The following is a 115,343-nucleotide window of genomic DNA, read 5'->3' as shown; positions in this document are numbered from 1 at the left end:
AAGATCGCCCACAGGGCGGTCTGGGTGTCGTCGTCGAGGCCGGTGGCGCTGCGGGGGCCCTGCCCTGCCAGCACGTCCGCCAGCACCTGGTCGAAGTTCTCCCGCAACTCGTCGTGGCTGGGATAGCCGTCGCGCACGTCCGTATCCTCCCTCGTTGCTTGTCAGCATCACATATGCCGGATGACCGTGGGGTGACCGAAGTCGTAAGAATTGGCCAACTCACCTCGATCACCCGAAGATGCCCGACCTGCGGGCCGGGTCGGCGAGCACGTCTCGAATGAGCATGCCCAGATCCGCGTCGGACGACACCGGGCGGTACCGCACCTCGCAGTGCGGGCGGCCCTCCACCCGCACCGCGAATCGATGGAAATCCCTGGTGTGCTCCCAGATCGCGTCCGCGCCCAGACGATCCACCGGGAACACCTGGTCCGCGACGCGCAGCACCAATCCCTGCTGGGCGTCGCGGTAGAGGATCACGGGCACGCCGTCCATATCTCCGTACACGCCGGACATCGAGCCACCGCCCGGCGGGGCCGAGCGCATCGCGCCCGTCGCCGGATCGAAGAGCGCGCACTCGCCGAACCCGGAATGCGAACGCAGATACAGCTCCCCGCCGCTGTTGACCGGACCGGAGGCGCGCGGGAACCGCTGCCGAGGCTTGGCTCCGTCACCGTTGCCATGGCCGGGTGCGCCGCCCATCGGCGGCGCACCCATCGGCGGGGCCGCCGTGGGCTGGTTGCCCGGGCCGCCGGCTGCGGAGGCTGGACCACCATCCGAGGCGAGTCCGCCCGACCTGTCCGGCGCGAATCCGTGCGGCGTCCCTGCCCCGTCCGGCCCGGAGGCATAGGGGCTACCCGGTCCGTGCGGCGCGCCACCGTGCGGGCCGCTGCCGGGGCCATCCGGCGAACCGTGTGGCGGTTGTGGCACACCATCATTCGGCCAGGGTGAGGTCGGCGGATGGCCGCCGTCATTCCACGGCGCACCACCGCCGGGGGCTCCCCCGGACGGGGGCTGGGAACCACCGGGTGGCCAAGTGCCAGGGGGCGAACCCGGTTGGCCGGGTGGCCATGTACCAGGCGGCACCGGTTGGGCAGGCGGCCAAGTTCCTGAGGGCGGCGCAGGTTGACCTGGCGGCCAGGTGCCCGGTGGTGGAACCGGTTGGCCGGGTGGCCAACCCGGAGGAGGGTACGGGGAGCCGGGCGGGCACGGCTCACTCGGCGGGGACGGCGGCACAGGCGGCGGGGGAACCGTCGGCGGTACAGGTGGAACCGTCGGAGGCGCTGGCGGAACCGTCGGGGGTACAGGTGGAACCGTCGGGGGTGCGGGCGGAACCGTCGGAGGCGCAGGCGGTTTCGGCATGGGAGGCGCCGGCGGCGCCGGAATGCTCGGCGGTGCCGGGGTCGGGGTGTGCGGGGGCGCCGGGTTGGGCGGCGCACTCGGGGGCGGCGGGGTTGTCGGGGGTGGGGGCGGGACCGGGGGCTGCGGCTGCTGCGGGCCGGGCACCAAATCCGCAGGCGGCGTCCACGGATACGGCTGTTGTGACGGCTGCGGAGTGTAGTTCGGGAAGTTCGTCCGCAGGTTGTGCGGCACGATCGGCATATGTGAGCGCTCTCGGGCGAAATCCCGCAACCACCGCGGATCATCACCCGCCCCGGCGTCCTCGGCCCGCGCGGCGCCAACCGGGCCGGAATCGTCGGCCCGCGCGGCGCCAACCGGGCCGGAATCGTCGGCCCGGCCGCGACTACGCCCACCCGAATCAGCACCCCCACCCTCATCGCCGCCACTCCCCGACGACTCACCACCACTCGACGGCGACTCGCCATTCGACGGCGACTCACCATGAACGGGAACGGGATTGCGAGGCGCACCCGGATCCTGCTCCTCCGCACCAGACCCATCCCGGTCACCCGACGAAGACTCCGACTCAGATCCATGAGCAACCGGAGCAACCGGCGCATCCGGATCCTGAGACTTCCCATCAGATGCGCCAGGATCGGCAGCCGGGGACTCCGACTGCGAACCATGGGGCTCTGCGGTTGCGGAGGTGCCGGGGGCAGCGGGCAACGGCTCCGCAGCCGAACTGGTGGCGGCAGGCAACGGCTCCGCGCCGGAACTCGGGGTGGGCGAGGGGCCTTGGGGCGGAAGCGGATTCGGGTGTAGCGGGCCGGAACCGTCGGGGCCGGGGGGTGGCGGTTCGGAGGTGGGGCCCGAGGAAGGGGGTTCTGGGGGTAGGAGGTCGACTACGGTGACGGTGCCGTCGGGGGCGAGATGGATTTGCTGGTAGTGGACCGAGATGCCTTGGGCGGCGAGGGTGGTGCGGAGGTTTTCGTCGAGTACGGCGCTTGGGTCGGAGAGTGGGCTGACTACCAGGACCTCGCGGTCGGCGGCGAGGAGTCCGACGCCGGGGGCGAGGTTGGCGGCGCCGGCGCGGGTGAGTACGTCCTCGGCTGCCAGCATTTGCGCGCGGGTCATCGCGTCGACGGAATCGCGGTGCGACTGGTGGTAGTCGCCGAAGTGCTGGGCCAGTCGCGCACGGAGTCTGGTCAGTTCCGCCATGCGCTGCTGGGCCTCGTCGCGCTCCTCGAAGTACCGCACCATCTGTTCCTTGGGAACGTGGGCGCGGTTCATGATCTCGTCGATGCGGGTCGCCTCGGCGGCGAGCCTGGTGTTGATCGCGGCCTCGAGGTCGTGCGCGCTCATGCCGCGCGGGTCGAGGGCCGGGTCCAGGGTGCGGGCCAGGTCACCGGCTGCGGCCAGCGCAGCCTGCGCGCGCTGCTCCTCCACCTGCCCCTGCTCCGTCAGCCGGGCCGCAATATCCGGGGTGGTCGGCTCGTGCGTGTGGGCGGGCCCCGCCGCACGCCAGCCGCCGGACTCCGGAGCCGCCGCGGCCTCGGACTCGGACTCCAGCGGACCACCCGCCGACTCGTTCGGATCATGCTGAGCCGCAACAGGATCTGCGCCAGCCTGTTCTGGAGCGCCGAGGCCTGCATCCTCGGCACCAGCACCCCCAGCCCGATCGATAGGCGGCTGCGGAGATTCACCATTCGGATTGCCGAGGTGAGCGCCCGGTTCGTTAGCGCCCACAGGTGTTTCCGGTGCGCCGCCGGTCGGGCCATCCCCCGCGGGATGAGGACCACTACCGTCCGGGCCAGAGCCATCTCCGTCGGGGCCAGGGCCGTCGGGGGGCGGCGACGTGGGGTCGGTGGGGCGGGGGATGTTTTCGTCGACCCAGGTGGCGAGGTCTTCGGCGCGGTGGAGGTTTTCGGCGGCGGTGCGGAGGTCTTCGAAGGCGGTGCGGCTGCCTGGGGCGTTGGATAGGACGGTTTCACCGCGGAGGGTGTCGAGGGTGGCGTCGAGATGTTCTGGGGTGAGGTCGGATTCGGCGACGCGGTTCAGGCCGGTGGCGGCGCGGAAGTCGGTGATCGCCTGCTTCAGGGCGGCGTGGGCGGCGTCGCGGGCGAGGGCTGCGGCCTCGTGGGGTGAGACGGCGGCGCGATCGGCGGCGGACTGCAGCCGATCTGCCTCGGTTGACCAGCGGTCGGCGGCGGTCTGCGCCTCGTCGACGCGGTGCACGGCTTCTCGGAGGGCGTCGGTGTGCGCCTCGAATTCGGCGGCGCCGGAGGGTTTCGGCTCGTTCAGGACAGCGTCGCGGGCGGCCTTCGCGGCATCGAGTTCCCGCTGGGCCGAAGCGGATTCGCGGCGGGCCGTATCGAGTGGGGACTCCGCGGCGCGGGCCTGCGACTGGGCCTCGGCCTCGTGGCGGGCGATCAATTCCTCGATCTGATGCACCCGCACGGTCACGTCGTGCAGCCGATTGATTCGCGGGGTGGCCGCAGCCTGCTCATCGGGAGTTCGGGCGTGCTGGGCGGCCTCGTCCAGGGCATCGCGGAAGTGTTCGGGGGTCAGGTCGGATTCATTGACGCGGACACCGCTCATCGCCTGTTTGCGGTCGCGCACCGCCTGGTCGTGCTCACGACGCAGCGTGTCTATCGGAGCCTCGCCCGGCCGCGCACCGGCCGCGAGGGAGCGATCCAGCTCCCGCTCGGCTACCCGTACGCGTTCCTCGGCAGCGTGGTAATCCTGTGCGGCAGCGCGCAATTCGGCTATCCGCGCCTCATGGCTGGAGCGCAACGCCTCCGGGACGGGCAGCTGCCCGAGATGTTCGAGCGTGGACGCCAGCCGCTGCGGCGTCAGATCCTCGGGGCGAATCGGACGGCCCGGAGCCGCCTCCAGATGCGGTGCGTGCGCATCGGGTTGGGTGACCCGGTTCAGTGCCGCGTCAAGGCTGTTGCCCGCGTGCTCGAAACCGGTTCGCGCGCTGTCGAGTTGGGCGGCGGCAAGGCTCGGACGGGCGGGCGGAAGCTCCGCCTCGAGTGGCGCGACGGCCTGGTTGTACTGCTCGGAAACCTGCTTCAGCGCCTCGATATCGGCAGCGCGCGCACTGACTTCGGCGCGCAGGTCCTCGATCGTCTGCTTGGTGTCCTCATCCGTCGGGCGTTCGAACTTCTCGATCTTGCCGTCGAGATAAGCCTCGTAGGCCTTGGTCTTCCGTACCGGATCGTCACCGAGCTCCAAACCCTGCAGCCGCGCCCACACCGGCCCGTCCTGGGGCGGTTCGTCCACCCGCGGCGCCTCGCCCATCAGGTCGGGAGCGAAGCCGCGCAGGTGATTGGGCGCGTCCGGATCGTGAATGGGCAGCTCGCCCTCGGCAATCCGCGGATCCGTCTTCGGGTCGAATTGGAAATCGTTGTGGAACGGATCCAGATTGCCCAGGCTGCGCGCGTATTCGGTCAGCGCCGCAAGCAATTCCGGCCGATCCAGGGACCGATGCAGCAGATCGTTGATCGCCCGCACTGTCGCCTTGGGATCGGCGGACTCGGGATCCGCTTCGAACAGATCCGCCTTCTTGTTGTACTTCTCGCCGTACAGATCCTCGGGCGCGACACCGAGACGCTCGGCCAGCTTCGCCCGCGCCGCAAGGGCGGCATCGAGATTGGGTTTGCCCAGCGCCTTCGCGTACGCGAGCAGATCCTCCACCGCCTGCAGGCGGCGCACATTGCGCACACCCGGATCGGCCATGGCCTCGGCCATCCGCTCGGGCGTGAGCTCGGCGGGATCGAGCCCCAGCCGGTGGGCCAGTTCCTGCAGCGCCTCATTGAGGCCGTGGAACCCCTCGATCTTGTCACTGCTCTGGATGAAGTCGGCCATGCCCTCGATCTGGGCGGCACGCAGGGCGTTCTCGTGCTGCATGGCCTTGATGGTCGCGGCCAGCTCATCCGGGGACAGATCGTCGCGGTAGACGAGCAGCTTCTTCGCCAGCGCATTGCGCTCGGCGAGCAATTCGTCGGCTGAGCGCGGGGAGGTGTGCGGCTCCGCAGCCGGCACCGGGTCGGGCGTCGAGGGCTCGGGCATGCGCCAGGGTGCGGCCGGATCGTCGCGCAGCATGGTGGCCGGGACCCGCTCACCATTCAGGTCGAGCTCGTGGAAGCGCACCTCGGGGGTCGGCTCGCCGACAACGTGCAGGTTGCCGAGCTCGTCGAGCTTGACCGCGCGGAAATCCAGTGCGAGGCGGCCGTCGTTGAGCTGGTGACCGATCTCCGGATGCTCGGCGAGGAAGGTGGCCAGTACCTCCGCGTGGTCGGTACCGCCCCGAATCACCGTCAGGCGGGGCGGATCACCGGCGAGAATGCTCACGCTGTCGTCCAGGGTCACGCCGCCGTGCTCGTCGACCCAGGATCTGGCGACATCATCGGCGATGCCGTTGGCCGTCGCGCGCACCTGGTCGTCGGCGGTCACATAGTCGTCGACCGCGTGCCGGAAATCGACCACCTGATCGGCGTGCTCACGCACCGCCATGCGCAATTCGGCGAGGGTGTGCGGCAGTCGTTCGGGAGTCAGTTCGTCCAGGCCGACACCGAGCATCTGCGCCCAATTCGACCGTTCCTCGCGAATCTGGTCGCGCATGAGGGCGCGGTCGAAGAGGATGCCCTCCTTGCGGGTCGACATCTCCTCGGGAGACAGGCTGTCGAAGTGGCGTGCCGGATCGCCACCGTTCGGCTTGCTCTCCCACTCGAGCGCGGTGACCAGCGGATCGTCCTTGCCGATCAATCCGATTTTGCGGGCCAGTTTGCTGATCGCCCATTCTTTTCGAGTCGGATCGCTGTGCACCAGCTCACGCAGGTAACGACCCAGCGGATCCTTGTCGAAGAAGTTCATCTCCCTGCTGTAGGGAACACGACCGTCCTGGAGGTTGTAGCTGCGCGCGGCATCGGCCAGTGCTTCCACCGCGCCCGCGCGGCGCATCATCACGTAGTTCGCTCTGTCGACGAATTTGCGCAGTGTTTCCGGGTCGGCCGTAGTCAGGTCGATGCCCTGTCGCGCAGCCTGTTTCAGCACCTCCCGCAGGGCGTCGTCGCGGAGGTCGAGCTGATCGGCGAGCGCCTTCGGCAATTCCTCGCGGGTGCCGGCCGAATCATCCGGATGCGGCTGGGGCTCTGGATCATGCTGTCCGCCAGGCAGTTCGGCGGGATGCTCACCAGTTGTCAACTCGGGCAAGGGCGGACGCTGTGCGACCGCCGCCGGATCCTCGGCGGGGGCGAGTGCGGGCGGTTTCTCGACCGGTCGAGCGGAGGGCGGATCCTCGTTCGAGATACCCGCTGCGAGCAGGTCCGCCGCCGCCCGCGCACGGGTGGCCGGGTCCACCTCGCTGAACCACGGCTCGTACTCGCCACCGTCTCTGGTGCGCATCGGAACAACCTCCGACGTCACGTTCGCGATCTTGGCGGTGAGCCGATTGACCAGGGGAAGATCCTCGCGCGCCTTCCAGAAGGTCGCGAATTCCTTGGCCAGGCGGGACGGGTTGATATCGAGTTCGTGCAGGAAGTCGTTGTGCAGCCAGCCGCCGATCTCGTGGATGATCTGCTTCTGGCCTGTGCCGTCGAGACCCGAGCCTGAGGCGTATTTCGGGTACTGATCGTGGAATCCACCCCGGATGAATTTCCAGAGTCGCTGCAGGAACGGCGGGCGCACCGGCTCGGTTTTCGCCGGAACCCGATCGCCGGGTAGGGACGGGCGGGTGGCGGGCTCGAGATGCTTGACGCCGTTCTCGTCGGTGCGCACCGTGACGTGGACGCGCTCGCCGTCGGCCTCCAGCACCAGATGCTGCGGGCCGGAAGGGTCGGGGGCGTGGAACGTGGCGGCCATGAGATCCGCGACATCCGCTGTGCGGCGCAGGGTTTCATTGCGCAGATCGGCCAGCGTCTGCTCGCGCACTCCGCGAGCCAGCTGATCCGGATCGACGCGCAGCAGGCGTGCCCACTCGTCGCGGATCTGCGCCAGTTGCGCGCGCTGTCCGGGATCGGTCGCCGCGTCATGGCGGGCGGAGGCCTCGTCCAGGGCCTCGATCGCACCGGCGCGCAACATATTCCGGTACTGCAGCTCGCCCGCTGTCTCCGGTAGGCGTTCGGGCGAGATCTGCTCATCGGACAAGCCCAGACGGCGCGCGATGTCCTCGCGAAGCTCATCCATGGTCAGAGCACGCGGGGCGGTATCCGCATTGTGGGCCGGATCCGACCACGGCTCCAACGGCAGACCGGCATGCTCGTCCGGGGGGCGAGAAGCATTGCGCTCCAGCGCCGGTCGGCCCGCCGCGGCCTCTGCTGCGGCGGCGTCGTTCAAGCGGTCGGCGATACCCAGGTCACGGAGCTCGGCCTCGGTCGCACGCAATTCGCCGGGATCGACCTCGTTCCGCCAGTACTCCTCACCGCCGTACCGCTCATCGAGGGAGAGCGGGTCGAATTCCTCCGGATTCCGCATCGACGCCGGTGGACGACCGGTGTCGGGGTCACCGAAGAAGACACGCGCCCTGGCTATTTCGGCCAGTTCCTGCAGCGACGCCAGGGCATCCGGACGCCGGTTCAGCGCATCGGACAGACCCAAGGCGTCCGCCAGGCGGGCCAGGTACTGCAGCTCCTCCGGCGTGCGCTGATGGGCATTGTGCTCGAGCGGCGCTTTCGCCAGGAAGTCCAGCACCGCCCGCAGCGTGGGCGATACCTTGGCCGGATCCACCGAACGCGGGCCCGACTCGTCCGGCGCGCCCTCCCCCGCAGGAGCAATCTCCGCGGTCGGCGCCTCCGACGTGGGCACCACCTCCCCGCCCGGGGGCGCCTTCTCCTCGGCGTTCGCGGCGTGGTCCGGGTCCGGCGTCTGCTCGGCCGCAGGAGCCTCGTGCTCGCCTGCGGGCTTCGGCTGCCCTGGCGGCGTGGACTTCTCACCTTCGGGCCCGGCGTTCACGCCCTGCTCGGCCGCCGGCTTCTCACCCTCGGGCCCGGCCGTCGCGCCCGGGTCCGCCGCCGGCTTCTCACCCTCGCCCGGGGGCGGAGTGTTCCGGCCGTCCGGTGCGGGTTCCTCGTTCTCGCCTGCGGGCGTTGACTTTTCGTCGCCGGGCTCGGGCTCGGGCGCGCTGCCCCGGGGCGGGGCGGGGGGCTTCTTTCCGCCGTCTCCGGCGCCGTCGGCGGCTGGTGGGAGTTCACCCTTCGGAGCGGATGGGTTCGACTCGCCGCCCTGCACCGGTTCCGCACCGGCGGTGAGGCTTTCGGATGCGTCTTCCGGGCGGCCGCCGGCCATCTCCCAGAGGTAGTCCGCGCGCTCGGCGGAGATGCGGGCAAGTAGGTCCGCCTGCTCGGCTCGGAGGCGGGCCTCGTAGGCCTCCGGTGTGCCCGGCACCTCGCGGTCGGCCAGATCGTGGAGGTAGCGGGCATCGTTCGCGTCCGCCCGAGCCGAGATGTCGGCGTGCTCGGCATTCATGCGATCGATCCAGGTGTCCGGATCATTCGGGTCCGACGCGCGGCGCATGAGTGGCTCGCTCGTCTGGTCCTCCGGCTCGACCCCGAGCTCCGGATTCCCGGCGCCGTCCGTCTCCGATCGCGACTCGTCCGATGGGTCATGGCCGGGAGACGGTTCGGTGTGCTCGCCCGAATGGTCCAGGGAGGTAGCCGGATCCAGGTTCGCGGCGTCATGGGGAGCCTCGGGCCGGGGTGCGGCCTCCGGGGGGCGGGCACCGGGGGGCTCGTGGGCGTCGGCGGGATCACGGGCGACCGCCTGGCCGGGGCCTTCCGCTGTGTCACGAATGTGGAGAGGGGCTCCGGGAGCGGAGGGGTCGGTTCGGGGGCGGCTCGACGCAGCGTGGTCGGCGAGGGTGTCCACGAGCAGTTTGTGCAGCAGCTTGGAGCCGTCACTTGCGTTGGCGCCGTTGAGTTCTACGTCGGTGAAGGCCTCGGCGAGGGCTTCGGGGCGGTCGAGCATGCCGTGCTCGTCGAAGCTGTATCCACTGAGCTCCCGGCGCATCCAGCGGGTGAAGCCGCCTTTCAAGCTCTTGTCGGCCATGTGGTGGTCGAGCAGGACGGAGAGGGCTTCCTCGCGGGCCTTGCCCTCGGTGGTGAAGTCGATGGCGTGCGCGAACTCGTGCACGATCGTCGAGTAGACCGGACGGTCGCCCGAGCCGGGCACCAGCTCACCGTCCTGCTCGTTCTCGGTGATCCGGGTGGCGAGATGTTCCGGATCGAGGGCGAACTTCCTGTTCAGGATGATGTTCCGGGCGCGCTTGTTCCCCGAGGCATCGCGGATGGCGTTCGCCTCCGCGAAGGTCTTGTCCCCCAGATTGTCGATGCGGATCGACATCAGGCGGGTAGCGGGGTACTTCTTCATCATGTCGTCGATGGCTCGGGCGAACTCGCGGAGCACCTCGGGATGGATCGCTGGGTCGAAGCCGTAGGCCTGGATACCCCAGCGATCCTTGAGCGTCTTGACGATCTCGTCCGCATTCCGCGCCGACCATTCGTCGTCGTGGCTGGACGTCCAATCAGGCTTGGGGGACGGGGATTCCGGGGCGCCATCGCCTGCGGTCCGCTCGCCGGGCGGGGGCGCGCCGTCGTGAGCTGCCGACGGCAGGTGCTCGGATCCATCGGAGAAGACCGGCTCGAGCGAGGGGCGATCGCCCTCGGATCGGCGCGACTCGCCGGGCGCGGCGTCATCCCTCCGGGCGCCGGCGGGATGGGTCTGCTCGACCGGAGGTTCGGCCGCCGGGCGAACATCGCGCGCCTGCTGCGGTTCCGGGCGCGCCTCGTCGGGTGTCCGCGCGCTGCCGGGACGGGTATCACTCGCAGGGCGCTCCCCCGGGCGCGATGTCTCGGGCTGCGGCGACCGGTCGGCGGGCTTCGGCTCAGCGTCCGGCAACCTCCGCTCGGCAACGGGGGTGTCGCCTCGCAGCGGGGAATCATCCTGTGGCGCAGCCTCATCGCGCGGCGCAGCCTCGTCACGCGGCAGGGCCTCATCGCGCGGCGCAGCTTCGTCACGCGGCGCAGCTTCGTCACGCGGCGCAACTTCGTCACTCGGTAGGACTTCATCGTGCGTCTGCGTCTCGTCGCGGGGCACAGCCTCGTCACGCGGCAGCGTCTCGTCACGCGGCAGGGCCTCATCGCGGGACGCAACTTCATCACGCGGTAGGACTTCATCGCGCGTCTGCGTCTCGTCACGCGGCACAGCCTCGCCGCGGGACACAGCCCCGTCGCGAGGCACAGCCTCATCCTGCGGCAGGGATTCGTCGCGTGGCGGGGCCTCGGCCGGATCAGAGTCGTTCGGTCGCTGATCATTTGGATGGTCAGCGTCGGGATCGCGCTCAGTCGCCGACGGGTCCTCGGGGTGAGGTTCGTCAGGGTGCGGGTGCTCGCCCGAAATGTCCGATGTGGGGTGGTCGGGCTTCGGTTCGGTGGAGGTGGTGTCCTCCGATGGGAGGTGATCGGGGCGGGTCCCGGCGGCGTCCGGGGCGGGGCGGGTCCCGGCGGCGTCCGGGGCGGGGTGGGGCTCGGCGGCGTCCGGGGCGGGGTGGGGCTCGGCGACTGGGTCCGGGGACGGGAGGCGGGAGATTGTGTCGGCGGGGACGTGGTCGGCGGATTCGGGGTCGGGGCCGAATCTGGTGATCTCGTCCATGAGGTGCCAGTAGAGGACCTTGGCGGGCTCGGTCGCGGCTTCGCCGTTGTACTCGACATCGGTGAAGGCTTCGGCCAGCGCCTCGGCCTCATCGAATCGGCCGTTCGCGTCGAAGCTGTAGCCGCTGAGTTGATTCAGCCACTCCCGGTATTCGTCCCGGAACTCCTGCGCGTCCATGGTGGGGCGAGTGCTCTCGAAGTGCTCGCGCAGGGCCCGCTCGGCGGTCTGCCACACCTCCTGCGCCTCGGCGTCGAGTGCGTGCGCGAACTCGTGCACGATTGTCGAATGCACCGGGCGCGCAGCCGAACCCGGAACCAGGTGACCGTCGGCCTCTGCCTCGGCGATCGTGCGGGCCAGAGCCTCGGGATGGGACGCGTAGTGCAGGCTCAGCGTGATCTTGCCCGCGCCGAAGCGGCGATAGCGTTCCGCGCCGACATATTCACGGCGCGGCCGGTGGTAGGCGAACGTATCCCGGTCGGGTATCGCCTCGATCGAGACGATCTCGAGGTTCCTGCCGTCCGGGTAGCGGCCCATCATCTCGTCGATGGCGCGGGCGAACTCGCGAACCGCCTCCGGGTCGACACCGGGGAGTTCGAAGCCTCGCACGTCCAAGTTCCAGCGACGTTCGAGCTCCTCCTTCACCTCGCGAGGATCCAGGCCCGACCAGTGATCGTCCGGGCGCGGCGACCAATCACGCGGTGCGTCATGGCTACTCGGCGGGCCGTCGTGCCCGGCCGGTGACGGCGCGGTGTCGGACGGGCGCGTGGCCGGATGCTCCACCACGGGATCCAGCGGCATCAGCGGTACCAACCCGGCGGAAGGATCCGTACCCCAGTCGTCCCCGCCGAAGTACTCCGGACCTTCGTCATCGTGCTTGCCGCTCGAGTGCTCCCGGTCGGGCGCGCCGGCGTGCTCCGGCGCTTGCGCCGGATCTGTGGGACGAGAGTCCTTGGGCCGCTGACCCTCCGGACGCGAATCTTCGGGCCGCCCATCCCCCGGACGTGAATCCTCGAGCCGCCCATCCCCCGGACGCGAATCCTCGAGCCGCCCATCCCCCGGACGCGAATCTTCGGGCCGCTGACCCTCCGGACGCGAGTCCTCGGGCCGCTCATCCCCCGGACGCGAGTCCTCGAGCCGCTCATCCCCCGGCTTCAAGTCTTCGGGCCGCTGATCCTGGGGCCTCGAGTCCTCGGGCCGCTGATCCTGCGGCTTCAAGTCCTCGGGAGGCGAGTCCTCCGGTTGCAGGTCCTCGGGCCGGTGATCCTCCGGCCGCAGGGCTTCAGGCTGCGAGTCGTCGGCTCGGGGCTCGGTGGGGGCCGGAAGTTTCTCGGGATGTGAATCTTCCGGGACGCGGTCGGTCGCGGCGGGATCTTCGGGGCGCGGGTCGGTGAGTTCGTGCGGCTCGGCCGGGCCGGAGTCGCGGGGGGCCAACGGATCTGGGTGCCGGCCGCTGGCAGCGGAGTCCTCCGGACGAGGCTCACCGGGGTGCGTATCGGCCGGATCGCTGTTGTCGGCCACTGCTTCTTCGTCGTGCGGCGCGCGCGGTGGTTGCTGTTCGTCGGGGCCGGGCGCGCGCGACTCCACGGGGTTGCGCTGCGGTTCGGGCGTGTCGTCCGCTGGCGGATCATGCGGGAGGGAACGATCCGTCGCGGGCTCGGATGGGTCTGCGATACCGGCGCGCGGGGGCTCGGGCTGCCGTTCAGCGGGCGGGGATTCGAGCTGCCGCTCAGCGAGCGAGGACTCCGGCTGCCGCTCGGCAGGCAGGGACTCGGGCTGCCGTTCGACGGGCAGGGACTCCGGCTGCCGTTCAGCGGGCAGGGACTCGGGCTGCCGTTCGGCGGGCTGAGACTCCGGATGCTGGTCGGCGGGCGGGGTGGGTTCGGTTGGGTCGCTGTGGATTCCGGGGTGGGGGGCGGAGCCGTCGGAGTTGGGTGCGCGGACGGGTGATTCGGGTGCTCGGGGTTCGGATTGCACGCCGGTTGCGGGGGCATGGGCGGATTTTGTTGTGGTCGTGTCGATTCCGGCCTTGGATTCACCGATGCCGGGACGCGGGGAAGCGCTGCCGGCGCGGGGTGCGGTCGGATCGGATACGGCGGGGGGCCTGGGCGAGTCCGGGCGTGGGGGCTCGGGAGCGCGGGGCGGGGGCGAGGTACGGGAGGAATCGGGGTTGGCGGCGGGGGCTCGGGATTCGGAGGCGGGGGTGCGCTGATCCGCTGGAGCCGCGGCGTGATCGGGGCCGCTCGGCGCGACCACCGGCGCTTCGGCCAGGAGGGGGACTCCCGCACGGGATTCCGGCACGGCGGCGACAGGTGCTGGGGAATCGACTGCGGGGGCGGATGAGTGCGGAGCGGCGGCGTGCGAGCCGCTCCCGTCTGCGGATCCGGAGGTCGCGGGCTCCGGGTTGGCCGCGTCGCGGGGGGCGTTGGAATCAGCGACCGGCGCGATCTCGGGGGCGGGCTGGGCGGCGGGCGCGCTGTTCGAGTTCTCAGCGGGCGCATCCGGGGCCGGCTGCGCCTGGGGGGCGGCTTCCGGCGGGGCGGACGCGCTCGCGGGGGACAGCGTCGGGCCGGCGCCTGCCGGATCGGTGGCAGGGCCCGGCGAACCGGCGGGCGCCGAAACACCGGAATTCATACCGGAAGTGCTCGCACCGCCCGAGTTGCCATCGCCGGCATTCTGCGACACCACCGGCTGCGGCGAGTCGGCACCGTTCCGCGAAGGTTCGGGCTGATGACCATTGCCCGCGTTGGCAGGTTGAGAGTCCGCGGGCTGATGGCCAGGACCCGCGTTGGCACCGGGCTGGGAATCCGCAGGCGGATGCGCGGCACCCGCGTTGGCACCGGGTTGGGAATCGGCAGGCTGATGACCAGCACCCGCGTTCGCACCGGGTTGGGAATCGGCGGGTTGGTGTGTCTTGTCCCCGTTGGCATTTCCGGGATCGGGGGCTCCGCTGCGATGTGTGGTGTCATCGCCGGCGGTGACGGTCTGCGGGTCGCCCGGCTTGGATGGGTTGCCGCCATCGGAATTGCCGGCGTCGCCGGACCTGTGGTTCGAGTCGGCGCCGGGGGCGGTCTGGGGATCGCCGGGTTGGTGACCGCCGCTCGAAGCGCCCGGGTCCCCGGAGTGGACGCCGCCGGAACCGTTCAGATCGCCCGCATGCGTCTCGTCCGGAGTGCCGGAATGGGTTCCAGTGGTATCGAGGGCTGCGGGGTCGCTCACCCTGGGGTGCGTGCCGTCGCCCAGTGACAGATCCCCGATGTGGGGCGCCGTGGCCGGACCGTGGCCGCCGAAGCTGTGTGCGCCCGCGTGATTCAGCGAGGAGATGGCGCCGGCGCCGAAACCCGCCGTCAGCATGCGCGGATCGAGGTGGGTGTTCTCCAGGTTCTTGACGGCATCGCTCAGGCCGTGCTGGGCGACGTCGAAGCCGAACTGTGTAGCCGTCCCGCCGACGAATCCCGCACCGGCGCCGACCAGCCCGGAACCGGCGTGCGTCACCAACTGGCTCAGCAGGCCGGTCATACCCCTGGAGGCCAGTTTGCCGCCCAGCCATTTGCCGAACGGACCCGCGACCGCACCGCCCGCGCCCGCGCCGACCGCGGTGACCGCCGTCTGCTCCCAGTTGATCCCGCTGCGGTGCCCCTGCAGCACCTGGATCTCCTGGGCGCCGAGATCCTGAATAGTGCCGATCGCCATATTGAGCGCGACGTGCCTGAGCAGGAACTTCGCCAGCGCCGGACCGACCAGCTTGGTCAGGGCGCGCTCGATCGCCTCCGTGGCATCCCGGGCGATGACGCGTACCGCCACCCGCCCGGACGCCACGGCTATGGCCTCCTCCTCGGGAGCGGTCGGCGGAAACGCCCACACCGCAATCATTTCCGCCGCCAGCCAGGCCAGCGTCGAATAGAACATGATCTTCGTGTATTGGATCTGGGTGCCGCTGTCGTAGGTCGAATCACCGACCTGATCGAAAAACCCCGCCAGATCGACGATCGAGGTGTTCCCGTCGGCGCTGGCCTGACCGCTCAGCAGGTCGAACGCATTCGACATCGCCTGGACGCCATCGCCGTCCGGATAGGCGGCGAGCGTGCTGGACTTGGCCTCGGCGATGGCGTCGAGCAGATTGCGCAATCCGTCACCGCCGGTGTGCCAGTCCTGGGCCAGGGCCCACATCTGGTCCTCATTGCCCTGGGGCCACTCCATGCCGACCAGGTAGCCCAGCCACTCGAGCCCGGAGGGAAATTCCATCATGGCAGGCCGGTCACCATCCGGAGTCGATCGCCCCGCCGCGCGGGCTCACTCCTGATTCGCCGGAATTCTGTTGCCCCGCAACACGTTCAGCCGAACCCGGCGGAGCGGTGGAGATCACCGGGGGCGGCGGCGCCACCAGCTCACTGCTCAGATCCGGCATCCCCGGAATCAGATCGGTCAGCTTGGGCAGGCGTTTGCGGTTCTGCGACACCGGCGCCATGAGTTCCGCGCTCAGGCGTGCCACCTCGGCGGCGGCCTGCTGGGCGGCCTCGGTGACCGCCTTCGCGATTTCCGGATAGTCGAGATCCTCGATGCCGGAACGGAAACGGGTCTCGATCACGGTGCCTTCCGCGTTCACCGTCACCGTGACCCGCTTGCCGCGCACGGTGGCGGAGGCGGTCAGCGCGGCACGCTGCTGCTGCAGGCGGGTGATGGTGCGCATCTGATCCGCGAAATCCTCGAGGATCGAGTTCAGATCCGCCTGGGCGAATTCGTTTGTCACCGCGGCAGACTCACTCGAGCCCGGCGGCGTTGCCGTGGTCCATATTGGTCAGCTCGGTCACCGCGTCCAACTGGCCCTGTGAGAAATTGCCGAAGGTACCGGACATATTGTTCGCACCCTCGAGAATGTTCGTCTTGCTCGTGAGGTAACCGTTGGCGCCGTTGGCGAACTGGTTCCCCAGCGAATCGTCGCCCCACGGCTCCCCGCGCGAATCACTGGAGCTCACCAGGGTGTTCACCACCTGCTGGATACCGTCCTGCACCGCAGCCGTCTTCCCCGCCGCGGTGCGCAGCAGGTCCGTGTAGGCCGTCAGCCGGTCAGCCATGAGAACCTCCAGAACTCGGACAGGTACTGCGGGCATGCCGACCTTTTCAGGCCTCGGCAACCTGACAGTTGCCGGAATATGAACGGAGAGTGCCGATTCGATCCGGAGGCAGAACCTCTTTCGGCACATAGAGCCGGGGCGGCGCCGACCGCCCCTCAGTGCTCTTCTTCTTCGCCCCGGGCTTCCATATGCCACAGAATCCGGTCGATGGTCCGCTCGATGTGATCGGCGAACCGGCGGGTGGTCACCCCGACCGCCGAGCGCGCCGGGCTGTCCAGGTCGATGAGATAGCGGCCGTCGCCCGGCAGATCACGCCACACCACGGTCGATTCCGCGATGCCGCGCGGACCGTACTTGGAGCGGCCCTGCAGGATCTGCAGGGCGCCGGTCAGTTCGGCGGGCGTGGACAGGAAAGTGAGACTGCGGCTTTCGGTGGTGTCGTCGAAACTGTCGAACGCCGCCGAGCGGGAATTCGCGTACGGATCGGGTTCGGGCGGTTCGGTCACGATCGAGATCTCGGGCAAACGCCCGGCCTCGACCTCGGGCAGCTGGGCGACCAGGAGGCCGGGAAGCTCCTCCGGCTCGCATTCGATCATCGTCACCGCCCCACCGTGATCCACCGTTTCACCCGGCTGCTGCGTGAGGACGCAGGCCCGCCTGCCACTCCGCACCCCGTGCACCCGCAGGTGCGTTTTCGGATTGTCGATATCGCTGTCCCGCCAGCCGTGCATGCCGACAAAGACTTCCGGGCGCGCGACCGTCTCGAATACGGCGGCGAAACCCGGCTCCAGCCGCTCGTCGAGACCGTCTCCGATCTCCGCGAGCTCACGCAGATAGTCGTCGAGCAGCGGTGTGCGACTGAGGTACAGGAAAGGCGAGGGCATCGCCCCGGACCGGTACCGATTGCACAGCACCTTGAATTCGACGTCGGTGAACTCCCACCTCATGCCTCGACCGCCGGGATGTCGGCCGGCGCCTCACCGAGAGGAGCCGACGCCTCACCGAGAGGAGCCGGCGCCTCACCGATATGGGTCAGGGCACTGAGGAAATCGACCGGCTGTACTTCCGCATCCGCACCCGATGTCACGGAATCGGACAGGACGCCGTCCGAAAGCCCCGCTGTCACACCGAAAACCGGCTGCACCAGGCTGCCGTCAATGCCCGCGCGCGGGAAGAGATTGGTCAGCGAGGGTGTGCCCGTCACCTGTGCCGCGTCGGGCGTCGCCAGCGCGGCACCGGAGGACGTGACGTCGGCGGGCAGTCCCGCGGCGGGCACCGCGGCATCCGGCGCGGACGTCAGGCCCATCAGCTGCGACAACTCGGCCAGCTTGTCGGGCGACTGTTGAATCTGCGCGAGCGCCGCCGTCACCTTGTCCTGGGACACCCCGAGCAATTGCGAGAGCTCGGAGGTATTGCCCGTCTGCAGCGCGGAGTCGAGCTGTGTGAGCAGCGTCGGAAGCTGCTGCATCACGGTCGATCCCGCGCTCGCCAGTGTGCCCAGCAGACTGGTGAGCGTCGAGAGGCCCTGGCCGCTGTCCGAGGTCGAGGTACCGGCGGACACCGGGGTCGCCGTCGCCGCCGGTGTGGTCGCCGCCGGATTCGTGTAGGCGGGAACGGAGGCCTGCGGCTGCGCGGCGTTCGGGTCGGTCGTCGCGGCCGGATTGGCATTCGGGTCGGACGCGAGGCTGGCCGGGAGCTTCGGCGCGGCTACGTTCGACTTCGGCGAGGAGCCGGGTGAAGTTCCCGGGCCCGCACCAGGATTGGCACCGGGATTTGTGCCCGGATCCTTCCCGGGGTTCGTTCCGGGATCTTTCCCCGGGTCCGTGCCTGGATCTTTCCCCGGATCTTTCCCCGGATCCTTGCCCGGATCTTTCCCTGGATCTTTCCCTGGATCCTTGCCCGGATCGTTCGCTGGAATCATCGCGGGCTTGGCTACCGGAATCGGATTCGACACCACCGGAATCACCGCCGCCGTCGCCTTCAGCGGCTGCAGGTAGTCGCGATCGAAGTAGTGCTGCTCATCGTGCAGTGCCCCACTCTTATCGCAATTCCACGGCTGCTTGCGCTGTGTCGGCATGGAGAACTTCGTGGAGGACATCCAGGCCGAGGTGTAATGCATGCTCTCGCCCAGCAGTTCCATGGTGTTCCGGAGCGGCTCGACCTGTCCGGCATAGGCCGTGATCGCCGCCTGCGCCTTGTCGAAGCCCCCGCCCGACCAGTCCTTGTTGAGCGACTGCATCTGGTTCCCGAACGTGCCGAGTTTGTCATCCACCCAGCCGGACATCGACTTCCACAGCTCGCCCGCATTGGAATACGTATCGGGAGCCAGTGACTGCCCCAGGTCGTAGAGCTGTTCCCAGCTCATCGAATCCTTGTTCTCCAGGTGAATAGGCACGGATTCCTTGGCGCCCGAATAGTTCTGGAGTCCCTTGGGCAGGCTCTGCTCCTCGTAGGCGCCCGGCGCCGACTTCTGCGGCGCCTTGTAGTCCAGCGCCGCCGGAGTCGTGGGCATCTGGATCTTGTCCAGGTCCGCGGCCTGGAACGCCTCCTTCGAGGCATTGTCCGCCGCCAGGTACGACTTGGACGCCGCCCGGAACGTCTCCGCCATATCCGTCAGGATCGTGATGTGGGCGTCGATCGAATCCAGCAACTCGGTGCCGTGATTGCTGTACGCCGCGGCGAGCAGCGAGCCGGAGGTCAGATCGCCGATCGGATCCATACTGTTGAGCTTGCCGTCGGTGGCCATCTTGCGGAACTTGCGCATGGCGCCCACCATGTCGGCGCACGCCTGAATCGCCTGTGTGGCCGCCTTGGGATCGAAGAGCAGGGGGTCCGCGGACGCCCCCGCCGACGTTCGCAGGCCCGCCCATGCCGTGAGGTCTTTAATGTCAGGTGCCATCGGTAATTACTGCCGCTCCGCCCGTTTCAGCTGTGCCTGCCAGCACACCGTACGTTCGTAAACTACCGATGGCGCGCAAGGAAATTCAACGTCTGAGAAACATCATCTGCGAAGATCTGCAGTCGTGCGAGTACTGGTGCAGCGGGTGAGTTCGGCGCAGGTGACGGTCGGCGATGAGGTCGTGGGGCGGATCGATCCGGCCGCACACGGCGCGCCGCACGGGCTGGTCGCGCTGGTCGGAGTGACGCACGGTGACAGCGACGCCACTGCGAAGGCATTGGCCGACAAACTGTTCCGGCTGCGCATACTAGACGGGGAACGGTCGGCCGCTGATCTGGGTGCGCCGATTCTGGTGATCAGCCAGTTCACGCTCTACGCCGACACCGCCAAGGGGCGGCGGCCCTCATGGAATGCGGCGGCGCCCGGTGCGGTCGCCGAACCACTGGTCGAGGTGTTCGCGGCCACCCTGCGCGAACTGGGAGCCACGGTGGCGACCGGGCGCTTCGGGGCGCATATGCATGTGGAGCTGATCAATGATGGGCCCGTGACACTGCTACTCGAAGGCTGAACTGCGCGAACGGCGGCCGCGCCCGGGCGTCGCTAGGGTGGCGGGCATGCTGCTGTGGATCAATGGGCCGTTCGGAGGCGGTAAGACACAGACCGCGCACGAATTGCTGCGGCGACTGCCGGGGAGTGTGATCTGCGATCCGGAGATGGTGGGGTTCGGACTGCATCGGACCATGCCCAAACAATTGCGGGAGGACTTCCAGAATCTGCCGGCCTGGCGGCAGGGCGTATTCGAGGTGCTGGACATCGTGCTCCGCAAACACATCGGGCCGGTGATCGCGCCCATGACCGTGGTGGAACCGGCCTACTTCGCCGAAACCGTGGGGCGGCTACGCGAAAAGGGCCACGACGTACGGCATTTCACCCTGCTCGCCGAACGAGAGACCGTACTGCGGAGACTGCGCGAACGGTCGCTGTTCGGGCTGCGGCACGAGAGCTTCGCGGTGGGGCAGGTGGATCGATGTCTGAACAACCTGCGAGAACCGGAATTCGCCGAGCATATTCACACCGACTCCATCGATATCGCCGATGTGGCCGACCGTATTGCCGCCTCCAGCGGATTGAGTCTGCTGCCCGATGCCGATGGCCCGGTGCGCACGCGGCTGCGGCGGGCGCTGGTCGGGGTCAAGCACATTCGGTTCGGCTGAGTTCCTCGGTGCTCAGTTCATCAGTGCTCAATCTCGGGCCGGGGTGATCAGGGCGAGGACCAGGCCGATGATGCCGAGCACGAGAATGACGATCGGCCATATCCAGCTGGTGGTCAGGACCATGGCCAGAATGCCGAGAATCAGGGTGCCGGCGCCCAGCAGCAGGCTCTGGCAATCACGGTTCATCTGTGCGGCCTACTTCGAGAACGAATTCGCCTGGCAGACAGTGCGAATCGAGGTGGTCGCCCCGTCCAGATCCTGCGCTTTCAGCCAGTGGAATCCGGAGGAGGTGAATTTGCCCAGCTTATCGCTGTCGGCGCGGACGCCATCCTGGTCGGCGCCGCGATAGTTCGCCGCCGCATTGCGCAAATCCTTGAGCTGACCGGTCAATTCGGACCGCGCCGCCTGTAGTCTGGACAGCTTTCCGCACAACTCCGCCTGCTGCACCGGCCAGCCGACCATGCAGGCCAGACCGAAGGCGGCCACCGCGGCGACGGCGATCAGCTGATTCATTTGGCGCACCATGCGCCGACGGCCGAAAACCCTGCCCGCCGACTCCGGCAGGTCCGGGCGAACCTGCCGGAGCAGGTGCCGGAACACCGGGAAATTGGGAATCTCATCGATGCCCTGGGTGACGCGGGTCTGCGCACCGGCTTCGATGACCGCCTGGCCCTGGTGCACGCGGAAGGCGCGAAGCTCCTGCAGGGCAAGGGTTTTCCGGCCGGCCCCGACCTCGTACGCGGAGATCCACCACGGCCCGAACTGCACCCGATGACCAGCCCGCACGGCATCGCTCGCACCGCCGGCCTGCCGCACGGCGACGGCCTCCACCAATTGCGGGCCCCACTCCCCCGGACCCGTGATCGCCTCGGTCACCTTCAGCTCCGCACCACGGGTATCGATGATCCGATACTCGTACGAGGTGTGCGTGTGGACACCGTTGCGGTGCATGCGAACGATCTTCTGCCGCACCTCGGTCGAGTCGTAGCGCGCTACCCGCACATCCCTGCCGACGATGACGGTGCAGCCGTTCTCGTACAGATCAAGCCGCGCATCACCTTTCGCCGCGGGATAACCCCTGCGGTGCCTGCCGAGACCATGGACCTGGGCCGTCTCGGCAATGCGCCGCAACCGTTCCGGATCACGGTTCGCGCCGCTGGCATCGCCGGACATGCCCCTCCTCGGTCGATCACATTCGGGCCCAAACTATCCGGCCCGCGTAGCCTCCGCAAAAGGAACAGCACTGTTTCACCACGCGCGACTGAAACTGGTTCGGGTCCGTGCCGACGAAATCAGCAGGGGCACAGACGAACGCACCCGCCTCGGCTGAGCCGGGGCGGGTGCGGAAGTGGTTGCGCGGGTGACTACTCCGGGCGGAGGGTCAGGATGCGCGGGCCGTCCTCGGTGACGGCAACCGTGTGCTCCCAGTGGGCGGCGCGGGTGCCGTCGGTGGTGACGACGGTCCAATCGTCGTCCAGGGTCTTGGTTTCCGTGGTGCCGAGGGTGAGCATGGGCTCGATGGCCAGGACCGAACCGACCACGAGCTGCGGGCCCTTACCGGGCGCGCCCTCATTGGGCAGGAACGGATCCATATGCATTTCGCGGCCGATGGCGTGACCGCCGTAGCCGTCGACAATGCCGTAGGAGCGACCGTGATCGGCCGCCGCGGCATAGGTGCCTAGCTCGATGGCGTGTGACACATCCGTCAATCGATTGCCGGGAAGCATGACCGCGATGCCCGCTTCCATCGAGAGCTTGGTCGCCTCACTGAGCAGGCGATCGGCCTCGATAATGTTTCCCACACCGAAGGTCCACGCCGAATCGCCGTGCCAGCCTTCGAGAATCGCGCCGCAGTCGATGGAGACCAGATCGCCCTCGGCCAGCACATCGTCCTTGGACGGGATGCCGTGCACGACGCGATCGTTCACCGAGGAGCAGATCGACCCCGGGAACCCGTGATAGCCCTTGAACGAGGGGACGGCTCCGGATTCGCGGATGAGCTGTTCGGCGACCTCGTCCAATTCCAGGGTGGAAACCCCAGGCTTGGCGGCGGCACGCACTGCCACCAGGGCACGGCCGACGATAGCGCCGGCCGCCGCCATGGCGTCCAGTTCACCGGCGGTGCGGAACGGCACCACCTTCTTGTTCTTACGGCCGAAGACCATTCAGCGACCCAGCGCCGCGAGTGCGCGCGTGTTCACGTCTTCGATCTCGCCGACGCCCTCCACCGTGACGACCAGGCCGTCATAGTGATCGAGCAGCGGTTCGGTCTCCTCGCGGTACACACGCATGCGGTTGCGGATGGTCTCCTCGGTGTCGTCGCCACGGCCGCGGGCCAGCATGCGCTCGACCACGACGTCCTCGGGAACCACGAAGCAGATCACGGCGTCGATCGCCAGGTTCGACTCCTTGAGCATGCGCTCCAGGGCATCGGCCTGATCCACGGTGCGCGGATAGCCGTCCAGCACAAAGCCGTTGGTGGCGTCCGGCTCGGCGATGCGGGCCTCGACCATACGGTTGGTCACATCGCTGGGAACCAGATCGCCTGCGTCCATGTACTTCTGGGCTTCGCGGCCCAGCGGAGTCTGCTGGCTGATGTTCGCGCGGAACAGATCCCCGGTGGAGATGTGCGGTACACCCAGCTTTTCCGACAGTAGAACGGCCTGGGTGCCTTTGCCGGCACCGGGCGGCCCGAGCAGAACAACTCTCACTTGAGGAACCCTTCGTAATTTCGATTCATCAACTGGCTCTCGATCTGTTTCACCGTATCGAGGCCGACGCTCACAATGATCAACACCGCGGTGCCACCGAACGGCAGGCTCTGTACGCCGGTGTTGGTGCCGAGACCCAGCAGCAGGTTCGGCAGTACGGCGACAGCACCGAGGTAGATCGAACCGGGCAGGGTGATCCGGCTGAGGACGTAGTTGAGGTAGTCCGCGGTGGGCTTACCCGGGCGATAGCCGGGGATGAAGCCACCGAACTTCTTCATTTCGTCCGCGCGTTCCTCCGGGTTGAAGGTGATCGCGACATAGAAGTAGGTGAAGAACACGATGAGCGCGAAGTAGATCGCGACGTACACCGGGTTGCTCGGATTGACCAGATACTTCTGGATGAGCTGCTGCCACTCGGCGGGATTGCCCGAATTCTTCTGGGTCAACTGCGCCAACAGGTTCGGCAGATAGAGCAGAGAGGACGCGAAGATCACCGGGATGACACCGGCCTGATTGACCTTCAGCGGCAGATAGGTCGACGAACCGCCGTACATCTTCCGGCCCACCACGCGCTTGGCGTATTGCACCGGAATTCGGCGCTGGCCCTGCTCCACGAAGATGACGCCGACGATCACCACGAGTGCGGCGGCGGCCACCATGGCGGTGACTCCCCAGCCGCGGCCGTCGTAGATCGTCTTGCCCTCGGACGGGATACGAGCGGCGATACCGGCGAAGATCAAGAGCGACATGCCGTTACCGACACCGCGCTCGGTGATCTGCTCGCCGAACCACATGACCAGGGACGCACCAGCGGTCATGACCAGCACGATGATGATCATGCCGAAGACGGAGGTGTCGTCGAGAATGTCTTTGGGGCACCCGCGCAGCAGCTGACCGCGGGAAGCCAGCGCGACCAGACCGGTCGACTGCAGGATCGCCAGCGCGACCGCCAGATAGCGGGTGTACTGGGTCATCTTGTTCTGACCCGATTGGCCTTCTTTTCGCAGTTCCTCGAACCGCGGGATCACAACGGTCAGCAGCTGGATAATGATGCTCGCGGTGATGTACGGCATGATGCCGATCGCGAACACGGAAAGCTGCAGTAGCGCGCCGCCGGAGAAGAGATTGATGAGCTGATAGATGCCGGCGGAATCCCCGCCGTTGACCAGCGCCACACAGTCTTGGACATTTTTGTAACTGACGCCCGGGGAGGGCAGAGACGCACCCAGCCGGTAGAGGGCGATCAGCCCCAGCGTGAAGAGAATCTTCCGCCGTAAGTCCGGGGTCCGGAAAGCCGACACGAAGGCGGAAAGCACAGATCCTCCTGGCGAACGACATAGGTCAGGCCATGGCTACAACGACGGAAACGCCGAATCCCCATGACGGTGTTGGCAGACAACAACTGAACTCTAACAGTGACACCGGACGAGCTCGCGACTCGTCCGGTGTCTCTGCTGTTTCAGGTTACCGTCAGGCCAGTGCGGTGGCAGTGCCACCGGCCGCGGCGATCTTCGCCGTGGCGGAACCGGAGAACTTATCGGCGGAGACCTGAACGGCCACACCGATTTCGCCCTCGCCGAGCACCTTCACGAGCTCGTTCTTGCGAACGAGACCCGAGGCGACGAGCTCGGCCTTGCCGATGGTGCCGCCCTCGGGGAACACGCGGGCGATATCGGACACGTTCACGACCTGGTACTCGGTGCGGAACGGGTTCTTGAAGCCCTTGAGCTTGGGCAGACGCATATGCAGCGGCATCTGTCCACCCTCGAAGCGGACCGGAACATTCTTGCGAGCCTTCGTACCCTTGGTACCGCGGCCCGCGGTCTTACCCTTGGAACCTTCACCGCGACCCAGACGGGTCTTCTCGGTCTTGGAACCGGGGGCAGGACGCAGGTGGTGCAACTTGATGGTCATGCGTTAAACCTCCTCAACCTGAACGAGGTGGCGCACGACGTTGATCAGACCACGGTTCTGCGCATTGTCCTCACGGACAACTTCCTGGCGAATGCCACGCAGGCCGAGGGTCCGCAGCGACTCGCGCTGGTTCCGCAGGGCGCCAATGGAGCTCTTAGTTTGGGTCACCTTGAGATCTGCCATGTCAGACTCCCTGTCCCGCACGCGCACGCAGCATGCCCGCAGGTGCCACATCCTCGAGGGGCAGACCACGACGAGCGGCCACCTCCTCCGGGCGCTGCAGCATCTTGAGGGCAGCAACGGTGGCGTGCACAACGTTGATGGCGTTATCGCTACCGAGCGACTTCGCCAGAATGTCGTGGATGCCAGCGCACTCCAGCACGGCACGCGCCGCGCCACCGGCGATCACACCGGTACCGGGCGAAGCCGGACGCAGCATGACCACACCGGCCGCCGCCTCACCCTGAACCGGGTGGACGATGGTGGAGCCGATCATCGGAACGCGGAAGAAGCTCTTACGAGCCTCCTCGACACCCTTCTGGATGGCCGCGGGAACTTCCTTGGCCTTGCCGTAGCCGACGCCGACCAGACCGTTGCCGTCACCGACGATCACGAGGGCGGTGAAGCTGAAGCGACGACCACCCTTCACGACCTTGGAGACGCGGTTGATCGCGACTACGCGCTCGAGCTGGTTGGTCTTCTCGGCAGGGGCCTGATCGCGGCCACCGCGGCCACGGCCACGGTTGTCGCGGTCATTGCCGCCGGCGTTGGGACCAGCATTGTTGTTTCCGGCGGGACCGTTGTTTCCGCCGTCACGCCGTTGACGTCCCGGCATCAGACGTTCCTTCCGTTCGCAGAGTTGATCATCAGAACTTCAGCCCACCTTCACGGGCGGCATCCGCGAGCGCCGCGATACGGCCGTGGTAGTCGTGACCACCACGGTCGAACACGACGGCTTCGATGCCGGCAGCCTTGGCGCGGGCGGCGATGAGCTCGCCGACCTTGGCGCCCTTGGCGGACTTGTCACCCTCGGCGGCACGCACATCGGCTTCGGTGGTCGAGGCGAACGCGATGGTCTTACCCACCGAGTCGTCGATCAGCTGAGCGTGGATGTGGCGCGCAGAGCGGTTGACCACCAGGCGCGGGCGCACGGTGGTTCCTTCGATCTTCTTACGGAGACGGAAGTGGCGGCGCGTCTTGGAGAGACGACGCGCGGTCGAGGCATCCGTACCGACCGGCTTACGCCGAGCCTTCTGGTTTGCTGTTTGTGCCATTGCTTACTTACCCGTCTTTCCGACCTTGCGGCGAACGACCTCGCCGGCGTAGCGGATGCCCTTGCCCTTGTACGGGTCGGGCTTGCGCAGGCCGTGAATAACCGCTGCGATCTGGCCGACCTTCTGCTTGTCGATGCCCGACACCGAGAACTTGGTGGGAGCCTCGACCGCGAAGGTGATGCCCTCAGGAGCCTCGATCGGGACAGCGTGGCTGTAGCCCAGGGCGAACTCGAGGTTCGAGCCCTTGGCCTGCACGCGGTAACCGACGCCGAAGATTTCCATCTTCTTTTCGTAGCCTGTGGTCACACCGACGATCATGTTGGCGATCAGGGTGCGGGTCAGGCCGTGCAGCGAGCGGTTCTGACGCTCGTCGTTCGGACGAACGACCTCGAGCTCACCGGACTCCGCCTTGGTGACGACGATCGGCTCGGCGACCACGTGCGTCAGGGTGCCCTTCGGGCCCTTGACCGCGACGTTCTGGCCGTCGATGGTGATCTCGACGCCGGCGGGAACGGGAATCGGCTTCTTACCGATACGCGACATTGGTTCCTACCTCCCTTACCAGACGTAGGCGAGGACTTCCCCGCCTACACTCTGCTGCTTGGCCTGACGGTCCGTGAGCAGACCAGCGGACGTGGAGATGATCGCCACGCCGAGGCCGCCGAGCACCTTGGGCAGGTTGGTGGACTTCGCGTACACGCGCAGACCCGGCTTGGAAACGCGACGCACACCCTGAAGGCTGCGCTCACGGCTCGGGCCGTACTTGAGGTCGACGACAAGCGCCTTGCCGACGGTCGCATCTTCGATGCGGTAGTCGGCGATGTAGCCCTCACGCTTGAGGATCTCGGCGATGTTCACCTTGATCTTCGAGTGCGGAGCCTTCACCTGGTCGTGGTACGCCGAATTGGCGTTGCGCAGACGGGTCAAGAAGTCTGCGATTGGGTCAGTCATGGTCATGTGTTTGACCGGTACCTTTCTCGCCGCGGTTCCCATTCAGCACCGTCAGAGATCGGCGGTCGTGGGCCTACGACAATTCGGGGCGGTCCGGTCGAGATCGCTCGACCGGATCATTCGCTTGTGCCTGGAAGCAAGCCACACGCAGACGCATGCGGACATAGAAGTGCCCAGGCAACCGCACAAGTGTAGACAAGGGCAGATCAGCGACCAAATCGGGGTAACCGATCCCACTGCACCAGCTTCGAAGTGGCGAGGAGCGGGCCGCGTTCAGAAACGGTGAAAAGCATCGGCTCGGTAGGGTGATCAGCATGTCGACGCCGCAGGATGAGCCGGTGCGCCTCGTTTCCGTGGAGGAGTTCCTGGAAGGCCAGCCAGACTCCTTCACCGAGATCCACGACGGCACGCTGATTACTGCCATGGCACAGTCGCCGGAGCACGACCTCGTCATCAGGCGACTTGCAGCGGCTGTCGAATACGCGATCGACCCACAGGGACCGTGCCGTGAGGTGCACAGCGATACGCCGATGCGCCTCGCCGATGCGGAACCGATTGATCAGTCTCGCCGCCTTCGAGTGCGATATCCGGATCTGATCCTGCGCGACTGCGCCGATGGGCCGTACGACGTCCAAAAGGTCGCCCAGCAAACACTTCTCGTCGTCGAGGTTACCTCAGCGGACACTGTCGATACGGATATCGGCATCAAGCGGGAACTGTATGCGCGAGAGGGAATCCCGGTCTACCTGATCGTGCATTTCGCCAAGGACTGGCAGCAGATCACCGAGATCGAAGAATGCCGGCTCGATTGGTCCGGGTGCCGCTATGTCACACGTCAAACACATTACAACGCACTGGTTCTCACCGAACCCGTAACCTTGGCGATCACCTTCTCCGACCTGCAGAGCCGGCTGCCCCGACGGGGATAGACGGACCGGCAGGCTCGCCGATCCCCAGCCGGTTCGGCGTCGGCGTCGAAATCATACGGAGAGGCGACCACGCCTACGCCGGCATATGAACCGCGGGCGTAGGGATCCGATGACCATGCTGTGCGCGAAATACGCTGGGGTGCTGGGGCATCGGGGCCGAAGATATCGCGCACCACGGTTGTCGAGTAATCGTGCACCTGCTGGTCGGACCAGGATTCCAGGGCGCGGCCCAGGGACGCTCCCAGCAGGAGGACCAGGATCGGCTTGTCGTGCGACTTCCACATGCTGATGACCACGGTGGGGTGTCCATCGGTCTCGCGGCACAGGTAGCCGAAGACGTATTGCTCTGCGGGCCAGAACCTTTCGGGATAGTGCAGGGCGATCTTGTTGAGGGTGCCGAAGCCGAGCCGGTCCATAGCCTGTTGTTTGGCCTGCGGCAGAGGCGGGTCGAATTCCACGTCACCGGATTTGAGCACCCCGAGCGGGACGGTGACCAGTACCTTGTCGGCCTCGAAGGCGGTGTCGGCAGTCATGACGCGGACTCCGTTGTCGTCCAGCTCTATTCGGCGCACGGGAGCGTTCAGTTCGATGGTCAGATCCTCGGCGACATCCTCACGCAGGATCACAGTATTGCTGAAAGCCATTGCGGGCGATCGGGAATTCCATTCTCGAGCTACGTGACGTCGCGGTCGTGCCGGTTTTGTGCCATCACGATGTCGGCCGTGTGCCGGTAGAGCCAATCCAAGAACGGTTGCAGCGATACGGTGAGCCCCTCGCCGAGTTCGGTGAGTTCGTAGCGGACCCGGGGCGGGGTGACCGGTTCGACGGTGCGTGTCACCAGTCCGTCCCGGACGAGCATGCGCAATGTCTGCGACAGCATCTTCTCGCTGATTCCGTCGATCATTTTGTGCAGTTCGGCGAATCGCATCGATCCGCGGGTGAGGGCGGCCAGAATCAGGACGCCCCAGCGGCTCGTGATGTGGTCGAGCACCTCCCGGACGGGGCAGTCGCTGTTGAATGCATCACTCGTGTCCTGCCATACGCGATACGGGACCTGCGGGCTTGCCGTCACCTCAGTAGCTTACCCAGAGGTATGTCCGTACCAATGGTAAGTGCGTGGCGCCTACTCTCCGACCATGACGACAGTAGTTTTCGGAGCCAGTGGAAATGTTGGCAAATATGTTGCGGCAGGGCTTGATTCGCTGGGTGTGCCGGTTCGTTTGACGAGCCGCGACCTCAGCACGGCAGGCTTCCCGCCGAGCGCGGACGCGGTCGCCGCGGATATCGAACGCCCCGAAACCCTTTCGGCCGCACTCGAAGGCGCGCAACGAGTGTTCCTCTACGCCAAACCGGACGGGATCGACGGATTCGTCGCCGCTGCCGAATCCGCCGGGGTGCGGCACGTGGTACTGCTCTCGTCGGCGGCAGTGGTGACGAGCGACCCCACGCTCGACCCGATCGCACAGGTACACGCCATCGTCGAAGCCGCCATCGAGAAGTCCGGTCTCGACTGGACATTCATCCGGCCCGGCATGTTCGCCACCAACTCGCTGTGGCTGTGGCAGCGCACCATTCGCGAGAATGGCATCGTCCGCCTGCCCTACCCGGACGCGCGAACGACACCCGTCCACGAGAAGGACCTGGCGGCACTCGCCGTGACCGCACTGACCGACCCGGGCCACGAGGGTCGCTCCTACCTGGTGTCCGGCCCCGAGGCACTCCCCCTGCGGCAGCAGGTGCGTCACATCGGCGAGGCCATAGGCCGCGACATCGTCATCGAAGAGGTCGGCGCCAACCAGGCCCGCACGGAACTACTGAAAATCTTGCCGCCCATCGCCGCCGACGGCATCCTGGCCGCATGGAAGGCCGGTGCCGGCACCTCACCGGTTCCGACGAGCGTCGAGGCGATCACCCGACGACCCGCGCACACTTTCGCACAATGGGCCCACGACCACGCAGCCGACTTCCGCTGAGCCCCGCGCGGATAGCGAAAACCGCAGGCCCCCTTCCGAATTGCTTCGGGAGGGGGCCTGCGGTTTAGAACGGTCAGTCTCTAGGGGAGCTCAGCTCACCAGGAGGACTTGTGCACGCCCGGGAGTTCGCCGCGGTGGGCCATCTCACGGAGGCAGATGCGGCAGAGGCCGAACTTGCGGTAGACGGCGTGCGGGCGGCCGCAGCGCTGGCAGCGGGTGTAGGCGCGCACCGCGAACTTCGGCTTGGCGTTGGCCTTGTTGACGAGGGCTTTCTTGGCCATTCTCAGTTCTCCTTGAACGGGAAGCCGAGGTGCTTGAGCAGGGCGCGGCCTTCTTCGTTATTGGTCGCGGTCGTCACCACGGTGATGTCCATACCACGCGGACGGTCGATGCGGTCCACGTCGATCTCGTGGAACATCGACTGCTCGCTCAGGCCGAACGTGTAGTTGCCGTTGCCGTCGAACTGCTTCGGCGAAAGGCCGCGGAAGTCGCGGATACGGGGCAGCGCGATGGAGATCAGGCGATCCAGGAACTCCCACATGCGGTCGCCACGAAGGGTGACCTTCGCGCCGATCGGCATGCCCTCACGCAGCTTGAACTGCGCGATGGACTTCGTGGCCTTCCGGATTTCCGGCTTCTGGCCCGTGATCAGGGTCAGGTCCGCGACGGCGCCGTTGATCAGCTTCGCGTCACGGGCGGCGTCGCCGACACCCATGTTCACGACGACCTTGACGACGCCCGGGATCTGCATCACGTTGGCGTAGTTGAACTCGCTGTTCAGCGCGTCCTTGATCTCGGCACGGTAGCGCGCCTTGAGGCGCGGCTGCACCTTGTTCTCAGTAGAAGTCATCTCAGATGTCCTTCCCGTTGCGACGGGAGATACGAACCCGCTTGCCGTTGTCATCGGTGCGGAAGCCGACGCGGGTCGGCTTGCCGTCCGAGTCCACAACCATCACGTTGGAGGCCTGGATCGGCGCTTCCTGGGTCACGATGCCGCCGGAGCTGGCGCCACGCTGGTTCGCGGAGTTCGCGACGTGCTTCTTGATCCGGTTCACGCCTTCGACGAGGACCTTGCCGGTCGCGGGGTAGGCCTGAATGACCTTGCCCTTGGCGCCCTTGTCCTTGCCCGAAACGACGATCACGGTGTCGCCCTTGTGCACCTTCATGGCTAGAGCACCTCCGGGGCCAGCGAAACGATCTTCATGAACTTCTTCTCGCGCAGCTCACGGCCGACCGGGCCGAAGATGCGGGTGCCGCGCGGATCGTGATCCGGCTTGATCAGCACCGCGGCGTTCTCGTCGAAACGGATGTACGAACCATCCGGGCGACGACGCTCCTTGGTGGTGCGAACAACGACGGCCTTGACGACCTCGCCCTTCTTGACGTTGCCACCGGGGATGGCGTCCTTCACGGTAGCGACGATGATGTCGCCGATACCGGCATAGCGACGCGACGAACCACCGAGCACGCGGATGCAAAGGATTTCCTTGGCACCCGTGTTGTCGGCGACGCGCAGTCGCGACTCTTGCTGAATCACTTCAGCTCCTCCTAGACCTGGACGAAATACACGCCGGATTGCCGACCCGGACGCGCATGGTCAGTTAGCCACCGAAACGCGCGCCTGCCTGCGGTTTTGCTCGATCGAGATCGGGCAACCACAGGGGGTTCGCGGCCGGATTGCGGGCATAGCTCCCGCGGGCAACCGGTCAAGTGTAGCCAAACCCCAGGTGGGGCCCAAACCGGGGGGTGCCGGGGGCCGATTCGGCACCGGGGCGCGCCACCGGTCGCGGATTCAGGCCTTACTCAGACAGCTCTATTAGCGTCGGGCCCGAGCAACGTCCGAGCTGCACCCGATACTGCCATGCCCGCACTTCAGGTAGAGGAGATTCGCGTTGACGTCCGAGCGCCCCTTCGCTCTCGATCGCCGTAAGTTCCTGATCGCGCTGGGGGTGTTGCCCGCCACCGCGCTGCTACCCGCCTGCTCCGATTCGGAAGCCGCGAATTCGGGCACGTCCGCGCCGCTGACCGGACCGGATATGGCGGGTTCGGATCCGGCCATCCGGCCACAGGACGATCTGTACCGATTCATGAACGGCACGTGGCTGCGCGAATATCAACTGCCGCCGGACAAGACGCAGTTCGGAACCTTCGACGAGGTCGCGGACCGGATCGAAGGGCAGCTGCGGGAGATCATCGAGGGCATTCACAATCCGCAGTCCGGGACCGATGCGCAGAAGATCCGCGATCTCTACGACGCGCGACTGGATGACACCGATATCGAGCGGCTCGGTATGACCCCACTCGACGATCTGTTCGCGAAGATCGATGCGGCGGCGACCAAGGCCGATCTGGCGCACGTCATGGGTTCGCTACCCGGGGTCGGGCTCATCGGGCTCGGCGTGAGCGTGGATCCCAAGAACTCCAATGCCTATCTGCCCGAGGTGGATCAGGCCGGTACCGGGCTGGATCAGCAGTACTACCTGAAGCCCGAGAATGCCGAAAAGCTCGGCGCCTACCGGAAATTCATGGAGCAGATTGCGGCCGGCGCGGGCTTCGCGGATCCGGCGGCGCTGGCCGATCGGGTAGTGGCGCTGGAGGGCCGGATCGCGGCGGGGCAGTGGGACAATGTGAAGCTGCGCGATACCGACGCCACCTACAATCTGCGCAGCTGGGCCGAAATGACCGCGCTGGCACCGGAATTCGACTGGGAACCGTGGTTGGCGGGCTGTACCGACCGGCCCCGCGACCTGTTCGCGAACCTCAATGTCGGGCAGCCGTCGTTCATCACCGCCGCCGGGCAGCTGTGGCAGCAGGTCGATATTGCCGGCTGGCGCGAATATCTGAAGCTGGGGCTGGTGCGCGCGTTCGCGGCGAATCTGCCCAAGGCCGTTGCCGATCCGAATTTCGATTTCTTCGGCAAGGTGATGAGCGGTATGCAGCAGCGGCCGGACCGGTGGAAGTCCGCGGTGTCGACGGTGAGCGGCAGTCTGGGCGATCCGCTCGGAAAGCTGTACGTGGACAAGCACTTTCCGCCGGAGGCCAAGCAGCGCGCGCTGGCCATGGTGGACGATCTGCGGGCCGCGTACAAGGACAACTTCACGAACTCCAGCTGGATGTCGCCCCCGACCCGGGCCGCGGCCATCGCCAAACTGGAGAAGATCACCGCGAAGATCGGTTATCCGGACAAGTGGGAGGACTACTCCTCGGTCACGATCACCCGGGGCAGGCTGATCCAATCCCTGCGCGCCGTGGACGAATACGGGTCGAAGCGCATGTTCGGGCGGCTGGGGACGCCTGTGGACAAATCCGAATGGGGCATGTCGCCGCAGACGGTGAACGCCTACTACAACGCCAGCGGCAATGAGATCGTCTTCCCGGCCGCCTTCCTGCAGCCGCCGTTCTTCGACAAGGATGCGCAGCCGGCCGTGAATTACGGTGCGGGCGGGGCGGTTATCGGCCACGAGATCGGCCACGGCTTCGACGATCAGGGCGCCAAGTACGACGGCGACGGGAATCTGCACGACTGGTGGACGCCGGAGGACAAGGCGGCCTTCGAGGCCAAGACCAAGGCGCTCATCGCGCAGTACAACGCGCTGGTGCCGGAGGGGCTGCCCGCGGACAAGCATGTGAACGGCGAGCTGACCGTCGGTGAGAATCTGGCGGATCTGCGCGGGCTGGAGATCTCGCTGTCCGCGTACCGTCTGCTCGAAAAGCGGGGCGGCACGGATACTCCCGACTTCAAGCCGATGTTCGAATCGTGGGGACGGACCTGGCGCACCAAGCAGACCGATGAATCGACCGAGACGCAGATCGCCGGTGATCCGCACTCCCCCGCGGAGTTCCGGTGCAATCAGGTGGTGCGCAATCTCGCCGATTTCTACACCACGTACGGGGTGCAGGAGAGCGATAAGGCGTTCCTGCCGCCGGATCAGCGTGTAAGTCTCTAGTCGAGAACAACCCACCGAAAGATAGAGGGAACACGTGACGTCGGGTCCGGTCCGGTTCGATCGACGAGCATTCCTGGTCGCGCTGGGGCTGGCGCCCGCGGCGGTAGCGCTCGTGTCGTGCAGCAGCGATACGGCGAACAAGACTCCGAGCGCGCCGCTCACCGGCCCCGATATGTCCGGCTCGGATGCGGCGGTGCGGCCGCAGGACGATCTCTACCGGTTCGTCAACGGCAAGTGGCTGCAGGACTATCAACTGCCGCCGGACAAGGTTTCGTTCGGCACCTTCAATGAGGTGAACGATCGGGTGGCGCAGCAGTTGCGCGAGATCATCGACGGCATCAAGGATCCGAAGGCCGGTTCCGAGGCCGAGCAGATCCGCGATCTGTACGACGCGCGAGTGGATCTGGATCAGATCGAGAAGCTCGGCATGACGCCGCTGGCCGATCTCTTCGACCAGATCGACAAGGCGGCGGGCAAACCGGAATTGGCCAAGGTGATGGGCGCGCTGCCGATCGGCGGGCTCATCGGGATCGGCGTCACCATCGACCGCAAGAATTCGACCGCGTATGTGGCATCGGTCAGCCAGTCCGGGATCGGGCTGCCGGAGCAGTACTTCCGCAAACCGGAGTTCGCGACGAAGGTCGCCGGATACCGCACGTATCTGGAGAAGGTCGCCGCCGCCGCGGGTTTCACCGATCCGGGCGGGATGGCCGGGCGGGTAATGGATCTGGAGACCAAGATCGCCGCGGGTTTCTGGGACAGCGTGAAGATGCGCAATTCCGATGCCACCTACAACAAGATGGCGTGGAGCGAGATGGTCGCGCTCGCACCGCAATTCGATTGGGATCCGTGGCTGGCGGGCTCCACCGGCCGGTCGAAGTCGCTGTTCGACACCGTGATCGTCGCCCAGCCGTCGTATCTGACGCATGCCGGAGGGCTCTGGCACGATGTGGACCTCGGCATCTGGCGCGAGTATCTGAAGCTGTATCTGGTTCGCACCTTCGCGCTGTATCTGCCGCAGGCCATTGTCGATATCAACTTCGACTTCTTCGGCCGGGTGATGCAGGGGCAGTCGCAGCGGCGGCAGCTGTGGGAGTACGGCGTCGCCATCGTGGACGGCAACCTCGGCGAACAGCTCGGAAAACTGTACGTGGACAAGCATTTTCCGCCCGAGGCCAAGAAGCAGGCGCTGGCCATGGTGGACGATCTGCGGGCCGCGTACAAGGACAATTTCATGAACTCGACGTGGATGTCGCCCCCGACCCGCGATCTCGCCGTGGCCAAGCTCGCGAAGATGGGCGTCAAGATCGGCTACCCCGACAAGTGGGACGACTACTCCGGACTGCAGATCACGCGCGGCAAACTCATCGAATCCTTGCGCGCCGTCAGCGCTTTCGATAACAAGCGGGCCTTCGATCGGCTGGGCACACCGGTCGACAAATCCGAGTGGGGCATGACCCCGCAGACGGTCAATGCCTCGTATACCCCTGTCAACAATGAGATCTCGTTCCCCGCCGCTTTCCTGCAACCGCCGTTCTTCGACCTCGCGGCCGAGGCCGCCGTGAACTACGGTGCGGGCGGCGCGGTCATCGGGCACGAGATCGGGCACGGCTTCGACGATCAGGGTTCCAAGTACGACGCCGACGGCAATCTGAAGGATTGGTGGCCGCCGGCGGACCGGGCGGCCTTCGAGGCGCGCACCCGGAAGCTGGTCGATCAGTACAACGCGCTGGTGCCGGCCGGGCTGACACCCGATCAGCATGTGAACGGCGAACTCACCCTCGGTGAGAATGTGGCCGACAACCGCGGACTGCAGATGGCCCTGGCGGCCTACCGTATTTCCCAGCAGCGCAACAAGATCGACAAGGTGGATTACACGCCCATGTTCGAGGCGTGGGGTCGTAATTGGCGGGAGAAGTCCACCAAAGAGGCCGCCGAGAACCGCCTGGAGGACGTGCACTCCCCCGGTGAGTGCCGGGCCAATCAGGTGGTGCGCAATCAGGCGGAGTACTACGAAACCTTCGGCGTGAAAGAGGGCGACAAGCTCTTCCTGCCGGAGGATCAGCGCGTCAGCTTCTGACGGCGGGGACCGAAAACGATTGCGGTTCAGGCCGGGTCGGCGAAATGCTGGTCCACCAGCTGCGCCGGCGCGGCCAGCCGCCAGGAATCCGTCACGATGGCCTCCAGTTCCGCGAGGTCGTCGAGGGCGTGCAGCCGCACCCGCACCCACGCGCTGTACGCCTCGTGCCCGGCCACCCAGAATTTGTCCGGTTCGGCCAGTACCAGCTCGTCCCGATCGGCCATCGGGCACCGCACCGCCATCGACGTCTCCGCCTCGGGCAGGGTCAGGAACAGTTTCCCGGCCACCCGGAACGTGGGCATCCCCCACTCGAACAGCTCCCGCACCTGTGGCAGTGCGAGCACCGCCGCCCGAACCTCATCCGCACTCACCGTCATGCCCGCGATCTTCCCAGCCGAGTACGACAGACCGGCCACGGGCGGGCGCCGGAAGCTGTTGCCGCTTCGATCCCGGAAGGGTCGGTCTATCGCAATCCTGGTCGATTAGGTTAGGGTTGCATAAGTACGCGTTCGGGAGATTGAGCAATGGAGCGTTTGGTGCCGGAGAGTATGTCCACCGTCGAGCGTCTTCGGCTGGTGGACGAATGGGCCAACGGAGTCGACCTGTACGACGTGCCGTCCGTGGAGAGCCTGATCGAATACGGGCGTCGAGTGCCGGTATTGCGGACGGCCGTGCGCTACGGCGGGCACATCCTCACCTATGCCGAACTCTTCGATCGCCTGGACGGCGGCGTCATCGGCTCTGCCGGACCCTCGCTGGACGGCCTGGCCCGGCTGCTCTGCGAAATCGCCGCCGCCGCGAACAATGACTCCACCCTCATGCTCGGTGATTCGGGCATCGGCCTGACGGCCGAGGCGCTGGCCGCCGCCGCGGACGATCGCCGCGCCGTGGTCGCCGCGCACCGCGAATGCCGCGTCGATCGCGCCTTCGGTTCCGCCGACGTCCGCCTGTTCGCCACCCGCTGGGACTGCGCCGACGCCGCGGTGGAACTGCTCGCCGCGCTCGCCGACGGTGCGACCCTGGTGCTGGCCACCGAGGCGCAGCGCCGGGCCCCGGCGGCGCTGGCCGAACTCATCGCCACCTGCGCGGCGACCCATGTGGTCGCCGATGCGCGCACCCTGACCGGGCTGGCGGATCTGCCCGCGCCCGCGCTGCCGACGGTGCGGCGCTGGGATGTCACCGGAACCGACTGCCCGGTAATACTTTCCGGTCTGCTGCGCGCCGTCGCCGCGGGTTCGGTGGCCGGATTCGCCTATACCGCACCCGAATACGCCGGTGTCGCCGCACGTGGGCCGCTCGACGGCTCGGGCCGGGTCCGGCCGATTCCGGGCGCTCGCGTGCTGGTGCTGGACTCGGCGCTGCGACCGGTCGCGCCGGGGACGCCGGGTGCGATCTATCTCGGCGGCGCGGCGCTGGCGGCCGAATCCGCAACGGGATTCGTCGCTGACCCGTTTGTCCCCGGCGGTCGCCTGACCCGCACCGATGCCCGCGGCCGCTGGACGGCCGACGGCTGGCTGGTCCTCGACGCGGCCGAATCTCTCGATATGACAGTCGCTTCCACCGTGACAGATCGGATAATTCCGGTCACGGACGACGAAGTCGACTACGCGGCCTGAACTTTGCGCGAATAAACAACGGAACATCGCGATCTGGCCTGAACGGGTGATCTCCGGCGATATCGTGGAACTCACCCAGTGGCCACCGGGTGCGAGGAAGCGCCCGGGTGCCATCGAACTTGGTTCTCACCGTTCCCGACGGTGACGTCCCCCTCAACGGTGTTGGAGTCGTCCACGCCGAATCCGCATGCGGTGCTGCCGAGTCGAGCGCACCGGACGGTATTCCCCCGGCCATGGTCGCCAGGTCGACGCCCGAATAACCCCGGGCGCCGATGGTTGTGTTCCGGAAGGAGTGGCTATGAGCGCCACATTCGAATCAGCACCGAACCCGCGTGAACGACTTCGCATCGCGATGGTGGTCCCCCCGTATTTCGATATTCCGCCCAAGGCGTACGGCGGCGTGGAGTCCGTGGTCGCGGATCTGGTGGACGCCCTCGTCGAGCGCGGTCACCATGTCACGCTGCTCGGCGCGGGCGAGAACGGGACCAAGGGTCGGCTGCTGCCGCTGTGGGATCGGATACAAGCCGACCGGTTGGGTGATCCGTTTCCGGAAGTCCTGCACGCCTTGAAGGTTCGGCGCGCGCTGGAACGATTGGCGGTGACCGACGGCCTGGATCTGGTGCACGACCACACCTTCGCCGGACCGCTCAATATGCCGGTGTACCGGGACCTCGGACTGCCGATGGTGGTCACCGTGCACGGTCCGGTGAACGGCGATCCGTACACCTACTACAGCGAACTGGGCGGTGATGCGCATCTGGTGGCCATCAGTGATCGGCAGCGCTCGCTCGCTCCGGACCTGAATTGGGTTGGCCGCGTACACAATGCGGTGCGTGTGGAAGATTGGCCCTATCAGCCGGAGAAAGAGGACTACGCTCTCTTCCTGGGTCGGTTCACCGAGGAAAAGGCGCCGCATCTGGCGTTGGAGGCGGCGCATGCCGCCGATATTCCGCTGGTACTCGCCGGAAAGTGTGCGGAACCGCCCGAACTGCGCTATTTCGACAGTGCGGTGAAGCCATTGCTGACCGAGCGCGATCACATGTTCGGTATGGCCGATGCCGCCGCCAAACGCAGACTGCTCGCGGGGGCGCGCGCTCTGCTGTTCCCGGTGCTCTGGGAGGAACCGTTCGGCATGGTGATGATCGAAGCGATGGTCTGCGGCACCCCCGTGGTGGCGCTGCGCGGCGGCGCTGTCGCCGAGGTGATCGTCGACGGTGTCACCGGCCGCATCTGCGACGATCCGTCCGAATTGGCCACGGCCATCAAGGAAGTCCAGACCTACGATCCGCTGGCCATGCGTGATCACGTGATCGCCAACTTCGGTGCGGACACGCTCGGCCGCGGCTACGAGGACATCTACCGCCGGGTCGTCGGGGCACACAAACCGCAGCGCAGCGGACGCGCCGCGACGCCGCACGGCTGGTCCGCCAATGCCGCACATCAATCGCTGCCGGCTCCCGCACGCGGCGCCGGCACCGGCCCGGGACGCGCGGCGCCGAACAAGGTGAGCCGCACCGCCATTACCTGAAAGCCCATATGAGGAAGGGTCTGCATTGAACGAAGAGGTTCCGGCCGCACTGAACGCCGGTGAGCCATCCGCCCTGGGTGGCTCCGGTGGTGCGGTGACGCTGGTGGCGGGCAGCACCTTCTGCCTGTCGGATCGGCTCGGGGATGTGGAGCCGGGCACCCCGTACGGCTTGTTCCATCGGGATGCGCGCGTCATATCCCGATGGGAACTGCGGCTGGACGGGCAGCGGCCGGAGCCGCTGTCGGTATTGAGCCCGGAGGCCTTCACCGCCCGGTTCATACTGCGCCGGCCCCCACGGGCCGGCGCAGCGGACAGCACCGTGCTCATCGTGCGGGAGCGGCTGGTCGCGGACGGGCTCCGCGAAACCATCACGGTGGAGAACATGGGGCGCGAAACCACCGCTGTCGATCTGCAATTGCATATCGACGCGGATTTTGTGGATCTGTTCGCGGTGAAGGAGGGCCGCACGGCCAGCGCCCGCGCCGAGATCCTGGTCGCGGATACGGAGTTGCTACTAACTGACCGGTCGGATCGATCGCGCGGCTTGTCGGTCTCCTCCTCGGAAGAGCCTGTGGTGCTGCCGGGTTCGCTGTCCTGGCGGGCGGTGGTGCCCGCCGGGGGCAGCTGGAAAACCGAGATCGTGGCGCAGCCGACGCTCGGTAGTCAGCCCGCGCACTCGCCACTGCGGGCCGGTGAGGAGTTCGAATTCAGCGAGCCGAGCCGCAATATGCGCGCCTGGCGCGATACCGCCGCCAATATCACCGCGGCCGATCCGCAGCTCGCCCTGGTGCTGCAGCGCACCGAAAGCGATCTGGGCGCCCTGCAGATTCACGATGCCGCGCGGGGCGGCCGGCCCTTCGTGGCCGCCGGTGCGCCGTGGTTCATGACCCTGTTCGGCCGCGATTCACTGCTCACGGCGTGGATGGCGCTGCCGCTGGATGTCGGCCTGGCGCTCGGCACCATGCAGCAGCTGGCGGAGATGCAGGGGCAGCGCGAGGATCCCCTGACCGAGGAGGAGCCGGGCCGCATCATGCACGAAATGCGGCGCGGTCCGGCCAGCGGGCAGGTGCTCGGCGGTGAGACCTATTACGGAACCATCGATGCGACACCGCTTTTTGTCATGCTGCTGGCGCAGGCGCGGCGCTGGGGCGCCGATGCCGAGGCGGTGCAGGCGCTGCTGCCCGCCGCCGATGCCGCGCTCGAGTGGATCGCCGATTACGGGGATCGTGACGGCGACGGCTTTGTGGAGTACCGGCGCGCCACCGATCGCGGCCTGATCAATCAGGGCTGGAAGGACAGTTTCGACGGCATCAACGATGCCGCCGGACATCTGCCGGAACCGCCGATCGCATTGTGCGAGGTACAGGGTTACGTATATGCCGCGCTGCAGGCGCGCGCCGAGCTGGCCGAGGAGTTCGGCGACGGCACCACCGCCGAGCATCTGCGCGACCGTGCCGCCGAATTGCGGACCAAGTTCGCGGAAGCCTTCTGGTTGCCCGAAAAGGGCTGGTTCGCAGTGGCTGTGGACGGCAATAAGCGGCGGCTGGATTCGCTCACCAGCAATATCGGGCACTGCCTGTGGTCGGGCATCGTCTCCGACGAGCATGCGACCGAGGTGATCCGGCATCTCGCCTCGGACGATATGGATACCGGATTCGGTTTGCGCACTTTGTCTTCCAGCATGGGTGCGTTCAATCCAATGAGTTACCACAATGGTTCGGTGTGGCCGCACGACACCGCCATCGCGGTGGCCGGGCTGCTGCGCTACCGCCATATTCCCGGCGCTGTCGACCTGGCCACCCGCCTTGCCGAGGGGCTGCTCGATGCGGCCGGGGCCTTCGGCGGCCGACTGCCCGAATTGTTCTGTGGTTTCCCGCGTTCCAAGTTCGCCGCACCGGTCCCCTACCCGACCTCCTGCTCACCGCAGGCCTGGGCCAGCGCGGCACCGCTGCTGCTGGTCCGGTCGTTCCTCGGACTGGATCCGGATGTGCCGCGCCGCTCGCTCACGGTGCTGCCGCACCTGCCCGAGCGGTGGGGCCGGGTCGAACTCACCGATCTGCGGCTGGGCGGCGCGATGATCGATCTGGTGGTGGAGGGTGATCGGGTCACGACCTCGAATCTGCCCGACGATTGGCAGCTGATCACGCACTGACACAGCGGTATCGAGGCAGCACCGGCCGACCCCGGCAGAGTCGGCCGGTGCTGTCGTATCAGCTCTCGGCGGCCGCGCGGTAGCCGCGGACGGCGAGCACGCCGAACACGGCGGCCAGACCGGCCGACCAGGCGGCGGTCTGCAGCAGCGGGGTCGCGATCGGGCCGCCCAGGACGAAACCGCGCATGGCCTCGATGGCACAGCTCATGGGCTGGGCGCGGACTATCGGCTGAATGACGTCCGGGTAGTTGTCCAGCGGGACGAAGCCCGAATTGAAGAACATGGCGATGAGCACCACGATGGCGGCCAGCTGCACCACCTTGTCACCGATTCGGCTGACGCCGACCAGGATCACCGCCGGGGTGAAACCCGCGATGACGATGACCGGAACCGCCAGCACGCCGAAGAAACCGGGCCAGCCCTGCTGGAAGCGCAGGCCGAGCAGCATGCCGATGGCCACGACGACGAGGGTGACCACGGCGGCGCGCACACATTCGGCGAGCAGGCGGCCGAGCATGCTCGCGGAACGGTGAATGGGCAGCACCCAGAAACGGCGCAGCAGGCCGCTCTGCCGTTCGCCGTAGAGCGACAGGCCGGTGCCCATCGCGCCGTACATAGCGCCGGCGATGGCGATCATGGGCACGAATCCGTAGATCGGATCGACGCCGGCGGCGGCGCCCAGGGAGCGCTTCAGCACCAGATCGAACATGAGCAGCAACAGAACCGGCAGCATCAGGGTGCTGGTCATCACCTCCTGCTGCCGGGTCCAGCGGCGCAGCAGCCGGCCGGTTTCGATGAGCGATTGGCTCAGCAGAGATCCGGCATCGGCCGGAAGCTGTGCTGTCGCTGTGGTTTCCGCGCTCATGCCCGCCGTCCTTCGGCTCGAATCGCCAGTACCGCACCCACGATCAGCAGTCCGCCGATCCACAGTGCGGCCACCCAGAGTTCCGGCGGGTACCGGCCGTCGGACAGGCCGCGCAGTGCGGCGGTCACCTGGGAGACCGGTTGATTGCGCACCCAGCCCTGAATCCAGCCCGGGAAGCCTTCGGCGGGAACGAATCCCGTGGAGGTCATGACCAGCAGCAATTGCGGGACGAACAGCACCGTGGCGCCGAGTTCCGGATTGCGGGTGGCGGTACCGAGCGCGTCCGCGCCGATCACCACCGCGGTCCCGAACGCCAGCGCCACCAGTACGAACACCGATGCCGCTGTGATGTCGTGGAATCGGAAGCCGAAGGCGATGCCCACGACGAGAGCGCTGATCAACGCGGCACAGCCGCGCACCAGATTCGCGGACATGCGGGCGGCCACCGGCACCCACGGGTGCACCGGCAGCGAGCGCAGCCGAGTGGCCATACCGCCCGTCTGCTCCCGTCCGGCACGGTCACCGGCGAACATGGCGGTGAAGAACATGGCGTACACGGCGGTCAGCGGCAGCAGATACTGGGCGAAGTCGATTCCGGCCGCCAGCATGGACTTTCGCAGCGGAATATAGAAGCAGATGTAGATGACCACCGGCGCGGCCAGCGCCAGCACCACATCGCCCTCGCGGAAAGCGGCGCGAATACCGCGCTCGCTCAGGGCGCTCCACTGCAGTCCGGCTGGAATACGCATGATCGGAGCCTGATTCATGCCGGAGACTCCACCGCGGCGGGCTTGGTCAGTTCGATGAAGACCTCGTCGAGCGAGGGGCGGCGCAGCGCGATATCGATCAATTCGATACCGCTGCCGGTGATTCGGTGCAGCGCCTCGGTCAGGGTGGCGGCGCCGCCAGGAGCGGGCAGTGCCACCCGGTCCGCGGAATCGGGGACGGTGACCTCACCCAGTCCGGCCAGTGCGGTGACCAGTCGCGGCACATCGGCGGCGTCGACCGGGACCACCTCGCAGTAGCTGGAACCGGAGCGGGCCTTGAGCTGATCGGCGGTGCCCTCGGCGATGACGGTGCCCTGGTCGACCACAATGATGTTGTCGCTCAGCGCATCCGCCTCCTCCAGGTACTGCGTGGTGAGCAGCACCGTGACGCCCTGCTGCTTGAGTTCACGCACCAGCGCCCACAGGCTCTGCCTGCTGACCGGGTCCAGCCCGGTGGTCGGCTCGTCGAGGAAGACCACGCGCGGCGGGCGCACCAGACCGCAGGCGATATCGATGCGCCGCCGCATACCGCCGGAGTACTGGCCGACCCGGCGATCGGCGGCCTCGGTGAGCGCGAACTGTTCGAGCAGTTCGTCGGCGCGCACCTTCGCCTGTTTGCGGTGCAGGCCGAGCAGCCGGCCGAACAGCACCAGATTCTCGCGGCCGGTCAGCACCTCGTCGAGGGCGGCGTACTGACCGGTCAGCATGATGGAGGCGCGGACCTCGGTGGGCTGACGGACCACGTCGTATCCGGCCACCAGCGCCCGCCCCGCATCCGGTCGCACCAGGGTGGACAGCACCGAGACCGTGGTGGTCTTGCCCGCGCCATTGGGCCCGAGCACCCCCAGCACCGTGCCCGCGGGCACGGTGAAGCTGATGCCCCGCAGGGCTTTCACCGTCCCGAACGACTTTTCCACGGACTCGACGACGATTGCGTCATCCGGTTCCGGCACCGTGTTCTCCGTCCTCATATTCTTCGAATTCCCCCTGCTCCCTTGGTTTTGCGGATGGTGCGGTCTAGCCGAGCAGCGATACCACTTCGTCCAGTGACGCGCCGCCGAGAATGGCCGTGACGGGCAGATCGCGCTGCAGATCGGATTCGATGCGCTTGCGCAGATCCAGTGCCTGCAGCGAATCCAGGCCGAGCGCCACCAGCGGCATGGAGCCGTCGATGGGTTCGGTGGCGTCCAGGCCCATGACAAAGCGCAGGGCATCGCGGACGTGCCCGGAAATGTCCTGGGCCACAGGCGCTGCCACCGGCGCCGCCGCGGGTTCCGGCGTCTCGGGCGCGGGCGCGACCACCGCGTGCACCGGCTCGTCCGGCAGTTCGGCGAAGAGCGGATCCTGGCCGAAGAGCGCGAAAATCGCGCGCAGCGTGGACCATTCGGCGGCCACCACAATGCTGTTGCCCGGTGCGGAGAATCCGGCCGCGATGGCCGCGCCGGGTTCCATGGGCAGCAGACCGGTGCCGCTGATCCGCGCCAGCGCCTCGGTGTGATCGGCGCCGACCGCGCGCCACAGACCCCACTGCACGGAGGTGACGCCGATGCCGTCGCGGCGGTATCCGGTGGCGGCGGCGTCGAGCATGCGATTGACCGCGGCGTAGACCGCGTGCCCGCGCCCGCCGATGGTGGCCGAGAGCGAGGAGCACAGCACCACCCGGGCATCCGGGGTGAGCGGGAGTTCGCGGATCAGGCGGTCCAGGGCGATCACCTTGGATTCGGCTGCGGCGTGCACTGTTTCGGGCGTGGGTTCGGCGGCCGCGGCGTCGTAATCGACAGCGGCGTGCACGACCAGGCTCACGGGCGTATCGCGGAAGGCCTCGCCGAGCGCGCGGACCGCATTGTCGTCGGTCACGTCGCACTGACGGATATCGATGGCCGCACCGAGTCCGGACAGTTCGCGCACCCGCTGCACGGCGGCCGGGGAACCGCCGGAGCGGCTGATCAGGGTAATGCGCCGGGCTCCGGACCGGGCGAAATCGGCGGCGCAGTCCAGGCCGAGTTTGCCGGTGCCGCCGATGATCACGACCTCGGTCAGCTCCGCGGCGGTGAGCGCGCAGTCCTCGGGGGTCTCGTCGAGGACCAGCCGCTTGGCGTACCAGCCGCCCGCGCGGGCGGCCAGTTCGGGCTCACCGGAGGTATGGATCGCGCCCAGCACCGCCTTGGCGGCCTCCGGAAGCGACTGTCCCACTTCCAGATCCAGATGCCGGAAGCCCACGCCCGGGTATTCCGGGGCGAGGCAGCGGAATCCGGCCTGCGCGGCGGCGTGTGCGATATCCGGGGCCTCGGTGTCGAGCACCCGCTCACCACCGATGGTCACCAGCCAGACGTCCCGGACGCCGTCGAGTTCGGGCAGCCACCGGCGATCGCCGACAAAATCAGCCGATTCCCTGACCGCAGTCGAGATTTCGCCGTCAGCGGGGCGGGGCAGCAGGATGACCGCCGTTTCGTAGGACGCACCGCTCTCGGCGCCGACGACAGCCGCGCCGTGCCGTGCGGCGGAGGTTTCGATGGCATCGGCGAGCTCACCGCAGCGACCGGTGTGGTCGATGACGGCCAAGGTGCGCGGCGGTACCAGCTTGCGCCGCTCCAGCCGCACCCAGCGTTCGGCCAGTCGCTGCGGCGGCACGGTTCCCTCCGAGACGTCGGATTGTGCTGCGGCTGTGGCGCTTTCCACTGCCACGGGAAGGTCTGCCCGGTAGCGGAACGGGGCCCACAGCTGCTTGGGGTTGGTCTGGGTATTGGGGAAGTCCAGCAGGGGCAGCCGCACGATGTCACTGCTGCTATCCCGCAGCGATTCCCAGGGGAACCCGGTGTCCAGCACCGCGACCTGAGCCAGGTTCTTGGTGAATTCACCCAGGTCGACGGCGGTGCGCCGGGAGGTGCCGATGGTCCGGAAGTCCTGCTGCGCACCGACGCCCGACAGCGTCTCCTGCATGGCGAGCATGAGGGCGGGATGGTCGGCGATCTCGAGGAAGATGTCGATATCGCGCGCCGCCGCCTCGGCGACGGCGAGATCGAAGCGCACCCGATTGCGCAGATTCCAGTACCAGTACTCGCTGACCGGCAGGTCCGGAGTGACGGCGGTGCCGAGAGTCGCACCGAGGCAGTCGATCTCGGTGGGTGCGAAAACGGGCGAGTCGAGAGTGTCCTGCAGCGTGCCTTCGAGGTCCCCCCGGAATTTGCTGACGAAGGAGGTATGCGCCGGGTAGGCGACGCGAATCTCCTTGGCGAATTTGCCCTGTGCGGTCAGCGCTGCGACCAGTTCGGATACCGCCCCGCGCTCACCGGAGATGGCCAGCACGTGTGCCGAATTGACCACGGCCAGTTCGGCCCAGCCGGAATTGCGGGCCAGCAGCGCCTCGCATTCGTCGCGGTCCACGCCCAGGACGGCCATGGCCCACTGCCCGGCCCAATCATTGTCGCGTTCTAGCGATCCGACGAGATTCGCGCGCAGCGTGACAACACGAATGCCGTCGGCGAGCGAGATGATGCCGGAGACCACGGCGGCGGCGATCTCGCCCTGGCTGTGCCCGACGGTCACGGCGGGTTCCACGCCCGCCGCGCGCCACATGGCCGCGAGTCCGAGCATCTGCATGAACAGCGCGGGCTGCACGACCTCCACCTCGTCGCCGAACTGCCCGGTCTCGTCCAGCAGATAGGCCAGCGGCGAAATACCGTGCAGCTCCTGGAATGTCGCATCGCAGTCGTCGACGGCGGTGCGGAATACCGGCGAATGACGGTAGTAGAGCAGACCCATGCCGGGGCGCTGACTGCCCTGCCCCGGGAAGACGTAGCCGATGCGGCGGGCGGTGGCGGCGCGGTCACCGGCGACCACGGCCTGATGCGGCCGGCCACCGGCGACGGCGTGCAGCGCGTCGATCAGCTGATCCCGGCCGGTCACCATGATCAGCGCACGCTGCCGGCGCGGGGCGCGGGTGCGGAACAGCATGTCCGCCACGGCATCCGGGGTGACGTCCGGCCGCTCCTCCAGATACGCGACCAGGGCGGCGGCCTCGCGGCGCAGCGAATCGGCGGCGTCGGAGGACAGCAGGACCGGGGTGCTGCCGTCGGGAAGTCGATAGTCAGGCATGGGTTCCTTCCACGGGCATGGCCAGTACGGCATGCGCATTGGTACCGCTGACGCCGAAGGAGGACACCGCGCCGTAGCGAACCCCGTCGCGCGGCTCCCAGTCGGTCAGCTTCGCGGCCAGGCGCAGGCTCCCGGCGTTCCAGTCGACGCGGGTGGTGGGGTTGTCCGCGTGGCGGGTGGGGGCGATCTGCCCGTGCAGACCGCTGAGCAGGACCTTGATCAGGCCGAGCATGCCGGCGGCGGCCTGGGCGTGGCCCAGATTGGATTTGACCGAGCCGAGCAGCGGGCCGGTGCCGTCCGCGCGGGCAGCACCGTAAACCTCCTGCAGCGCGGTCAATTCCAGCGGATCGCCGACGGCGGTACCGGTGCCGTGGCCCTCGATCATATCGACCAGATCCGGCTCGATGCCCGCGGCGGCCACGGTCGCGCGAACCAGGCGTTCCTGTGCGGCGGCACTGGGCACCGCGATGGGCGCACCCTTGCCATTGTGATTGACGCGGGAGCCGAGCAGGCGGGCGTAGATCCGGTGTCCGTGCGCGCGGGCGCGTGATTCCCGCTCCAGCACAACAACTCCGACGCCCTCGCCCCACAGGGTGCCGAGTGCGTTGTCGGAGTAGGGCTTGCACTGGCCATCGGCGGCAAGGGCATTGTTCTTGGAGAATTCGAAGAACGCTCCGGGCGAGCCCATGACGCAGGCCGCGCCCGCCAGCGCCCACTCACAGTCGCCGTTGCGAATGCCCGAGGCGGCCAAATGCACTGCGGCCAGCGAGGATGCGCAGGCCACATCCACCACCACCGACGGTCCGCCCAGCCCCAGGCAGTTGGAAATTCGCCCGGCGACCGCACCCAGCGCCGAACCTGCGGCGCGATAACCGCTGTGCTCGTTGACCTCCGCGCCGTGCGGACCGTATTCGGTGGCCGAAGCGCCCATGTAGCAGCCGATATCGTCGCCGTCACCGAGTGCGGCGGGATTGATGCCCGCGTTCTCCAGCGCGCGCCAGGCCACCCGCAGTGCCACCCGCTGCTGCGGATCCATGGCGACCGCTTCGCGCGGGGTGATGCCGAAGAACAGCGGATCGAAATCGGCTGCGCCGTCGAGGAATCCACCCGCGTCCCGCACCTCGCCCCAGCCCTCGGTGGCCGCCAGATTCAGCAGGCGCTCCAGCGGCCAGCCGCGATCGCGCGGGAAAGGCCCGAGCAGATCCCGGGATTCGGCCAGCGCCGTCCAGTACTGCCCGAGAGTTTCGATGCCACCGGGCGCCTCGACGGCCATACCGGTGATGACGATGGGGTCGTTGTCGATCGTGCTCATCGCGCCACCGGCTCCCGGATCGGTTCGGCGGACAGGGTTTCCGCGATGGCGGCGACATGGTCGTGCAGAAAGAAGTGCCCGCCGTCGAACATGGTGACCTGCAGTTCGTGCGGTGTGTGCCGCTGCCAGCCGTACAGGTCGCCGATGGAGACGAATTCGTCGTCACTGCCACCCATGGCGTGCAGCGGGGCCTGCAGCGTGACGTCCTTCGCGCAGGTGTAGGCGTCGAAGGCGGCGTAGTCGGCCTTGAGCGCGGGCAGCGCCATGCGCATGAGCTCGCGATTGGCCAGCACGTCGGCCCCGGTGCCCTGCAGTCCGCCGACGTGGTCGAGCAGTTGTTCGTCCTCGGTCGGATGCGAGGGCATATCGACCACGCGCCACGGTGCGACCGCACCGGATACCGCGAGCAGCCGCACCGGGATTCCGGCGGATTCGGCCAGGCGCGCGAATTCGAAGGCCACCACCGAGCCCATGCTGTGGCCGTACACCGTGACGGCCTCGCCCCGATTCATCGGTGAGCGGGCGAATTCGTCGAACGCGCCGAGCGCGATCTCCGGCACCGAACCCAGCGCGGCTTCGCGAGCGCGGTCCTGACGGCCCGGGTACTGGAAGACCGCGACATCGAAGTTCTCACTCAGCGGCTTGGAGAACGGGCGGTAGGTGGAGGCCCCGCCGCCGGCGTGCGGGCAGATCACCAGCGGTGGATTGCCGGCCGCGCTCGGGCGATGGAACTTCCGAATCCATCCGAGGGTGTTGCTCATAGGTCTCTACTCCTGTTTCTCATAACCACATCCGGCGCATGACCAGCAGGCCGTGGTCCTCATCGCCGAGCACCGCGGCGGCGTCGACCCGATCGTCCGGGGCCTCGGCAATGGCGCGCAGGGTGTCGTGGAAGGCGGCTTCGATGATTTCGGCCTCGGTCGCGTCGAAGGAGTCCTCGGCGTAGAAGACCACCGCCTGTACTCCGTCGGCGGGCAGCAGCGAATTGGCGGGGAAGATCATGACCAGCAGGGCGTTATCTGTCGCGCCGCCGCCCTCGAAGGTCACCAGCTCCAGATTCTCCTGTGCCAGCAGGCTTTCCAGTTCCTCCCGGCCGGGCGGATAGGACTGGAAGACGAACATGCTGTCGAAGATCTTGCGCATGCCCGTCGCGCGAATGGCCGAGGTGAGGCGGTACTGGTGGAACTCCATGAGTTCCACCCGGCGGTGCTGGATTTCGGCCAGATGCTCGCGCCAGGTCGCTTCGCCGCGCAGGCCGACCGCGACCGGAATGGTATTGGCGAAGCAGCCGATGGCATTGTCGACCTCGTCGAGGTCGGCGGGGCGGCCCGAGACCACCTCACCGAAAACCGCTGTGTCCGCACCGGTGACGTAGCGCAGCACATTGGCCCAGGCCAGCTGGCAGATGACGCTGAAGGTGGTGCCCAGCTCGGCGGCCAGTTCGGTGAGGCGTTCGACCACCGAGGGGTCGATGGCGGCCGAGCGGCCGGTGGGGACGCCGCCGCCCTCGGGCACCCGGTTGGGTGCGACCAGGCAGGGCTGGACGCCGTCCAGATAGCCCGACCAGGCGGCCTCGGTGGCGGCCTCGCGATCCTGGGTCAGGCGCAGGAAGGCCGCGAAGGTGCCCGGATCGCCGAGCGGTGCGGCAGCTCCTGCGGTCGTGTACGCGGCGAAGATCTCCTGCGGCAGCAGCTGTCCGGACCAGCCGTCGGTGAGCAGGTGGTGTGAGGTGAGCACCAGCATGTGCACTGATTCGGGCAGATGCACGACCGTGGCCCGGCTGAGCGGTCCGCGCGAGAGATCGAACTGCTCGCCCTGATCCGCGAGCAGGAAATCTCGCAAGCGCTGCTGCGCATCCGGCAGCTGCGCGAAGTCGACCTCGCGGACCTGGAAGGTCATGCGCTCGTTGACGATCGCGTACGGCTGTCCGGCGTGCGAGACCGAAATCGCCACGCGCAGATTGGGATAGCGATTGAGCACGGTGTCCAGCGCGGTCGTCAAGCGCGGTACCTCCAGATCGCCGCGCACGGCGATCATGGTCTGCACATTGTAGAAATCCTTACCGCCCGAGCCCAGCGCGGTGAAGTACAACCCCGCCTGCATGGGCGCGAGCGGATGCACGTCGGCGAAGGCGCCGCACAGGCCCTGCCAGCGGTCCAAATCGAGCTGGCTGACCTCGCGGGCCAGCACATCGCTGGGGGTGAACTGACGAACGGGATTGTCGCGCACCGTCTTCGCCAGATCGTGCAGTGCACCGGTCCACAGGTCTGCCAGTTCGTGCACCTCGCCGTCGGCGAGCACTCCGGCCGGGAATCGGAAGGAGGCGCGCAATGTCGCCTGATCGCCGTCGGTGATGGTCACGGTGTTCACATCGAGTACCGCGGCGACCGGCATGGCCGGGTCGGCATGACCGCCGAGGTAGCCGAATTCCGGTGCGGCATACCATGCTTCGGCTGCGCCCTGGGCTACGGCGAAGCGGCCCATGTAGTTGAAGCTGATCTGCGGTGCGGCAGGCACTTCCAGCTGCGCCCGCGCCTCGGGCTCGAGCCAGCGCAGCAGACCCCAGCCGATCCCGGATTCCGGCACCGCGAGCAGCTGCTCCTTGACGGCCTTCACCGCGGCCACCACCTCGGCCTCACCGCCGTGCAGCACCCGCAGCGCCACCGGGTAGGCGCTGGTGAACCAGCCCACGGTATTGGCGAGATCGGCTCCGGAGAAAAGGGTTTCGGCGCGCCCGTGCCGCTCCATGGTGAGCGAGACGGACTCGGCGTCCCGGTCGTGGGAGCGCCGGAAGCGGTGCACGGCGACGGCGAGCGCGGCCACCTGGATATCGAGGAAATCGCAGCCGAAAGTCTGCGCGGCGGTGGTGGTGAGGAAGCGGGTGTCCTCGGCATCGAGTTCGGCGGTGACCTCGTGCAGGGTCGCGACGGTGTCCAGCGCCGGATCGAAGGCGCGATGGCCGAGCAGCGGATCCGCGCTCTCGGCGATCTCCCGCCAGCGGGGCAGTTCGGCGGCCAGGGTCTCGCCCTGTGCGTAGCGAATCAGGTTGGTATTCCAGGTCTTCACCGAGGTGCCGGTCTCGGGTGCGAGCACACCGTCCTGCCAGAGCTGGCGCAGATCGTCGTGCAGGATGCGCCAGGAGACGCCGTCCACCACCAGGTGGTGCGCGACCAGCAGCAGGCGGCCGGTGGCACGATCCGGGGTGCGGACCCAGACCGCACCGACCATGCGGCCGACGGCCGGATCGAGCCCGGCACCCACCGCATGCAACTGCTCCTGCAGCAGGTCCGCGGCGGCGAAATCCCAGTTTTCCGAGGCGATTTCGACCTCGGCGAGCTGGAGGGGCAGCTGGGATTCACCATCCTCGGGAACGTAGTAGCCGAGCTCCTCCCTCGTAGCGTCCCCTGGCATCGGGGCCTGCGCTTGGCCGGGATCTCCGATGGCCGTGGGGATCCCGGCCAAAAGCGTGCCGGGATGACGCGGGGGCATCGGGGCCAGGCGGGCACGGAGTAGCGGGTGCCGGTCGAGCAGGGCGCGCAGGGCGGTCGTGAGTTGTCCGGCGGTGGCGCCGGGCGGGGTTACCACGGCGGTGGCCTGGCTGTATCCGGTGTATTCGCCGACCCTTTCGACCAGCATGGCGGCGATCGGCTGCAGCGGGATCCAGCCCGTGGCCGCGCCCGCGTCGATCAGGGCGGGGGCGGCGGCATCGGTGATGGGCTCGGTGGCCGCGGCGATGGCGGCAATGGTGCGGGCGTCGAACAGGGCGCTGGTGGTGATGGCGAGGCCGCGCTTCTTGAGGGCGGAGGCCATGCGGATGGCGGTGATGGAATCGCCGCCCAGGGCGAGGAAGTCGTCATCGGCGGCGAGGCCGAGATCCTCGTTCAGGCCGAGCACCTGGCGGACCACCTCGGCCACCAGTTCCTCCGGGCCCTGGCCCAGCGCGCGTCCTCGTCCGGTGCTGCCGCCGAGATCCGGCTCCGGCAGGGCGCGGCGGTCCAGCTTGCCGTTGGCGGTGAGCGGCAGGGCGGCCAGGCGTACCAGCGCGGCGGGGATCATGTAGTCCGGTAGTCGTTCGGCCAGGTAGGCGCGAATGCGGCCGGCCGTGGCGGTCTCGGAATCGGTGGCGCACACCGAATCCGGCTCGGCCACGTAGTAGGCCACCAGGACCGCGTCATTGCCGCGGGTCAGGGTGACGGCCGCGGCCGAGCCGATGCCGGGCATGCGGCGCAGGGTGGTGCCGACCTCACCGAGTTCGATGCGGTGGCCGCGGATCTTCACCTGATCGTCCACGCGGCCCAGGTATTCCAGCCGGCCGCGCGAATTCCAGCGCACGATATCGCCGGTGCGGTACATACGGGCGGCGGGTTCGATGCTGAACGGGCTGGCCACGAAGGTCGCGGCACTGAGGCCGGGCCGATTGTGATAGCCCTGCGCCAGCTGGACACCGGCCAGGTACAGCTCACCGGTGACGCCGGGCGGGACCTGCCGCAGCTGTTCGTCCAGCACGAAGACCGACGAATTCGCCTCGGGGACACCGATGAGCGCGGAGCGGATCTCGTCGCCGCCCCGGGTGCCCGCGAAGTCCTCGTGGGTCAGGTCCATGGCGGCCTCGGTCGGACCGTACAGGCCGAGCACGGTGCCGCCGAAGACCCGGCTCGCCTCCTCGACGAGGGCGGGCGGCACGGATTCGCCGCCCAGGTAGACATAGCGCATCGACTGCAGCCGGGCCGGATCCGGATTGGCGTCCAGGAAGGCGCGGGTGACGCTCGGTACCAGCGACAGCTGAGTCACTTTGTGCCGGTGGATGATTCCGGCCAGCGCCTCCACATCGGCCTGCCACCACTCCGGATGCGGGAGCACCGTGGCAGAACCGGTGCACAGGGCGTTGACCAGTTCGAAGACCGAGACGTCGAAGCCGATGGGGGCCTTCTGGAGAATGCGTTCCTCGCCGAAGCCCAGGTAATCGCGCATCCACTGCACGTGATTGGCGACGGCGCGGTGATTGATCACCACACCCTTGGGGCGGCCGGTGGTGCCGGAGGTGTAGAGCAGGTAGGCGGCATCGAGCGGGTGAATGGGCCGCGCCAGCTCGTCGGCGCGCACCGGCGTGCTGTCGGCGGCAGCCAGTTCGGCCTGGACGGCGGGGTCAGCGAGATCCACGAGCGAGACCCCCGTCATCCCGGCATGACGGGGGGATTCTGCTGAGATCGTGGTGATCATCAGTGTGAGCGCGGAGTCGCCGAGCATGTACTCGATGCGGTCGACGGGGTAGCTCGGGTCGGCGGGGACGTAGACCGCGCCCGCGCGCAGGACGGCGGCGAAGACTACGGGGAGCCATTCGCTGCGCTCGGCGTAGACGCCGACCCGGTCACCGTTGCGGACACCGCGTTTCAGCAGCAGGCGGGTGAGTCCGTTGACACGGGAATCGAATTCGGCGTAGGTGAACTCGATGTCCTCGAATATCACCGCCACCCGGGTGGGATGCTCCTGTGCCGAGGTTCGGATCATGGCGTCGACGGTCTCGGCGGCGATGTCCACACTGTCGCCGTACGACCACGATTCCAGGCGGGCGCGGTCGGAAGCGGACAGCGTTTCCAGTGTGGCGAGCGCGGCGCCGGGGGTGGCGGCGGCCAGGATCTGATCGATGTACTCGTGCAGCCGCTCGATGGTGCCGAGATCGAAAAGGTCGGTGCGATAGGTGATCTGGACGTCGGTGCGGTCGGCGTGCATGAAGGTTTCGACCACCAGCGGCAGCAGGGCGCCGCCATTGTCGATCAGTTCCCAGCTGGTGACCGCGCCGGGCAGCTGCGGGCCGTCGATCTTCTGGTGCAGGAACAGGACCATGGTGTCGAAGAGTTTGGAGCCGACATGTCCGGTGGCGCTGTTGGCCGCGCGGACGATGCCCTCCTGCGGAAAGTGCTTGTGCCGGAACGCTTCCGTGGTGACGCCGCGTACCTGATCGACCAGCTGCGCGAAGGTGTCGGCGCCCGCGCCGGTGAAGTGCAGCGGGATCATATTGCTCAGGTTTCCGATCAGCAGCTCCTGACCGGATTCCTCGCGATTGGCGACCGTGGTGCCGACCACGACGTCGCGGCGTCCGGTGGTCCGGCGCAGCGCGAGGTAGTAGGCGGCCAGGAAGATCGCGAACGGGGTGCTGCGCAACTGCGTGCTCAGCCGCCGCAGGTTCGCGTCCGCGCGCTCGCCGAGCAGGCGGTCGAAGCGATCACCGCGCTCGGTGACCGTGATCGGGCGGCGGTCGTAGGGCAGCTGGAGTTCGGGCACCTCACCGTCGAACTGGCTCTCCCAGAAACCGATATCGGCGCTGTGGTCGTCCGCGCGGTAGCGGTCCTGCTCCCATTCGGCGAAGTCGGCGACCTGCAGGCGCAGCGGTTCGATCCAGATCTCGCCGGCGCGCGCCTGCCGGTAGAAGTCCTCCACGTCACGGGAGAGCGCCGGCAGCGTCATACCGTCCCAGGCGATGTGCTGGATGACCACGACCGCTACCAGCCGATTGGGGCGGGTGCGGGCGAAGGTGATCCGCAGCGAGGACTCGCCGGACAGATCGAAGGTCTCGTGCGCGGCGGCGCGGGTGAGCTCCGCGAGCCGGGCATCAGCCGCCGCCGGATCGAACCCGGTGAGATCGACATCGGTGAGGCGGGGCGGCAGCTCGGGGTGAATGCGCTGGTAGGGGTCGCCCTGCTCATCATTGTGGTACGTGGTGCGCAGCACCTCGTGCTTGGCCACCAGCGCCAGGAACGCCCGGCGCAGCGCCGGGCCGTCGACGTCACCGTCGAAAGTCAGTGCCAGGCAGAGATTGTAGGCGGCGCTGTCGGGTGCTATCTGCTGATGCGCCCAGACGTAGCGCTGTCCGAAGGACAGGGCGGCGCGCGCCGGATCACGGCGCACCGGCACTGCGGGGGCGGCCGCCAGGCCGGCCTGCGCGAGCCGGGTCGCCATTGCTGCCTGTAGGTCTTCCAGCGACTTCATCAGGTGAGAACCAATCCTTGTACTTCGAGCCTGCAGATTCCGGTGGCCGGGACGGTCAGCGCGCGCCCACCGGCTCCGGGAGCGGAATCTCGGCGAGCTCGAGCAGAATCCGGGCGACCTGATCGAGTCGATCGGGCGCGGGCTCCGCGGCGAGCAGGGCGGCGCAGATGCCGCGTACCGTGCGGCCCTCCAGTACCGCGGTGACACCGGCCCTGTCGACGGCGAGCAATCCGCGCAGTTTCGCGGTCAGGGTGGTGGCGAGAATCGAATTGCCGCCCGCATCGAAGAAATCCGTTGTCGCGCCGAGCTTCTCGAGTCCGAGTACCTGAGCGGCGATGTACTCGACCGCCGCCTCCAGCGGATTCTCCGGTGCGACATAGGCATAGCGCTCGCTGTCGTCACCGGCGGCCACCATGCGGCGAATGGCGGCACGATCCAGTTTTCCGTTGCTGGTCAAGGGAATCGCGGGAACCAGCTCCAGGATGTCCGGAATCATATGCGCGGGCAGCAGTTCCCGCAGTCCGGCGGTAATGCGCTCGGCGGTGACCCCGTCGCTCGCCGCGGCCACGGCGGCCAACCGGCCCGAAGTCGTCACGAGCGCAACGGCTTCACCGATGCCCGGCTGTGCGGCGAGGGCGGATTCCACCTCGCCGAGCTCGACCCGGAAGCCGCGAATCTTCACCTGGTGATCGGCGCGGCCCAGGAAGTCCAGGGTGCCGTCGGGCAGGTAGCGCGCCAGATCGCCGGTGCGGTACCAGCGAATGCCGTCGACGGTGACAAAGCGATCGGCGGTGCGCTCCGGATCGCCGCGGTAGCCGTCGGCCACGCTGCGGCCGCCGATCCACAGCTCCCCCGCCACCCAGTCCGGGCAGTCCTCACCGCGGCTGTTCACCACGCGGCAGCGCACATTCGCCATCGGCGTGCCGTAGGGGACATTGGCCCAGTCGGCCGGGTAGTCGTCAGTGACCTCGTAAACAGTGGAGTGGATGGCGGTTTCGGTGGTGCCGCCCAGACCGGCGAAGCGCACGCCCGGAACCAGTTCCCGGAAGCGGTGTCCCTGCTGGGATTTCACGCGGTCGCCACCGGTGATGACCACGCGCACCGAGCGCAGCTGCTCGGCGGCGGCGGTATCGAGCAGCATGGTGATCAGGCCGGGAGCGCAGTTCACCACGGTCACACCGGTTTCCGCGATCAGCCCGGACCAGGCCGCCGCATCGCGTTCGATATCGGCCTCGACCGCGACCACCGCGCCACCCAGTGCCAGCGGGGCGAAGATGTCGAAGACCGACAGATCGAATTCCAGGGCGGACAGTCCGATGGTGTGATCATCCGCGCCCAGGCCGAAGTACGCGGTGAGGGCGTCGAGCGTATTGGCGGCGGCGCGGTGGCTCACCTCGACGCCCTTCGGTTCGCCGGTGGAGCCGGAGGTGAACAGGACGTAGGCCACGGCATCGGCGGACGGAATGTGCGCCGCGTGCAGGCGCGGCCCGGCGCTCGCCTCGGCCAGGGATACCGCGGTGACCTGCGCGGGCAGCTCGGCCTCGGTACCGACGAGGGCCACCCGGACGCCACCGCGCTCCAGAATGCGATCGCGGCGAGCCCGGGGCTGCTCGGTGCTGATCGGCAGATACGTCGCGCCCGCGGCCAGTACACCGAGGACGGCGGGAATCTGCCGATGTCCCTTGGGCACAATGACCGCGACCGTATCGCCGGGGCGCACGCCGGCGGTGGTCAGCGCCTGGCCGACGGCAAGCGCCTGCTCGGCCAGTTCGCCGTAGGTGCTGACACCGCCGCCGCGCCAGCGCAGGGCCGGGCGCTTCGGATACTGCTGCGCGAGTGCGAAGAACGCCTCGTGCAGGGTGCGCGCACCACCCAGATCGGTATCGGTGGCATTGACCGCCGCGCGCACGGCCCGCTGGGCAGGCGGCAGGGCGATGGCCAGATCGGCGTGCCAGTCGGCCTCGGGTTCCACCAAAGCGTCCAGCAGCGAACGGAATTCGGTGAACATGGCCTCGGCGACTCCGGCGGGCAGGGCGTCCCGGCGGATATCCCAGTTCACCAGCAGGCCGCCATCGAGCTCGACGACCTGGGCGTCCAAGTCCACCTGCGGGCCCTGCGAAATAATCCACACCGGTGCACCGAAGACCCGCAGAACCCGCTCCGAGAACAGTTCACCGAGATCGAGACCGGAGGTGAACACCACCGACGGGGTCACCGGCGCGCCGCGCAGGCGGCCCAGATCGCGTAGTACATCCAGGCCCTCGTACCGGGAGTTCGCGGCGCAGGTGTGCAATTCGCGCTGCAGGCGCTTGGCGCGCTCGACCATGGACTCCCGGCGTTCGGCGTCGACGTCGACCAGCACGGAGTTGGTGAAGTCACCGACCACCTGATCGATACTGTCGTGCAGCGGTTCCCGGTTGAACAGCGGCACATTGAGCAGGAAGCGCTGGCGGGCCGACCAGCGGGCGATGGCCTCGGAGAACACCGTGGCCAGCGCGATCGCGGGGGTCACGCCGTGGCTGTGCGCGGCCTGGTGCAGGCGCTGCTTGGCCTGCGGATCGAACCCATGGTGCAGGCGCACACTGCGACTCGGGTCGCGGCGCTGCTCCTCGGGGAGCACCGGCAGGGCCGGGATATCGGGCAGGTCGCCGAGGCGCTCGGACCACCAGGCGCGGTCGGACGAATTGTCCGGGGCGGCAGCGTCTTTCGCGGTCAGGTAAGCGCGGAAGGTGTAGTCGAGCGAGGTGGTGAGGTCCGCGTCCGTCTCGTACAGGGTGGCGAGGTCCTCGAGAATGCGGCGGTAGCTCTGGGCGTCGGCGGCGAGCATATCGACGTCCACGTGCAGGCGGTGGCCACCGCCGGAGAGCAGTGACAGTGCGATATCGATGACCTGCGCGGCCTCGACATCCATGCGCTGATGGCTCTTGAGCTGGCGAATGCGTTCCAGTTCGACGGTTTCGGCGTCCGCGCTCAGGGTGACGGCCTCGAAGACCGGGCGCAGCGGTTCGGGCAGGGTCTGCTGGGTGCCGCTGTCGGTGAAGCGGGCGCGCAGCTGCTCGTGGCGGTGCACCAGGCGGGTCACCGCGCGGCGCAGTCGCTCCGGATCAAGGCCGTCGCCGTCGAATTCGACGTACAGGTGCGCGGCGACGCCGCCGAGGGCCTGATCCTGACGGCGGCCCATCCAGTAGGCGTGCTGCATGGTGGCCAGGGCGAATTCATCGCCCGGCGTGGCGGATTCGACGGCCGGGGCGGGCGCGGGGGCGGTCTCGAGACGACCGGCGTTCAACAGAGCGGTCCAGGCGTCGATGGTCGGCTCCAGGGCCAGGGCCGAGCTGCGAACCTCGTAGCCCTGCTTACGCCACTTGGCGGAGAGGTGCATGAGCAGCATCGAATGCATCCCCAGGCTCACGAGATCGGCGTCGTCGCCGATCGATTCGGGCGCGATGTCCAGCGCCGCCGCCACGAGCACGCGAATCTCAGCCTTGTCGAGCATCGAACTCCTCATCCAGCGAACGGTCGGCCTCGGTCGAGACACCAAAGGTAGGCTTGCCTAACCTTACGAGGATGGTAGCTCATACCACCGGGCGCGGAATAGTGGTGTGGTTTGGCTAACCTAAATGATCAGTTGCACCGCTCTGACAAGCGAATACACCGATGGAGCCCACCCGGGATGGGCTGTTCCAACGACGAAACAGCCCGTGTCCAACCCCCACCGCCCTTGCGGGGGCTGTGTGGATCAGTCACGGGCTGTGCGGTCTATCAGAGGGCGTGGGACGGGACGAGCTCCGAGAGCCGCGCTGCCCAGTGAGCTGCGCGAGCGTCTGCCGATGGCTCGTCGAGTACTGCTGAATTCACGTCGAACTGGGCGACCAGGGACGGTCTGCCGGCGCGCGGGACCACCGCCGTGGTGATGTCCACGCTGAAGCGCAGGGGCAGATCCGGATGGGCGGCCACGCCGAACTCGCCGGTGAACTCCGACAGCGGTGCGGGTGACCAAGGGCCGCTGCCGAACTGGAGCACATCGAAGCGGCCCAGGTGGTTGATGCGCAATTGGCCGCGGGCGGCGAAGGTGCGTTCCGAGAGATCGAGACGGCCCGCTCGGTCGCCGGCCGGGACCAGCACCGTTTCCTCCACGGTGAACCAGCCGACACGGCGGGAATCATCCTCGTCGGGGCGACCGTGCGACTCCCTGGTGATCGCGATGCGGCCGTCGGCATCGGCGATATCGGGGAAGGTGCGGGCGCAGGTCAGAATCAGCGCATCCTCGAGCGGGACACCCGACTCCGCGCATTCCGACAACAGTTGTTCGGTCAGGTCCGGGCCCAGCTCCACAATGCGCTGTGCGACCTTGCCCGCGCGGTCCGTGGACGGGTCGGTGAAGCGTCCCGCCAATGGAGTGCCCAGGATCTCGGTTCCGGAAGTGACTGCGGCCGTGATTGTTTGCTCGCCCGGCTCCTCGTTCAGGGGTGCGTCGCCCTGTTCCAGGCGGCGCAGATCGTCGACCAGGATCAGCCAGGACACCACGTCCACGGCGAGGTGGTGGATGGACAGCAGCAGTCGGCGCTGCGGTCCGGCCAGTACCGTGGCCGCCAGCATGCGGCCCGCCGCCGGATCCAGGCGGGCGACCGTGTCTGCCAGATAGGTTGCGGGCGAGCCGGTTCCGTCGACCGTGTCGAGCCATACCGAGGACGGTGGCAGCTCGTCGACGACCAGGACGGGGATCTCACCGGAGCCGAGGACCAGGCGGGAGCGCAGGGTCGGATGGGCGGTGGCGAGGGCGGTCAGCCGGGCCACCACCTCGTCGGGCGAGGCATCGTCCGGCAGCGAAATCACCTGGGACTGAGCCAGATAGCGATAGTCGCCATTGGTGATGATCTCGCGGGCCAGTGCCGTCAGCGGCAGCACGGTACCGGCGGGCGTGACCGCCGCCTCCGGGCGGTCCTCCCCCGCGACAGCGAGTTCGTCCAGCCGGGCGGCGAGCTCGCGAAGATCTCCGGCGGCCAGGATGTCCCGGGCCGCCACGCGGAAACCCGCACCACGCAAACGGGATACGAGATCGATGACGCCGATGCTGTCGATGCCGAGATCGACCAGGCTGTCGGTGATGCCGGGGCCGGTGCCCGCCGCGCCGAGTGCAGAGATCACGCCGAGCAGCGTGCGCTCGGTCTCGGTCGCTGGATCGCTGCCGCCGGATCCGGTCACCGGTGCGGTGAGCAGGGCGGTGGCCGCGTGCACATCCAATTTGTCATTGCGGTTCAACGGGATCTCGGGCACCGGGACGATGCGGGTCGGCACCAGGAAGCGCGGCAGGCGCTGCGACAGAGCGGCGCGCAGCTGCGGGACCGGCACGTCACTGACCACGAGCGCGCCCAGGCGGGTCCGGCCGTTGTCGGTGTAGGCCAGGACCGCGGCGTGCTCGACGCCGTCGAGTTCGCGCAGCACCACGGCGGCCTCATCGGGCTCCACCCGATAGCCGTTGATCTTGACCTGGCTGTCGATGCGGCCCTCGTAGACGAGGGTGCCGTCGGTGGCGCGGCACACCAGATCGCCGGTGCGATAACGCCTTCCGGACGGACCGGCGACGAAGGTCGCGGCGGTCGTGGCCGGACGGCCGAGGTAGCCCAGGGCGAGTTGCGGGCCCGACAGATAGAGCTCACCCTGTCCGCCCGGCGGCACCGGCCGCAGGCGGTGATCGAGCACCTCGGCGGTCATACCGTCGAAGGTTCGGCCGATGGTCGGCGAAATATGGTCGTGCACATCGGCCATCAGCGCTTCCACCGTGGTTTCGGTGGGACCGTAGAAGTTGATGACGCGGGTGTCCGGCAGGCCCTGCAGGCGCTTCCAGGTATCCGGATTGATGGCCTCGCCGCCCAGGGCTAGCACCGCCAGCGGGCAGTGCTCGACACCATCGCGTTCGGTGAAGAGCCCGAAGGCGATGAGGCGCGGCAACATCGACGGGGAGGTGTCGAAGATATCGATGCCGTGCCGGGCGATGGCGGCGGCGATCTGCTCGGCGTCGGTGCGGACGTGCTCGCCCAGCATGACGACGGTATGGCCGCTGAGCAGGGCTACCGTCGGCTGCCAGGCGGCGTCGAAACCGGTGGACCAGCCGTGGCCGATCCGCAGCTGCCTGCCCAGCTGAACCGCTGCCGGGGCGAAGATGCGGCGTTCGTGATTGGCCCAGTGGTTGAGGAGGGCACGATGCGGGACCACAACACCCTTCGGGCGACCTGTGGTGCCCGAGGTGAAGATGACATAGAACGGGGAATCCGCCGTGCTGACCTGGCGCGAGGCCAGAGCAGAGGGCTCGGGTGCGGGGCCGACGAAACGCAATTCGCCTGCGGCGGTGGGAATGCCGTGCACACAGTCGATGCCCTGGGCGCGCACCTGCGCCAGGACATCCACCAGCGCCTCGTCGGCCAGCACCAGTGTCGCGCCGGAGGTTTCCAGGAGGTAGGCCAGGCGGTCGGGTGGGGTCGCCGGATCGACGTGCACACAGACACCGCCCGCGTGCGCAATGGCGAAGGGGGCGTGCAGGACTCGGCGATCACGCGGGAGCACCACGGCCACCGAGTCGCCCGGCCGCACGCCGTTCGCGCGAAGATCAGCGGCCAGAGTGCGTACAGCGGCGCCGAAGTCGGCGAAGGAGTGCTCACCTTCGGCATCGATGACGGCGATCGAATCCGCGGAACGCGCCGCTGCTGCGAGCAGTACGTCCGACACCAGGCCTGTCGACACCGATTTGCCGGATACCAGCTCGGCGGAGCCCGACCCCGTCATCCCGGCATGCCTTTGGCCCGAATCCCCCGAATCGTCGTGGAGTAGTGCAAATGTGGATCCCGACCCCGTCATTCCGGCATGCTCTTGGCCGGAATCCCCCGAACTGTCTTGGAGTACTTCAGATGTGGATCCCGGCCAAAAGCGTGCCGGGATGACGGGGGGTGTCTGACCCGTGTCGGGGGGTGCCTGCCCCGAGCCGGGGGGTGTCTGACCCGAGCCGGGGGGTGCCTGCCCCAAGTCGGGGGGTGTCTGACCCGAGCCGGGGGGTGTCTGACCCGAGTCGCCGGGCTTTGCGGACGGGTCGGTCTGCGCGGATAGCTGCGGGGGCTCGGTGGTCAGGGCGGCGGGTTCGTCGTCGAGGAGGAGGTCGATATTGCAGGCGGTGTCGGCGTCGACCAGGCGGCGGACGACGGCGAGCATGCGGCGGGCCAGGCGGTCGGGGTCGAAGCGGGAGACGAGGTCCGGGCGGATTTCCACCCGGGTGATGAGTTCGCCCTGTTCTACGACTGGGACTATGGCGAGGGGGTAGTGGCTGGGGGAATCGACTCGGCGGGGCATGAGGCGGGCGCCGCCGCCCAGGGGCATATCGGCGGTGACCGCGCCCATGGGTGTGTTCTCGAAGACCAGGAGGGTGTCGAAGAGTTGACTGCCGCCGGTGTGGCGGGTGATTTCGGCAATGCCCAGGTATTCGTGGGCGCGCAGTTGCGCTACTTCGCGTTGCAGGGCGGCGCCGATTTCCGCGGGGGTGCGATCGTCCATGCGTACTCGGACCGGGATGGTGGTGACCAGTGCGCCCACCAGGCGTTCGGCATTGGGGAGCGAGGCGTCGCGGCCGGAGGTGGTCTGGCCGAAGACCACGTCGTCGCGGCCGGTGAGCCCGGAAAGTATTCGGGCCCAGGCCATTTGGAGGACCGTATTGAGCGTCAGGCCGTGGCTGCGCGCCCATGCCGTCACGCGATCGGTGTCGGCGCGGTCGAAGCGGGCCTCACCCAGTGTCGGGATATCGGCGGGGGCGGGAGCGGCGAGCATGGACATGGGTGCGAGACCGGCGAGGGCCCGGCGCCACGCCTCGAGCGAGGCGGCGGTATCGCGGGTCGCGAGCCAGGCGGCGTGCTCGCGCAACGGCGGGGCGGGCGGGAGCGCCGCACCCGTACCGCTGTGCAGCGCAATGAGATCCGCGAACAGCAGTGGGATGGACCAGCCGTCGATGATGATGTGGTGTGCGGTGCAGACGAGTTCGTAGGCATCCGCACCCACCCGCGCGGCGACAACCCGGAACAGCGGGCCGCGATCCAGATCGATGCGGCGGCGGCCCTCGTCCCAATACAGTTGCCGGGCCGCGGCTTCCGGGTCGGCGGCCGAGCGCAGATCCAACTCGCGCCAGCCGATGCGGCCGCCGGAGGTGGTGACCAGTACCGGATGCGGCAGGCCGTCGGTCAGCACCGCGCCGCCCAGATGCGGGTAGCGCTCCAGCAGCTGATCGAAAGCCGTATGCAGCGTGGCCAATTCGGCCAGGCCCTCGACGCGCACCGCGAAGGTGACCAGATACGGATCGACCGCGCCCGAGGCGACACTGACCGAGTACAGGCCGCGCTGCAGCGGCGACAGCGCGACGATATCGAGAATCTCCACGCTCACCGGCCGGCAAGCTTTCCGGCCAGGGCCTGCAGGGCGGCCGCGTCGAGGCCGGAGGCCGCCATCGGGGCGACGGCGGCGGGCTCGGCAGGTGCTGCGGCAGTGGCATTCTCAGCGGTCAGGCTCGCGGCGATCTCGTGCACGGCCGGAAATTCGAACACCTTCTGCACATCGACGATACGGCCCTGCTCGGCGAGCAGGGTGACAAAGCGCAGTGCGGCCACGCTGTCGCCGCCGAGCGCGAAGAAATTGTCCTCGCGACCGACCTCGTCCTCCTCGTCCAGCTCCAGCACCTCGCGCAGCACGGCGGCGACCGCCCGCTCCGCATCGGTCCGCGGCGGGCCACCGAGTCCGGAGATCGCGTACGGATCCAGCTCCCCGGCCTCGGCATCGGGTACGAACCAGTCGCACGGCTCCGGCGTTTCGGCCGAATCGAGCGCGGTACCCGGTGCGGCCGACCAGGATTCGGCCGTCGCGCGCAGCAGCTGCGCGAACTCCCCCGCCGCATAGCGCCGGGACAGGGCCTCCGCCAGATCGACGGTCACGGTCCAGCCATCCGCGGTCGCGACCACATCGACGATCAGGTCCACCCCGTGCGGACGGGCCGCCGCACGAGCGATCTCCCGAACCCTGCCAGCGGCAGCATCGAATTCGAGCACACCCGGACGCACCGCGAGCTGCACCTGGAACAGGCCGCCCTTGGCCGCGCCGCCCGGGCCGCGCAGCTGATGGGTGAGCCGTTCGATGCGGGTACCGGCATGCGCACGGGCCTCATCGAGAATCCGTGCGGCATCGGCGACCAGCTGTGACGGCGCCCCGTTACGCGGCGAATCAACCCGCAGCACCAGGTAATTGGCGAAATTGCCGAGGACATCGGCGGCGATCTCGGACCGCGCTTCGGTAGCGACGCCGATCGGAATATCAGCCTCTGCCCCGAGCTCCCGCAGCGCGGCGGCCACCAGCGCCGCCAATATCGAGAGAGGCTCGGCGGACGCGGCGGCAGGATCCGCCTCGGAGTCGCCACGTCCCCCCGTCATCCCGGCATGCTCTTGGCCGGGATCCACCGAAACCTGTTCGAGCGCATCCGGCGTGGATCCCGGCCAAACCCGCGCCGGGATGACGGGGGTTGGGATGTCCGAGGTTGGGATGACCCAGGTGGGGATGACCGAGGTGGGGATGACCGAGGTGGGGATGACCGAGGTGGGGATGACGGGGGTGGGGATCTGGACGACGGCGCGGGTGCTGCGTGGGAGGGCGGGGCGTTCGCCCACGAGCAGCAGTTGTTCGGGCAGGTCCGCCAGTCGCTGTTTCCAGAAGGTCAGCGAATCGTTCTCGGCGGCCAGGGATTTCATCTGCTCGGCGGCGAAATCTCGGTACTGCGCGGTGGCGCGCACCGGCTCGTTCGAGCAGAGGGCGGTGACCAGGAGTTCCATGGTGCGGTCGTCGGCGGCGACGGGATGGGCCGCGAGGGAGAGCACCGCGTGATCGGCGAGCCGGTACAGCCGGATTCGAATCGGGAACTCGCGCACCAGATCGAAGGCGTGACCGGCGTCGGCCAGGAGAGCAGCCGGGAGTGCGGCGTCGGCGATCTCGACGATCTCGGCCACCGTCGCCGGGACGGATTCCACACGCTGATACGGCACTCGGCGGTCATCCGGGTAGACCGCGCGCAGGAGGTCGTGCGCGGCCGTCACCTCGGCGGCCCGCGCCGCCACACCGTCGGCGAGCCCGGCCGGAATCTCCAGAGCCACATACACATTGGCGGCAGCGGTCCGGGCCAGCCGTTCCGGCAGCAAGGCCGCCTGCTGGGCCGGGGACAGCGGCAGCCCGCGCGCGGCGGAGCGCGCCGGGGCGGCGGGTACGGCGTGGGTATCGAGCGTCATGACGTGAGGTCCTTCCTGGCTACCGGTGGTCTAGCTACCGGCGATATTCGCGAACGCCGGCTCCAGCGTCTGCAGCACGTACGGCACCGACAGCGCGGTCGGCTGATTGATGGCATTGATGGCGACCACATCGACGAAGGAGATACCGCCGCTGCGCACCGCCGGAAGATCGGGGTAACCCGGCAGCTGCTTGAACTTCGACTCCAGGCTGGGCATGGCGCCGCAGACCAGCAGATCGGAGGTCAGGTCGCTCAGGCGTTCCGGCGACAGCGACAAGCGGCCGCCGGTGGGGGCCTCCTTGACGAGCTTCTCCGGCATGGTCATGCCGAGGCGGGTGAAGAGCTCGGCGGAGCCGTCCTTGGGATCGGCCAGCACCATGAGCTGCGACGGTCCGGTGAGCATGCAGGTCAGGAAGGTCTTGCCCTTCAAGGCCGGATGCTTCGCGGCCACCGCGTCGATCTTGCCGTCCACATCGGCGATCACCTTGGCGGCCTCGGGCTCCTTGCGCAGCACCTTGCCCAGCGCGGTCACCTGGTCCTGCCACGGATCGATCTGCGCGGAGGAGAGCGAATCGATGGTCGGGGCCAGCTTCGAGAGCTTGTCGTACATGGTCCGATCGGCCATGAAGGCGGGCGCCAGAATCAGATCCGGATTCAGCGCGGCGATCTGCTCGAGATAGTCACCGGTCATATCGAGTCGCTTGGCCGAATCCGGAATCGGCGGCTCCCACGGCACCTTCGTGGTCGCCGTCATCCCCGGCACCAGATAGCCCACGGGCGTCACGCCGAGCGCGATCGTCGCGTCCAGCCACTGCGGGCCGAACACCACCACGCGCGACGGGGTGCCGTCGATCTTGGTCTCCCCCATGACGTGTTTGATCGTCAGCGCACCGGAATCACTGCCGGAGTCGCTGGAACCGCATGCGGCCGTACCGGCCACCAGTCCCACCGCCAGCAGGGCGAAACCGCTGCGGCGCAGCCATCCTCGGGTATTCATCTCTCGTACTCCTCATCTCGGGCGGTCGCCTCCAGCACCGCGGCCAGCCCGCTCACCGCCGGGGTGTCGAACACCGCCCGCACGTCGATCTCGACACCGAACTCGGCGCGAACGCGCGCCACCAGCTGATTGGCCAGCAGCGAATGCCCGCCGAGTTCGAAGAACGAATCATCCGCACCGATCCGGTCGCGGTCGAACAGCTGCCCGAACAGGGCCGCCAGCCGGATCTCGGCGGCGGTCACCGGCTCCCGATACGGGCGCGCGGTCACGCACACCGGTGCGGGCAGGGCGCGGCGGTCCAGCTTGCCGTGCTCGGTCAGCGGGATCGCGTCGATCACCGCGTAGGCCGTGGGCACCATGTACTCCGGCAGCACCGTGGCGGCGCGCGCCCGCACCCGAACCACATCCGGCGCAGCGGATTCCGGCACCAGGTAGGCCGCGAGCACGGGCCCGGATGCGGCATCGCCGATCACCGCCACCACACAGTCGCGGATCTCGGGATCACCGGTGAGCGCGGCCTGCACCTCGCCCAATTCGATCCGGTAGCCGCGCACCTTCACCTGTTCGTCGGCGCGGCCGATGAATTCGACCGCACCGTCGAGAGTGCGGCGGGCCAGATCGCCGGTGCGGTAGAGCCGCGCACCCGCGGTGAACGGATCGGCCAGGAACCGCTCCGCGGTGGCCGCGCCGCGATCCAGATAGCCGCGCGCCAATTGCCCACCGCCGAGATAGATTTCGCCGACCACACCGGGCGGCACCAGGCGCAGCCGCTCGTCCAGCAGGTAGAGATCGACATTGCGGTTCGGGCGGCCGATCGGCACGATCCGATTGCCCTGCGGGCCCTCCACCGGCATATGCGTGGCACTGACCACGGCCTCGGTGGGGCCGTAGTGATTGCGCAATTCGGCGTCCAGGACGCCGGTGAGTCGATCGGCGATCTCACCGGGCAGCGCCTCACCGCCCACCGGGACGAAACGCAGTGAGCGCCAATCACTCACCTGCGGCAGCGACAGGAAGGTGCGCAGCAGGGACGGCACCATGTGCAGCACGGTGACCTCGTAACGGGTCACCAGATCCGCGATATAGGCGAGATCGGAGAAGCCACCCGGACGCGGAATGATCAGGCGCGCACCGAGAGTCAGGGTCACGAAGACATCCAGCAGCGAGGCGTCGAAGCTCACCGACGACGATTGCAGCAGGCGATCCTCGGCGGTCATCCCCCACTGGGCGCGGAAGCCGACCAGATGATCGGCGATCGCCTCGTGCGCGACCGGAACACCCTTGGGCTGACCGGTCGAACCGGAGGTGTAGATGACATAGGCCAGATTGCCGGGGCGCAGCGGCCGCACCCGATCGGCGTCGGACGGATCATGTTCGGGGGCACCGGTGGCGGCCGCTTCGGCGGCATCCAGTTCGACCCGGCCCAGGATCATGCTCGGGAGGGCGTCGGCGATCAGATAGTCGATGCGCTCGTCCGGATACGCCGGATCGATCGGCAGATAGGCCGCGCCGGACTTGAGCACCGCCAGCACCGCCACCACGAACTCCACCGAATTCGACAGTCGCAGCGCCGCCAGATCCTCGGCGCCCACACCCTGGCCGATCAGCCAGTGCGCCAGGCGATTCGCGCGCCGGTTCAGCTCGCGGTAGGTGAGCTGCACGGTCTCGGTGTCACCGGGAGCGACCAGCGCGAGTGCGGTCGCGTGCAGCTGCGCGCGCTCCTCGAACAGTGCGACGACAGTGGTCGGCACGACCGGAGTCTGCTCACCACGGGAAAGTTCCAGCAGCCGAGCCTGTTCGGCCGGGCCCAGCAGATCGAGCTCGCCGATCAATCGCCCGGGAGCGGCCGACGCCTCGGCGAGCAGTCGCAGATAGTGGGTGAGCAGCTGCTCGATGAGCTCGGGCGTGAAACGGCCGGACGGATACTCGGCCTCCAGGTACGCACCCGCACCGTCCCGAACCACGGTGAGCCGCAGGGGCACTCGTGGCACCGGGCTGCCCAGATCCAATCGCGCCGCGACGACGCCGTCCAGCGCGGGCCCGGGGGCAGCGGTGCGCACCCCGAAACCCAGCCGCACCAGCTGATCCAGTCCGTCCCGGTCCGCCGTGCGATCGGGATTGACCGCCCGCACCACCTCGTCGATGCCGACCGCACGATGCCGATGCGCCCGCTCCCACGAACCCCGCACGGCGGCAACAAGATCCGCGAATGACAGATGATCGTCGAGGTCGGCGCGCAAGAGCACGGTATTGCCGAAGTAGCCGATGGGCGCGGTCGGACTGTCCGCCGCCGAGTGCTCGTCACGGGTGGTGACCGGCACCGACACCAGGAAATCCACCGCACCGGTATAGCGGCGCACCAGCACATCGAACGCGGCCAGCAGCACGGGCAACGCCGTCGTGCCGGACTGCCGTGCGAAATCATCAACACTGGAAAGCAATTCACCAGGCAGTTCCCGCACCGACCGCCGCGCAGCCGCGGATCGGGGCGCCGGTGCACTACCGCTCGGCAGATCCAGCGGCTCCGGCAGCGGCGAAAGCTCCGCCCGCCAGTAATCGATCCCCGCGGCGTCCGAGCCCTCGGACCCGGAGTCCACTACGCCGAGGTATCCGGCATCCTGCCCAGAGCCGCTCGTGCCCGCAGCGCTCACGACCCCAGCACTCGGCAGTACAGCGCTCACACCCGCGGCACTCGATGAGGCCGGGCTCACGCCTACGGCATTCGATGAGACGGCGCTCGCGCCTGCGGCACTCGATGAGGCAGTGTTCGCAGCAGTTGGTTCAGCCGAACTTACGTCCGCTGCACTCGGCAGGGTGGTGGCCGGGTGTGGTGGGCGCGAATCGATGTGGCCGACAGTCAGATCTGCGTACTGGGTCGCGGGGCCGGTGGGGAGTATGCCGTTGTAGGCGTGGGTCAGTTCGCGGGAGAAGATCTCCCAGGATTCGTCGTCCCAGCAGAGTGCGTGCGCCACCAGGACGAAGGCGAATTCGTCTGCGCCCGTGCGGATCAGTGCGAAGCGGATGGGGGGTGCGGCGGAGGGGTCGAAGGGTTCGCCGAGTATGCGGCGGATCAGGACCTCGGCGCGGCGGGCGCGGCTCGGGGACGGCAGGTCCGAGAGATCGTCTTCCTGCCAGGCGATTTCGGGGTCGGCGAGCACGGCTTGGAAGGGCTCGCCGTCGGCGCCGGCGCCGTAGACGGTGCGCAGGATCTCGTGGCGGGCGAGCACCTCGCCGACCGCGGCCCGCAGCAGCGCGGCGTCCAGGGCTCCGGTCAGCCGATAGGTGATACCGACATTGAGGCTGGCGTCCGCCGGTGCGCGATGCTGCAGGTACCAGGCGCGGCGCTGGCCCGGAGCCAAGGCGCGGCGCAGCTGCGCCGCGGTGTCATCGGCCCTGGTCGACATGACGCCGGGTCTCATTCGGGAGCGTCGGTGAGATAGCCGCCGCGCACGAAGAATTCGGCGCCGTCGCGCTCGACGCCGTCGGCGGTGCGCACCCGGGTGATCACCAGGCCACGATTGTTGCCGCGCAACGCATTCGGTCCGCACACCACCACGCCGCCGCCCTCCTGCACGACCACCCGGCCGGTGGTGCCGCCATAGCTCGCCTCGGAGATCGACGCGGCGAGCACCTCGACGCGCTCACCCCGGTAGTGCGAGAAGGCCCGCGGATACGGCGCCGACAGCGCCCGCACGAAACGCTCCAGATCTACCGCGTCCGACGACCAGTCGATGCGGCTGTCCCGATCGGAGCGCTTGTGAAAGTAGGTGCGCTCGGCCTTGTTCTGCGGCGTCCACCGCGGATTGCCCGAGACCAGCGCGGCCAGCGCCTCGTTCACCGCGCCCGGAATCAATTCCATTCCGGCCAGCACCAGTTCGGTGCCGGTCGCGCCCGCGGGGATCGGCAGCCTGTGCTGCACCAGGATGTCGCCGGTGTCGAGCTGCTCGTCCATGCGGTGCACGGTGAGCCCGAATTCCTCGACGCCGCTGATCAGGGCCCACAGCACCGGCGAGAATCCGGTGAACTTCGGCAGCAGCGAATCGTGCAGGTTCAGCGTGCCGTAGGGCGGCAGGCTGTACAGCTCGGCGGGCATCCAGGTGTACCAGCTGTTCACCACGATCACATCGGGTTCGGCGCGCTTGACCAGATCGATGGTCGCGGCATCGGCGCGCTCGGTGAGATGCACCGGAATGCCGTGCTCGCGGGCCAGCTCCTCGACCGAATCGTTCCAGATCGCCTTATAAGACGATTCGCTCGCCGGATGGGTGACCGCGAGCACCACCTCGTGCTCCGAATCGATCAGGGCCTGAAGGGTTTTGCGGCCCCACGTCTGGAAGCCGAACGACACGATACGCATGAACCGAACCTCATCTCCGTTAAGTAAGGCTAGCCTAGCCTACTTACCGAGCCGAAGGGGTTCCACCCCGGACACCGCCGCACGCGCGGCAACCTGCGAGCCACCCGCCACCGGCCGCAGCACCCGATCCGAAAGTTCGCCCAGGCAGCTGAGATTCGGAAACCCCGGACCCTGCGTCAGCGCGGCCAGATTCGGCAGGTAGAGCTTGGACTCCAGATTCGATACCGCCAGGTCATAGCCGATCGCCGCCTCGATCCGGGCCTGCGTGAGCGGACCGCCCACCGACAGCTCCAGCAGATCCGCGGCATCGGCATCGAACAGCTCCAGGAACCACAGCGGCTGCCCGCCGGTCGCATCCACCACCAGATCGAAGGCATGCACCTGATCCGCGCGCAAGGGGTTGCGCAGCGTCAGTTCGACACCCTCGTTCCGATCGGTCACCCGCATCACCCGGCCCTGCAGGTGATGGACGCGATTGTCGCCCAGCAGGCTCTCCTGCACCCGCACCGAGAACACGCCACGATCGGTGCGGCGGATGACATCCCGGCGCTGCTCCAGAGTCAGCCCGGCCCACTTGCCCGGATCGCTGTAGAGCGAATTCTCGAAATAGCTCTCACCACGGGTGTAGAGCGTGGCCATCGGCGAGATCACCGAGACGGTCAGCATGTCGTGGCAGACCAGTTCGTCCAGCGCCGAACCCGCGGTCTCACCACCGCCGATCACCGCCACCCGCGAGGACACCGGCAGCGCGCGCTTGCCCGCGAGCTCCCAGAACTCGGAGATGCTCAGCACTTTCGGATGATCGGCGAGGGCGCGGGTACTGCGGCCCGGGCCGGTGATCATGAGCTCATCGGCGTCCAGCTGCGTGCGCACCCCGTCCTCGCCGAGCACCGACACCAGCCAGCCGTCGGCCGCGGGTGCGATCGAATCCACCCTTCCGGACACCACTTCCAGCTCGATCCGATGCCCGACCCACTGCAGATACTTGGCCCAGACGTGATGGTGCGGGCTGGGCCGGCCGCGATCGATCCACTCCGCGTAGCCGCCCTGATCCACCAGGAAGGCGGTCCAGCTGAACGCGTGCATGGCCTCGTTGATCTCGCGATTGCGGCCCCGCGCCCAGGTCGAGTGGTACGGGAAGCCCACATCCTTCTCGGGGCTGGTGCCGAGCCGGTGCCTGCCGTCGGTCCAGCCGCCGCTGGGCAGCCAGTTTCCGCCCACCGCATGCGGTTCGACGACCACGACCCGGGGTGCGGGCAGGCCCAGTTTCCGCAGGACGTGCGCTTTGGCGGCTACCGCAAGGGCTTTCGGCCCCGCGCCGACAACCAGAAGAGTCTGCACCGGTTCACTCACTTTCCTCGACGAACGACTGGCGATCGCGTCACAGCCGCCAGGTCCCCTCCCATGTTTGCATAGGCTTACCTTATATTGCTTACCAACCGCCAGAGCGCCGCAGGCGGCTCACCGATGTGAACGATTGGATGAACACATGATCAACACCACCCGAAACAAGCTGGGAGCAGCGGTTTTCGCTGCCGCTGCCCTCATCGGCGGGTTCAACGTGGCAGCCGTCGCACCGGCCCAGGCCGCCCCGCTGGTCGCGCCGCTGCGCACCGCGCAGCCCGGCCTGGGCGATCTGCAGTCCAAGCTGCGGCTGGCGTTGAACACCGGCGCCGACCGCGGCGCGCGCGCCAATGAACTGGAGGCGGGCGAGGCCGGTCTGCCGCTGCTCGATCAGGTAGGCGGGGTCATCAACACCGTCCCGAGCCTGCGCTGGCAGCTCGCCGGACCGGTGAACAGCAATGGCGACACCACCACCGCCAATCTGCAGGTGAGCGTCGACGGCTACGGCACCTTCCCGAATATCGAAATGGGCTGGCGTGAGATCGACGGCACCTGGAAGCTGACTCGCGAATCCGAGTGCTCGGTGGCGTACTACGCGGGACTGTCCTGCAACCTGTAATTCGTTCCACCGCTACACAAGTCCCGGGCATTCCGCGGAATGCCCGGGGCTTGTGCTTGTTTCACGGCCGTTCTTGCGAAAGCTGTTACGCGTGCACCGATTCCAGTCGCCAGCCCGCCGCGCGACTGCGCTCGTTCCAGAAGGCGGCATAGCGGCCGTCCAGCGCGAGTAGCTCCTCGTGCGTACCGCGCTCGGCAATGCGGCCCGCCTCCATGAACAGGATCTGATCCGCGTGCGCGATGGTGGCCAGGCGATGCGCCACCACGATGACCGTGCGGTCACGGGTCAGCTGATGCACACCGCGCACCACCACCGCCTCGTTCTGCGGATCGAGCGCGCTGGTGGCCTCGTCCAGCAGTACCACCGGTGCGTCCTTGAGCAGAGCGCGCGCGATCGAAACCCGCTGACGCTCACCGCCGGACAGTGCCGCGCCGCCCTCGCCGACGGTGGTGTCCCAGCCCTCCGGCAGGCGTTCGGCGATCTCGTCCACCCGGGCCGCCGCGGCCGCGGCGCGCACCTGCGCATCGGTGGCGTCCAGGCGTCCGGCCCGAATGTTCTCCAGCACCGAGCGATTGAAGAGATACACGTTCTGGAACACCAGCGACAGCTGCCCCAGCAGGGTGTGCGACGGCTGATCACGAACATCGTGGCCGCTCACCAGGACTCGGCCGGAATCGGCGTCGTGGAAGCGGGCGGCCAGCCGCAGCACCGTGGACTTGCCCGCACCGCTCGGCCCGACAATCGCGGTGGTGGTACCGGCCGGGACGGTGAACGACACCTCCGACAGCACCTGCGCGCCGGTCCGGTAGGCGAAGCCGACATTCTCGAACACCACGCTCGGGGTGCCCGGGGTCACCTCGGAATCCGGCTGCGGCAGTGCGGGTACGGCCAGCAGGGTGGTCACCCGGTCGGCCGCGGCCGCCGCCGAACGCAACGCCGTGCCCAGCTGTGCCGCCTGATTCAGCGGTTCGATGAAACGGCTGCTCACCGCGATCAGCGCGATGGCAGCCGCCGCCGAGATGCCGCCGCCGGTCACCTGGCCGACCACCAGGTACACCAGCACCAGGAAGACCGCCTGTACGCACAGCGAGAAGACGATCAGGCCCGGCACACTCGCGAACAGCAGACCGGTGGCGGCCTTGCGCTGCCGGGCGAGCGCCGTATCCAAAGCCTTGTTCCCGGAGCCCACGGCGCCGAAGGACCGCAGCACCGGCTGCGCCTGCGCGAATTCCAGCACCCGGGCATTGGCCTCGCCCGACGCCTCGTGCAATTGCGCATCGGAGGCGGTATAGGACCGATTGGCCCACAGGTTCACCAGATACAGCACCGGCGCGGCCAGCAGCATGGCGAGCGATATCCGCCAGTCCACGAACAGCATTCCGATCGCGACGCCCAGCGGGACGATGGCGCCGGTCAGCATTTTGGCCAGCAGGTACGCGATCAGGCCCTGCACCTCACGCACATTCTCGACGACCAGCCGCGACAGCGCACCGGCATTCTGCGTCTCGAACCAGCCCAGCGGCAAGGCATTCAGATGATCGCCGAGCCGGGTCTGCAACCCGTGCGACATGCCCACACCGATGCGCAGGCCCAGCACCGACTGCAGGAAGCTGAAGCCGACCTGACCCGCCACCGCGGCGGCCAGCGCGATCGTCCAGCGCCAGGCGCTCGCGGTATCGCCGTCGAACAGCGCCTGCAGCACCGGCACCAGCAGCACATACGCCGCGGCCTGCAGCAGCGCCTGCACAGTGATCGCCGCCAGCAGTTTCGGGGTCAGCGCGGCGAACTCGCGCGGCACCAGTGCGAAGACCTTGCGAATCATCGTGTTCCCTCCATGACCACGTCCAGCGCCGCCTCATTGATCTCCCACAGCTGCTGATAGAGACCGCCGGCCTCGCGCAGACTCGTGTGATCACCCTGTTCGACCAGGGTTCCGTTCTCCAGCACCAGGATTCGGTCCACACCCGTGATGGTGTGCAGCCGGTGCGCGATCACCAGCACGGTGCGACCGGCCACCAGTGCGGCCAGCGCATCCTGCACCGCCGCTTCCGATTCCGGATCGGCGAAGGCGGTGGCCTCGTCCAGCACCAGCACCGGGGTATCGGCCAGCAGTGCGCGGGCGATGGAAAGCCGTTGCGCCTCACCGCCGGACAGGGTGGCATCGACACCGATCTCGGAGTCGTAACCGCGCGGCAGGGTGAGAATCCGCTCGTGGATCTGCGCGGCGCGGGCCGCCCGCTCCAGCGCGGCATCATCGGCACCGGGATCGGCGAGCAGGAGATTCTCGCGGACGCTGCCACGAATCAGGCGCACGTCCTGGAAGACGAATCCGACGGTGCGGTACAGCTCTTCGGTGGTGAAATCGCGAATATCGCGGCCACCGATGGAGATTCGGCCCGCGTCGATGTCGTAGAAGCGCGGCAGCAGCTTGGCGAGCGTGGACTTGCCCGAACCGCTCGGGCCGACCAGCGCGGTCAGCGTGCCCGGCGCCAGCTCCAGATCGAGCCCGCGCAGCACCTGATGATCGGCACGATAGCCGAAGCTCACGCCCTCGAAACGCACCAGTCCGGCCGGAGCCGCGGCCGGCGCCGTCTCAGATTCCGGTGCGCTGGAGGCCAGTTCGGGCGTCGCCATGAGCTCGTGCAGCCGCAGCGCGGCGTCACCGGCGGCCCGCAGCGCCTGCGCACCGTAACCGAGGCCCAGCAGCGAACTGCCCAGACCCAGCCCGACCAGCAGGAACGGCAGCACATCGACCGGGTCCACCCAGCCCGCGCCCACACCGGCCAGGCCCGCGAGCACCACCAGCAGCATGACGAACACCGGCGCGACCACCGCCTCCGACAGCGACTGCACCGACAGGATCGGCAGCTTCAGCCGGCGCAGACTGTCGGTCTGATGATCCACCGCATCCTGGAAGACGCTGTGCGCCTTGCCCGCCCGGCCGAAGGCCCGCACCACCTGGATCCCGTCCACGAATTCGACGGTCGCCTCACGGGTGCGCTGTTCGGCGGCGTTGTAGACCAGCATGCGCTCACGGCCGGGCTCGTCCAGCATCTTCTTCATGCACAGCACGTAGATCACCAGCGGCACCAGCAGCACCAGGGTGAGACGCCAGTCGACGGTGCAGAGGTAGACCAGCGTCACCAGCGGCACGGTCACCGAGCCGATGAAATCCAGCCGCGCGTGCGCGACCAGATAGTGCAGCGCCTCCACATCGTCCTGGAGGTACTTCTTGACCTCGGCGGAGGTGCGAACACCGAACCAGCCCAGGGGAACCCGGGTCAGTTTGTCGGCGAGCAACCGGCGCAGGGTCAGCTGGTAGCGGGCATCGGTCAGATGCGACCAGGTCAGCGCCGCCGCCTGCAGCAGCGCGCGGACCACGAGCACCAGCACGGCGATGAGCAGCAGCCGCCACACGCGGTCGGTGTCGATCGTGGTGGCCAGCAGCTCCCGGCACGCTTCGACGATCAGAATGAACGGGACCACCGCACATACCGAGGCGATCGCCATGATCAGGCTCGCGATCGTGAGCGTGCCCGCGACCGGAGCGAGAATCTCCTTGCGGGCGGCGGCTTCTCGCCGGCGCCGGGCTTTCACCTCGGCTTTATCGGGCTGCGCGCCCCCCTCGGTCTCCGCGGTGGGCCGCGGATCGGGTTCGGCCGCCTGCGGCGGTACGACCTCGACCGTCATCAGTTCTGCTCCTCCACCATTGTCGGAATGGCCTCGTCGTCACACCGAGGCCCCGCAAGGTAGGTTAGGCTAACTTTGCCATCCGGGGAAGGCGGGTCGCGGTGGCACGACTAGGGTCTTCCAGGTGAGACGCAGGCAGCAGCCGCCGCTACCCAAGCGGCACGGGTTGGACCCGGCACGATTGCGGCTGCCCGAAGACGGCGAGTGGGCGACCATTCGCGACCACCTCGTCGAGCGACTGCCCCGGGTGCCCGCCGCGCGCATCGACGAACTGCTGCGCGAAGGCGGCATCGTGGATCTGGCCGGACCCATCGCCCCCGACGCGGCCTATGTGCCCGGGGGCGCGATCTGGTTCCACCGGGATCTGCCGGTGGAGACCGATGTCCCGTTCGAGATCGGCATCGTGCACCGCGACGACGATCTGCTCGTCATCGACAAACCGCACTTCCTGTCCACGATTCCGCGCGGACAGCACATTCTGCAGACCGCGCTGGTCCGCCTGCGCCGCGAACTCGACCTCCCGGATCTGGTGCCCGCGCACCGGCTGGACCGGGTCACCGCCGGACTGGTGCTGTTCATCGTCAATCCCGCACGCCGCGGCGCGTACCAGACCATGTTCCACAAACGCGTGGTGCACAAGGAATACGAAGCCATCGCCCGCTTCGATCCGGAACTCGAACTGCCGCGCACGATCATCAGCCGGATCGTCAAGGAGCGGCAGGTGCTGCGCGCCTTCGAGGAGCCCGGCGAACCCAATGCCGAAACCCATATCGAACTGATCGAAGAGCGCGACGGGCTCGCGCGGTATCGGCTGCGGCCCAGGACCGGTCGCACCCATCAGCTGCGACTGCATATGAACGGGCTCGGCATACCGATCCTCGGTGACGACTTCTATCCGGAACTCACCGACAAACCGGTCGGCGATTTCAGCCGGCCGCTGCAATTGCTGGCCGGTGCGCTCGAATTCACCGATCCGATCACCAAGCTCCCGCGCCGCTTCGAAACCCGCCGCACGCTGCAGGCCTGGAACGACCCCGAGGGCTGGGCGCGCGGAATCGGAGGCTGAGCTCCAGCGGCCTCGACCACATTCGAGGCCCGTTCTCAGAATCCCGGCGTACGCTGGCCGGGATGTCTCGATCAGATAACGGTGCGGTCGCTGTGCTTCCCGACGCACCCGCGCCACTGCGCCTTCGCCTGCACGCCTATATCGACGTAGCGGTCGTTGTCGTGGTCTTGATCTGCACAAATCTCATTGCGCACTTCACCACCAGCTGGGCCAGCATTGTCACGGTGCCGGTAGCCGCACTGGTGCTGCTGGCCCTGGTCCGCCGCCGCGGACTCGGCTGGGGCGAGCTCGGACTCGATCCGCGACAGTGGCGGCGCGGCACCATCTGGGCGCTGGCCGCGGTGGGCATCGTGCTCGGCGCGGTCGCCATCGGCGCGATCCTGCCGATCACCCGGCCGTTCTTCCTGGCCGACCGGTACGCCACCATCTCCGGTGCGCTCATCGCGTCCATGATCGTCATTCCACTGCAGACGGCCATTCCGGAAGAGCTCGCCTTCCGCGGCGTACTGCACGGCACGCTCGATCGCGCCTACGGGGCGCGCGGCGTATTCGCCACCGGATCACTGCTTTTCGGCCTCTGGCATGTGGCCTCGTCACTGGGTCTCACCAGTGGCAACAAGGGACTGAGCAGTTTCCTCGGGGGTGGTGTCGCCGGGCAGATCGCCGGTATCGCACTCGCCGTATTGGCAACGGCCGCAGCCGGAGTCGTCTTCACCTGGCTGCGCCGCCGCAGCGGCAGTCTGCTCGCACCCATTGCACTGCACTGGTCGCTGAACGGCGCGGGCGCACTCGCCGCCGCCGTGGTCTGGCATACGACCATGCGCTGATTCACAGCGCCGCAAGCACTTCGGAGGGGCCGGACCGGCTGACTAGGGAACAGAGGATTGGCATCAGCCGGCCCGGGGACGATTCGGTGCGGTCGGGCCGCGACCGAATCGAGTATCAGGAGCCCATAAAGCCCAGCGGGCCCGCACCGCAGGTGGCGCTGCCGGTCAGGGTGGGCTGCAGGACATTGACCTTGAGCTCCCAGGCCGAACCCTGCAGGGTGGACAGGGTGTGGGTGCCGGCGCCCTTCGGGGTCCACTGGATGGTGGCGGTGCCGTTCGACGGGTTGATCGGGCTACCGCCGATGACCAGGCCGTTGTCGTAGAACCAGACCTGGATCCAGCTGTCGTAGGTCGCGGTCACCTGGTAGGTGCAGGCGGCGTAGACATTGCTGGCATTGACCGACAGGCCGGTGGGAGCCGCCGACGCGTAGGGCGCCGTCAGGGCCGCCGAACAGGCCATCGCGGCCAGGGCGGTGACGCCGACGCCGGCCCGCCGGGCGATGTGCTTGTTCACGGTCATGGTCATTCGAAACTCCCTTGCTGTACGGTCCGGCGAACCATATCGGTTGTCCAGTTCGGGCGGTGGCACTTTCGGGAAAAAACTGAAACGTGTTTCTGTCAGACCCTGTCGGCGACGGCAAAAGACCAGGCCCGCCCCCTGAAAAGGAGACGGGCCCGGACGAACTACGGAACAGATTCGCGACTACCGCCGCGCCGAATCAGGCTGCGACCACCGCGGGTCGTCCCACTCCTGCTTCTCCAGCGAGATCGCCGGATCGGCGTCCCCGCCGTGACCCGGCCACCAGGCCCGGCGGCCGATCAGCGCGGTCACCGACGGCGTGAAGAACATCGCCATGACGAAGGCCGCGATACCGATGCCCACCGAGATGGCGAAACCCATCTGGGAGAGCGCGGTATTGCCCGCCAGCATCATCGAGGCGAAGGTGCCCGCCAGGATGAGACCGGCAGCGGCGATCGTCGGACCCGTGTGCCTGACCGCCTCGGCCGCGGCCTTGTGCGGATCGTGGCCCTCGCGGGCCTCCTCCCGCAATCGGGCCACCATGAGGATGTTGTAGTCGGTCCCGAGGGCGACCACGAACAGATACATGATCAGCGGCAAGGTGAAGATCAAGCCCGAATTCCCCTGGATGTGCTGGAAGACCAGCACCGCCGCACCGAGCGTGGCCGCGAAGCCGAGGAAGACCGACGCGATCAGATACCAGGGCGCCACCAGACTGCGCAGCAGCAAACCCAGCACCAGCATGATGAGCACCGCGGCCACCGGGAACACCACCGAGTAATCCCGGTTCATGGCGGCCTTGAAGTCGACGAACACCGAGGTCATACCGCCCACCACGGCCGTGGATCCCGGCGGCGCGACCGAATGCGCGGTATCGCGCAGCGGGCCCTTGATCGTCGCCAGTGCGGCATCCGATTCCGGAGTGTCATTGAGCGTCACCTGGTACTCGGCCACCGACTTGTCGGTCGAGAGTTTCGGCTCCGACACCTGGCCCACACCGGAGACGCCGGTCAGCGCCTGACGGTAGGCGGTCAGCTGCTCGGCGGTCAGCTCGGCGCCATCAGTACGCAGGTAGACCTGCGACGGCTGGGTGGTGCCCGCGGGCTCGCCCTTCAGCAATTCCTTGCTGTAGACCGTGGATTCGGAGGTATCCGAAGTCGAACTCGAGCTCAGATCGAAGGTCGGATTGAAACCGAACGCCACAATGCCGAGCGCGAGCAGCACACCGCCGGAGGCCACCGCGAACACACCGGGCCGCTTGCCCAGTGCCGCACCGACCGAAGCGAACCGCGCACCCGTCGGCTCCTGCTTCCAGGCCTTCGACGGCCAGAACACCTTGGTGCCCAACAGCGAAACAATGGCCGGAACCAGCGTCAGACCCGCCAGCAGCGCCACCGCGACGGCGATCGCCAGCGCCGGGCCGAGCGAACGGAACATGCCCAGCGTCGACAGCATGAGCGCACCGAAGGCGATGATCACCGCGGCCGCGGCCGAACTGATCGCCTCGCCGACCCGGGTGACCGCGCTGACCATGGCGGTCTTGGGATCCTCACCGGCACGCAGGCGCTCGCGGTAGCGGAACATGAGGAAGAGGATGTAGTCGGTGCCGACGCCGAACAACACCACGATCAGCAGTGACTGCACGGAAGAGTCGACCTTGAGGTCGAAAGCCTTGCTCACCATGGCAATCAGGCCATTGACGCCGAGCGAGACCACACCGATCACAATGATCGGCAGGAACGCGATCACCGGACTGCGGAAGATCACCAGCAGCAGAATCAGAATCAGCGCGATGGTGGCGATGCCGATAATGGCCAGCGCGTTATTGCCGGACTCCTGCTGATCCAGCTGCTGGGCCGCGGCGCCGGTGATGCCCGCCTTCAGATCGGTGCCGTTGACCTGGTCCTTCAGTGCCGTACGCAAGGCCTTGACGGCATCGGTCTGCGCGGTGTCACCCGCACTGGTGACCTTGGTCATTGCGACAGCGGCGATTTGGATGGAGCGATTGTCGGCCGCGGGCGCCGCCTGCACCTTGAGGACGTCCTTGAGGTGCTGGTCGTCCAGCTTGCCCGCGGCGGCCTGCACCGTGGCTACATCGCCATCGGTCAGCGGAGCACCGTCGGTGCGCTCGAAAACAATGAGCGCGGCCGGGGTGTTGCTGTTGGGAAATGCCTTCTGCTGCAACTCCATCGCCTGGATGGACTCGTAATGCGAAGGCAGGAAGTCGGATTGGTCGGTGGTGGCGGTGAGCTTGGGCGCCGTGGCCACCACCGCGATGATGGCGATCAGCCAGACGCCGATGACCAGCCACGGCTGTTTGACGACGAAGCGTCCCAGTCGGGAGAACATGCGGGGGAAGTCCTTTCAGGGTTTCGACCGCGTGCAGAATCTGTTCCGGCAGAGCTGTCAGATGTCGAGAAACTGCGCAGACGGGTTTTCCACCGCATCGGCAACTGTCCGGTACGCCTTGGCAGGCACTCGGTCACGCAACTCCCCCAGCGAATCCACGATTTCGAGTGTGTAGTCGCCATAGCCATCCTGACCGACACCGACCAGTTCGCGCCAGCCCTTGAATTCGGTGGCCCAGTTGGCAATCAGCGGAACGTGGGAGCCGTCGGGATTGCGGCGGGCCGCGACGAACTCTTCCCGCCGGGCATTGAAGTGGTCCTTCGTCTCCGCGTAGACGTGCTTGGTCGCCGTCGAGAAATCGGACCAGTCCAGGTAGTGGCGGTGCACCACCAGCTTGCCCTTGCGACTCTGGTAGATCCGAATATTCTCGGCGCCGGCCGCGGTGACCTGCTGCGATTTCGCCAGCCGGCGGCCGACGAAGCTCTGGGTGCGAGCGCCGCCGGGGCCGACGCGCACTTCGATCTCCGTCATGCCGTCAGGCAGGGGCTGCGTCACCACGGTGCCGGGGGCGGCGTCGTCGGCAGGCTTCTGCATATCGATGTCCATGATCTGCTCCAGTTCCGGTCATCCGTCAACCATAGGTTGACTATCTAGTTTCAGTCAACCTATGGTTGACGAATTTTTCATTAGCGGATGCGCATACGGGCATGTTTCTCCGTCCACTCACAGCGTGTTCGAAATCCACTGTGCGTCAACGGTTCCCGGATACCGGTTCCGCAGCGGCCGAGCTACCCACCACTTGAAATCACTATAAGTAGACGTATACGTATAGCGCAACCCTGACTTCACCCTGAGAAATCCCCCGACTTCACCCCGGACATGACGAAGGGCCCGCCTCCCACTCGGGAGACGGGCCCTCGGATCAGCTTCGGCCGCTACTACTTTCCGCGGCGCTTGCCCGGCTTCTTCACGGCCCCAGCCGATTTCGCCTTGGCCCCGGCCGGCTTCTTCGCACCCCCGGCGGACTTCTTCGCACCGGCGGCCGGCTTCTTACCCGGACCCGCGGCGCGGCGCGGCTTGGCCGCCTCCTGCCCCGACGGCGACCGCGAACTGCGCGCCGAACGCCCGCGCACCACACCGACGAACTCCTCCACCAATTCGGTGGTCTGCTCATCCGGCCAGGCCAGCACGATCTCGGTCTCCGGCACCCCGGTCATGGTCCGGTAGACCAGATCCTTGCGACTGTGCAGGCGCGCAATGGAATGCGGCACGATGGCCGCACCGCTGACCGCCGCCACCAGCTCCATGGTCATGGCCGCCTCGTCGAGATCGGCGGCGTCCTGCATGCGCTCCTCGGTCAGCTCGGCCATGCTCACCTGATCGAAGACCGACAGCGGATGATCCTTGGGCACCACCACCACCGGCAATTCGCGGTAGAGCGGGATGGCGCTGATCCCGTCCCGGTCGATCGGCAGGCGGACGAAGCACATATCGACGCGGCCGTCCCGCAGCGCCGCGTCCTGCTCGCGCATCGGCACCGGGATCATCTCGACCGGAATCTCGGGAAAACGCTCGCGCCAGATCCGGTCCCATTTGGTGACGGTCACCCCGGGCACAAATCCGACCCGCAGCCGCTCACCCTCGCCGGGCGCCACCGGTTCGGGTTCCGGGGCATTCGCGATCAGCTCGCGGGCGGCCACCAGCAGTTCCTCGCCGTCGGTGGTGAGCTGGGTCGGCTGCGCACCCGGCACGAACAATTTGGTGCCGAGCTCCTCCTCCAACTCGATGATCGTCCGGCTCAGGCGCTGCCGGGCAATGCCGAGGCTCTGCGCCGCGCGCGCGAAGTGCAACTGTTCCGCAACCGCGGCGAACCAGCGCAGACGCGGGATATCGATCGACTCGAACCGGCTCATTCCACCCAGGTTATTGCACGGCGAGCGAGGTTATTGCACCGCGCGGCCGGTTCACCTCTCCCCGACCGATACCCTCATCATGTGAGCCCGGACAAGAAACCCCAGAACATGAAGCCGCTGACCGCGGCGGCCAAACTCGGCATCTACCTCCCCGCAACCCCCGAGGAGTTCCGGAACTCACCCGTCACCCGCGCACAGCTCGAAGAGCTGCGCACCAATCCGCCGCAGTGGCTGCTCGACCTGCGCGCCGACGGGCCTTTCCCGCGCGATGTGGTCGCCCGCAAGCTCGGCATCTCGAACTCCGGGCTGGGCCGCGCCGGGGTCGAGGACGCGCTGACCAGCGCCGAGATCGACGCCCTGATCGCCGCACCGCCGGAATGGCTGGTGAAGGAGCGGGAGAACTTCGCCGAGGTGCGCAAGGAGGCCGAGCGCGTCAAGGCCAAGGACGCCGAACGGCGCGCGGCCACCAACCGCCCGGCCAAGAACTGGTAGTACCGGCACACACTCACATCCGGCGCAGCACCCGATCGACCAGATCCGGGGCTGCGCCGAGATAGTTTTCGGGGCGCAACAGCTCGGCCAGCTCCGGCTGACCGAGATGCATGGCGATATCCGGGCATTCGGCCAGGATGTCGGCCAGCGGGCGCGCCGTGGACTGCGATTCGTAGGCGGCCGCCTGCAGCGTCTTCTTCGCGACCGGCTTGCCGAGCAGCGGGGCCAGGCGGATCGAGAGACGCTCGGAGACGATCTGGCCGTCGGTGAGGGTGAGATTCGTGGTCATCCGATCGGCGTCCGCGGTCAGACCGGCGGCCAGCTCCACCGCCGTATGCGCCGCGCCGCCCACCAGCAGCAGGCACTCGCGCAGCGGCTGCCATTCGGCATGCCAGGAGCCCGCCGGACGCTCGTCCTCGGCAAGCAGTGCACCGAAGAGTGTCGAGGCCAGGCCCGGTACCTGGAGGGCCGCGCCGCGAATCATGGTGCTCAATACCGGATTTCGCTTCTGCGGCATGGCGGACGATTCGCCGCGACCGGCCGCCGCGGGTTCGCACAGTTCGGCGATCTCGGTGCGGGACTGAGAGATCACATCCACCGCGAGCTTGCCGAGCACACCCGAGGTGAGCGCCAGCGCACCGGCCAGATCGGCGATCGGGGTGCGCACGGTATGCCAGGGGGTCGCGGTGACGGTGAGGGACAGTTCGGCCGCGAACTCCTCGGTGAGGCGCTCCACGATCTCACCGGCGGGCGCCTGCGACAGCGGCGAATCCGCACCGCGGGCGCATTCGATGTACGACGCCAAAGTGCCTGCCGCACCGCCCAATTGCACCGGCAGGCCGGTCCGCACCTGGCACAGCCGGTCGCGGGCGTCGAGCAGGCCCTGCATCCACACCGCCACCTTGGCGCCGAAAGTGGTCGGCACGGCCTGCATGGCCAGCGTCCGCCCGGCAATCGGCGTATCACGTTGGCGCCGCGCCAATTCCGCGAGGGAGCCGAGCATGGTGTTGAGATCGGTGATGATGATCGACAGCACCCGTGCGGCGATCACCATGGTCGCCGTATCCAGAATGTCCTGACTGGTCGAACCGTAGTGCACGTAATTCGCGCTCACCGGGTCGATATCGGCAACCGCGCGGTGCAGTCGCTCCACGAAGGTGACCACCGGATTGGCCGCTCCCCGTGCGGCTTCGGCGATATCCCGGGCGCTGAACTCGTGCTCGCGCACCGCGATCGCCATATGCTCGGCGACACTGTCCGGAACCATGCCGAGCCGGGCCTCGGCGCGGGTCAGCGCGAGCTCCACCTCCAGCATGGCCTCGATCCACGCGTCATCGCCCAGCAGGGATTCCACCGGGACGCCGACGCTCACCGGAGACAGCAGCCCGCATTCGATCGCCATATCGTCGTGCCTTTCAGGAGTATTCGCATGCTCGTCGTAGCGGTGGGTGGTGAGGATTTCGCGGGCGATGCCGTCGCCGTCGGCCAGGGTGACCGAATTGACGCCGGGGCGCGGGCCCGCCGCGGTCACCCAGCGGACGGACTCGGTGGGAACACCGAAGGCGTAGCGGCGCGGGTGGATTCGGCCCTCGCCGTCCACCAGGTGATGGGTGTTCGGCGCGATGGTGAGACCGCCGGTCCGATAGCTGCTGCCGTCCGGTGAGCCGATCACATAACCGCGCACATCATTGCGGCCCAGCAAGTTTCGCAGCAGCGGGTCCGCCGTGCGGCGCAGATCGGGCGCCGGCAGCCAGGCGTCGATGAGATACCGGCCCTGCACCTGCGATCCGCGCACCTGCGGTGAACCGGCGACGAAGAGCCCGCGCTCGGCATCGATATCCACCCGCATACCGGGGCCGACCACCCGCACGACACCCGCCCGGATCAGCGCCGCCAATTCGGCAATGCGGCTGGCGGGCGGGCCGATCGAGAGGAAGGCGTTCATCGGCGTGTACCAGCGATCCAGATCGTCCCGATACGACGACCCTGCGATACCGCCGTAGTCGACCACGAGCCGAACCTCATTGCGCAGATCCCGCAGCACGTCCAGCGCCGCCTTCACCGGACCCCGGACATTGCCCAGGCGGGCCTCGCGCACATCGGCATCCAGGTAGGCCAGCAGCCAGTCGTGAAAATCGCCGGGGCGATCGAAGCGGCGGCCGCCCGTCGGATCCACCAAGCTCTCCCAGTTCCACCGGTCCTGCTGCCGAATATGGAAGCGCTGCAACAACTCCGCGGCGTCCTGATCGGTGGGCACGGTGAGATACCGATCCCGGAAGGACTCCAGTCGCTGCGGGCTCAACTGCTCGGACAGCAGCGCCGCGTAGTACACCGATTCGACCTCGCGGGCGATCAGCGGCCACACATCCCGGCGGAAGGAGACATCGCCCAATTTCCGTGAGCGGCTGCGCAATCGGTCGATGCGCGCGGGATTCAACAGCAGCGGCGCGTACCGGCCGTCCACGCCCTTCTGGTTCTCGCCGCGGGCATGATGCGGGATGCCCCGGCGACAGCCCGCGATAATGACCGGTTCGCGGCCGGACGCCACGTACTCCAGTCCGGTATCGGCCTCCTTGAAGACACCGCCGCGGCCGGCGGTCAGCAGCACCAGATAGTCGAAGAAGGTGAGCCCCAGACCCCGGATGAGCACGGGATCGCCCTCCGGAATCCGGTCCACGTCGATATCGGCGGCATTGGCCGGCGGCACGTAGCCGAGTCCGAGGCGGTGCGCCGAATCCGGCAGGGAGCCGGGCACTTCCGGCTGCTCCTCCCCCAGGTGGCCCTGGGTGAGCACCACGGCGTGCAGGCCGCGCACCCGCTCCCCGGTGCTCAACTCCAGTTCCTGCAATCCGCCGGGGCCGTCTCGCAAATCCACTGCGGTAGCCACAATTTCGCGCACATGCACCCATTCGGCATAGCGGTCGCGCGTTCGTTCGAATGCCCAGCGCAGATAATGGCCGTAGAAGTAGCGCGGCGGATAGCTTTCCGCGCGGATCCGGAGGGCTTCTCGATAAGCCCGCGCGGGCAGTCCGGCGAAATTGCCGATCTTGGCGATGAAATTGGCCCATTCATGCAGACTCGGACCGCGATCGACCGGACCGGCCATCTCGACGGTGTCATCGGTGAACACCGTGACCTGCTCGGACACCGTATTCATCAGCAGTTGGGCAGGCTGGTCGGTACGCCAGACCGCCCCGGTGCCAACCTGTTTCGAGTCCAGCAGAATCAGCTCGACGCCCGCCGAATTACCGAGCTGCCGAGCATTGGCACAAATTCGTTCACAGACATTCAGACCGCGAGGTCCCATTCCGACGATCGCAATCCGAACCACATTGTCGAGCATCCACTCACCGATCGCGCCCGCAGATCCGCGCCCGGTAGCGGGCACGTCGCCGAGAGTAGCGAGGTCACCGATCCCATACAAGAACGCGCGGTACGGAATCCGCTCTTCCTCGCGAAACGCCGAACGCAGTATTGCGCTCTGCGTGTTGGAGAAGCAGGGTTCTGCGTGTTGGAGAAACAGGAACGTCGTACCCCCTCGGTACCGTGGGAGGTATGGCACTGACGTTGGAAGAACGACAGAGTTTCCTCGCACAACCACATATCGGGGCGCTGGCCGTGAACAACCGGCCGGGACGCGCACCCCTGACCGTGCCCATCTGGTACCAGTACTCGCCCGGCGGTGAGCTGTGGGTGCTGACGGGACCCGAGTCGCAGAAGATGCGGCTGCTGAAGGAATCCGGGCGCTTCAGCCTCATGGTCGAAGTCCTCGAACCGACCGTCCGCTACGTGACTGTCGAGGGTCCTATCACCAGGGTCACCCCGATGACCGATGAGCAGCACCACGAAATGGCCGCCCGCTATCTGCCCGCCGACAAGGTCGACGGCTACCTGAAGTACGCCGACTCCATCGGCCCGCAGTCCGCGGTCTTCATGAGCCCGGAACACTGGCTATCGGCCGATATGGGCTCGTTCTGATCGGTCCGGGCTGACCCGTTCCCGGAAACGACGAAGGCCCGCGTCCCAAAAGGGAAGCGGGCCTTCGTTTTACGACTTGTCAGTCGCGGAGGGGGGAATTACTTCGCCCGCTCCAGGACCTCGACCAGACGCCAGCGCTTGGTGGCGGACAGCGGACGGGTCTCCATCAGCTGCACGAGGTCGCCGACATTGGCGCTCTCGTTCTCGTCGTGGGCCTTGACCTTCGAGGTGGTGCGGATGATCTTGCCGTAAAGCTTGTGCTTCACGCGATTCTCCAGCTCGACCACGATGGTCTTGGTCATCTTGTCGGAGACAACGTAGCCCTTGCGGATCTTGCGCTGGCCCCGCTCCTCAACCTTTGCCGGCGTCTTGGCCGGGCCTTTTGCGTCACTCATGCCGCATCTCCCTTGCCTTCAGGACCGGTGGCCAGCCCGAGCTCACGCTCACGCATAACCGTGTAGAGGCGCGCGATCTCGTGGCGGACCACACGCAGACGACGGTTGTTCTGCAACTGGCCCGTCGCCATCTGGAAGCGCAGGTTGAACAGCTCTTCCTTGCCTTCACGCAGTTTCGCGACGAGCTCGTCCTCAGTCAGCTCGCGCAGCTCTGCAGCCGGAGTTCCGGTAGCCATCAGAACTGCTCCTCTCGCGTCACGATCCTGCACTTCATGGGGAGCTTGTGCATCGCGCGGCGCAGGGCCTCACGAGCGGTCTCCTCATTCGGGTAAGACATCTCGAACATGATCCGTCCCGGCTTCACGTTCGCGATCCACCACTCCGGAGAACCCTTACCGGAACCCATGCGGGTTTCGGCCGGCTTCTTCGTGAGCGGGCGATCGGGGTAGATGTTGATCCAGATCTTGCCGCCACGCTTGATGTGGCGGGTCATCGCGATACGCGCCGACTCGATCTGGCGGTTGGTCACGTAGGCCGGCTCCAGAGCCTGGATGCCGAACTCACCGAAGGTAACCGCCGTGCCGCCCTTGGACATGCCCGAACGGCCCGGGTGATGCTGCTTACGGTGCTTGACCTTGCGAGGCATCAACATAGGTCAGCCCTCCTGGGTCGTCTCTGCCGGAGCCTCTGCGACCGCAGTCGCGGCACGCCCGGCCTCAGTACTGGTGGCAGTGGTGCCCTGGGCACCCGAGCGACGCGGGCGGCTGGGCCGCTCACGACGCGGACGATCACGGTCGCCGGCCGGCGCGGCGGTCGCAGTGACCTCACGCTTGCCACCGACGATGTCGCCCTTGTAGATCCACACCTTCACGCCGATACGGCCGAAGGTGGTGCGGGCCTCGTACAGGCCGTAGTCGATGTCCGCACGAAGGGTGTGCAGGGGCACACGGCCTTCGCGGTAGAACTCCGAGCGCGACATTTCGGCGCCACCGAGGCGGCCCGAGCACTGCACGCGGATGCCCTTGACGTTCGGCGAACGCATGGCCGACTGAATGGCCTTACGCATCGCACGACGGAACGCCACACGGTTCGACAGCTGCTCGGCAACACCCTGAGCAACGAGCTGCGCATCCGATTCGGGGTTCTTGACCTCGAGGATGTTCAGCTGCACCTGCTTGCCGGTGAGCTTCTCCAGCTCGGCACGGATACGGTCGGCCTCGGCGCCGCGGCGGCCGATGACGATGCCCGGACGCGCGGTGTGGATATCCACACGCACACGGTCACGGGTGCGCTCGATCTCGACCTTCGAGATGCCGGCCCGCTCCATGCCGGTGGCGAGGAGCTTGCGGATCTTGACGTCTTCGCCGACGTATTCCTTGTACTGCTTATCGGCGTACCAACGCGACTTCCAGTCGGTCGTGATACCGAGGCGGAAGCCATGGGGATTAATTTTCTGTCCCATTTACTTTGCCCCTCCCTTCCGGCGGTTGCGAGGGGCAGTGCTGAGCTCAGGCACGCTCTCGACCTCGATGGTGATGTGGCTGGTGCGCTTGCGAATCCGGAACGCACGGCCCTGGGCCCGCGGCTGGAAACGCTTCATGGTCGCGCCCTCGTCGACGAATGCCGTCGAGATGACCAGGGTGGCCGGGTTCAGACCGAGGTTGTTCTCGGCGTTGGCCGCGGCCGAAGCCACCACCTTGGCGACCGGCTCGCTGGCAGCCTGCGGGGCGAACCGCAGAATGTTCAGCGCGTCCTCGACTCGCTTGCCGCGGACCAGGTCCACAACACGACGAGCCTTCATCGGCGTCACGCGCACGTGCTTGGCAGTGGCGCGCGCAGTCTGGTTCTGAGTTTCAGTGCTCATCGCCGCTTGCTCTTCCGATCGTCCTTGACGTGGCTCTTGAACGTCCTGGTCGGCGCGAACTCACCGAGCTTGTGCCCGACCATGTTGTCCGAGACGAAGACCGGAACGTGCTTGCGGCCGTCGTGCACCGAGAACGTGTGCCCGATGAAATCGGGAATGATGGTCGAACGACGCGACCAGGTCTTGATGACCTGCTTCGTGCCCTTCTCGTTCTGAACGTCCACCTTCTTGAGGAGGTGATCGTCTACGAACGGGCCCTTCTTGAGGCTGCGTGGCATCTTTAACCTCCTCCTTAACGCTTCTTGCCGCGGCGGCGGACGATGAGCTTGTCGCTGGGACGGTTGGGCTTGCGGGTGCGGCCTTCCGGCTTACCCCACGGCGAGACCGGGTGGCGACCACCGGAGGTCTTACCTTCACCACCACCGTGCGGGTGGTCGACCGGGTTCATGACGACACCACGGACGGTCGGGCGAACGCCCTTCCACCGCATACGGCCGGCCTTGCCCCAGTTGATGTTCGACTGCTCGGCATTGCCGACCTCGCCGATGGTGGCGCGGCAGCGCACATCGACGCGGCGGATTTCACCGGAGGGCATACGCAGGACGGCGTAGGCGCCTTCCTTACCCAGCAGCTGAATGCTCATACCGGCGGAACGAGCCAGCTTGGCGCCGCCACCCGGACGCAGCTCCACCGCGTGAATGGTGGTACCGGTCGGGATGTTGCGCATCGGCAGGTTGTTGCCCGGCTTGATGTCGGCGCCCGCGCCGGACTCGATCTTCGTGCCCTGGGCAATGCCCTTGGGCGCGATGATGTAGCGCTTCTCGCCGTCCGCGAAGTGCAGGAGGGCGATATTGGCGGTGCGGTTGGGGTCGTACTCGATGTGAGCGACCTTGGCCGGCACGCCGTCCTTGTCCATCCGACGGAAGTCGATCAGACGGTAGGCACGCTTGTGACCGCCACCCTTGTGACGAGTGGTGATGCGGCCCTGAGCGTTACGGCCACCGGTCTTGGTGAGCGGACGCAGCAGCGACTTCTCGGGGGTGGAGCGGGTGATCTCGGCGAAATCCGAGACCGAGGCGCCACGACGACCCGGGGTAGTCGGCTTGTATTTACGAATTGCCATGAGTTCTTCTCTACTTTCTGGATTCCCAGGCGCTTACGCGACCGGGCCTCCGAAGATCTCGATGGGCTTGCTGTCGGCCGAGAGGGTCACGAGCGCGCGCTTGGTGTTCTTGCGCTTTCCGTAACCGGCCTTGGTCCGCTTGCGCTTGCCCTGACGGTTAGCAGTGTTGACGCTGGTCACCGTGACGCCGAAGACCTTCTCGACGGCGATCTTGATCTGCGTCTTGTTGGAGTCCGGGTGCACGATGAAGGTGTAGGTACCCTCTTCGATCAGTCCGTAGGACTTCTCGGAGATGACCGGCGCCAGCAGAATGTCGCGGGGGTCGGCGATCGTGGTCACTTGCTCTCCTCCTGTGCAGCTTCGGCGGGGCCGTGCACGAAGGCATTGAGCGCCTCGACGGAGAAGATGACCTCATCGGCCTTCAGCACGTCGTAGGTGTTCAGCTGATCGGGAGCGATCGGGTGCACGTTCTCCAGGTTCGCAACGCTCTTCCACGTGGCGATGTCCTCGCGACCGACGACGACCAGGAGCTGCTTGCGGCTCGAAAGCTCGGCAAGGAAGGTCTTGGCGATCTTGGTCGACGGGGTCTGACCCGGGACCAGTTCGGTGATCACGTGGATGCGCTCGTTGCGGGCCCGGTCGGAGAGAGCGCCACGCAGTGCGGCGACCTTCATCTTCTTGGGCAGGCGCTGGGTGTAATCGCGCGGCTGCGGGCCGTGGACGGTGCCACCGCCGACGAACTGCGGTGCACGGGTCGAGCCCTGACGGGCGCGGCCGGTGCCCTTCTGCCGGTACGGCTTACGACCACCACCGCGGACTTCACCGCGGGTCTTGGTCGAGTGCGTGCCCTGGCGAGCCGCGGCCTGCTGGGCCACGACAACCTGGTGCATCAGCGCGATATTGGCGGTCACGTCGAAGATCTCCGCGGGGAGCTCGACGGTGCCCTCGGTCTTGCCGCCAGCGGCCTTGACCGGGAGCGTCAGGTTGGTCTTGGTCTCGGTGCTCATGCCCGGGCACCACCCTTCACTGCACTCTTGACGATCACGACGTGGCCGCGACGGCCCGGGATCGCACCCTTGATCAGCAGCAGACCGTTCTCGGCATCCACCTTGTGGACCGTGAGGTTCTGCGTGGTGACGCGGTCGTTACCCATCCGGCCGGACATGCGCATGCCCTTGAACACGCGGCCCGGGGTGGAGCAACCACCGATGGAACCCGGCCGGCGGTGCACAGCCTGCGCACCGTGGGAGGCGCCCTGGCCCTTGAAGCCGTGACGCTTCATGGTGCCGGCGAAGCCCTTGCCCTTGGAGGTGCCCGTCACGTCGACGAAGCTGCCTTCGGCGAAGGCCTCCGCGCCGATTTCCTGGCCGACCTCGAAGGAGGCGACGTCAGCGACGCGGATCTCCGTGATGTGGCGGCGAGGGGTGACACCGGCCTTGGAGAACTGGCCGGAAACCGGCTTGTTCACCTTGCGCGGGTCGATGGCGCCGTAGGCGATCTGGATGGCGGCGTAGCCATCACGCTCGGCGGTGCGGATCTGGGTCACGACGTTCGGACCGGCCTTGACGACGGTCACCGGAACAACGCGGTTCTTCTCGTCGAAGACCTGGGTCATACCGAGCTTGGTTCCCAGGATGCCGGCAGCCGGCCTGCTCTTGTTGTCAGTCATATCTGGAATCCCCGTCACTGAATGTTGACGTCGACACTGGCCGGAAGATCGATGCGCATAAGCGCGTCGACCGTCTTCGGCGTGGGGTCGAGGATGTCAATCAGCCGCTTGTGAGTACGCATCTCGAAGTGCTCGCGCGAGTCTTTGTACTTGTGCGGCGAACGGATGACGCAGTACACGTTCTTTTCGGTGGGCAACGGCACCGGGCCAACGACACGAGCGCCCGTGCGGGTCACCGTCTCGACGATCTTGCGCGCAGACGCGTCGATCGCCTCATGGTCGTAGGCCTTGAGCCTGATGCGGATCTTCTGTCCCGCCACGCTGAGTGTCCTTTTCTCCGCTTAACGTTTGTGCCCCAAGAGCTTTCGCTCTCGAAGCACCCTCATTTGCACAGTCCGAACACACGAAGACGCATCAGCCACCACACGACCGGGGCCACGTGTGGGCCCGATCCATCGCCGCTGTTCATCTGTCATGGTTCTTCCGGTCCACGCGGTCGGGCGTGTCGCCCATCCGCTCATTCTTCGGCCCTGGAATCGAATCCCACTTGGCCGGAAGAACCTTTGTCCCGGACGCACCGCCGCCGTAATCAGCGGGGTGCAAGAGTGTCCTTCTCACCCGCCACCACCTGCGTCTATTCCGAAGAAAGACACAACCCGGTCCGGGCAACCTGAATAGTATGCACCAGGGCTATGGGTGACTTCAAATCGCCCCCTCCCCCACGGCATATCGCGATGGGCCTGGTCACACCCTGTCGCCGCAGTGATGCGCCCGCCCTCCTTCGATCAGGGCAGTTCTTCGACGATCAGGAACTGCAGGCCCTTGACGAGGGCCGGGTCGACCAGTCCGATGCCGACCCTGCCCCCGCGCTGCGCGGCCTGTCTTCCGCAGAACTTACTTCTGAGTAAGATACGGCTCATGACGAAAGAGACCGCCACCTACCGCGGCTGGAAGAAACTGCCGGACAATCGGCTCGGCCACACCCTGTTCTCCCTCGGCATGGTCGCGCGCGTCCCCTACTTCGGCACCGTGCTGCCGAACGTCGTGCGGCTCGAGCCCGGCCTGTGCGAGGTGACCGCACCCAAGTGGTTCGGTATCCACAATCACCTGGGCACCTTCCATGCCATCGCCGCCTGCAACCTCGCCGAGGTGGCCATGGGCATGCTGTCCGAAGCCACCGTTCCCGGCACCCACCGCTGGATCCCCAAGGCCATGAACGTCCAGTACCTGGCGAAGGCCAACTCCGGCCTGCGCGCCGTGGCCGAACTGCCCGAGCTGCCGGACTTCTCGGCCATCACCGAGGGCCGGAACCTCATCGTCCCCGTCGCCATCTACGACAAGTCCGGCGTCGAGGTGGTCCACGCCGACATCACCACCTGGATCACCCCCAAATAGCACCCGGCCCCCGCCATCCGGGGAGGAAGGTGGCGGGGGCGGGGTGGGGCTGTTTGAATGCGGGTATGAGTGAGGTCGGCGGGGCTGCCGATGTTTGTGTGGTGGGGCTCGGGCCTACGGGGCGGGCGCTGGCGCATCGGGCTGCGGTGGCGGGGTTGCGGGTGGTTGCGGTGGATCCGCGGCCGGAGCGGCTGTGGGGACCCACGTATTCGTGCTGGATCGACGAGTTGCCGGAGTGGTTGCCGCACAGCGTGATTGCGAGCCGGATCGAAGCGCCGGTGGTGTGGACGCAGAGCGAGCATCGGATCGCGCGGCCGTACTGCGTGCTGTCGAAGCAGGGGTTGCGGGATGCGCTGCCACTGGACGATGCCACGGTGATCACCGGGCGGGCGCGGGTGGTCGAGGCGCATCGGGTGGAATTGGCCGACGGCACCGAGGTGCGGGCCGCGACGGTCTTCGACACCCGGGGGCAGGCGTCGCCGGGACAGCGCCGGACCGCCAGTGCGCACGGCATTTTCGTGGACGAGGATGTCGCCGCGCCCATGGTCACTCCGGGCGAGGGCTTGCTGCTGGACTGGCGCAGCGAGAACGGTGCGGGTCCGGACGAGCCGCCGTCGTTTCTCTACGCGGTGCCGCTGGGCGACGGGACGGTCATCTTCGAGGAGACCAGCCTGGGGCTGCGGGGCGGTATGCCGCAGCACGAGCTACGCCGCCGGACCCTGAATCGGCTTGCGGCGCACGGCATTCGACTACGCGGTGACGAACCGAGCGAGGCCGCGCACTACCCCCTCGACGATATGCCGCCGAAAACCGGTCGCGGACAGGTGATTCCGTTCGGTTCGCGCGGCGGGCAGATGCACCCCATCACCGGCTACTGCGTCGCCGATTCGCTCTCACAGGTCGATATCGCGCTCGCCGCCCTGCAGCGCGGCGACGATCCGGTCGAAGCGCTGTGGCCGTGGCAGGCGCGACTGGTGTACTGGATGCGGATGCGCGGCGTCTACGGACTGGGCCGGCTGACCACACCGCAGTCGATCTCCATGTTCGAGGCGTTCTTCACCGGTTCCCCGCGGCAGCAGCGCGCACTGCTCTCCGCGCACGACGATTTCGCCGCGCTCGGTGCGGGATTGTTCCTGACGGTGGCCCGCACCTGGCCGTTCCACTGGCGCTACGACCTGGTCGGCTGGACGCACCGAAACCGCTGGGTGGGTTGGGATTACGGCCGGCCGGGGCCGCGGAACTCCGCGGCGGCGCCCGAGGGCACCGCCACGTCGTGAGAGCGGCGGGTCAGACCCAGTTCTCGATCCAGTACTTCCAGATCACCGACCCGTACCCCGCCAGCGGCGGCACCCTGATATCGGTCCCGGCGAGCGCGTCCGCGGTGCGCCGGGAGTCGAACCGGCAGCCGATCTCGCTGTGCGCGATCACATCCATGGGCACCCCGACCTGCCGCAGCATCCATCCCATACCGGGTACCCGCAGCGTCATATCGAGGGTCTGCTTGGGCATGACCTCCATGAGATGCGGCGCCCCCGCCTCGTCGGCGAAGAGGTTGAACACGTCGGCCACACTCTGTTCCCGCGGATCCACCAGGTGGTAGGTGCTGCCCCCGCCGCCGGGCCGGTGCGCGATGTGGTCGAGCGCGCGTGCCACGAAATCGACCGGAACCATATTGGTATCGCCCAGTTTCGGCGAGACCACCGGCAGGATGCGCGGCAGTTGCGCGGCCATGCGCAGCAGCCGGAAGAAGTAGTAGGGCCCGTCGATCCGGTCGATTTCCCCGGTGCGCGAGTGCCCGATGACGATGGACGGCCGATAGATCCGCCACGGCACCCGGTCCTGGTCCCGCACGGCCTGTTCGGCCGCGAGCATGGCCCGCTGATAGGGCGCGGGCAGCGGCTGCCCGACGTCGAACATATCCTCGGTGAAGAGCCCGTCCCAGCCGCCCGCGACCCGCACCGTCGAAACATGGTGCAGCAGCCCGGCTTCCAGTTCCCCGGCCAGTTCGGCGACGCGCCGGGTGCCGCCGCCGGGCATCACGGAGTCCAGTCCGCCGGCCAGGTGGAACACATGCTCGATCGAACCCCGGTGCGCGGCAATCCAGCTCGGTTCGATGCCGATTCCGGGCGCGCTCAGGTCGCCGCGCACCGGCCGCACGCGGTCCCCGGCATCCCAGGCGCGCAGGCATCGGTTGAAACGCAGTATCGAGTCTTCGCCGGGGCGTACGAGCACATGAACGTCTTCGCCGCGTTCAAGAAGTTCGGGAATCAGAAACCGCCCGATGAACCCAGTTGCCCCGGTAACCAGGTAAGCCATGCGCACACCCTAGCGTGACGCACACCACACTCGGACTGCGGTACCGCATAACACCCAAAACTCGCATGCGGGACGCATTTTCGCGTCTGGCTACCATTCAGCAACAGCAACGGGGCGGTGCCCGGAGTACCGGATACCGCCCCGCCGAGGCAGTCGCTCAGGCGCCGGTTTCGGCCGCCTTGCGATAGCCGCGAATCGCCGGATAACCGAACACCACCACCATGCCGACCGCCCAGGCGACGGTCTTCAACAGCGGCACCGCGATCGGCCCGTCGAAGGACAACCCGCGCATGGCGTCGATGGCCGTACTCATGGGCTGGTTCTGGACGGTCATCTGCAACCACGTGGGGTACGCGAAGACCGGCACGAAACCGGAGTTGAAGAACATGAGCAGGCTGTTGATGACACCGATGACCTGCACCAGCAGGATGCCCTCGGTGATGGTCGCGAGCGCCGTCACCAGCACCGCGAAGCCGATGCCGAAAATGATCGGAATCCCCAGCATGGCAATGCCCGCGGCCGCGCCGTACCAGAATCGGAAGCCCAGGCAGACACCCACCGCGAGCACGATCAGCGAGGTGAGCAGCACGCGGATCGCCTCGGCCAGCAGGCGTCCGGTGAGTCCGGCGGCGCGATGTACGGGCATGGTCCAGAACCGGCCGAGCAGTCCGGTCGCCTTCTCGACCTTGAAGCCGAGCGCCGAGACCACCGAGCCCGCCATGGCCGCGACCAGCATGACCATCGGCACGGTGCCGTAGATGCTGGGCGCGCCGGTGGCCGAGGTGATCGAATCACCCAGCACCACACGGAACATGAGCAGGGTGGCCGCCGGATAGGCGATGGTCTGAATGGTGGTGGCGGGGTCGCGGGCCCAGCCGATCAGCAGTCGCTTGCACTGGATGAAGCTCTGCTCCAACCAGATCGACAGCGTCCGTTCGGACCGCTGCTCGACCCGCGGCAGCGGCTGATGCCCTGCCCACGAAGCCGTATCGCCCTCGGCAGAGGGGGCTTCCACAACAGAACTCATGACCGCCTCATACTCGCCCAGACCGCCGCCGGCAGGAAGATCACCGCGGCGCCGATCAGCCATACCATCGGCACCCAGAACACCTGCCAGGTCACCCCGTGCGCGGCCATATCCCGCAGCGCGAAGGAGAACTGGGAGATGGGCTGATTGCGCACGAACGGCCGAACCCACACCGGGAAGCCGGATTCCGGCACGAATCCGCAGGAGAGCATGCCGAAGATCAGCGTCGGCAGTGTCAGGGCCTGACTCAGCGATTCGGGATTCTTGGTCAGCGAGCCGAGCGCATCCGCGCCGACGGCCAGCACGGTGCCGACGGCCAGCGAGAACACGCAGAACAGCACCGTCTGTCCCCAACCGGCCACGAACCGGAAGCCGATCATATGACCCCAGCCGATGGCCGCGGTCAGCGAGACGATCGATCGCACCAGGCCGGCGCTCAGGCGCGAGACCAGCGGCACCATCTTGCCGACGGGCATGCTCTGCATCCGGGTGTTGAATCCGGTCATGGCCTCGAAGGCGGCCATCTGCGCATTCGACATCATGGTGACGGTCATGGTCTGCAGCACGATGATCGGCATGACGAACTGCGCGTAGTCGATGCCGCGGAACTGCATGACGTACTTGAGCGGCAGGTAGAAGCCGAGGGTGATGACCAGCGGGGTGACAGCCGCGAAGGCGAGTTCGCCCTTGGTGGCCATCACCCAGAGAATGCGGCCGGTGAGCGCCTGCCACTGCTGCAGGCTGTTCGGCTTGGCCTTGGGCAGACCGGCGAACAGATCGGCGCGGCCTACTTCGGCCGCGGCCGGCGCGCTCATTGGATGCCGCCCGAATGCCCGGTGAGGGAGAGGAACACATCGTCGAGCGAGGGCCGCCGCAGCCCGATGTCCGCGAGTTCGATTCCGGCGCCGTCGAGTCGGCGCAGTGCCTCGGCGAGTGTCGAGGCCCCGTCCGGCGCGGGGATCGAAAGCCGATCGCCACTGCCGATTTCGGAGCGCGTGGCCTGGGGAATCAGATCGCCCAGGGCGTCCGCGGCCGCGATCAGATGGGTCGGATCCAGCGGTACGACCTCGCAGTAGCTGCCGCCGGTCTTCTGCTTGAGCGCGTCCGCGGTGCCCTCGGCGATCACGGCGCCCTTGTCGATGACGATGATGTTGTCGCTGAGCACGTCGGCCTCTTCGAGGTACTGCGTGGTCAGCAGGACGGTGATGCCCTGGGTCTTGAGCGCGTTCACCAGATCCCATACGCCCTGGCGGCTGCGCGGGTCGAGCCCGGTGGTGGGTTCGTCGAGGAACACCACCTCCGGTCGCACCACGAGTCCGCAGGCGATGTCGACCCGGCGGCGCATACCGCCGGAGTAGTGCCGGACCGCGCGCCGGCCCGCGCCGGTGAGGTCGAATTCCTCGAGCAGGTCGTCGGCGCGCTGCCGGGCCGCCTTGCGGGGCAGTCCCATGAGCCGGCCGAACAGTTCGATGTTCTCGCGTCCGGAAAGATTTTCGTCAAGGGCGGCGTACTGACCGGTCATCATGATGGACCGGCGGACGGCCGCGGGATCCTTGCGCACATCGTGTCCGGCGACCCGGGCGGTGCCGGAGTCGGGACGCAGCAGGGTGGACAGGACCTTCACCGCGGTGGTCTTACCCGCGCCATTGGGGCCGAGGATGCCGAGCACCTGGCCGCGCACGGCGGTGAAGCTGATGCCCTGCAGCGCGTGCACCTCGCCGAACGACTTGCGGATGTCTTCGACATATACCGCCGGATCGCTCCCTGCGCTGCGCACTTCCGCTGTGTGCGAATCCGGTTTGTCCAAGCTCGGCATCAACTCTCCACTATCGGCTGGGCGGGCAATTCAGTTCGCCCCGGGCGGCGGGTCCCCACATCCCCTCGGGGATGATCCACTCCGTCGCGCGTGATGTTACCGGCGGTACGGATACGGGGTCGTTCCTTTGCCGAAGCAGTCATCCATCAAACGTGTCCTTGGTCACAAACTGACAGGTCTGCGAATAGCCGCTGATCCAGACCCAGACCAGACGGTCTGCTGATATTTCCGCACCTTGTCGGGCGTGCTCGCCGAACCATAGGCTGACAGGCGGGGAGACATTCATGGCCACGAGAGGGTAACCATGGCCGAGCCTGCGCAGCAGCCACGGGCAGCGCGCACCGGAGCGGGCCGACCTAAGGTGCTGACATCGTACGATCCGCGCACCGGGGAGGTCGTGGGCGATTACGCCATTATGGGCGCCGGTGAGCTGACCCGGGCCGTCCGCGCCGCCCGCACCACCGAACAGTGGTGGGCGGCACTGGGATTCGCCGGGCGCAAACGCTGGCTGCTGGACTGGAAGCGCGCCATCGCGCGCGGCACCCGTGAGCTCGTCGAACTCATCAGCAGTGAGACCGGCAAACCGCGCATGGACGCGGCCGTGGAAGTGACGCTGGCCGTGGAGCATCTGGATTGGGTTGCGCGCCACGCCGAGAAGACGCTGGGCCGCTCGACCCGCAGCACGGCCTGGTTCCGGCACGGCCGGGACGGGTCGATCGGGCGACTGCCGCTGGGCGTGATCGGCGTGCTCGGCCCCTGGCAGAATCCCGTTCTCGCACCGATGAATTCGATCGCCTCCGCCATGGCCGCGGGCAATACCGTGGTGTTCAAGCCGAGCGAGCTCACCCCCGGAGTCGGGGCGTGGCTGGCCGACACCTGGAACCGCCTGTCCCCGAATCAACCTGTGCTGCAGGTGGTTACCGGTGACAGCTCCACCGCCGCCGCCCTCTGCCGGGCGCGGGTGGACAAGATCGCCTACGCCGGATCCGCCGCCGGCGCCCGCGAGGTCACCGCGCTGTGCGCGCAGACCGCCACTCCCCTGGTGGTCGAGCAGGGTGGCCGCGGCGCCATGATCGTCCAGGTCGACGCCCGTCTCGACACCGCCGCGGCCGCAGCGGTATACGGCGCCATGGCCAATGCCGGGCAGCATCCGTCGGGCGTGCAGTGCGTGTACGTGGCGGACTCGGTGTACGAGCCGTTCCTGGAAATGGTGGCCTACCACGCCCGCAAGCTGCGCCCCGCCGCGGACAAGCGCGCCTCCTACGGGCCGATGGTGCTCGACGCCCATCTCGATGTGGTGCGCCGCCAGGTCCGCGATGCGCTGACCCGCGGTGGTCGGGCGGTGGTCGGCAGCCTGGAGTCCATTCGCGAGCCGTATATCGAACCGGTGGTGCTCACCGAGGTCCCGGAGATCAGCCTCGCCATTACCGGTGAGGCGGTGGGCCCGGTGCTGATCGTCAACCGGGTCGCCTCCATGGACGAGGCGGTGGAACGCGTCAACGCCCCTGAAAGAGTGCTCCCCGTAGCCGTTTTCACCCGCGACATCCGCAGCGTCCCCGAATTCGCCGATCGCCTCCGCACCGAACTGGTGACAGTCAATGCCACGCCGGTCTACGGCATCCACGGCCCCGGCCGCATCCGCGACCCGCAGTCCCTGCTCGAATTCGCCCGCACCCAAGCGATCATCGACAAACGCCACCGAGAACCCGTGGGGCTGAGCACCTTCGACAACCACCCCCAGCGCCTCCGCCTGGCAAGAGCACTCTTCCGCCTCCGCCACAAGGTCTGAGCTGGGTTTGATTGCCCTCCGCTTCGCTCCGGGCGGGTGTGGAGGGGCTGGACAGTCTGGGGGGTAGGGCTATTCGGCGTCTGGGGTGGGGGCTGAGCCCAGGAGTACCGCGCTCATGAGGGCGCGGACGCGGGCCAGGTTCTGGGGGCGGGTGTCGAAGCGGAGGCGGCGGCCTACGTCGATGACCTGGCCGATGGCGGCGTGGACGCGGAAGCGGGCTTCGATCTGGTCGCCTTCGAGCAGGTTGGCCCATTCCAGGACGTTCTGGCGCTGGATGGAGCGGAGCCGATGCTGTTCGGAGGCGGGCAGATTGGAGAATTCGGCGAAATAGACCGGGAGGATCTCCGGCATGGTGAAGGTCATGCGGGCGAAGCGTTCGGCAATGCGCACGGCGGCGTCGGCGCGGCTGGTGGCCTCCGACAGCGCTTCGGCATTGGCGATGGCCACGCGTTCGCCGGTGCGGTGGAAGGCGGCGGCGAGCAGATCGGATTTGCTGCTGAAGTAGCGGTAGACGCTGGAGGCGTTGATGCCCGCCGCGGCGCCGATCTCCTCGATACTGGCTTCGTGATACCCCTGCCGCCCGAAGATCCGGATGGCCTCGGTGAGCAGCTGTTCGCGTTTGGAGATGACGGGCAGGCCGCGCACGATCGGGTCGCCGGTGACGGGTGCGGGCGCGGGCGGCAGGTCGGCGCGCAGGATGTCCCAGCAGATGTCGTTGAGCAGGCTCACCAGGCGCGCGTTGGACAGCGCGGTGCGGTGCCCGGTCACGCTGCCGATGGCACTGAGCACGGCCGCGGCGCGCAGGCTGTTGTCGGCCGGGTCGGCCTCGGGGTACAGCTCGGCGATTGGCGCGGTGAAGGTGTCGTGCAGATCGGCGTAGATGACCCGGATGCGAGCGCGATCGGCACTCTCCAGATACCGCCGCTCCCAGCGGTACAGTCCGCCCTCGCGCCGGCAGTCGATGGTGTGCTCGGCGATGCCGCGGATCAGTGCGGTGAGTCGCGGTTCCGGTTCCAGCTCGGGATGGTCGGCGGCGTGGGCGGCATCGACCAATTGCTGCGCGCCCATCTCGGCGGCGGCGACCAGCATGGCGTATTTATTGCTGAAGTGCCGGTACAGCGCGGGCCCGGATATGCCGACCTCGGCGGCGATCTCGTCCACGCCGACCGGGTGATAACCCCGCTCAGCAAAGGCCCGGGCGGCGACGCCGACAATCTGGGCCTTGCGATTCTTGGGTCGGCGCCGGGGCCCCGGTTCGCCGGAAGGTCGCGCGGAAGCGAGTCCCACCTCGCTGCGATCGGCGACCATGCACTTTCTCCTTTTCCACGGCACCGGCTGTTGACAGTGCCGGACGAATCCACCTAAGTTAACCACAATTCGCACAGCCGAACACATCACCGGGAGCACTCATGAGCAACACCGCGACGACCCCGGGCTATACCGCCGTGCTCGACGGCCGGGTACTGCGTATCACCATCACCAATCCCAAGCGCAAGAACGCCATCGACTACGACACCATGCTCGGGCTCGGCGAGACGGTGCTTTCGGCATACGACAATCCCGCGGTGCGGGTGATCGTGCTCACCGGAGAGGGCGGCGACTTCTGTACCGGCGCGGATCTGTCGGCCAGCCCCGGCGAGGCGGCACGCGGAATCACGCCCGAGGACACCATGGTCGCGGCCAATCGGATGATCAAGGCGATCGTGGACGCGCCGATCCCGGTCATCGCCCGGGTGCGGGGTGCGGCCGCCGGTGTCGGCGTCGCCTTCGCCCTGGCCGCCGACCTGATCTACGCGTCCGAGGATGCCTATCTGCTGCTGGCCTTCATCAATATCGGTCTCATGCCGGACGGCGGTGCGGCGGCCATGGTCGCGGCGGCCGCCGGCCGCCCGCTGGCCGCCGAGATGGCATTGCTGGGCGATCGCCTGCCCTGCACCGAGGCGCAGCGGCGCGGTCTGATCACCGGCGTCTACTCCGATGCGGATCTCGAGGCGAAGGTCGAGGCCGCCGCCGCCAAGCTCGCACACGGCCCGCGCCGCGCCCTCGAGCTCACCAAGCGCGCACTGAACGCCGCGGCACTTCCCGCCCTCGACGCCGCACTGGCCGCGGAAGGGATCGGTCAGCCGGAGTTGTTGCGCGGGGCCGATTTCGCCGAGGGTGCGACGGCCATGCTGCAGAAGCGCAAGGCCGTTTTCGCGGAGTAGATCCCGGCCGAAAGCATGCCGGGATGACGAGGGGTCTGCCGGGATGACGGGGCTTGCCGGCAGCGCCGCTATCTCCCGGCGACGGTCAGTTCCCGGCGACGGGTTCAGTTCCCGACGGTCAGTTCCCGGCGACGGTCAGATAGATGAGTGCGACGTTCAAAGCCGTGATGATCGCAGCCACCAGCCAGGCGAGCAGGGTGGTGATGCGCCCGTTCACGTCGTCGCCCATGAGGGTGCGGTCGGTGGTGAAGCGCACCAGGGGAATCAGCGCGAACGGAATGCCGAACGACAGCACCACCTGCGAAATGATCAGCGCCCGAGTCGGATCCACGCCGAGGCCGAGCACCACCAGCGCGGGAATCAGGGTCACCACGCGGCGCACCAGCAGCGGGATGCGGTGGTGCAGCAGTCCCTGCATGATCATGGCCCCCGCGTAGGCGCCGACCGAGGTGGAGGCCAGGCCGGAGGCGAGCAGTCCGATGGCGAGCAGCAGTCCGGCCGCCGGCCCGAGCGTGTCCTGCACCGCGGCGTGCGCGGATTCGAGCGAGTCCACATCCTGCCGTCCGCGCAGCGTTTTTGCGGCCATGAGCAGCATGGCCAGATTCACCGCGCCCGCCAGCAGCATGGCCAGCCCGACGTCGTAGCGGGTGATGCGCAGCAGCCGGGCGCGGGCCGCACCGGCCTCGGGCTGGCCGTGCCGATCCCGGGCCAGTCCGGAGTGCAGATACACCGCGTGCGGCATGACGGTCGCGCCGATCATGGCGGCGGCGAGCAGCACACTCTCGGTGCCGTCGAAGCGGGGCACCAGCCCGCCGATGGTGGAGGAGACCGAGGGCGGCGAAATCACCACGGAGGCAATGAATCCGATGGCGATAATGCCGAGCATGCCCAGGATGATGCGTTCGAACGGCTGCTGCCCGCGCCGATTCTGCACCAGCAGCAGGCCCAGCGACACCACGCCGGTGATCACGCCGCCGAGCAGCAGCGGCAGCCCGAACAGCAGGTTGAGTGCGATGGCGCCGCCGACCACCTCCGCGAGATCCGTTGCGATGGCGACGGTTTCGGCCTGCCCCCAATAGGCCAGCCGGACACCGCGACTCGCCCGCTCCCGCACCACCTCCGGCAGTGACATACCGGTCACCAGGCCGAGTTTGGCCGAGAGGAATTGCACCAGCCCGGCCATGGCATTGGCCATCACGATGACCCACACCAGCAGGTATCCGAACTGTGCGCCACCGCTGATATTCGAGGCCACATTGCCCGGATCGACATAGGCGATGGCGGCGACGAAAGCTGGTCCGAGCAAGACCGTGGCTGATCTCGCTCGCTGGAATTTGGAGCGCGTATCGGCCAGGCTGGTACTCACAACAATAGATTACGGCTAACCGAACTTTTTGTTTAGACCTACCTTCAAGAAAGTGATCAGGCTGATAGCAGCGCCACGCCGCCACTCCCCCGAAGATCGACGCCGACTCCCTGAAGATCGACGCGAAAACGCCGAACGCCCCGGCGGATTCGCCGGGGCGTTCGGATCTTGCGCGAGTTCGGGGCTACTGCCCCGGCAGGCCGGGAATCAGATCCCGAGGCCGCGGGCCAGCACCGGCCAGGAGTTGAGGAACTCGTCGTTCCAGTAACCCCAGGAGTGCGTGCCGGTCGCCCGGAAGTTGTAGGTGGCCGGAATGCCGAGCGAGTCCAGCTTGGCCGCCAGATTGTGGCTGCAGTAGTTGGTGCCGGCCTCGATGGCCCCGCCGATGATCATCTGGTTGGCCAGGCCGTACTGACCGGGCAGCGCGTACGGACCGTCGAGGGCGTCGTACTGTCCGGGCAGACCGCTGCCGGAGGAGATGTAAAGCGCTGTGCCACGCAGCTTCTCGGCATTGACGACCGGATCGTTGGCCGCCCATTCCGGCGAATCCATCGGGCCGTGCATATTCGTGAGCTTGCCGCCGCCCCAGGTCTCGACGGTGAGGCGCATGAATTCCTGGCCGACCGGATCGGACATCTGGGCGCAACCGCTGTACGCGGCGGCGGCCTTGAACAGGCCCGGCCGCATTTCGGGCAGCTGCAGCACGGTGGTGCCGGAGGTGGAGATGCCGGCGACCGCGTTCACGCCGTTGGTGCCCAGGGCCGCGTCGATCAGCGGGGGCAGCTCATCGGTGAAGAAGGTCTGCCACTTGTTGACGCCGAGCGTCGGATCGGTGGTGTCCCAGTCCTGGTAGTAGCTCCACTTGCCGCCGATGGGCTGCACGACATTGACGTTCTTGTCGGCGAGGAAGCCGTTGACGATATTCGTCTTCTTGACCCACGAGGCGTCGTCCTGACCGCCGCCGGCGCCATTGAGGAGGTAGAGCGTCGGCTGCGGCACGGTGGCGTCGGCCGGGCGCTGCACATCGACCGGGTAGGTGGCGTCCATGGCCGCGGAGTGCACGTACAACCGGATGTTCCGGCCGTCCTTCATCTCCGCCTTGGTGATCTTCGACCCGTCCGGGGCGACCGGATCGGCGAGCAGCTTCTTGCTGTCGATGATCGGGTCGGCGCTCGCGGTGGGACCGCCGACACCGGCGACCATGCCGGTGAGAACTGCTGTGACGGCGAGGAAGGCAGCGGCTCGTGCACCGCGCCGGCGACCGGCAAGCCCGTTCCGGACATGTCTCCGAATCAATGTTCACACCTTCGCTGTGGTTCGTTGGTGCCGGTCTACGGCCTGTGCAATCGACGCGGTATCGGCCGATATTACGGAGTGGTCTCGCGACCGTGCTCGGCGAGTCCGCCCAGGGCCTGCACCCAGCCCTCGACGAGTCGCTTGATCTGCTCCAGGTCGAGTACCGCGCCCGCGAAGTCGAAGCGGGCGACGAGACCGTCCTGGGTGGTATCCACCGTGACGTCCAGATAGAGGTCGTCGGCGACCGGCTCCGGATACACCCGGGCGGGTCGCAGATCACGGTAGCGGAAACCGATGCGACCCACCGGAAGTCCGGCGATTGCGGCCGCTGTGTCGGGGTTCAGATGCTGCAGCAGGCCGAAGCCGACGCCCTGTGCGGGCACCTCGCGGCAGCGGTCGCGAATCTGCTCGAGCACGGATCCGGCGGCGGGCCCGCCGCGCCGCACCTCGTCGAAGTCCACGCCGTACACCCGCAGTGCGAAGGGGTAGGGCGTGCTGAACGCGCCCACGGTGCGATGTCCGGCGGGATCGCCCGGCACCCGCCCGTCGGCGACCAGCTGCACCACCGAACCCAGTGCGCGCCGGACCGATTCGCCGCTGTCGTCGAGCAGGGTGACGGCGAGCGCGCCGAGCAGGACCTCGTCGATGGTGGCGTCGTAGCGGCGGGCCACGGTATCCACGGCCGCCGCGCCCTCACCGGTGATGGAGACCGATACCCGGCCGCGGGCGATCGGCCCCTCGTCGGCGCCGAACACCTCCGCCGGATCCCGGCCCTCGGTGGCCGAGGTCAAAGAGGCACGCCACCACTCCAATTCGATGACCGTCGGGGCGGCGACCGCCCGGTCCGCGAGCGCCTGGGCAATGCCGACCGGATGCGCGTCCGCACTGGGCGGCGTGGCATGTCCGCCGGACCAGGAGGCCGTCAGGTCCTCGATGATGGTGCGCCACGAGGTGTCGTCCACCACGAGGCCGTTGGCGACCGCGACCAGAACGGCCGCGGGGCAGTCGATCGGATCGAGGGTCGGGTCCGCCTGTGCGCCGGCCATGAGCACGAAGCGAATATTGCGGCCCTTCTCCGGATCCAGCTCCGCCGCGGCGGCGTGGATGACCGCTTCGATCGGATCGCCCACCGCCTCGACGGCCGGATCCAGCTGCCAGACCTGGGCATCGCTCGAATTGGCCTGTGCCGGAATGTCCATGACGGCCGCTTCGCCGTCCCGGCGCAGTCGCGACCACAGTGCCGGATGCCGGTCCAGCAGGGTGCGCACCGAGCGCCGCACCCGGGAGCCGGAGACATCGGCCGCGATATCGAGCGTGATGGCCCGAACCCAGAGACCGGACGGCTCGACATCGAGCAGGCTCACAGCGCCCGCGGGCAGCGGAGAAACCTTGCCCACCGCGGTGAGTCGCGGACCCATGATCGGCGGCGCGGCCGGAGCAGCCGCAACCTGTGCAGGGGCTTCCGCCACTTCCGCGCCGGAGATCTCCTGCGCTTCCAGATCGATGGCGTCCGGAGTTCCCGCGCCGTCAGCGCCCAGAGCTCCTGCGCCGTCAGCGCCCAGAGCTCCTGCGCCGTCTGCGTCGGGAGATCCTGCGCTGTCAGCGCCCAGAATTCCCTGGCGGCGGGCGTCCAGGGATGCCCCTCCGTCAACATCCGGAGTTCCCTGGCGGCGGGCGTCTGGGGATTCCCCTCCGTCAGCCCGCTGCGATCCCTCGGCCGAGACCTGCGGACCTTCCTCGGCGGATGCCTCCGGACCCGCGCCCGAGGCAGAGTCTCCGATTTCCCTTGCGGCCGAGACTGCTTCGGCGGCAGACGTGCCCGGCGCCGAGGCGGCGATCTCGCCGGTGTCGAAGCCGGAGAAGAGCTTGTCGACGAACGCTTCCGCATCGGCGGCCGGGAACTCCTCGGCGGCAACGTAATCCGAGGCAGCGCTGTAACCCGAGGCGGTGTCGCTGTCCGGAGCCGGGGGCGTCCCGTCGGCGGCACGCAGTTTCACGCCGGAGGGCGGTGCGTCGAAGGTGATGATCGGCAGCACCTGGGTGGTGGCCCAGTCGGCGTCTTCCGTCACCTCTTCCGCGGCTTCTTCGCTTGCGGCAGGAGCACTTTCGCGTTCCAGCAGCGCAGCCAGCTGCGGCCCGATGACGGCGTACGCCTCCGCCGTGGTCAGCAGCTGATGCGTGATCGGCACGACGTGATCGGTAATGGTTCCGGTGACGAATCCCCGCCAGTCGTCCGGCGAGTGCGGGTGATCGTCGCCGCGCCCCTGCTCGGCGGAGAACAGGTCCATCTCCCCGTCGAAGACCTTCGGCCGGTACTGCGAGCCGAGTTCGACGGTGTGCACCGCGCCCCGGTAGATTCGGCGCAGCCGTTCGACGGTGAGCACCGCGAGGTCAGCGGGGATGGCCGCGTGCAGTGCGGCCAGCGCCTCATCGCTCAGATCGCTCATATCCCCGTCGGGGAAGGCTTCCTCGCCCACGCCGAGCGCCGCGAACTCATCCCGCACCGCGGCGGTGAAGTCCGCGAATTCGGCATCGGGGTAGGCGTCGAGATTGGCGAGGACGTCGACCCGCTCCCCCTCGGCCTGCAGTTCGGTGGCGATGGCGTGGGCCAGAATGCCGCCGAGGGAGTAGCCGAGCAGCCGGTACGGCCCCTCCGGCTGCACCTCGCGCATGGCGCTGACGTACCGCCGCGCCACCTCTTCGAGGGAGGCGGGCAGATAGTCGGCCTCGGTGAGCGCCGGGGACTGCAGACCGTACACCGGCTGATCGGCGGGCAGGAAGCCCACCAAACCGGCGTAACACCAGGACATTCCGACCATGGGCGGCGCGCAGAACAGCGGCGTCCGGCTGCCGGTGGCACGGATCGGCAGCACCACGGCCATGGCGCCGTCGGCGGCCGAATCGTAGTCGTGGCTGTTCTCCAGCGCCGCGGCGATACGGGCGGCGAGCCCGGTGACGGTGGGATCGGCGAAGAACCACGCGACCATGACCTGCGCCCCGGACAGCTTGCGCAGCTTGCTCACAATCTGGGTGGCCAGCAGCGAATTACCGCCGAGCGCGAAGAAGTCGTCGTCGACGCTGACCCGCTCCACCTCGAGCACCTCGGCGAAGGCGGCCGCGATGGTCTCCTCCAGCGAGGTGGACGGCGCCCGGTATTCGCGTTGCCGCAGTACGGGTTCCGGTAGCGCCTTGCGATCGAGCTTGCCGACCGGGGTGAGCGGAATCTCGTCGAGCACGACAATCGCGGTGGGCACCATATGCGGCGGCAGGCTCAGCGCGGCGTACGCCTGCAAATGCTCCGGTTCGAGGGCGTTGCCGAGCACGTACGACACCAGAACCGTTGCCCCGGAGGCATTCTTGCGCCCGACCGTGATGGCGAAGTCCACATCCGGATGCCCGCCGAGCACCGCGTCGATCTCACCGAGTTCGATGCGGAAGCCGCGGATCTTCACCTGGAAGTCGGAGCGCCCGACGTAGTCGAGTTCCCACTTCGTATCCGGCAGTGCGGTATTGCCGCCCCGGTCCGCCGGATCGGCGTACCAGCGCACCACATCGCCGGTGCGGTACATGCGTGATCCCGCTGCGCCCCAGGGGTTTGCGACGAAGCGTTCGGCCGAGAGCCCCGCCCGATTGCGATAGCCGCGCGCGAGCGCGCCACCGGCCAGGTACAGCTCCCCCGCGACACCCGGCGGCACCGGGTTCAGGCGGCCGTCCAGCACCAGCGCCGACATACCGTGCACCGGTGTGCCGATGGTGATGTGGCGGCCCGGTGTGAGCTGCGCGTAGGTGGAGATGATCGTGGTCTCGGTCGGGCCGTAGGCATTGTGATAGACCCGGCCCGGGGCCTTCCAGCGGCTGACCAGCTCCGGCGAGGTCACATCGCCGCCGATCGACAGCATGACGAGCTGCGGCTGTTCGGCCGGATCGAGGGTGCTCAGCACCGCCGGGGTGAGCAGCGCGTGCGTCACGTTCTCACTGCGCATGAGCTCGCCGAGCTCGGCGCCGCCCAGGATCTCCTTGGGCACGATCACCAGGGTCGCGCCGATGTAGAAGGCGCACACCCACTCCAGCACCGACGGATCGAAGCTGGGTGAGCAGTTGTGCAGCATCCGGTGCCCGGGGTCGAGCTCGTACCGGGCCACTGCGTAGTCGGCGAGGCCGCCCACACCGGCGTGCGTGACGGTGACACCCTTGGGCATACCGGTGGAGCCGGAGGTGTAGATGACGTAGGCCGGATGCTGCATGCGCAGTGGCGCAAGGCGATCCGCGTCGCTGACGGGCGCGGCCGAGCGGGCGACGCACTGCTGATCGGTCGCCGGATCGTCCAGGCAGAGCCATTCGAGCGTCTCGGGCAGACCGTCCAGATGGGCCTTACCGGTGATGCCGATAATGGCGCCGGAGTCGATCACCATGTGCCGCACGCGATCCGCCGGATACGTCGGGTCGATCGGTACGTGCGCCCCGCCCGCCTTGGCGACTGCGAGCACGGCCGCGACGGTCTCGAACGACCGCGGGAAGGCCACGGCGACAAGCTTTTCCGGGCCGACACCGCGATCGATGAGCACCCGCGCCAGCTGCGACGAGTAATCGTCCAGCTCGCCGTAGGTGATGGAGTGCCCGCGGTAGCGCACCGCGATCCGGTCCCGGCCCAGGCGCAGACCGGCGGTGAGCAGATCGGGCAGCAGCCCGGTCGCCATGACCTCATCTCCGTGCACATGGGTGAGCAGCTGGTATTCCTCGTCGCCGAGCAGCGCGAGATCGCCGACGGGCGTCTCGGGGCCGCCGGCGATGGCGGCGAGCAGCCGTTGGAAGCGGTCGGCGAAGACTCCGATGGTGGCGTAGTCGAACAGGTCGTGCGCGAAGGTGAAGGCCGCCTGCAGGCCCGCCTGATCGCTGCTGCTCATGGTCAGCGACAGATCGACCTGCGAGGTCTCGACCTCGGATTCCAGTGCGGCAATGCGCAGTTCGGGCAGCTCGACATCATTGTCCGGCAGGTTCTGGAAGGCCAGCATGACCTGGTACAGCGGATTGCGGGCGGTGGAGCGCTCCGGATTGAGCAGATCCACCAGCCGCTCGAACGGCACCTCGGCATGTGCGAAGGCGCGCAGATCGGCGTCCTTGGTGCGGGCCAGCAGCTCCTCGAAGCGCAGCTCGCCCGGCACCTGGGTGCGCAGGACCAGCGTGTTCACGAACATGCCGATGACGTCGTCCAGCTCGGCCGCGCCACGACCGGCGACAGGTGTGCCGATGGCGATGTCCTCGGTCCCGGACAGCCGGGCCAGGAAGATGGCCAGCGCGGTGTGCACCACCATGAACAGCGTGGCGTGCTGCTCCCGCGCGATCCGCTGCAGCCCCTGGTGCGTCGCGTCGTCGATCGCGAATTGCACACTGCCGCCGCGGAAGGACTGCACCGGCGGGCGCGGGCGATCGGCGGGCAGATTCAATTCGTCGGGCAGTCCGGCGAGTTCGGTCCGCCAGTACGCGGTCTGCCGCGAGATCAGGCTGTCCGGATCGTCCTCGGACCCGAGCAGTTCGCGCTGCCACAGCGCGTAGTCGGCGTACTGCACCGGCAGCGGCGTCCAGGCCGGCGCGGTGTGTGCCGACCGCGCCATATAGGCCATGACCAGATCGCGGGCCAGCGGGCCCATCGACCAGCCGTCCGAGCTGATGTGATGCGTGACCACCACCAGCACGTGTTCGATCGTCTCGGCGACATGCAGGCGGAAGAGCTTGACCCGCAACGGAGTATCGCGCGTCACCTCGAACCCGGCGGTGAGCAGTGCGCCCACCCGCTCGGCCACCGCATCGACGCCGATCACCTCGGGTGCGAGCTGCGGCACCGCCTGTTCGGCGGGCAGCACCACCTGCTGCGGCGCGCCCCCGGTCTCCGGATAGATGGTCCGCAGCGTCTCGTGCCGCCGCACCAGATCCGCGACGGCCTGCTGCAGCGCCTCGGTATCCAGCTCACCGGTCAGCCGCAGCGCGATCGGCAGATTGTAGGCCGAGGAGGTGGGATCGAACTGGTTCAGGAACCACATGCGCTGCTGCGCGAGGGACAGCGGCACCTGCTCCGGACGCGGTCCGGCCACCAGCCTGGGTCGCGGCGCGGCGGCCTCGGAACCCGAAATCCGCTGTGCGAGTGCGGCAACCGACGGCACCTCGAACAGGTCCCGTACGCCGAGACCGGTATCGAGCGCGGCGTTCACGCGCGCGATGACGCGGGTGGCGACCAGCGAATTACCGCCGAGCGCGAAGAAGTCGTCGTCCAGACCGACCTGCTCGAGCCCGAGCACCTGGGCGTACACCTCAGCCACGGTCTGCTCGGCGTCGGTGACCGGAGCCCGGAATTCGTGCGCGGCCGCGAAATCCGGCGCGGGCAGCGCCCGGCGATCCAGCTTGCCGGAGGGATTGACCGGGAACTCGTCCAGCACCACGAACGCCGCAGGCACCATGTATCCCGGAAGACGTTCCGCGAGTGCGGCTTTCAGCTCCGAAGTATCGACCGCACGCCCGGTGACGGGCACAACGTAGCCGACCAGCTGATCACCGAGCCGCTCGTCACCCCGCAGCACCACCACCGCTCGCGCGACGGAAGCCTGTGCCGTGAGCGCCGCCTCGATCTCGCCGAGCTCGATCCGCAGACCGCGCAGCTTCACCTGGAAGTCGGTGCGGCCCAGGTACACCAGCTGACCGCGATCGGTCCACCGCACCAGATCACCGGTGCGGTACATCCGCGCGCCACGCTCACCGAACGGATCGGCCACGAACCGGTCCGCGGTCAGGTCTGCGCGACCGTAGTACCCGCGCGCCAACTGCGCACCGGCCAGATACAGCTCACCCGCCATACCCGGGGCGACCGGATGCAGCCGCGCGTCGAGCACGTACGTCTGCGCGTTCCACACCGGCGCACCGATCGGCACCGCACCCGAAACCTGTTCGCCGACAGCGGCATAGGTGGCGTGCACGGTGAATTCGGTGGGTCCGTAGAGATTGTGCAGTTCCGCGCCGGAGATGCGCCGGAAGGCGGCGACCGCATCGCCGGTGAAGGCCTCACCCGCGACCAGCAGCGTGCGCAGCGAGGTGAGCGCCGCCGGATCGGCGCTGTCGGTGAAAGCACTCAGCATGGACGGCACGAACGAGGTCATGGTGACCCGCTCGGCGGCGATCACCTCGGCCAGGTACGCCGGATCGCGGTGCCCGTCGGGCGCGGCGATCACCAGTCGGGCGCCGACGGCGAGCGGGCCGAAGAGCTCCCACACCGAGACATCGAAGGTGGCCGGGGTCTTGAGCAGCACCACATCATCGGCGCCGATCGCGTATTCGCCGGTGATCCAGCCGATCTGATTGACGGCCGCGGCGTGCGAGACCGCGACACCCTTGGGCCGTCCGGTCGAGCCGGAGGTGAAGATGACGTACGCGGTATTCGCCCCGTGCAGCGGCGCGAGGCGTTCGGCATCCCGGATCGGGGCATCGGAGTAGCCCGACAGCTCGATCGCATCGATGACCGCGACCGGGCCGTCGTAGGCGAAATCATCACCGCGCGTGGTGAGTACGCACGCGGGCCGCGCCGTCTCGAGCACGTGCTCGAGACGATCGGCCGGCTGATCCAGATCCAGCGGCACATAGGCGCCACCGGCCTCCAGGACGGCGTAGATGGCGACCACCAGCTCCACCGAACGCCGAATGCCCAGCGCCACCAGTGATTCCGGCCCCACGCCCGCGGCGATCAGATGCCGTGCCAGGCGATGCACCCGCGAGGCCAGCTCGTCGTAGGACACTTCCCGGCCCTGGTAACGCAGCGCCGCGGCGTCCGGAGTCAGCACGGCCCGCGCCTCGAACTTCGAGAACAACTGTCCCGCAGGCAGTTCCAGCGCCGTATCGTTCCAGTCGGTGAGCACCTTTCGGCGCTCGTCGAAGCCGAGCACGTCGATATCGCCGACGATCCGGTCGGCATCGGCGGTGACCGCGACCAGTATCCGCCGGAAGCGGTCGGCGAAGTGCTGCACCGTCGCCTCGTCGAAAAGATCGGTGGCATAGGTGAACAGCCCGGTCATGCCCTGCGGCGTGCCGTCGGCGTCGGCGCGCTCGCCGACGGTCAGCTGCAGATCGAACTTGGCCAGCGGCACATCCAGTTCCACCGCCGAGACCGAGACGCCGGGCAGTTCCAGTTCCGAGGTGGCCAGGTTCTGGAAGGTCAGCATGGTCTGGAACAGCGGATGCCGGGCCTGCGAGCGGGCCGGGTCCAGCACCTCCACCAGGCGCTCGAACGGCACATCGGCGTGGCCGAAGGCGGCGATATCGCTGTCGCGCACCGTATTCAGCAGTTCCCCGAAGGAGTCGGCCGGATCGATCTCCGCGCGCAGCACCAGGGTATTGACGAACATGCCGATGAGGTCGTCGAGCGCGGCGTCGCCGCGGCCGGCGACCGGTGCGCCGATGGCGATGTCACCGGTGCCCGACAGCCGCGCCAGCAGGGTCGCGAAGGCCGCGTGCACCACCATGAACAGGGTGGCGCTGTGCTCCTGCGCCACCCGGTGCAGTCCGGCGTGCACGAGCGCGTCGATCTCGAAGACCAGGGTGGCGCCGCGCCCGGAGGCCACGGCGGGGCGCGGGCGGTCGCCCGGCAGTTCGAGCTGGTCCGGCAGTCCCGCCAGCGCGGTGCGCCAGTGGTCCAGCTGCCGGGTCAGCAGTGAGTCGGGATCGCTTTCCTCGCCGAGGATTTCGCGCTGCCACAGCGCGTAATCGGCGTACTGCACCGGCAGCGGCGTCCACTCCGGTTCCCGGCTCTGCAGGCGGCTCAGGTACGCGGTCATGAGGTCGCGGGTGAGCGGTCCGGCGGAGAAACCGTCACCGGCGATGTGGTGGACCACGCACACCAGCACGTGGTCGTCGGCGGCCAGCCGCAGCAGGCGCAGGCGCAGCGGCGGCGCGGTGGTCACATCGAAACCGGCGATGGCCGCCTCGGCCACGGCGGCAACAAGATTCGCCTCGGTGGCATCCACCATCGGCAGCGAGGGCATGGCCTCGGGATCGTCGCCGGAGAGCACCACCTGGTGCCCGACACCGTCGGACTCCGGGTAGATGGTGCGCAGCACCTCGTGCCGCTCCACCAGATCACGCACGGCGGCGCGCAGTGCGGGCACGTCCAGCGGCCCGGTGATGCGCAGCGCGGTGGGCAGATTGTAGGTCGCCGAGCCGGTATCGAAGCGGTTCAGGAACCACATGCGCTGCTGGGCGTAGGACAGCGGAATCCGTTCCGGCCGTTCCATGGCGCGCAGCGGTGCGATCAGGGCGCCGACGTGCTCACCGAGCGTCCCGGCGAGTTCCGCCACGGTCGGCGCATCGAAGAGGGCCCGCACCGG

General features: G+C 67.7%; 83 protein-coding genes (2 of these 83 running past the window's edge). 18 read left to right on the top strand and 65 right to left on the bottom strand.

Annotation, left to right across the window (positions count from 1 at the left end; genetic code table 11):
• The 6 genes from ABZX86_RS17100 to ABZX86_RS17075 form a co-directional block, all read right to left on the bottom strand.
• Nucleotides 1-137, bottom strand: partial view of a hypothetical protein gene (locus ABZX86_RS17100; protein ID WP_355124430.1) — the 5' portion only. It extends 169 nt beyond the left edge of the window; the window shows 137 of its 306 coding nt (coding positions 1-137); its start codon is at nucleotides 135-137; its stop codon lies beyond the left edge, outside the window.
• A 91-nt stretch (nucleotides 138-228) separates the two neighbouring features.
• Nucleotides 229-15,231, bottom strand: coding sequence for a hypothetical protein (locus ABZX86_RS17095; RefSeq protein ID WP_355124428.1), 15,003 nt, complete (start codon nucleotides 15,229-15,231; stop codon nucleotides 229-231).
• Nucleotides 15,232-15,241: 10 nt separating this feature from the next.
• Nucleotides 15,242-15,733, bottom strand: a complete 492-nt coding sequence (locus tag ABZX86_RS17090) for a YbaB/EbfC family nucleoid-associated protein (RefSeq protein ID WP_355124426.1) — start codon at nucleotides 15,731-15,733, stop codon at nucleotides 15,242-15,244.
• A gap of 10 nt (nucleotides 15,734-15,743) precedes the next feature.
• Nucleotides 15,744-16,058, bottom strand: coding sequence for a hypothetical protein (locus tag ABZX86_RS17085; RefSeq protein ID WP_355124424.1), 315 nt, complete (start codon nucleotides 16,056-16,058; stop codon nucleotides 15,744-15,746).
• A gap of 155 nt (nucleotides 16,059-16,213) precedes the next feature.
• On the bottom strand, nucleotides 16,214-17,005 hold the full coding sequence (locus ABZX86_RS17080) for an ESX secretion-associated protein EspG (RefSeq protein ID WP_355124422.1): 792 nt from the start codon (nucleotides 17,003-17,005) through the stop codon (nucleotides 16,214-16,216).
• Entirely contained in the window at nucleotides 17,002-18,957 is a 1,956-nt protein-coding gene (locus ABZX86_RS17075; protein WP_355124420.1) for a hypothetical protein, read from the bottom strand. The genes ABZX86_RS17080 and ABZX86_RS17075 overlap by 4 nt, the downstream gene beginning before the upstream one ends.
• 124 nt (nucleotides 18,958-19,081) lie before the next feature.
• Between ABZX86_RS17075 and dtd the strand changes: the two genes are divergently transcribed.
• Nucleotides 19,082-19,525 (top strand): D-aminoacyl-tRNA deacylase, encoded by a 444-nt coding sequence (gene dtd / locus ABZX86_RS17070; protein WP_355124419.1) that lies wholly within the window; start codon nucleotides 19,082-19,084, stop codon nucleotides 19,523-19,525.
• Nucleotides 19,526-19,571: 46 nt separating this feature from the next.
• Nucleotides 19,572-20,171: an AAA family ATPase gene (locus tag ABZX86_RS17065; protein WP_355124417.1), complete on the top strand. Its 600-nt coding sequence runs from the start codon at nucleotides 19,572-19,574 to the stop codon at nucleotides 20,169-20,171.
• 27 nt (nucleotides 20,172-20,198) lie between these two features.
• Here ABZX86_RS17065 and ABZX86_RS17060 read toward each other — a convergent pair whose 3' ends face one another.
• The 11 genes from ABZX86_RS17060 to rpsH form a co-directional block, all read right to left on the bottom strand.
• Complete coding sequence (locus ABZX86_RS17060) at nucleotides 20,199-20,357, bottom strand: hypothetical protein (RefSeq protein ID WP_355124415.1); 159 nt, start codon at nucleotides 20,355-20,357, stop codon at nucleotides 20,199-20,201.
• Between the two features lie 9 nt (nucleotides 20,358-20,366).
• Nucleotides 20,367-21,344: a DUF6585 family protein gene (locus ABZX86_RS17055; RefSeq protein ID WP_355124413.1), complete on the bottom strand. Its 978-nt coding sequence runs from the start codon at nucleotides 21,342-21,344 to the stop codon at nucleotides 20,367-20,369.
• Between the two features lie 191 nt (nucleotides 21,345-21,535).
• The gene (map, locus tag ABZX86_RS17050) at nucleotides 21,536-22,336 is read right to left on the bottom strand and encodes a type I methionyl aminopeptidase (protein ID WP_355124411.1); all 801 of its coding nucleotides are present in this window, start codon (nucleotides 22,334-22,336) and stop codon (nucleotides 21,536-21,538) included.
• Complete coding sequence (locus tag ABZX86_RS17045; RefSeq protein WP_297616236.1) at nucleotides 22,337-22,882, bottom strand: adenylate kinase; 546 nt, start codon at nucleotides 22,880-22,882, stop codon at nucleotides 22,337-22,339.
• On the bottom strand, nucleotides 22,879-24,198 hold the full coding sequence (secY, locus tag ABZX86_RS17040) for a preprotein translocase subunit SecY (protein ID WP_327143710.1): 1,320 nt from the start codon (nucleotides 24,196-24,198) through the stop codon (nucleotides 22,879-22,881). The genes ABZX86_RS17045 and secY overlap by 4 nt, the downstream gene beginning before the upstream one ends.
• Before the next feature lie 154 nt (nucleotides 24,199-24,352).
• On the bottom strand, nucleotides 24,353-24,796 hold the full coding sequence (gene rplO, locus ABZX86_RS17035; protein ID WP_327143709.1) for a 50S ribosomal protein L15: 444 nt from the start codon (nucleotides 24,794-24,796) through the stop codon (nucleotides 24,353-24,355).
• 3 nt (nucleotides 24,797-24,799) lie between these two features.
• Entirely contained in the window at nucleotides 24,800-24,979 is a 180-nt protein-coding gene (gene rpmD / locus ABZX86_RS17030) for a 50S ribosomal protein L30 (protein ID WP_297616246.1), read from the bottom strand.
• Nucleotide 24,980: 1 nt separating this feature from the next.
• Nucleotides 24,981-25,631, bottom strand: a complete 651-nt coding sequence (rpsE, locus tag ABZX86_RS17025; protein WP_355124408.1) for a 30S ribosomal protein S5 — start codon at nucleotides 25,629-25,631, stop codon at nucleotides 24,981-24,983.
• A 31-nt stretch (nucleotides 25,632-25,662) separates the two neighbouring features.
• Nucleotides 25,663-26,070, bottom strand: coding sequence for a 50S ribosomal protein L18 (gene rplR, locus ABZX86_RS17020; protein ID WP_297616252.1), 408 nt, complete (start codon nucleotides 26,068-26,070; stop codon nucleotides 25,663-25,665).
• A gap of 3 nt (nucleotides 26,071-26,073) precedes the next feature.
• Nucleotides 26,074-26,613 carry a 50S ribosomal protein L6 gene (gene rplF, locus ABZX86_RS17015; RefSeq protein ID WP_355124406.1) on the bottom strand — a complete coding sequence of 180 codons (540 nt, stop codon included), beginning with the start codon at nucleotides 26,611-26,613 and terminating at the stop codon, nucleotides 26,074-26,076.
• Between the two features lie 15 nt (nucleotides 26,614-26,628).
• On the bottom strand, nucleotides 26,629-27,027 hold the full coding sequence (gene rpsH, locus ABZX86_RS17010; RefSeq protein ID WP_327143707.1) for a 30S ribosomal protein S8: 399 nt from the start codon (nucleotides 27,025-27,027) through the stop codon (nucleotides 26,629-26,631).
• 308 nt (nucleotides 27,028-27,335) lie between these two features.
• Here rpsH and ABZX86_RS17005 point away from each other — a divergent pair, with 308 nt between their 5' ends.
• Nucleotides 27,336-27,950 (top strand): Uma2 family endonuclease, encoded by a 615-nt coding sequence (locus ABZX86_RS17005; RefSeq protein ID WP_355124404.1) that lies wholly within the window; start codon nucleotides 27,336-27,338, stop codon nucleotides 27,948-27,950.
• Here the strand turns inward: ABZX86_RS17005 and ABZX86_RS17000 are convergent.
• On the bottom strand, nucleotides 27,866-28,594 hold the full coding sequence (locus ABZX86_RS17000; RefSeq protein WP_355124402.1) for an NAD(P)/FAD-dependent oxidoreductase: 729 nt from the start codon (nucleotides 28,592-28,594) through the stop codon (nucleotides 27,866-27,868). The genes ABZX86_RS17005 and ABZX86_RS17000 overlap by 85 nt on opposite strands.
• Before the next feature lie 29 nt (nucleotides 28,595-28,623).
• Entirely contained in the window at nucleotides 28,624-29,022 is a 399-nt protein-coding gene (locus ABZX86_RS16995) for a helix-turn-helix domain-containing protein (RefSeq protein ID WP_355124400.1), read from the bottom strand.
• A 64-nt stretch (nucleotides 29,023-29,086) separates the two neighbouring features.
• Here ABZX86_RS16995 and ABZX86_RS16990 point away from each other — a divergent pair, with 64 nt between their 5' ends.
• Entirely contained in the window at nucleotides 29,087-29,923 is an 837-nt protein-coding gene (locus ABZX86_RS16990) for an NAD(P)H-binding protein (protein ID WP_355124398.1), read from the top strand.
• A gap of 95 nt (nucleotides 29,924-30,018) precedes the next feature.
• Here ABZX86_RS16990 and ABZX86_RS16985 read toward each other — a convergent pair whose 3' ends face one another.
• Genes ABZX86_RS16985 through rplN form a run of 4 tightly spaced genes read right to left on the bottom strand, consistent with a single transcriptional unit; the run spans nucleotide 30,019 to nucleotide 31,460 of the window.
• Nucleotides 30,019-30,204: a type Z 30S ribosomal protein S14 gene (locus tag ABZX86_RS16985; protein ID WP_067695781.1), complete on the bottom strand. Its 186-nt coding sequence runs from the start codon at nucleotides 30,202-30,204 to the stop codon at nucleotides 30,019-30,021.
• 2 nt (nucleotides 30,205-30,206) lie between these two features.
• The gene (gene rplE, locus ABZX86_RS16980; RefSeq protein ID WP_153808456.1) at nucleotides 30,207-30,773 is read right to left on the bottom strand and encodes a 50S ribosomal protein L5; all 567 of its coding nucleotides are present in this window, start codon (nucleotides 30,771-30,773) and stop codon (nucleotides 30,207-30,209) included.
• A 1-nt stretch (nucleotide 30,774) separates the two neighbouring features.
• The gene (gene rplX, locus ABZX86_RS16975) at nucleotides 30,775-31,089 is read right to left on the bottom strand and encodes a 50S ribosomal protein L24 (protein WP_327143706.1); all 315 of its coding nucleotides are present in this window, start codon (nucleotides 31,087-31,089) and stop codon (nucleotides 30,775-30,777) included.
• A gap of 2 nt (nucleotides 31,090-31,091) precedes the next feature.
• On the bottom strand, nucleotides 31,092-31,460 hold the full coding sequence (gene rplN / locus ABZX86_RS16970; protein ID WP_297622674.1) for a 50S ribosomal protein L14: 369 nt from the start codon (nucleotides 31,458-31,460) through the stop codon (nucleotides 31,092-31,094).
• A 355-nt stretch (nucleotides 31,461-31,815) separates the two neighbouring features.
• Here rplN and ABZX86_RS16965 point away from each other — a divergent pair, with 355 nt between their 5' ends.
• Entirely contained in the window at nucleotides 31,816-33,870 is a 2,055-nt protein-coding gene (locus ABZX86_RS16965) for a M13 family metallopeptidase (RefSeq protein ID WP_355124395.1), read from the top strand.
• 34 nt (nucleotides 33,871-33,904) lie between these two features.
• Nucleotides 33,905-35,950, top strand: a complete 2,046-nt coding sequence (locus ABZX86_RS16960) for a M13 family metallopeptidase (RefSeq protein ID WP_355124393.1) — start codon at nucleotides 33,905-33,907, stop codon at nucleotides 35,948-35,950.
• Between the two features lie 26 nt (nucleotides 35,951-35,976).
• Here the strand turns inward: ABZX86_RS16960 and ABZX86_RS16955 are convergent, their stop codons facing one another.
• A complete protein-coding gene (locus tag ABZX86_RS16955) occupies nucleotides 35,977-36,327 on the bottom strand; it encodes an MmcQ/YjbR family DNA-binding protein (protein ID WP_355124391.1) in 351 nt (116 codons plus the stop codon).
• 159 nt (nucleotides 36,328-36,486) lie between these two features.
• Here ABZX86_RS16955 and ABZX86_RS16950 point away from each other — a divergent pair, with 159 nt between their 5' ends.
• The 3 genes from ABZX86_RS16950 (at nucleotide 36,487) to ABZX86_RS16940 (ending at nucleotide 41,246) form a co-directional block, all read left to right on the top strand.
• Nucleotides 36,487-37,566, top strand: a complete 1,080-nt coding sequence (locus ABZX86_RS16950; protein WP_355124389.1) for an AMP-binding protein — start codon at nucleotides 36,487-36,489, stop codon at nucleotides 37,564-37,566.
• Nucleotides 37,567-37,864: 298 nt separating this feature from the next.
• Nucleotides 37,865-39,094: a glycosyltransferase family 4 protein gene (locus ABZX86_RS16945; RefSeq protein WP_355124387.1), complete on the top strand. Its 1,230-nt coding sequence runs from the start codon at nucleotides 37,865-37,867 to the stop codon at nucleotides 39,092-39,094.
• A gap of 25 nt (nucleotides 39,095-39,119) precedes the next feature.
• Nucleotides 39,120-41,246, top strand: coding sequence for a glycogen debranching N-terminal domain-containing protein (locus ABZX86_RS16940; RefSeq protein WP_355124385.1), 2,127 nt, complete (start codon nucleotides 39,120-39,122; stop codon nucleotides 41,244-41,246).
• A gap of 58 nt (nucleotides 41,247-41,304) precedes the next feature.
• On the opposite strand, the gene ABZX86_RS16935 is transcribed toward ABZX86_RS16940, so the two are convergent.
• The 14 genes from ABZX86_RS16935 to ABZX86_RS16870 all read right to left on the bottom strand — a co-directional run bounded on the left by ABZX86_RS16935 (nucleotide 41,305) and on the right by ABZX86_RS16870 (nucleotide 72,264).
• Nucleotides 41,305-42,111: an ABC transporter permease gene (locus ABZX86_RS16935; protein ID WP_355124383.1), complete on the bottom strand. Its 807-nt coding sequence runs from the start codon at nucleotides 42,109-42,111 to the stop codon at nucleotides 41,305-41,307.
• Nucleotides 42,108-42,860 carry an ABC transporter permease gene (locus ABZX86_RS16930; protein ID WP_355124381.1) on the bottom strand — a complete coding sequence of 251 codons (753 nt, stop codon included), beginning with the start codon at nucleotides 42,858-42,860 and terminating at the stop codon, nucleotides 42,108-42,110. Before ABZX86_RS16930 ends, ABZX86_RS16935 begins: the two co-directional genes overlap by 4 nt.
• Nucleotides 42,861-42,874: 14 nt before the next feature.
• Nucleotides 42,875-43,831: an ATP-binding cassette domain-containing protein gene (locus tag ABZX86_RS16925; protein WP_355124379.1), complete on the bottom strand. Its 957-nt coding sequence runs from the start codon at nucleotides 43,829-43,831 to the stop codon at nucleotides 42,875-42,877.
• A 64-nt stretch (nucleotides 43,832-43,895) separates the two neighbouring features.
• The gene (gene nbtC / locus ABZX86_RS16920; RefSeq protein WP_355124378.1) at nucleotides 43,896-46,973 is read right to left on the bottom strand and encodes a nocobactin polyketide synthase NbtC; all 3,078 of its coding nucleotides are present in this window, start codon (nucleotides 46,971-46,973) and stop codon (nucleotides 43,896-43,898) included.
• Entirely contained in the window at nucleotides 46,966-48,285 is a 1,320-nt protein-coding gene (locus tag ABZX86_RS16915) for a polyketide synthase (RefSeq protein ID WP_355124376.1), read from the bottom strand. The genes nbtC and ABZX86_RS16915 overlap by 8 nt, the downstream gene beginning before the upstream one ends.
• Entirely contained in the window at nucleotides 48,282-49,046 is a 765-nt protein-coding gene (locus ABZX86_RS16910; protein WP_355124374.1) for an alpha/beta fold hydrolase, read from the bottom strand. The genes ABZX86_RS16915 and ABZX86_RS16910 overlap by 4 nt, the downstream gene beginning before the upstream one ends.
• Before the next feature lie 19 nt (nucleotides 49,047-49,065).
• On the bottom strand, nucleotides 49,066-55,272 hold the full coding sequence (locus ABZX86_RS16905; RefSeq protein ID WP_355124372.1) for an amino acid adenylation domain-containing protein: 6,207 nt from the start codon (nucleotides 55,270-55,272) through the stop codon (nucleotides 49,066-49,068).
• Between the two features lie 55 nt (nucleotides 55,273-55,327).
• Nucleotides 55,328-58,765, bottom strand: a complete 3,438-nt coding sequence (locus ABZX86_RS16900; RefSeq protein WP_355124370.1) for an amino acid adenylation domain-containing protein — start codon at nucleotides 58,763-58,765, stop codon at nucleotides 55,328-55,330.
• A gap of 266 nt (nucleotides 58,766-59,031) precedes the next feature.
• On the bottom strand, nucleotides 59,032-63,690 hold the full coding sequence (locus ABZX86_RS16895; protein WP_355124368.1) for an AMP-binding protein: 4,659 nt from the start codon (nucleotides 63,688-63,690) through the stop codon (nucleotides 59,032-59,034).
• Entirely contained in the window at nucleotides 63,687-65,570 is a 1,884-nt protein-coding gene (locus tag ABZX86_RS16890) for a condensation domain-containing protein (protein WP_355124366.1), read from the bottom strand. Before ABZX86_RS16890 ends, ABZX86_RS16895 begins: the two co-directional genes overlap by 4 nt.
• A gap of 30 nt (nucleotides 65,571-65,600) precedes the next feature.
• Nucleotides 65,601-66,566: an ABC transporter substrate-binding protein gene (locus tag ABZX86_RS16885; protein ID WP_355124364.1), complete on the bottom strand. Its 966-nt coding sequence runs from the start codon at nucleotides 66,564-66,566 to the stop codon at nucleotides 65,601-65,603.
• Nucleotides 66,563-69,970, bottom strand: a complete 3,408-nt coding sequence (locus tag ABZX86_RS16880; RefSeq protein ID WP_355124362.1) for an amino acid adenylation domain-containing protein — start codon at nucleotides 69,968-69,970, stop codon at nucleotides 66,563-66,565. The genes ABZX86_RS16885 and ABZX86_RS16880 overlap by 4 nt, the downstream gene beginning before the upstream one ends.
• 11 nt (nucleotides 69,971-69,981) lie before the next feature.
• Nucleotides 69,982-70,923, bottom strand: a complete 942-nt coding sequence (locus tag ABZX86_RS16875; protein WP_355124360.1) for a methionyl-tRNA formyltransferase — start codon at nucleotides 70,921-70,923, stop codon at nucleotides 69,982-69,984.
• A gap of 39 nt (nucleotides 70,924-70,962) precedes the next feature.
• Nucleotides 70,963-72,264 carry a SidA/IucD/PvdA family monooxygenase gene (locus tag ABZX86_RS16870; protein WP_355124358.1) on the bottom strand — a complete coding sequence of 434 codons (1,302 nt, stop codon included), beginning with the start codon at nucleotides 72,262-72,264 and terminating at the stop codon, nucleotides 70,963-70,965.
• Nucleotides 72,265-72,412: 148 nt separating this feature from the next.
• Here ABZX86_RS16870 and ABZX86_RS16865 point away from each other — a divergent pair, with 148 nt between their 5' ends.
• The gene (locus tag ABZX86_RS16865; protein WP_355124356.1) at nucleotides 72,413-72,886 is read left to right on the top strand and encodes a hypothetical protein; all 474 of its coding nucleotides are present in this window, start codon (nucleotides 72,413-72,415) and stop codon (nucleotides 72,884-72,886) included.
• An 85-nt stretch (nucleotides 72,887-72,971) separates the two neighbouring features.
• Here the strand turns inward: ABZX86_RS16865 and ABZX86_RS16860 are convergent, their stop codons facing one another.
• Both ABZX86_RS16860 and ABZX86_RS16855 read right to left on the bottom strand, forming a co-directional pair.
• Entirely contained in the window at nucleotides 72,972-74,708 is a 1,737-nt protein-coding gene (locus tag ABZX86_RS16860; RefSeq protein ID WP_355124354.1) for an ABC transporter ATP-binding protein, read from the bottom strand.
• Nucleotides 74,705-76,576, bottom strand: coding sequence for an ABC transporter ATP-binding protein (locus tag ABZX86_RS16855; protein ID WP_355124352.1), 1,872 nt, complete (start codon nucleotides 76,574-76,576; stop codon nucleotides 74,705-74,707). Before ABZX86_RS16855 ends, ABZX86_RS16860 begins: the two co-directional genes overlap by 4 nt.
• A gap of 124 nt (nucleotides 76,577-76,700) precedes the next feature.
• Here ABZX86_RS16855 and ABZX86_RS16850 point away from each other — a divergent pair, with 124 nt between their 5' ends.
• Both ABZX86_RS16850 and ABZX86_RS16845 read left to right on the top strand, forming a co-directional pair.
• Nucleotides 76,701-77,642, top strand: a complete 942-nt coding sequence (locus ABZX86_RS16850) for an RluA family pseudouridine synthase (protein ID WP_355124350.1) — start codon at nucleotides 76,701-76,703, stop codon at nucleotides 77,640-77,642.
• Between the two features lie 62 nt (nucleotides 77,643-77,704).
• Nucleotides 77,705-78,469 carry a CPBP family intramembrane glutamic endopeptidase gene (locus ABZX86_RS16845; protein ID WP_355124348.1) on the top strand — a complete coding sequence of 255 codons (765 nt, stop codon included), beginning with the start codon at nucleotides 77,705-77,707 and terminating at the stop codon, nucleotides 78,467-78,469.
• 115 nt (nucleotides 78,470-78,584) lie between these two features.
• Here ABZX86_RS16845 and ABZX86_RS16840 read toward each other — a convergent pair whose 3' ends face one another.
• The 4 genes from ABZX86_RS16840 to ABZX86_RS16825 form a co-directional block, all read right to left on the bottom strand.
• Nucleotides 78,585-78,995, bottom strand: coding sequence for a hypothetical protein (locus tag ABZX86_RS16840; RefSeq protein ID WP_355124346.1), 411 nt, complete (start codon nucleotides 78,993-78,995; stop codon nucleotides 78,585-78,587).
• Nucleotides 78,996-79,172: 177 nt separating this feature from the next.
• Entirely contained in the window at nucleotides 79,173-81,338 is a 2,166-nt protein-coding gene (locus ABZX86_RS16835) for an MMPL family transporter (RefSeq protein WP_355124344.1), read from the bottom strand.
• 57 nt (nucleotides 81,339-81,395) lie between these two features.
• Complete coding sequence (locus ABZX86_RS16830; protein WP_355124342.1) at nucleotides 81,396-81,944, bottom strand: EXLDI protein; 549 nt, start codon at nucleotides 81,942-81,944, stop codon at nucleotides 81,396-81,398.
• Between the two features lie 332 nt (nucleotides 81,945-82,276).
• Complete coding sequence (locus ABZX86_RS16825) at nucleotides 82,277-83,251, bottom strand: LysR substrate-binding domain-containing protein (protein ID WP_355124340.1); 975 nt, start codon at nucleotides 83,249-83,251, stop codon at nucleotides 82,277-82,279.
• A gap of 81 nt (nucleotides 83,252-83,332) precedes the next feature.
• Between ABZX86_RS16825 and ABZX86_RS16820 the strand changes: the two genes are divergently transcribed.
• Nucleotides 83,333-83,743 carry a DUF5997 family protein gene (locus ABZX86_RS16820; RefSeq protein WP_327143676.1) on the top strand — a complete coding sequence of 137 codons (411 nt, stop codon included), beginning with the start codon at nucleotides 83,333-83,335 and terminating at the stop codon, nucleotides 83,741-83,743.
• A gap of 13 nt (nucleotides 83,744-83,756) precedes the next feature.
• Here ABZX86_RS16820 and ABZX86_RS16815 read toward each other — a convergent pair whose 3' ends face one another.
• Nucleotides 83,757-87,131 (bottom strand): 3-carboxy-cis,cis-muconate cycloisomerase family FAD/NAD(P)-binding protein, encoded by a 3,375-nt coding sequence (locus ABZX86_RS16815; protein WP_355124338.1) that lies wholly within the window; start codon nucleotides 87,129-87,131, stop codon nucleotides 83,757-83,759.
• 167 nt (nucleotides 87,132-87,298) lie between these two features.
• Between ABZX86_RS16815 and ABZX86_RS16810 the strand changes: the two genes are divergently transcribed.
• The gene (locus tag ABZX86_RS16810) at nucleotides 87,299-87,721 is read left to right on the top strand and encodes a pyridoxamine 5'-phosphate oxidase family protein (protein ID WP_355124336.1); all 423 of its coding nucleotides are present in this window, start codon (nucleotides 87,299-87,301) and stop codon (nucleotides 87,719-87,721) included.
• A gap of 98 nt (nucleotides 87,722-87,819) precedes the next feature.
• Here ABZX86_RS16810 and rpsQ read toward each other — a convergent pair whose 3' ends face one another.
• The 12 genes from rpsQ to ABZX86_RS16750 all read right to left on the bottom strand — a co-directional run bounded on the left by rpsQ (nucleotide 87,820) and on the right by ABZX86_RS16750 (nucleotide 93,692).
• Nucleotides 87,820-88,116, bottom strand: coding sequence for a 30S ribosomal protein S17 (gene rpsQ / locus ABZX86_RS16805; RefSeq protein ID WP_327143673.1), 297 nt, complete (start codon nucleotides 88,114-88,116; stop codon nucleotides 87,820-87,822).
• On the bottom strand, nucleotides 88,113-88,352 hold the full coding sequence (gene rpmC, locus ABZX86_RS16800; protein WP_327143672.1) for a 50S ribosomal protein L29: 240 nt from the start codon (nucleotides 88,350-88,352) through the stop codon (nucleotides 88,113-88,115). Before rpmC ends, rpsQ begins: the two co-directional genes overlap by 4 nt.
• On the bottom strand, nucleotides 88,352-88,768 hold the full coding sequence (gene rplP, locus ABZX86_RS16795) for a 50S ribosomal protein L16 (RefSeq protein WP_327143671.1): 417 nt from the start codon (nucleotides 88,766-88,768) through the stop codon (nucleotides 88,352-88,354). Before rplP ends, rpmC begins: the two co-directional genes overlap by 1 nt.
• A 3-nt stretch (nucleotides 88,769-88,771) precedes the next feature.
• Complete coding sequence (gene rpsC, locus ABZX86_RS16790) at nucleotides 88,772-89,578, bottom strand: 30S ribosomal protein S3 (protein WP_297609504.1); 807 nt, start codon at nucleotides 89,576-89,578, stop codon at nucleotides 88,772-88,774.
• The gene (gene rplV / locus ABZX86_RS16785; protein WP_327143670.1) at nucleotides 89,579-89,980 is read right to left on the bottom strand and encodes a 50S ribosomal protein L22; all 402 of its coding nucleotides are present in this window, start codon (nucleotides 89,978-89,980) and stop codon (nucleotides 89,579-89,581) included. It abuts the gene before it with no gap.
• A complete protein-coding gene (rpsS, locus tag ABZX86_RS16780) occupies nucleotides 89,977-90,258 on the bottom strand; it encodes a 30S ribosomal protein S19 (RefSeq protein WP_327143669.1) in 282 nt (93 codons plus the stop codon). Before rpsS ends, rplV begins: the two co-directional genes overlap by 4 nt.
• 14 nt (nucleotides 90,259-90,272) lie before the next feature.
• Nucleotides 90,273-91,103 carry a 50S ribosomal protein L2 gene (gene rplB / locus ABZX86_RS16775; protein WP_327143668.1) on the bottom strand — a complete coding sequence of 277 codons (831 nt, stop codon included), beginning with the start codon at nucleotides 91,101-91,103 and terminating at the stop codon, nucleotides 90,273-90,275.
• Nucleotides 91,104-91,136: 33 nt separating this feature from the next.
• A complete protein-coding gene (gene rplW / locus ABZX86_RS16770) occupies nucleotides 91,137-91,442 on the bottom strand; it encodes a 50S ribosomal protein L23 (protein ID WP_297609492.1) in 306 nt (101 codons plus the stop codon).
• On the bottom strand, nucleotides 91,439-92,110 hold the full coding sequence (gene rplD / locus ABZX86_RS16765) for a 50S ribosomal protein L4 (RefSeq protein WP_327143667.1): 672 nt from the start codon (nucleotides 92,108-92,110) through the stop codon (nucleotides 91,439-91,441). The genes rplW and rplD overlap by 4 nt, the downstream gene beginning before the upstream one ends.
• Nucleotides 92,107-92,772, bottom strand: a complete 666-nt coding sequence (rplC, locus tag ABZX86_RS16760) for a 50S ribosomal protein L3 (protein ID WP_297609487.1) — start codon at nucleotides 92,770-92,772, stop codon at nucleotides 92,107-92,109. Before rplC ends, rplD begins: the two co-directional genes overlap by 4 nt.
• Before the next feature lie 14 nt (nucleotides 92,773-92,786).
• Complete coding sequence (rpsJ, locus tag ABZX86_RS16755) at nucleotides 92,787-93,092, bottom strand: 30S ribosomal protein S10 (RefSeq protein ID WP_003938093.1); 306 nt, start codon at nucleotides 93,090-93,092, stop codon at nucleotides 92,787-92,789.
• Nucleotides 93,093-93,557: 465 nt separating this feature from the next.
• The gene (locus tag ABZX86_RS16750; RefSeq protein WP_355124331.1) at nucleotides 93,558-93,692 is read right to left on the bottom strand and encodes a hypothetical protein; all 135 of its coding nucleotides are present in this window, start codon (nucleotides 93,690-93,692) and stop codon (nucleotides 93,558-93,560) included.
• On the opposite strand from ABZX86_RS16750, the gene ABZX86_RS16745 reads away from it, so the two are divergent.
• A complete protein-coding gene (locus ABZX86_RS16745; RefSeq protein WP_355124329.1) occupies nucleotides 93,691-94,167 on the top strand; it encodes a hotdog fold domain-containing protein in 477 nt (158 codons plus the stop codon). The two genes, ABZX86_RS16750 and ABZX86_RS16745, sit on opposite strands and share 2 nt — an antisense overlap.
• A gap of 65 nt (nucleotides 94,168-94,232) precedes the next feature.
• Nucleotides 94,233-95,444: a lycopene cyclase family protein gene (locus ABZX86_RS16740; protein ID WP_355124327.1), complete on the top strand. Its 1,212-nt coding sequence runs from the start codon at nucleotides 94,233-94,235 to the stop codon at nucleotides 95,442-95,444.
• A gap of 10 nt (nucleotides 95,445-95,454) precedes the next feature.
• Here the strand turns inward: ABZX86_RS16740 and ABZX86_RS16735 are convergent, their stop codons facing one another.
• The 4 genes from ABZX86_RS16735 to ABZX86_RS16720 form a co-directional block, all read right to left on the bottom strand.
• Nucleotides 95,455-96,483, bottom strand: a complete 1,029-nt coding sequence (locus ABZX86_RS16735) for an SDR family oxidoreductase (protein ID WP_355124325.1) — start codon at nucleotides 96,481-96,483, stop codon at nucleotides 95,455-95,457.
• Between the two features lie 157 nt (nucleotides 96,484-96,640).
• The gene (locus ABZX86_RS16730) at nucleotides 96,641-97,510 is read right to left on the bottom strand and encodes an ABC transporter permease (RefSeq protein WP_355124323.1); all 870 of its coding nucleotides are present in this window, start codon (nucleotides 97,508-97,510) and stop codon (nucleotides 96,641-96,643) included.
• Nucleotides 97,507-98,325 carry an ABC transporter permease gene (locus ABZX86_RS16725; protein WP_355124321.1) on the bottom strand — a complete coding sequence of 273 codons (819 nt, stop codon included), beginning with the start codon at nucleotides 98,323-98,325 and terminating at the stop codon, nucleotides 97,507-97,509. The genes ABZX86_RS16730 and ABZX86_RS16725 overlap by 4 nt, the downstream gene beginning before the upstream one ends.
• Nucleotides 98,322-99,326 (bottom strand): ATP-binding cassette domain-containing protein, encoded by a 1,005-nt coding sequence (locus tag ABZX86_RS16720; RefSeq protein WP_355124319.1) that lies wholly within the window; start codon nucleotides 99,324-99,326, stop codon nucleotides 98,322-98,324. Before ABZX86_RS16720 ends, ABZX86_RS16725 begins: the two co-directional genes overlap by 4 nt.
• Before the next feature lie 361 nt (nucleotides 99,327-99,687).
• Between ABZX86_RS16720 and ABZX86_RS16715 the strand changes: the two genes are divergently transcribed.
• Nucleotides 99,688-101,115 (top strand): aldehyde dehydrogenase family protein, encoded by a 1,428-nt coding sequence (locus tag ABZX86_RS16715; RefSeq protein ID WP_355124317.1) that lies wholly within the window; start codon nucleotides 99,688-99,690, stop codon nucleotides 101,113-101,115.
• 69 nt (nucleotides 101,116-101,184) lie between these two features.
• Here ABZX86_RS16715 and ABZX86_RS16710 read toward each other — a convergent pair whose 3' ends face one another.
• Nucleotides 101,185-102,423, bottom strand: coding sequence for a helix-turn-helix domain-containing protein (locus ABZX86_RS16710; RefSeq protein WP_355124315.1), 1,239 nt, complete (start codon nucleotides 102,421-102,423; stop codon nucleotides 101,185-101,187).
• Between the two features lie 101 nt (nucleotides 102,424-102,524).
• Between ABZX86_RS16710 and ABZX86_RS16705 the strand changes: the two genes are divergently transcribed.
• Nucleotides 102,525-103,319 carry an enoyl-CoA hydratase-related protein gene (locus tag ABZX86_RS16705; protein ID WP_355124313.1) on the top strand — a complete coding sequence of 265 codons (795 nt, stop codon included), beginning with the start codon at nucleotides 102,525-102,527 and terminating at the stop codon, nucleotides 103,317-103,319.
• A 118-nt stretch (nucleotides 103,320-103,437) separates the two neighbouring features.
• Here ABZX86_RS16705 and ABZX86_RS16700 read toward each other — a convergent pair whose 3' ends face one another.
• From ABZX86_RS16700 to ABZX86_RS16690, 3 genes are all read right to left on the bottom strand, one after another.
• Nucleotides 103,438-104,685, bottom strand: coding sequence for an Nramp family divalent metal transporter (locus ABZX86_RS16700; RefSeq protein ID WP_355124311.1), 1,248 nt, complete (start codon nucleotides 104,683-104,685; stop codon nucleotides 103,438-103,440).
• Nucleotides 104,686-104,892: 207 nt separating this feature from the next.
• Complete coding sequence (locus tag ABZX86_RS16695; RefSeq protein ID WP_355124867.1) at nucleotides 104,893-105,888, bottom strand: alpha/beta hydrolase family protein; 996 nt, start codon at nucleotides 105,886-105,888, stop codon at nucleotides 104,893-104,895.
• Nucleotides 105,889-106,052: 164 nt separating this feature from the next.
• On the bottom strand, nucleotides 106,053-115,343 hold the 3' portion of the coding sequence (locus tag ABZX86_RS16690; protein ID WP_355124309.1) for an amino acid adenylation domain-containing protein. Its footprint extends 4,947 nt past the window's final position; only the last 9,291 of its 14,238 coding nucleotides appear in the window; the start codon falls outside the window, past its right edge; the stop codon is at nucleotides 106,053-106,055.

It is taken from the genome of Nocardia sp. NPDC006630 (assembly GCF_040611495.1).
In the GTDB taxonomy this organism is placed as follows: domain Bacteria; phylum Actinomycetota; class Actinomycetes; order Mycobacteriales; family Mycobacteriaceae; genus Nocardia.
This window is presented reverse-complemented; position numbering and strand designations above follow the sequence as displayed.

Bases quoted from the DNA above. Each gene is read 5' to 3' on its own strand.
- ABZX86_RS16740 (WP_355124327.1), top strand. From the start codon at position 94,233: ATGAGTGAGGTCGGCGGGGCTGCCGATGTTTGTGTGGTGGGGCTCGGG.
- ABZX86_RS16930 (WP_355124381.1), bottom strand. From the start codon at position 42,860: ATGCGTATTCCAGCCGGACTGCAGTGGAGCGCCCTGAGCGAGCGCGGT.
- ABZX86_RS16860 (WP_355124354.1), bottom strand. From the start codon at position 74,708: ATGATTCGCAAGGTCTTCGCACTGGTGCCGCGCGAGTTCGCCGCGCTG.
- ABZX86_RS16720 (WP_355124319.1), bottom strand. From the start codon at position 99,326: ATGCCGAGCTTGGACAAACCGGATTCGCACACAGCGGAAGTGCGCAGC.
- ABZX86_RS17065 (WP_355124417.1), top strand. From the start codon at position 19,572: ATGCTGCTGTGGATCAATGGGCCGTTCGGAGGCGGTAAGACACAGACC.
- rpmD (WP_297616246.1), bottom strand. From the start codon at position 24,979: ATGGCAGATCTCAAGGTGACCCAAACTAAGAGCTCCATTGGCGCCCTG.
- rplD (WP_327143667.1), bottom strand. From the start codon at position 92,110: ATGAGCACCGAGACCAAGACCAACCTGACGCTCCCGGTCAAGGCCGCT.
- ABZX86_RS17085 (WP_355124424.1), bottom strand. From the start codon at position 16,058: ATGGCTGACCGGCTGACGGCCTACACGGACCTGCTGCGCACCGCGGCG.
- rplE (WP_153808456.1), bottom strand. From the start codon at position 30,773: ATGACTTCTACTGAGAACAAGGTGCAGCCGCGCCTCAAGGCGCGCTAC.
- ABZX86_RS16890 (WP_355124366.1), bottom strand. From the start codon at position 65,570: ATGACGCTCGATACCCACGCCGTACCCGCCGCCCCGGCGCGCTCCGCC.
- ABZX86_RS17080 (WP_355124422.1), bottom strand. From the start codon at position 17,005: ATGAGGTGGGAGTTCACCGACGTCGAATTCAAGGTGCTGTGCAATCGG.
- ABZX86_RS16855 (WP_355124352.1), bottom strand. From the start codon at position 76,576: ATGACGGTCGAGGTCGTACCGCCGCAGGCGGCCGAACCCGATCCGCGG.
- rplC (WP_297609487.1), bottom strand. From the start codon at position 92,772: ATGACTGACAACAAGAGCAGGCCGGCTGCCGGCATCCTGGGAACCAAG.
- nbtC (WP_355124378.1), bottom strand. From the start codon at position 46,973: ATGCCTGACTATCGACTTCCCGACGGCAGCACCCCGGTCCTGCTGTCC.
- ABZX86_RS17005 (WP_355124404.1), top strand. From the start codon at position 27,336: ATGTCGACGCCGCAGGATGAGCCGGTGCGCCTCGTTTCCGTGGAGGAG.
- ABZX86_RS17095 (WP_355124428.1), bottom strand. From the start codon at position 15,231: ATGATGGAATTTCCCTCCGGGCTCGAGTGGCTGGGCTACCTGGTCGGC.
- ABZX86_RS16845 (WP_355124348.1), top strand. From the start codon at position 77,705: ATGTCTCGATCAGATAACGGTGCGGTCGCTGTGCTTCCCGACGCACCC.
- ABZX86_RS16955 (WP_355124391.1), bottom strand. From the start codon at position 36,327: ATGACGGTGAGTGCGGATGAGGTTCGGGCGGCGGTGCTCGCACTGCCA.
- rpsQ (WP_327143673.1), bottom strand. From the start codon at position 88,116: ATGAGTGACGCAAAAGGCCCGGCCAAGACGCCGGCAAAGGTTGAGGAG.
- ABZX86_RS16810 (WP_355124336.1), top strand. From the start codon at position 87,299: ATGGCACTGACGTTGGAAGAACGACAGAGTTTCCTCGCACAACCACAT.
- ABZX86_RS16885 (WP_355124364.1), bottom strand. From the start codon at position 66,566: ATGAATACCCGAGGATGGCTGCGCCGCAGCGGTTTCGCCCTGCTGGCG.
- ABZX86_RS16915 (WP_355124376.1), bottom strand. From the start codon at position 48,285: ATGAGCACGATCGACAACGACCCCATCGTCATCACCGGTATGGCCGTC.
- ABZX86_RS16875 (WP_355124360.1), bottom strand. From the start codon at position 70,923: ATGCGTATCGTGTCGTTCGGCTTCCAGACGTGGGGCCGCAAAACCCTT.
- ABZX86_RS16945 (WP_355124387.1), top strand. From the start codon at position 37,865: ATGAGCGCCACATTCGAATCAGCACCGAACCCGCGTGAACGACTTCGC.
- rplO (WP_327143709.1), bottom strand. From the start codon at position 24,796: ATGACCATCAAGTTGCACCACCTGCGTCCTGCCCCCGGTTCCAAGACC.
- ABZX86_RS16745 (WP_355124329.1), top strand. From the start codon at position 93,691: ATGACGAAAGAGACCGCCACCTACCGCGGCTGGAAGAAACTGCCGGAC.
- rpmC (WP_327143672.1), bottom strand. From the start codon at position 88,352: ATGGCTACCGGAACTCCGGCTGCAGAGCTGCGCGAGCTGACTGAGGAC.
- rplB (WP_327143668.1), bottom strand. From the start codon at position 91,103: ATGGCAATTCGTAAATACAAGCCGACTACCCCGGGTCGTCGTGGCGCC.
- ABZX86_RS16865 (WP_355124356.1), top strand. From the start codon at position 72,413: ATGATCAACACCACCCGAAACAAGCTGGGAGCAGCGGTTTTCGCTGCC.
- ABZX86_RS16900 (WP_355124370.1), bottom strand. From the start codon at position 58,765: ATGCTCGACAAGGCTGAGATTCGCGTGCTCGTGGCGGCGGCGCTGGAC.
- rpsC (WP_297609504.1), bottom strand. From the start codon at position 89,578: ATGGGACAGAAAATTAATCCCCATGGCTTCCGCCTCGGTATCACGACC.
- rplR (WP_297616252.1), bottom strand. From the start codon at position 26,070: ATGGCACAAACAGCAAACCAGAAGGCTCGGCGTAAGCCGGTCGGTACG.
- ABZX86_RS16935 (WP_355124383.1), bottom strand. From the start codon at position 42,111: ATGAGCGCGGAAACCACAGCGACAGCACAGCTTCCGGCCGATGCCGGA.
- rpsH (WP_327143707.1), bottom strand. From the start codon at position 27,027: ATGACCATGACTGACCCAATCGCAGACTTCTTGACCCGTCTGCGCAAC.
- ABZX86_RS16840 (WP_355124346.1), bottom strand. From the start codon at position 78,995: ATGACCATGACCGTGAACAAGCACATCGCCCGGCGGGCCGGCGTCGGC.
- ABZX86_RS17060 (WP_355124415.1), bottom strand. From the start codon at position 20,357: ATGAACCGTGATTGCCAGAGCCTGCTGCTGGGCGCCGGCACCCTGATT.
- ABZX86_RS16705 (WP_355124313.1), top strand. From the start codon at position 102,525: ATGAGCAACACCGCGACGACCCCGGGCTATACCGCCGTGCTCGACGGC.
- ABZX86_RS16750 (WP_355124331.1), bottom strand. From the start codon at position 93,692: ATGAGCCGTATCTTACTCAGAAGTAAGTTCTGCGGAAGACAGGCCGCG.
- ABZX86_RS16830 (WP_355124342.1), bottom strand. From the start codon at position 81,944: ATGGACATCGATATGCAGAAGCCTGCCGACGACGCCGCCCCCGGCACC.
- ABZX86_RS16835 (WP_355124344.1), bottom strand. From the start codon at position 81,338: ATGTTCTCCCGACTGGGACGCTTCGTCGTCAAACAGCCGTGGCTGGTC.
- ABZX86_RS16825 (WP_355124340.1), bottom strand. From the start codon at position 83,251: ATGAGCCGGTTCGAGTCGATCGATATCCCGCGTCTGCGCTGGTTCGCC.
- ABZX86_RS16725 (WP_355124321.1), bottom strand. From the start codon at position 98,325: ATGAGCGCGCCGGCCGCGGCCGAAGTAGGCCGCGCCGATCTGTTCGCC.
- map (WP_355124411.1), bottom strand. From the start codon at position 22,336: ATGGTCTTCGGCCGTAAGAACAAGAAGGTGGTGCCGTTCCGCACCGCC.
- ABZX86_RS17055 (WP_355124413.1), bottom strand. From the start codon at position 21,344: ATGTCCGGCGATGCCAGCGGCGCGAACCGTGATCCGGAACGGTTGCGG.
- rplF (WP_355124406.1), bottom strand. From the start codon at position 26,613: ATGTCGCGTATCGGTAAGAAGCCGATTCCCGTTCCCGCCGGCGTCGAG.
- ABZX86_RS16985 (WP_067695781.1), bottom strand. From the start codon at position 30,204: ATGGCCAAGAAAGCCCTCGTCAACAAGGCCAACGCCAAGCCGAAGTTC.
- rplV (WP_327143670.1), bottom strand. From the start codon at position 89,980: ATGAGCACTGAAACTCAGAACCAGACTGCGCGCGCCACTGCCAAGCAC.
- rplP (WP_327143671.1), bottom strand. From the start codon at position 88,768: ATGTTGATGCCTCGCAAGGTCAAGCACCGTAAGCAGCATCACCCGGGC.
- ABZX86_RS17000 (WP_355124402.1), bottom strand. From the start codon at position 28,594: ATGGCTTTCAGCAATACTGTGATCCTGCGTGAGGATGTCGCCGAGGAT.
- ABZX86_RS17075 (WP_355124420.1), bottom strand. From the start codon at position 18,957: ATGGCACCTGACATTAAAGACCTCACGGCATGGGCGGGCCTGCGAACG.
- ABZX86_RS16735 (WP_355124325.1), bottom strand. From the start codon at position 96,483: ATGGCTTACCTGGTTACCGGGGCAACTGGGTTCATCGGGCGGTTTCTG.
- ABZX86_RS16880 (WP_355124362.1), bottom strand. From the start codon at position 69,970: ATGTCGACCAGGGCCGATGACACCGCGGCGCAGCTGCGCCGCGCCTTG.
- rplX (WP_327143706.1), bottom strand. From the start codon at position 31,089: ATGAAGGTGCACAAGGGCGACACCGTGATCGTCGTTTCGGGCAAGGAC.
- ABZX86_RS16730 (WP_355124323.1), bottom strand. From the start codon at position 97,510: ATGAGTTCTGTTGTGGAAGCCCCCTCTGCCGAGGGCGATACGGCTTCG.
- ABZX86_RS16710 (WP_355124315.1), bottom strand. From the start codon at position 102,423: ATGGTCGCCGATCGCAGCGAGGTGGGACTCGCTTCCGCGCGACCTTCC.
- ABZX86_RS16905 (WP_355124372.1), bottom strand. From the start codon at position 55,272: ATGAAGTCGCTGGAAGACCTACAGGCAGCAATGGCGACCCGGCTCGCG.
- ABZX86_RS16695 (WP_355124867.1), bottom strand. From the start codon at position 105,888: ATGGTCGCCGGTGTCGGCGGTCCCACCGCGAGCGCCGACCCGATCATC.
- rpsS (WP_327143669.1), bottom strand. From the start codon at position 90,258: ATGCCACGCAGCCTCAAGAAGGGCCCGTTCGTAGACGATCACCTCCTC.
- rpsE (WP_355124408.1), bottom strand. From the start codon at position 25,631: ATGCCGGGACGTCAACGGCGTGACGGCGGAAACAACGGTCCCGCCGGA.
- ABZX86_RS16990 (WP_355124398.1), top strand. From the start codon at position 29,087: ATGACGACAGTAGTTTTCGGAGCCAGTGGAAATGTTGGCAAATATGTT.
- ABZX86_RS16910 (WP_355124374.1), bottom strand. From the start codon at position 49,046: ATGAGCAACACCCTCGGATGGATTCGGAAGTTCCATCGCCCGAGCGCG.